This window comes from Peptoanaerobacter stomatis (genome assembly GCF_000238095.2).
GTDB lineage: Bacteria > Bacillota > Clostridia > Peptostreptococcales > Filifactoraceae > Peptoanaerobacter > Peptoanaerobacter stomatis_A.
Genome location: NZ_JH815225.1, coordinates 1121863 through 1237205, shown reverse-complemented (window position 1 = coordinate 1237205; position 115343 = coordinate 1121863). Strand labels below are relative to the sequence as shown.

89 protein-coding genes (1 of these 89 running past the window's edge) are annotated in these 115343 nt (G+C 30.5%); 69 read left to right on the top strand and 20 right to left on the bottom strand.

Features of this window, described 5'->3' with window-relative positions:
- The 13 genes from HMPREF9630_RS05230 to HMPREF9630_RS05170 all read left to right on the top strand — a co-directional run.
- Nucleotides 1-51 carry the final stretch of a cation diffusion facilitator family transporter gene (locus HMPREF9630_RS05230; RefSeq protein ID WP_009527488.1) on the top strand. The gene continues 822 nt to the left of window position 1, outside the view, so 51 of the gene's 873 nt are visible here — the last part of the coding sequence; the start codon falls outside the window, past its left edge; the stop codon is at nt 49-51.
- A 309-nt stretch (nt 52-360) separates the two neighbouring features.
- Nucleotides 361-918, top strand: a complete 558-nt coding sequence (locus HMPREF9630_RS05225) for an NADPH-dependent FMN reductase (protein ID WP_009527487.1) — start codon at nt 361-363, stop codon at nt 916-918.
- A 502-nt stretch (nt 919-1420) separates the two neighbouring features.
- Nucleotides 1421-2170: a ParB/RepB/Spo0J family partition protein gene (locus tag HMPREF9630_RS05220; RefSeq protein ID WP_009527486.1), complete on the top strand. Its 750-nt coding sequence runs from the start codon at nt 1421-1423 to the stop codon at nt 2168-2170.
- Nucleotides 2171-2431: 261 nt separating this feature from the next.
- Nucleotides 2432-3586: an aminotransferase class V-fold PLP-dependent enzyme gene (locus tag HMPREF9630_RS05215; RefSeq protein ID WP_009527485.1), complete on the top strand. Its 1155-nt coding sequence runs from the start codon at nt 2432-2434 to the stop codon at nt 3584-3586.
- 178 nt (nt 3587-3764) lie between these two features.
- Complete coding sequence (locus HMPREF9630_RS05210) at nt 3765-4802, top strand: hypothetical protein (RefSeq protein ID WP_009527484.1); 1038 nt, start codon at nt 3765-3767, stop codon at nt 4800-4802.
- Between the two features lie 69 nt (nt 4803-4871).
- Nucleotides 4872-5420: a CvpA family protein gene (locus HMPREF9630_RS05205; protein WP_009527483.1), complete on the top strand. Its 549-nt coding sequence runs from the start codon at nt 4872-4874 to the stop codon at nt 5418-5420.
- A gap of 182 nt (nt 5421-5602) precedes the next feature.
- A complete protein-coding gene (gene yedF, locus HMPREF9630_RS05200; RefSeq protein ID WP_009527482.1) occupies nt 5603-6178 on the top strand; it encodes a sulfurtransferase-like selenium metabolism protein YedF in 576 nt (191 codons plus the stop codon).
- Nucleotides 6175-6414: a putative Se/S carrier protein gene (locus HMPREF9630_RS05195; protein ID WP_009524325.1), complete on the top strand. Its 240-nt coding sequence runs from the start codon at nt 6175-6177 to the stop codon at nt 6412-6414. Before yedF ends, HMPREF9630_RS05195 begins: the two co-directional genes overlap by 4 nt.
- 208 nt (nt 6415-6622) lie before the next feature.
- Nucleotides 6623-6805: a DUF4044 domain-containing protein gene (locus HMPREF9630_RS05190; RefSeq protein ID WP_009527481.1), complete on the top strand. Its 183-nt coding sequence runs from the start codon at nt 6623-6625 to the stop codon at nt 6803-6805.
- Nucleotides 6806-6981: 176 nt separating this feature from the next.
- The gene (locus HMPREF9630_RS05185) at nt 6982-8544 is read left to right on the top strand and encodes an ABC transporter substrate-binding protein (RefSeq protein ID WP_009527480.1); all 1563 of its coding nucleotides are present in this window, start codon (nt 6982-6984) and stop codon (nt 8542-8544) included.
- A 93-nt stretch (nt 8545-8637) separates the two neighbouring features.
- Nucleotides 8638-9573, top strand: a complete 936-nt coding sequence (locus tag HMPREF9630_RS05180; protein WP_009527479.1) for an ABC transporter permease — start codon at nt 8638-8640, stop codon at nt 9571-9573.
- A gap of 221 nt (nt 9574-9794) precedes the next feature.
- The gene (locus HMPREF9630_RS05175; protein ID WP_009527478.1) at nt 9795-10637 is read left to right on the top strand and encodes an ABC transporter permease; all 843 of its coding nucleotides are present in this window, start codon (nt 9795-9797) and stop codon (nt 10635-10637) included.
- A 193-nt stretch (nt 10638-10830) separates the two neighbouring features.
- Complete coding sequence (locus tag HMPREF9630_RS05170; protein WP_009527477.1) at nt 10831-11607, top strand: ATP-binding cassette domain-containing protein; 777 nt, start codon at nt 10831-10833, stop codon at nt 11605-11607.
- A 286-nt stretch (nt 11608-11893) separates the two neighbouring features.
- On the opposite strand, the gene HMPREF9630_RS05165 is transcribed toward HMPREF9630_RS05170, so the two are convergent.
- The 6 genes from HMPREF9630_RS05165 to HMPREF9630_RS05140 all read right to left on the bottom strand — a co-directional run bounded on the left by HMPREF9630_RS05165 (nt 11894) and on the right by HMPREF9630_RS05140 (nt 17119).
- On the bottom strand, nt 11894-12316 hold the full coding sequence (locus HMPREF9630_RS05165) for a flavodoxin (protein ID WP_009527476.1): 423 nt from the start codon (nt 12314-12316) through the stop codon (nt 11894-11896).
- A gap of 333 nt (nt 12317-12649) precedes the next feature.
- Nucleotides 12650-13189 (bottom strand): DUF3793 family protein, encoded by a 540-nt coding sequence (locus HMPREF9630_RS05160; RefSeq protein ID WP_009527475.1) that lies wholly within the window; start codon nt 13187-13189, stop codon nt 12650-12652.
- A 630-nt stretch (nt 13190-13819) separates the two neighbouring features.
- Complete coding sequence (locus HMPREF9630_RS05155; RefSeq protein WP_009527474.1) at nt 13820-15367, bottom strand: Mur ligase family protein; 1548 nt, start codon at nt 15365-15367, stop codon at nt 13820-13822.
- Between the two features lie 53 nt (nt 15368-15420).
- On the bottom strand, nt 15421-16185 hold the full coding sequence (locus HMPREF9630_RS05150) for an alpha/beta fold hydrolase (protein WP_009527473.1): 765 nt from the start codon (nt 16183-16185) through the stop codon (nt 15421-15423).
- A gap of 148 nt (nt 16186-16333) precedes the next feature.
- Nucleotides 16334-16753 carry a hypothetical protein gene (locus tag HMPREF9630_RS05145; RefSeq protein WP_009527472.1) on the bottom strand — a complete coding sequence of 140 codons (420 nt, stop codon included), beginning with the start codon at nt 16751-16753 and terminating at the stop codon, nt 16334-16336.
- A 9-nt stretch (nt 16754-16762) separates the two neighbouring features.
- Nucleotides 16763-17119 carry a hypothetical protein gene (locus tag HMPREF9630_RS05140; protein ID WP_009527471.1) on the bottom strand — a complete coding sequence of 119 codons (357 nt, stop codon included), beginning with the start codon at nt 17117-17119 and terminating at the stop codon, nt 16763-16765.
- 343 nt (nt 17120-17462) lie between these two features.
- Between HMPREF9630_RS05140 and HMPREF9630_RS05135 the strand changes: the two genes are divergently transcribed.
- Nucleotides 17463-18224, top strand: coding sequence for a TraX family protein (locus HMPREF9630_RS05135; protein WP_009527470.1), 762 nt, complete (start codon nt 17463-17465; stop codon nt 18222-18224).
- Between the two features lie 217 nt (nt 18225-18441).
- Here HMPREF9630_RS05135 and HMPREF9630_RS05130 read toward each other — a convergent pair whose 3' ends face one another.
- Nucleotides 18442-19629 carry an oxygen-binding di-iron domain-containing protein gene (locus HMPREF9630_RS05130; protein WP_009527469.1) on the bottom strand — a complete coding sequence of 396 codons (1188 nt, stop codon included), beginning with the start codon at nt 19627-19629 and terminating at the stop codon, nt 18442-18444.
- Between the two features lie 822 nt (nt 19630-20451).
- Between HMPREF9630_RS05130 and HMPREF9630_RS05125 the strand changes: the two genes are divergently transcribed.
- The 14 genes from HMPREF9630_RS05125 (at nt 20452) to rpsR (ending at nt 37142) form a co-directional block, all read left to right on the top strand.
- The gene (locus tag HMPREF9630_RS05125) at nt 20452-20943 is read left to right on the top strand and encodes a pyridoxamine 5'-phosphate oxidase family protein (RefSeq protein WP_009527468.1); all 492 of its coding nucleotides are present in this window, start codon (nt 20452-20454) and stop codon (nt 20941-20943) included.
- Between the two features lie 16 nt (nt 20944-20959).
- Nucleotides 20960-22258 carry a DUF1343 domain-containing protein gene (locus HMPREF9630_RS05120; RefSeq protein WP_009527467.1) on the top strand — a complete coding sequence of 433 codons (1299 nt, stop codon included), beginning with the start codon at nt 20960-20962 and terminating at the stop codon, nt 22256-22258.
- 252 nt (nt 22259-22510) lie between these two features.
- The gene (locus HMPREF9630_RS05115; RefSeq protein WP_009527466.1) at nt 22511-23728 is read left to right on the top strand and encodes an exonuclease SbcCD subunit D; all 1218 of its coding nucleotides are present in this window, start codon (nt 22511-22513) and stop codon (nt 23726-23728) included.
- Between the two features lie 24 nt (nt 23729-23752).
- Nucleotides 23753-24556 carry a DUF4261 domain-containing protein gene (locus HMPREF9630_RS05110; protein WP_009527465.1) on the top strand — a complete coding sequence of 268 codons (804 nt, stop codon included), beginning with the start codon at nt 23753-23755 and terminating at the stop codon, nt 24554-24556.
- Nucleotides 24557-24810: 254 nt separating this feature from the next.
- The gene (leuS, locus tag HMPREF9630_RS05105; protein ID WP_009527464.1) at nt 24811-27222 is read left to right on the top strand and encodes a leucine--tRNA ligase; all 2412 of its coding nucleotides are present in this window, start codon (nt 24811-24813) and stop codon (nt 27220-27222) included.
- A 203-nt stretch (nt 27223-27425) separates the two neighbouring features.
- On the top strand, nt 27426-28673 hold the full coding sequence (locus HMPREF9630_RS05100; RefSeq protein WP_009527463.1) for a VanW family protein: 1248 nt from the start codon (nt 27426-27428) through the stop codon (nt 28671-28673).
- A gap of 242 nt (nt 28674-28915) precedes the next feature.
- Nucleotides 28916-29854 (top strand): Abi family protein, encoded by a 939-nt coding sequence (locus HMPREF9630_RS05095; RefSeq protein ID WP_009527462.1) that lies wholly within the window; start codon nt 28916-28918, stop codon nt 29852-29854.
- A gap of 18 nt (nt 29855-29872) precedes the next feature.
- Nucleotides 29873-31429 carry a murein biosynthesis integral membrane protein MurJ gene (murJ, locus tag HMPREF9630_RS05090; protein WP_009527461.1) on the top strand — a complete coding sequence of 519 codons (1557 nt, stop codon included), beginning with the start codon at nt 29873-29875 and terminating at the stop codon, nt 31427-31429.
- A 264-nt stretch (nt 31430-31693) separates the two neighbouring features.
- Complete coding sequence (locus HMPREF9630_RS05085; RefSeq protein WP_009527460.1) at nt 31694-33793, top strand: DUF5693 family protein; 2100 nt, start codon at nt 31694-31696, stop codon at nt 33791-33793.
- On the top strand, nt 33786-34868 hold the full coding sequence (csaB, locus tag HMPREF9630_RS05080; protein WP_009527459.1) for a polysaccharide pyruvyl transferase CsaB: 1083 nt from the start codon (nt 33786-33788) through the stop codon (nt 34866-34868). The genes HMPREF9630_RS05085 and csaB overlap by 8 nt, the downstream gene beginning before the upstream one ends.
- Before the next feature lie 48 nt (nt 34869-34916).
- Entirely contained in the window at nt 34917-35960 is a 1044-nt protein-coding gene (locus HMPREF9630_RS05075) for an acyltransferase (RefSeq protein ID WP_009527458.1), read from the top strand.
- Between the two features lie 139 nt (nt 35961-36099).
- Nucleotides 36100-36390: a 30S ribosomal protein S6 gene (gene rpsF / locus HMPREF9630_RS05070; RefSeq protein ID WP_009527457.1), complete on the top strand. Its 291-nt coding sequence runs from the start codon at nt 36100-36102 to the stop codon at nt 36388-36390.
- A gap of 9 nt (nt 36391-36399) precedes the next feature.
- On the top strand, nt 36400-36861 hold the full coding sequence (locus HMPREF9630_RS05065) for a single-stranded DNA-binding protein (protein ID WP_009527456.1): 462 nt from the start codon (nt 36400-36402) through the stop codon (nt 36859-36861).
- Nucleotides 36862-36884: 23 nt separating this feature from the next.
- Entirely contained in the window at nt 36885-37142 is a 258-nt protein-coding gene (rpsR, locus tag HMPREF9630_RS05060) for a 30S ribosomal protein S18 (protein ID WP_009524296.1), read from the top strand.
- A 46-nt stretch (nt 37143-37188) separates the two neighbouring features.
- On the opposite strand, the gene HMPREF9630_RS05055 is transcribed toward rpsR, so the two are convergent.
- Complete coding sequence (locus HMPREF9630_RS05055) at nt 37189-38661, bottom strand: S-layer homology domain-containing protein (protein WP_009527455.1); 1473 nt, start codon at nt 38659-38661, stop codon at nt 37189-37191.
- 352 nt (nt 38662-39013) lie between these two features.
- On the opposite strand from HMPREF9630_RS05055, the gene HMPREF9630_RS05050 reads away from it, so the two are divergent.
- The 6 genes from HMPREF9630_RS05050 to HMPREF9630_RS05025 all read left to right on the top strand — a co-directional run bounded on the left by HMPREF9630_RS05050 (nt 39014) and on the right by HMPREF9630_RS05025 (nt 48912).
- The gene (locus HMPREF9630_RS05050) at nt 39014-40378 is read left to right on the top strand and encodes an SPFH domain-containing protein (protein ID WP_009527454.1); all 1365 of its coding nucleotides are present in this window, start codon (nt 39014-39016) and stop codon (nt 40376-40378) included.
- 315 nt (nt 40379-40693) lie between these two features.
- Nucleotides 40694-41764: a TFIIB-type zinc ribbon-containing protein gene (locus HMPREF9630_RS05045; protein WP_009527453.1), complete on the top strand. Its 1071-nt coding sequence runs from the start codon at nt 40694-40696 to the stop codon at nt 41762-41764.
- Nucleotides 41765-41776: 12 nt separating this feature from the next.
- On the top strand, nt 41777-43003 hold the full coding sequence (locus HMPREF9630_RS05040; RefSeq protein WP_009527452.1) for a TPM domain-containing protein: 1227 nt from the start codon (nt 41777-41779) through the stop codon (nt 43001-43003).
- Nucleotides 43004-43121: 118 nt separating this feature from the next.
- Nucleotides 43122-43688: a hypothetical protein gene (locus tag HMPREF9630_RS05035; protein ID WP_009527451.1), complete on the top strand. Its 567-nt coding sequence runs from the start codon at nt 43122-43124 to the stop codon at nt 43686-43688.
- A gap of 183 nt (nt 43689-43871) precedes the next feature.
- Entirely contained in the window at nt 43872-45338 is a 1467-nt protein-coding gene (locus HMPREF9630_RS05030) for a hypothetical protein (protein ID WP_242824681.1), read from the top strand.
- 133 nt (nt 45339-45471) lie between these two features.
- Nucleotides 45472-48912, top strand: a complete 3441-nt coding sequence (locus HMPREF9630_RS05025; protein WP_009527449.1) for a pyruvate carboxylase — start codon at nt 45472-45474, stop codon at nt 48910-48912.
- 143 nt (nt 48913-49055) lie between these two features.
- On the opposite strand, the gene HMPREF9630_RS05020 is transcribed toward HMPREF9630_RS05025, so the two are convergent.
- The 5 genes from HMPREF9630_RS05020 to HMPREF9630_RS05000 form a co-directional block, all read right to left on the bottom strand.
- Nucleotides 49056-49604 (bottom strand): BMC domain-containing protein, encoded by a 549-nt coding sequence (locus tag HMPREF9630_RS05020; protein WP_009524288.1) that lies wholly within the window; start codon nt 49602-49604, stop codon nt 49056-49058.
- A complete protein-coding gene (locus HMPREF9630_RS05015; protein ID WP_009527448.1) occupies nt 49604-50935 on the bottom strand; it encodes a 4Fe-4S dicluster domain-containing protein in 1332 nt (443 codons plus the stop codon). The genes HMPREF9630_RS05020 and HMPREF9630_RS05015 overlap by 1 nt, the downstream gene beginning before the upstream one ends.
- 214 nt (nt 50936-51149) lie before the next feature.
- Nucleotides 51150-52187: a DUF4125 family protein gene (locus HMPREF9630_RS05010; RefSeq protein ID WP_009527447.1), complete on the bottom strand. Its 1038-nt coding sequence runs from the start codon at nt 52185-52187 to the stop codon at nt 51150-51152.
- Between the two features lie 11 nt (nt 52188-52198).
- Nucleotides 52199-53938 (bottom strand): DUF4037 domain-containing protein, encoded by a 1740-nt coding sequence (locus HMPREF9630_RS05005; protein ID WP_009527446.1) that lies wholly within the window; start codon nt 53936-53938, stop codon nt 52199-52201.
- A 148-nt stretch (nt 53939-54086) separates the two neighbouring features.
- The gene (locus HMPREF9630_RS05000; protein ID WP_009527445.1) at nt 54087-54626 is read right to left on the bottom strand and encodes a BMC domain-containing protein; all 540 of its coding nucleotides are present in this window, start codon (nt 54624-54626) and stop codon (nt 54087-54089) included.
- Nucleotides 54627-55117: 491 nt separating this feature from the next.
- Here HMPREF9630_RS05000 and HMPREF9630_RS04995 point away from each other — a divergent pair, with 491 nt between their 5' ends.
- From HMPREF9630_RS04995 to HMPREF9630_RS04925, 15 genes are all read left to right on the top strand, one after another.
- Entirely contained in the window at nt 55118-57661 is a 2544-nt protein-coding gene (locus tag HMPREF9630_RS04995; protein ID WP_009527444.1) for a glycyl radical protein, read from the top strand.
- Between the two features lie 187 nt (nt 57662-57848).
- The gene (locus tag HMPREF9630_RS04990; RefSeq protein ID WP_009527443.1) at nt 57849-58766 is read left to right on the top strand and encodes a glycyl-radical enzyme activating protein; all 918 of its coding nucleotides are present in this window, start codon (nt 57849-57851) and stop codon (nt 58764-58766) included.
- 12 nt (nt 58767-58778) lie between these two features.
- Nucleotides 58779-59555, top strand: coding sequence for a propanediol utilization microcompartment protein PduB (gene pduB, locus HMPREF9630_RS04985; protein WP_009527442.1), 777 nt, complete (start codon nt 58779-58781; stop codon nt 59553-59555).
- Nucleotides 59556-59753: 198 nt separating this feature from the next.
- Nucleotides 59754-60035 carry a BMC domain-containing protein gene (locus tag HMPREF9630_RS04980; protein ID WP_009524280.1) on the top strand — a complete coding sequence of 94 codons (282 nt, stop codon included), beginning with the start codon at nt 59754-59756 and terminating at the stop codon, nt 60033-60035.
- A 123-nt stretch (nt 60036-60158) separates the two neighbouring features.
- Entirely contained in the window at nt 60159-60698 is a 540-nt protein-coding gene (locus tag HMPREF9630_RS04975) for a hypothetical protein (RefSeq protein WP_009527441.1), read from the top strand.
- Nucleotides 60699-61268 (top strand): BMC domain-containing protein, encoded by a 570-nt coding sequence (locus HMPREF9630_RS04970; protein WP_009527440.1) that lies wholly within the window; start codon nt 60699-60701, stop codon nt 61266-61268.
- A 36-nt stretch (nt 61269-61304) separates the two neighbouring features.
- Entirely contained in the window at nt 61305-61568 is a 264-nt protein-coding gene (locus HMPREF9630_RS04965; RefSeq protein ID WP_009527439.1) for a EutN/CcmL family microcompartment protein, read from the top strand.
- 10 nt (nt 61569-61578) lie between these two features.
- Nucleotides 61579-62898, top strand: coding sequence for an aldehyde dehydrogenase (locus HMPREF9630_RS04960; RefSeq protein WP_009527438.1), 1320 nt, complete (start codon nt 61579-61581; stop codon nt 62896-62898).
- Between the two features lie 26 nt (nt 62899-62924).
- Nucleotides 62925-64043, top strand: coding sequence for a 1-propanol dehydrogenase PduQ (locus tag HMPREF9630_RS04955; RefSeq protein ID WP_009527437.1), 1119 nt, complete (start codon nt 62925-62927; stop codon nt 64041-64043).
- A gap of 46 nt (nt 64044-64089) precedes the next feature.
- Nucleotides 64090-65409, top strand: coding sequence for a PocR ligand-binding domain-containing protein (locus HMPREF9630_RS04950; RefSeq protein WP_009527436.1), 1320 nt, complete (start codon nt 64090-64092; stop codon nt 65407-65409).
- Nucleotides 65402-66430 (top strand): response regulator transcription factor, encoded by a 1029-nt coding sequence (locus tag HMPREF9630_RS04945; protein ID WP_009527435.1) that lies wholly within the window; start codon nt 65402-65404, stop codon nt 66428-66430. Before HMPREF9630_RS04950 ends, HMPREF9630_RS04945 begins: the two co-directional genes overlap by 8 nt.
- 138 nt (nt 66431-66568) lie before the next feature.
- Nucleotides 66569-67735, top strand: coding sequence for a methionine adenosyltransferase (gene metK / locus HMPREF9630_RS04940; RefSeq protein WP_009527434.1), 1167 nt, complete (start codon nt 66569-66571; stop codon nt 67733-67735).
- A 223-nt stretch (nt 67736-67958) separates the two neighbouring features.
- Nucleotides 67959-68834 carry a DUF7973 family transport facilitator gene (locus HMPREF9630_RS04935; protein WP_009524271.1) on the top strand — a complete coding sequence of 292 codons (876 nt, stop codon included), beginning with the start codon at nt 67959-67961 and terminating at the stop codon, nt 68832-68834.
- A gap of 99 nt (nt 68835-68933) precedes the next feature.
- Complete coding sequence (pduL, locus tag HMPREF9630_RS04930; protein ID WP_009527433.1) at nt 68934-69587, top strand: phosphate propanoyltransferase; 654 nt, start codon at nt 68934-68936, stop codon at nt 69585-69587.
- A 12-nt stretch (nt 69588-69599) separates the two neighbouring features.
- Nucleotides 69600-71003, top strand: a complete 1404-nt coding sequence (locus tag HMPREF9630_RS04925) for an aldehyde dehydrogenase family protein (RefSeq protein ID WP_009527432.1) — start codon at nt 69600-69602, stop codon at nt 71001-71003.
- Between the two features lie 204 nt (nt 71004-71207).
- On the opposite strand, the gene rpmE is transcribed toward HMPREF9630_RS04925, so the two are convergent.
- From rpmE to HMPREF9630_RS04905, 4 genes are all read right to left on the bottom strand, one after another.
- A complete protein-coding gene (gene rpmE / locus HMPREF9630_RS04920) occupies nt 71208-71408 on the bottom strand; it encodes a 50S ribosomal protein L31 (protein WP_009524268.1) in 201 nt (66 codons plus the stop codon).
- A 110-nt stretch (nt 71409-71518) separates the two neighbouring features.
- Entirely contained in the window at nt 71519-72190 is a 672-nt protein-coding gene (locus tag HMPREF9630_RS04915) for an SdpI family protein (protein ID WP_009527431.1), read from the bottom strand.
- A 5-nt stretch (nt 72191-72195) separates the two neighbouring features.
- Nucleotides 72196-72468, bottom strand: a complete 273-nt coding sequence (locus HMPREF9630_RS04910) for an autorepressor SdpR family transcription factor (RefSeq protein WP_009527430.1) — start codon at nt 72466-72468, stop codon at nt 72196-72198.
- Nucleotides 72469-72809: 341 nt separating this feature from the next.
- Nucleotides 72810-74594: an aminopeptidase P family protein gene (locus HMPREF9630_RS04905; RefSeq protein ID WP_009527429.1), complete on the bottom strand. Its 1785-nt coding sequence runs from the start codon at nt 74592-74594 to the stop codon at nt 72810-72812.
- Between the two features lie 289 nt (nt 74595-74883).
- On the opposite strand from HMPREF9630_RS04905, the gene HMPREF9630_RS04900 reads away from it, so the two are divergent.
- The 11 genes from HMPREF9630_RS04900 (at nt 74884) to HMPREF9630_RS04850 (ending at nt 93097) form a co-directional block, all read left to right on the top strand.
- On the top strand, nt 74884-76185 hold the full coding sequence (locus tag HMPREF9630_RS04900; RefSeq protein ID WP_009527428.1) for an MATE family efflux transporter: 1302 nt from the start codon (nt 74884-74886) through the stop codon (nt 76183-76185).
- A gap of 119 nt (nt 76186-76304) precedes the next feature.
- Nucleotides 76305-80513, top strand: a complete 4209-nt coding sequence (locus HMPREF9630_RS04895) for a PolC-type DNA polymerase III (protein WP_009527427.1) — start codon at nt 76305-76307, stop codon at nt 80511-80513.
- 153 nt (nt 80514-80666) lie between these two features.
- Entirely contained in the window at nt 80667-81245 is a 579-nt protein-coding gene (cbiT, locus tag HMPREF9630_RS04890; RefSeq protein WP_009527426.1) for a precorrin-6Y C5,15-methyltransferase (decarboxylating) subunit CbiT, read from the top strand.
- Nucleotides 81246-81344: 99 nt separating this feature from the next.
- Nucleotides 81345-82079, top strand: a complete 735-nt coding sequence (gene cobI / locus HMPREF9630_RS04885; RefSeq protein ID WP_009527425.1) for a precorrin-2 C(20)-methyltransferase — start codon at nt 81345-81347, stop codon at nt 82077-82079.
- A gap of 100 nt (nt 82080-82179) precedes the next feature.
- Entirely contained in the window at nt 82180-82956 is a 777-nt protein-coding gene (locus HMPREF9630_RS04880) for a cobalt-precorrin-4 methyltransferase (protein ID WP_009527424.1), read from the top strand.
- Entirely contained in the window at nt 82922-84052 is a 1131-nt protein-coding gene (locus HMPREF9630_RS04875) for a cobalt-precorrin 5A hydrolase (protein WP_009527423.1), read from the top strand. Before HMPREF9630_RS04880 ends, HMPREF9630_RS04875 begins: the two co-directional genes overlap by 35 nt.
- A gap of 153 nt (nt 84053-84205) precedes the next feature.
- Nucleotides 84206-85255, top strand: a complete 1050-nt coding sequence (locus HMPREF9630_RS04870) for a lysylphosphatidylglycerol synthase transmembrane domain-containing protein (protein ID WP_009527422.1) — start codon at nt 84206-84208, stop codon at nt 85253-85255.
- The gene (rnmV, locus tag HMPREF9630_RS04865; RefSeq protein ID WP_009524256.1) at nt 85248-85820 is read left to right on the top strand and encodes a ribonuclease M5; all 573 of its coding nucleotides are present in this window, start codon (nt 85248-85250) and stop codon (nt 85818-85820) included. Before HMPREF9630_RS04870 ends, rnmV begins: the two co-directional genes overlap by 8 nt.
- A complete protein-coding gene (rsmA, locus tag HMPREF9630_RS04860; RefSeq protein ID WP_009527421.1) occupies nt 85810-86676 on the top strand; it encodes a 16S rRNA (adenine(1518)-N(6)/adenine(1519)-N(6))-dimethyltransferase RsmA in 867 nt (288 codons plus the stop codon). The genes rnmV and rsmA overlap by 11 nt, the downstream gene beginning before the upstream one ends.
- A gap of 236 nt (nt 86677-86912) precedes the next feature.
- A complete protein-coding gene (locus HMPREF9630_RS04855; RefSeq protein WP_009527420.1) occupies nt 86913-87668 on the top strand; it encodes an exodeoxyribonuclease III in 756 nt (251 codons plus the stop codon).
- A 755-nt stretch (nt 87669-88423) separates the two neighbouring features.
- Nucleotides 88424-93097, top strand: coding sequence for a prealbumin-like fold domain-containing protein (locus HMPREF9630_RS04850; protein ID WP_009527419.1), 4674 nt, complete (start codon nt 88424-88426; stop codon nt 93095-93097).
- A 126-nt stretch (nt 93098-93223) separates the two neighbouring features.
- Here the strand turns inward: HMPREF9630_RS04850 and HMPREF9630_RS04845 are convergent, their stop codons facing one another.
- The 3 genes from HMPREF9630_RS04845 to HMPREF9630_RS04835 all read right to left on the bottom strand — a co-directional run bounded on the left by HMPREF9630_RS04845 (nt 93224) and on the right by HMPREF9630_RS04835 (nt 96189).
- Nucleotides 93224-94468, bottom strand: a complete 1245-nt coding sequence (locus HMPREF9630_RS04845; RefSeq protein WP_009527418.1) for a sensor histidine kinase — start codon at nt 94466-94468, stop codon at nt 93224-93226.
- Nucleotides 94465-95142 carry a response regulator transcription factor gene (locus HMPREF9630_RS04840; RefSeq protein ID WP_009527417.1) on the bottom strand — a complete coding sequence of 226 codons (678 nt, stop codon included), beginning with the start codon at nt 95140-95142 and terminating at the stop codon, nt 94465-94467. Before HMPREF9630_RS04840 ends, HMPREF9630_RS04845 begins: the two co-directional genes overlap by 4 nt.
- A gap of 216 nt (nt 95143-95358) precedes the next feature.
- Nucleotides 95359-96189 (bottom strand): NAD(+)/NADH kinase, encoded by an 831-nt coding sequence (locus HMPREF9630_RS04835; RefSeq protein WP_009527416.1) that lies wholly within the window; start codon nt 96187-96189, stop codon nt 95359-95361.
- Nucleotides 96190-96487: 298 nt separating this feature from the next.
- On the opposite strand from HMPREF9630_RS04835, the gene HMPREF9630_RS04830 reads away from it, so the two are divergent.
- The 9 genes from HMPREF9630_RS04830 to HMPREF9630_RS04790 all read left to right on the top strand — a co-directional run.
- Entirely contained in the window at nt 96488-97861 is a 1374-nt protein-coding gene (locus tag HMPREF9630_RS04830; protein WP_009527415.1) for an ABC transporter substrate-binding protein, read from the top strand.
- Between the two features lie 185 nt (nt 97862-98046).
- Nucleotides 98047-98895: a carbohydrate ABC transporter permease gene (locus tag HMPREF9630_RS04825; protein WP_009527414.1), complete on the top strand. Its 849-nt coding sequence runs from the start codon at nt 98047-98049 to the stop codon at nt 98893-98895.
- Complete coding sequence (locus HMPREF9630_RS04820; protein WP_009527413.1) at nt 98895-99731, top strand: carbohydrate ABC transporter permease; 837 nt, start codon at nt 98895-98897, stop codon at nt 99729-99731. Before HMPREF9630_RS04825 ends, HMPREF9630_RS04820 begins: the two co-directional genes overlap by 1 nt.
- Nucleotide 99732: 1 nt before the next feature.
- The gene (locus HMPREF9630_RS04815) at nt 99733-100761 is read left to right on the top strand and encodes a LacI family DNA-binding transcriptional regulator (RefSeq protein ID WP_009527412.1); all 1029 of its coding nucleotides are present in this window, start codon (nt 99733-99735) and stop codon (nt 100759-100761) included.
- 131 nt (nt 100762-100892) lie between these two features.
- Nucleotides 100893-102344: a 4-alpha-glucanotransferase gene (malQ, locus tag HMPREF9630_RS04810; RefSeq protein ID WP_009527411.1), complete on the top strand. Its 1452-nt coding sequence runs from the start codon at nt 100893-100895 to the stop codon at nt 102342-102344.
- A gap of 47 nt (nt 102345-102391) precedes the next feature.
- Entirely contained in the window at nt 102392-103507 is a 1116-nt protein-coding gene (locus HMPREF9630_RS04805; protein WP_009527410.1) for an ABC transporter ATP-binding protein, read from the top strand.
- A 244-nt stretch (nt 103508-103751) separates the two neighbouring features.
- Complete coding sequence (locus HMPREF9630_RS04800) at nt 103752-106013, top strand: glycogen/starch/alpha-glucan phosphorylase (RefSeq protein WP_009527409.1); 2262 nt, start codon at nt 103752-103754, stop codon at nt 106011-106013.
- 228 nt (nt 106014-106241) lie between these two features.
- On the top strand, nt 106242-109958 hold the full coding sequence (locus HMPREF9630_RS04795; RefSeq protein WP_009527408.1) for a Cna B-type domain-containing protein: 3717 nt from the start codon (nt 106242-106244) through the stop codon (nt 109956-109958).
- 382 nt (nt 109959-110340) lie between these two features.
- On the top strand, nt 110341-115343 hold a 5003-nt coding region (locus HMPREF9630_RS04790), incomplete at its 3' end, for an MSCRAMM family protein (RefSeq protein ID WP_009527407.1).

Sequence of the window (115343 nt, the reverse complement as noted above, 5' to 3'; positions counted from 1 at the left end):
AATAAAAATGCTCATGTTTTAGTGCACATAGAACCATATTATGAAAAGTAAAAATTAAATTTAATAAATTATTGAATAATGGGTATTAACCCAAAAAGATGCAGAGAAAATATAAGCTATATAATTTTCATATAAGAACATTTTTATACTGATATCTGTTTAATTAATAGCTAAAATTTATATAAGTTATTTATTTTAAGTATACTTAATCTCATTTAGCGAATATATTCTTAAAAATAGAAGTATGTATATATTTAATAAAAATCTATATATTTAATATAGAGTGAAAAAATATAAGGCCATACTATAAAATCCATAATTTAAATAGGTTTTGCTATTAATCTATTTAGGAGGAATACGATGAAGAAAAATATATTGATGATAGTTGGTTCTATGCGAAAAGAATCTTTTAATAGACAACTTGCAAATAAAATAAAGGAAATTTTAGGAGATAGGGCAGAGGTTTCATTTTTGGAATATTCAGGTATACCGTATATGAATCAAGATATAGAATCTCCGGCTCCAAATCAAATAGTTAGAATAAAAGATGAAGTGCTTAAAGCTGATGCTTTGTGGGTTATTACTCCTGAATACAATTTCAGTTATCCTGGAGTTTTGAAAAATTTGTTGGATTGGTTATCTCGTCCATTAAAAGAAAATGATTTTTCATCAGGAACAGCTGTTAAAATGAAAAAGGTTACTATAAGCGGTGTAAGTGGGAAATCAGCAGCAGGCGGAGCAAGAAAAAAACTTACAGAACTGTTGAAATTGATGAAAATGGAGTTAATGGAAACGCCTCAAACAGGTGTAGCACTTACATCAGAAGCATTTAAAACAGACAAAATCGACTTATCTCAAACAGATATTGATGCTTTAAATCAACAGGTCGATGAGTTTTTAAAATTCATAGGCGAGTAAATATAATTTTAATTTAACATAAAAATATTAAAAAACTGATAAAATGAATTATGAAAAACATAGTTCATTTTATTTTTTTGTATAAAATTATAGCATCAAGTAAATATCAAATTTAAAATTATAAGTATGTAGACGCTTTTTAGGAAGTGGTGTATAATAAAACATACGCTACTTTTTTTACGACAATATTAATATAGGCTAGTGAATGGTCAATAATCGGATATAATATGTTTGTGAAATATTTCAATATAAATATATAGGGATTTTAATTTATCATCAGATAAAACTATGTTTATAAGCAATATATTAATTTGTAAAACTTTTAAAATTTAATTGACTATAATTGTCTATTGTATTGTTATAAATTATAAAATTTCTAAATTTTATAGAGTTTGTGGTTAAAAAAATATAAAGTTTTAAGTATATAAGCATAATACACCTTTAACCGGTATTTAAATTAAAGTTTTAGTTGTATATAGTATTATTTTATCAGGTAATTATTATGGAAATACAAAAATTAAATATAAATCTAATAAGGCAGGATGAAAATCAGCCACGCAAGACATTTGACAAAGCTCAGATAGAAGACCTTGCAAAATCTATTAAAAAATTCGGTTTATTACAGCCTATACTTGTCAAAAAAATAGACAATTATTATCAAATAGTTGCAGGGGAGAGAAGATATAGAGCCTGTAAAATTCTTAATTTGGAATATGTAGATGTTATAGTCAAGGATGATGAAAATATAGCTGAAATTGCACTTATAGAAAATATACAAAGAGAAAATCTTACACCGCTTGAAGAAGCGGAGGCTATATTATCACTTAAAAATGCAAAAAATTACACTCATGAGGAGTTGTCTGAAATACTTGGAAAAACAAGGGTGTATATTACAAATAAACTTAGAATATTGACAGCAGATGATACCACAAAAAAAATGCTCCAGGAAGACAAGATAAGCGAAGGTCATGCCAGAGCATTGCTTGCAGAAAAAGATATAGATAAAAGAAAAAAATTGGCTCAAAAAATAATATCAAGCGGACTTAGTGTAAGAGATGTGGAAAAAGCTGTAAAAATCAAAAAAAATAAAAAGAATGATGTGTTTGATGAAGATGAACAGATAATAGAGATGTTGGAAGAAAAGTTGGCAACAAAAGTAGATATAAAAAGGCAAAGCGAAGAAAAAGGTAGCATAAACATAGAGTTTTATTCATATGAACAGCTTAGAGATATAATAGAAAATATTTTGTAAAATTTATTGTATATTTATTTTCAGCATATACTAAACACTATTTTAAATTGATGTATTTTGATAATTGTGTTAAAAAAATCTATTGTTTATTGGATAATAGCATCATATTATTTATACTTTTATTTGTTTAAAAGATTGGCATAGTCATTATCTGATAGAGTCGAATTTTCATTTATATACATCAAATGGAATATAAATATTCGTGGTTTGAAAAGTTATTAAAAATATAAGAAATAATTATTATAAAACTGGAGGGTTGATATGATTTATTTTGATAATTCTGCAACTACATTTCCAAAACCGGAAAAAGTCACTGCAAACACTTTTTCGTTTTTAAAAACTTCATGTGCCAATCCCGGACGTTCAGCACATAAGATGAGCATAGAATCATCAAGGCAAGTTTTTGAATGTAGATTTGAAATTGCAAATATGTTTAATATAAATGACCCTACTGATATAGCATTTACAAAGAATTGTTCAGAGGCACTTAATATAGGGATATTTTCAAATTTGGAAGAAAATGATCATGTCATAACAAGTGTATTGGAACACAATTCCATAATAAGAGCACTTGAACATATAAAGTCAGAAAAAAATATAGAGATAACATATCTAAATCCTGATGAAGATATGACTATAAAAGATTATCATATAGAAAACAATATAAAGCCTAACACAAAAATGGTAGTTTTAAGTCATGCAAACAACCTTGTCGGAACATTTTATGATATAGAAAAAATAGGGCAGATAACAAAAAAATATAATATACTTTTTATGGTCGATGCAGCTCAAAGCGCAGGTAAAAAAAATATAGATGTGCAAAAGATGAATATAGATATTTTATGCGCACCCGGTCATAAATCGCTTTATGGATTTACAGGTACAGGTTTTATATATGCAAATGAACAAGCAAAAGTAAAACCTGTTTTGTATGGAGGAACAGGAAGCTTTTCAGATGACATCCATCAGCCTGAAATAATGCCTGATAAATTGGAAACGGGTACACTTAACGTAGTAGGGATAAAGAGTTTGTTGGAAGGCATAAGGTGGATAAATTCTGTCGGAATAGATATAATAGGAGCAAAGGAAAATGCTCTCGCCAAATATATAATAAGAAAATTAATAGAAATAGAAGGTGTAACAGTATATACGCCTCTTAATGATGAGCTTGCAGGTATAGTGTCATTCAATATAGACGGCTTGGATTCATCATTTGTGGCAGGAGTTTTGGATTTGAAATATGACATAGCCGTTAGAGGAGGTCTTCATTGTAATCCGCTTGGACATAGATATTTGGGGACATTGGAAAGCGGATTTATAAGAGCGTCTTTATCATACTTCAATAATATGAATGAAGCAGATAAATTCATATCGGCTGTAAAAAGCATAAAATCAAATTCAGGTTTAAATATATGAAGCTAAAATATATAATGGATAGGTTATTAGTTTTTTATATATTGGAAATACTGTATCACACTAATAAAAAAATGTTATAAATACAAAGCATATCTAAAAATGGAATTAGCAGTTTTAAAATAAAAATGAATTTATTATAATTCCGATAGATTTTTTAATGAATTAAGATGGAGAAATGATGAAAAAAAAATTATTGGCAATATCTATATTTTTTGTAATTGCTATAATTATATGGACAGCTATATATATAAACAAGCATAACAGCAAAAACGAAGATATGGAAACGAAAGTGCAGTTTGAATATAACAGCAATATGAGTGTTTTACCGTTTCAAAACACATTTTTGATATATGATGGAAAAAAACTCATTAGAAAAAGTGATACCTTTAAAGACTTATTTACTCTTAGATTAGTTGCGAGCAATTATGTCATAAAAACTATGTCAGAAGACATATATATACTTGATAAGACAGAAAAAATTTTATATAAAATAAGCAAAGACGGAGAAATTGTTAGCCAAGTCAAATTTGTAGAAAATGGTCAAAACATTTATCCGCTTAAAAATTCCGATGTAGTCTTGCAGTACAGTACGGGAGTAAATACGGACGGTATAATAATATATGATAAAGATTTGAAGAAGAAAAAAGACATAAATTACCCGAACGGTCTTGTAAATACTGTAGCATATGAAGAAAGAACAAATAATTTGTTTGTCAGCATACAAGTTGTAAATGAGTTAGATGTTATAAACTCAATATATGTATATGATTTTAAATATGAACCGCAACTTTTTCAAAATTATAAAAATTTAGTGACTATGGCACTTGATGTATTGGGAAACAATATATTGATATTAGATCCTACAGCGCTTTATATAATGGATAAAGATTTTAAAAATGTGTCAAAAGTATCTGCTCAAGCATCATTTGAGAGAATGATAATAGCAAATGACAAGATATATTTACAAGATGGAGAAAAAAACGTAAGAATATTCGATAAAGCCGGAAATTTAGTAGAAGAAAAGAGTTTTAAAGAGCCTATAATCAATATGTTTACCAATGTATCACAGGTTGTCTATGTAAGCAAAAGCGAAATTTATTCTGACAAAAAAGACTATGTGGTTCAAGAAGTCATAGATAAGAGTATATTGCTTTCAAATAATAAGTTGATTGTGTTTTTTAACGGTGGAATAAGGACTTTTGCCATACCATATTAATCATATGAAAGTTGATAAAATCAGACTATTGGTGAGATTTGATGAACTATTATAAGTTTTAGGGGGAATATGAATACAATAAACAACATAGATATTTTTATTATCATATTTACTTTATATAATGTGATAATTGGAGTAAAAAACGGCTTTGTAAAGTCAATATTTATAAGTTTCGGATTTGTTATAAGAATAATTGCGACTTATTTTATATATACAGCTTTTTCTAAAATGCTGTTTGCAGACAACAATATAAAACTGATTTTGAAATATATAAAAGATTATTTGTCAAAAAGCCTTCCAAATCTTGCATATACTGATTTTTTGGATAAGGCAATATTGATACTTTCAATATTTATATTTGTAAGCATAATAGTTTTTATAGTATTTAAAATATTGAAGGATGTTACAGATGATGATACACTTAAGGTGAGCGATCAAATTTTGGGATTTGCATACGGCTTGGTAAAATCGCTGCTTATAATGATGCTTATAGTGTATTTTATAGATAAAGTTTCAGATTATGTATTAACAGTTCAGATTAAAGAAATATTTGCAAATTCAGCGTTGATGTCTCCACTATACACGTATAATATATTTATGAATTTATTCAATGTATAGAAAATAGCCATATATTTTTGATAAAAAATATGTATTTGCTATTGTAATTTAGCTAAAAAATATCATAAGTGACTATAAGTTTTGACCGAAATATTTTTTCTTTTATATTTTGTAAAAAAGTCAAAAAAATAAATAAAATTTTAATTATATTTTACAACTTTAAAACTATAAGGAGAAGAAAAATGAAACATACACTTGATTGTACAGGACTTGAATGTCCTATGCCTGTAGTAAAGGCAAAAAATATGTTGGAAGAAAATGAAAGCATAACATTAGATGTTATTGTCGATAATGAAACAGCAAAAGAAAATGTCAGCAAGTTAGCAAATTCAATGAATTTGAGTTATACTGCAAAAGATGATGCAGGTAAATTCATAATAACAATAGTGAAAAATTCAAGTGTAAAAGTTGAAGAACATAAAAAAGGAATGGTGTTGCTTGTAAAGACTCAATATTTGGGAAGCGGAGACGATGAGCTTGGAGCTATACTTATGAAATCATTTGTATTTTCACTTACTCAATCAAAACCATATCCAAGCAAAGTTATTTTTGTAAATTCAGGAGTAAAGCTCACTACACAAAATGAAGAGGTTATAAAAAATCTAAAAGTCCTTGAAAATGAAGGTGTAGAAATCATATCTTGTGGTACTTGTTTAGATTTTTACGGCTTGAAAGAAGAGTTGAAAGTAGGAACTGTCGGTAATATGTATGATATAGTTGATTCAATAAATAACGCAGAAAGTAAGATGAGCGTATGATAGTTATAAGTTTTGAGTCGACCAATTACGCTATGCTTGCAGATAAATATTTTGATGAAATTAATTTTCAAAAAATGGTAGTACCTACACCAAGAGCTATAAGCAACAGCTGTGGAATATCTTTACAGATAAACAAAGAAGATATAGAAAAAGCAAAAGTGTTGATACAAGAAAAGCATATAAAAATAAAAGGGATTTTTGAAGTAGATAAAAATACAGCAGTACAACTGCTTTAAAAATCATATCGTAGTAATAATTGAAAAAAATATCATAACATATCTGAAAATTTAGAGCAGTATTGATTAAAATGTAGTTAAATTCAAAATATTTGACACAAAAAATAAACTTTGTTCAAATATTGTTAAAACTATACAATATAAATTAATACACTCTACTTTTCAGTATGTATTGAATATATATTCAAAAATATTTTTGGAGGAATAAATGAATTCAAATAAGAAAGTTAAAAAGAAAAATATAGAATCATCTAAGGTAAGGAAGAGCGATATTTCAGATATAGCTAAAAGACGCAAAACTAAACAAAAAACATTGGCGATAGTGGCTATACTTGCATTGCTTGCAATGGTTGGAAGTACAGTGCTTGGAGCCTTGATGTCTATGTTTTAAGTATAGGTTTTTTGAAAATGATTTTTTAAATTTAATATGAAGTTATTGTATAAAAATAGTTAAATTTATATCTTGTGTTTATAAATTTTATTTAGTATAATTATTTACGTGTGCGATTATTTTTTTGTAAATTATTGCCATATTGATGCAATTAAATTGTAAATAGGAGGAATTATATGAAATTGAAAAAACTTGCGACATTTATTATATCATCTGTGATATGTACGTCTCTACTATTTGGCTGTTCATCTTCAAATGAAGCGAATAAAAGTGGAGAAAACAGTCAAAAGGCTTTAAACGTGGGAGTGGCATTTTTTGATGTCGGATTGGATCCTGCGATAGGCTGGCAAGGTTGGGATACCGTAAAAATGGGTGTAGGAGAAACGCTTGTAAAGGTAGATAAAGATTTAAAGACAATACCTTTTTTAGCGGAAGAATTTGAACAAGTAGATGAAAATACGTGGGAATTTAAAATAAGAGATAATGTTAAATTTCACAATGGAAAAACTTGTGATGCGACAGCTGTAATGGAAAGTATAAAAAGAAGTGTTGAATTGAATGACAGAGCGAAAGAGGCTCTTGATGGATGCACATTTGAAGTAAGAGATAACACAGTCGTTTTAAAAACAAAAGAAATATCTCCATACATAGCACAGTCTTTGGCAGATCCTATGTTTGCGATAGTTGATAGCGAGGAAGGGAAAAATACGGAAGATTTTAACGTAAAACCTATTGCAACCGGACCATTTAAAGTAGAAAGTTATACTCCGGAAAAGGAAGCTGTAATGGCGTCATTTGAAGATTATTATGGCAACAAAGCTAAATTAAGCACAATTAAATATATTTTCATACCTGATGCAAATACGAGGATGTTGGCGCTTCAATCCGGAGAAATAGATGTTACTGTGGGACTTGGAACACAACAATTATCTGTACTTGAAAAAGAAAAAGATATTGAGGTGGAAAGAATACCATCTATGAGATTAATATACGCAATGCTTAATCCTAAAAATGAGTTTTTACAAGACAAAAAAGTAAGGCAGGCATTAAATTATGCCATAGATAAAGAAACATTGGCAAATGTAACTCTTGCATCTTCAGGTTTACCTGCATATATGCCATATCCTGAATCTCTTGGATACAATGATAATAAAACTGATGTATACAAATATGATGTAAAAAAAGCAAAATCATTGTTGGAAGAATCAGGCTTAAAGGATACTAATGGAGATGGAATATTAGAAAAAGATGGTAAAGATGTAAAATTAAGAATAACATATTATATATCAAGACCTGAAATGCCTATAATTGCACAGTATATTCAAACAGAGTTTAAAAAAGTGGGAATAGATGCAGAACTCATATCTTTTGATAAACAAGCGGTAGATAACTATAATGCAGGTGATTTTGATATAGGATTTGATTCGTGGACAGTTGCTACAAGTGCAAATCCGTTGAAATTGTTAAATTTAGGATTTAAAACAGGTGCAACAAACAATTTTAATGGATATTTTTCTGACGAGAGAATAGATGAAATAGCAGAATTGCTAAAATCAGAATCTAATCCGGAAAAGCAAAAATCACTTGCAACAGAAGCTAACAGTATAATTGTGAAAGAAGCGAAAAATATATTTTTCATATACACACAAAACTCAGTAAGCAGAAAAAATAATGTGAAAGGCTTTGAATTATCGCCGATAGACTATTATCAAATAAATAGCGATGTTACTATAGAATAAGTCATATTTTAATTTATAGTATTTTTTAAAATATAAGCAAAAATTAGATTTAGCATATTTTTATTGTAAATAAAAGTTTTCTGGGAGGTATACTTGAAAAAGCTTGTATTAAGCAGATTATTGCAACTCATAATAATACTTGTGGGTATTTCTTTTTTATCTTTTGCACTTGTAAGTATATCTCCCGGAGATCCGGCATATATTAAATTGAGTGAAAAGGGTGTACCTCCATCTGAAGAGTTACTTGAAAAAACAAGAGAGCAGATGGGGCTTAACAGACCGTTTTTTGTCAGATATACTTCTTGGCTTGCGGATATTGTAAGATTTGATTTTGGGAACAGTTATTCTTCCGGAGAGCCGGTCGTTAAAGAGTTTTCGTCAGCACTTAAAAATACACTTAAACTTACAATATTTGCTTTTTTCATATGTTTTTTAATATCTTTTCCTATTGCAATTATCTCTGCGATTAAGAAAAACAGTATAACAGATGCTATAATCAGGCTTTTAAGCGTATTTTCTATGTCTATGCCTGATTTTTATTTAGGCGTTATAATACTTTTTATATTTGGGTTGAAATTTAGAGTGTTTCCTATAATAGGAGGAGTTGCATTTAAAAATATGATCATGCCGTCAATGACATTAGGAATTATACTGTCCGGAAGAGCTATAAAACAATTAAGAGCTTCTTTGGTGGAGGAGCTTAACAAGGATTATGTAGCAGGTGAAATAGTAAGAGGCTTGCCTGACAAGATAATAGTACTTCATATTTTAAGAGGCAGTATGTTGTCAATAATCACATTTTTGGCTCTTAGTTTCGGAAATCTGCTTGGAGGTACATCTGCGTGTGAAATCATATTTAACTATCCCGGAATTTCTTCTCAAGTTGTAGATTCTATAGGACATAGAGATTTGCCTATGATACAGATATATACTTTGTGGATTGCAAGTGCGTTTGCAATAATAAATTTTTTTGTGGATATATCTTATGTATACTTTAAGCCAAAAGAGCAAAGTAAAGATATAGATTAATATGGTTATTTAATTGAACGTAGATATTTTGTCTAATACTAAACTTCTATAAAATAACGGTGCAAAAGAGAAAAATAAGATATAATATCTTTCAAAAAAGATATGCTAAAAAGTATAACTTAAGGGATTTGAACATGGTATCTATGTGGATCAATATTAGTATAAATAGGGTTTAGCATAAGATATTTTCGGCAAACTGTGAAATTTTAATTGGAGAGTTTATGGACTATTTTTTAAATCTGAATATTTCAAAAAAGATATTTTTTATTTTTTTGCTCATGATGATGAGCATTTTAATATTTATATCTGTTTTTGCAAAATATATAATTCCGTTTGATCCGTATTATTCAGATGCGAGAGATGTTTTGGCAAAGAGCGATAGTGTTCATATAATGGGCTGTGACCATATGGGTAGAGATTTGTTTTCCAGAATTATTTTGGGAATACAATCATCTATATTGATAAGTTTGATAACAGTTTTGATAAATTTTGTCATAGGCACTGTGCTTGGGATTGTAGCAGGATATAAGGGAGGAAAAGTAAAGAGTATAATAATGAGATTTACAGATGTTATGCTTGCATTTCCCGGATTGGTACTCAGTATTGCAATAGTCGGTGTGCTTGGTCAAGGAGTTTTTAATACAATTATTGCACTTGTCATATCCGGTTGGGCAGAATATGCAAGAATGTCTCTTGCTTTGACAATATCCGTAAAAGATAATGAATATATGAAAACGGCAATTTTTCATGGATGTGATAATAAGCAGATAATATTTCGATATATCTTTATGAATATTTTGCCACAACTGATTGTATTCGCATCATTAAATTTCAGTAGTGCAATGCTTAGATTTTCAGGGCTTGCCTTCTTGGGCTTAGGAGTAAAACCGCCACGACCTGAGCTTGGTTTAATGCTATCAGAGTCGAAGGATTATATGCAGTTGGCACCATCTTATATGATTTATACAGGTTTTGCTCTATTTTTTACAGTATTTGTATTCAATTTTTTTGCTGATTATATGCAGGATTATTTAAATTATAAAAAAGACAGCCTAATGAGCTGATTATTATGTTTTTAATGTATACAAAATTATATTCAAGAAAATAATGTGGAGATTATAAATATTTTTATTTGTATGATAAAGCATATGAGTAAAAAATAAATGTTTTTCAAATTATCCAATTAAACATAGATATTTTATCTAAATATGTTCTGACATCAGATATATTAAAGCAATATTTATTAAGGCGGTGTATATGACATATCTTATAAAAATAGATGAGCTTAATATGTTCTATAAAAAAAAGCAGGTTTTATATGATATATCGTTTGAACTTGGTAAAAAAGAGATACTTTCAATAGTAGGAGAAAGCGGTAGCGGTAAGTCGAGTATTTTGAGAGCGATTTACGGAATTATGCCACAAACTGCAAGAGCGTATGCAAATAAATTTGAAGTTTTAGGAGAAAGTATATTTTCTAATCCTATTAAAAATAAAGGAATAAGAAATATGCTTGGCAAGAAAATAGGAGTAGTATTCCAAGAACCGGGAAGCACAATAAATCCTAATATAAAGATAGGCAAGCAGATAATTCAAATGTTTGAATATAATTTCAACTTAGATAAAGATTCGAGTATAGATATTGGAAAAAATGTCCTTGAAAGTGTAAAACTCGACCCTGATTTTATATGGGAAAGTTATTCATATTCGTTAAGCGGAGGTATGAAACAAAGGGTGTCTATAGCTATGGCACTTATGTTAAAGCCGGATATTATGATAATGGACGAGCCTACATCAGCATTAGATGCTACAGTTCAAAAGAAAATAATGGACGAGATAAAAAAACTTCATAAAGAAATAGATATGAGCATGATAATGGTAACGCATAATCTCGCAATGGCATACAATATATCTGACCGTATGATAGTATTAAAAGACGGCAAGATAGTGGATATGGGGACGTCAAAAGAATTGGTGTCAAATCCGAAATCAGATTATACAAAAAAACTTATAAAGGATATGCCGAGATTTTAATACTAATATTCAATCAAACATCGATATTTTAATATATTTGAGAATATCATATAAATATTTATTTAATTAATAGATATATAAGTTTTTTTGCTTTTATGCTAAAATCTTATAGAATAACGGAAAAACATAATAATTAATTTTTCTTGTAGACTATATATTAATTTTATATAATTATACAAGTTATCTATAATTTTATTAGAAAATAGTATTAGTATAATAAATATCATAAAAAAAGGGACTGATTTTACTTACAGTCCCTTAAATTATTTAATAGGTGTTATAACTACTATGCAAGAGCTTTTCCAAGTTCTTTACATTTTTCAAGAGCATCCGCATCAGGATTGTCATATGCAGGAAGTGCCGGATATACAAGATTTCCTGCTCCGCCTTTAACTCTTTCTTCCCAATCTTTCATCCATTGACCGTCATTCCATTCATAAGAACCGAATATAGCTATTTTCTTTCCGCCAAGATTTCCTTCTACGCTTGCAAACATAGGTTCAAAACTTGATTCTTCAAGTTCTTCATTACCCATTGCAGGACAGCCGAATGCTATTGCTTCGTAATCATCCAATTTATCAGGGCCAAAATCATCACTGAATATTAAATCCACTTCAGCACCTGCAGCTTTTGCGCCTTCAACTACTGCATTAGCCATAGCTTCTGTATTTCCTGTACCTGACCAATAAACAACTGCTACTTTACTCATTTTTAACTACTCCTTTATGATTTAATTTTTATACCGAGCAACAATTAAAAAATAATATTTTAAGAAATATATAAATTAAAAATAATGTTTTAAACATAGCTCAGTATCACATATAAAAATTTATATAAATGGTCTTTGCCATTATAAACACAATATAAAAAATTCAAATTTGCAAAATTTTTATTAATATCATCATTTAATTAAAATTTATGATAAATACTGTTTGTAAAATGAATATTTTTTAGAAGATATTTTCTTATCATTAAGATATAAAATAATTATTTCAACAGTTTAATTAAAATATATTAATAAGTTTTTTCAATGTGATAAATATCAAGCCACACATAAACTAGTTATGTTCTTACCGCTTAAAAATAAATTTAAAAATGAAGACGTACAATGCTTATAGCTTTCAAAAATTTCTGTTGATTTTTTTTCGTTGCAGTACACTTTCCATATGCCACAACATTTGTAATTTTTTCCCCTGTTTAGTATGAACATCTTAACATCTTCAAGAGGATATCCCAAAAATATACCTATCTCATGTGGAAAAGAAGAGTATTTGAATCTTTTCACAAGTTGGTTTAAAATCGAAGACATATCATCAAAATTTGTATATCCATAATCCTTTAAAAAATTTTGTATTTCAGCCAAATTTAGCAGATGGCTGAGCATAGATACTCTATATATGTATATGAGGGCTTTATTTTCAGATTTTTTTATAATCATAAGCTTCAATCCGAAAGCGTTTAATATATTATTCCAATGTTTTACATCTCTGTACGGGTTGCTACCGTTATACATAAACATATTGGCAACTTTTATACCTGCTAAAGTAGGGGCACAATGACTAATAAGTAACTGTTCAAACATAAAAATCATATCTCCTTTTCTAAATTATAAGATAATAAATAATGTTTGTCAATAAAAATTATTTTCATAAGAAAAATATTTTTAAAAACTCTTGATATATTTTTAAAATGCTGTATAATAATATTAAAAATAAAAATTATAATCATTTTAAAAATATAGAGATTTTATGAAAGGGTGTATGGATTATGTCTGAAGCTAAGATAAAAAAGATAAATTTAACAGTATTTTTATCTATGATATTAGGAGCTGTGTGCTTTATGTATTTATAAATCAACCAATTTGAAAACATAGTGATGCTAAAGACTTTTGAAAAAGTTATATATAATATGAGATAAAGCAATCGTATAAAAAACGCATAGTATAAAAACCAAAGAGGATTTAATACTAAAATCTAATAGAACAATGGAAAAACATAATAATTAATTTTTTTAATAAACTATTTATATTGATGTTATATAATTATATAAGTTATCCATAATTTTATTAGAAAATAGTATAACTGTATTATGAAAAATGCTTGTAAAAAAATAAAAAAGTGACTTTAAATCGCTGTAATACATAAAATACATATGATTTAAAATCACTTTTTTTATCTTAATCAGTATCTAATTAATAATGGAAAATGATGGATTAATAATTATCAGGCAGATCATTTTCTATAAGAATTGCTTTTTGTTTATCTGTTTTAAGCGTATATGCAAGTGAGAGAGCTTTCTGCATACTTTCTTCTATAAACAGATTTTTTTCATCATAATTTTTTTCTTTTATTCCGTCTTGTATAGGTAGGGTTTGTTTTTTGCCTACGAGTATTATATAATCTGCAACATCTGCTATCTGCTTGCCAAATTCTTTGTTAAGCTCATATTGTTTGTCTCCAAGCTCTATCATTCCGGGTGTTACCACTATTTTTGTCATATCAAACATTGACAATGTATCTAATGCAGATTTTGCACCGCTTGGATTGGAATTATAGGCGTCATCTATTATAAGCCCAAAATCTTTTTTTATTATCTGTTGTCTGTGTTCTACCTGTTCTAATTGTGCGACTCTTTGAATTAATGTGCTTGTGTCCACACCTAACTCGTGCGCAACAGCTATACAACCTGTAATATTTAACACGTTGTGTTTTCCGATCACTTTTGTTTTAAATGATGTAGGTGTGTTATCTATATCTAATTTAAAACTTGAACCGTTTTCGTCTACCTGTAAGTCATATGGAACAAAGTTTGAGTTTTTGTTGTCGACGGCGTATGAGATTATATTTTTGTTTATGTGATGATTTACTATATACTCATTGTCGTAGTTTAAAAATACAGTTCCTGAATCAGGAAGTGCTTCTGCTAATTCAAATTTTGTTGTTATTATATTTTCCAAGCTGAGAAAAGTTTCGAGATGTTGCATTCCTATGGATGTAATTATACCATAACGCGGATTTACAATATCACAGATTTCTTTTATTTCTCCAAGTGATTTTGCTCCCATTTCACATACAAATATGTCATGTATGGGACTTAGATGTTCTCTTATTGTAATTACTACACCAAGAGTTGTGTTATAATTGCCTGGTGTTATGAGTACGTTGTAGTCTTTGCTGAGTAATTTTCCTAATATATGTTTTACGCTTGTTTTACCGTAACTACCTGTTACACCTATTACGGTTAAATTATTCATTGAATTGATTTTGCGTTTGGCATCGTTTATAAAGCCGTCATTTATGTGTTTTTCGATAGGCTTATTTATTGTATTTGACAGCAGTAGCATATATGGTGTTATCATACATATAACTTCTAAAACTGCAAAATATAAAAAATTATGGTCTATTATTAAAAATAAGAGCATTATTATATACATAATGCAAACGGTAAAGAGCATTCTTTTTACTCTATTTGTATATTTAAGAGGTATTTTAGAATTTTTTTCTCTGTTTAAAATTGCTGTCAGTATGTTAAGTATAGTAGCTATTATTAAACCTGCCACTTGGAATTTAAAACTGAATATGAAGATGAATAAGGCTGAAATTATAAGTCCGAGATTTCTACCAAGTATCGGATAATAATTCTCTCTAAGCCAGTTATTTTCCTCTATTTCGTTGTACGAATTAAGTTGAAAAATATGTGTGTGATATATCAGAAGTGAAATAAATGCTGATATATTCGATATTATGAAAATATATATCATATGTTCTCCGTTTTTTTACAAATTTGATGTAATATTATAAATTCATTAAAAATTTATGATAAGAAAGCTGATATAGCAGAATTTACATAATCTTTCTGTTCCAAATAACTGTAATGTCCGGCGTTTTTTACAGTTATAAGTCCGCTGTTTTTTATGAGTTTGTTCATAGTATATGCGTCTTGTATAGGTGTTGCATCATCTTTATCTCCCCATACAAGCAGAGTTTCATTTTTTATATTAGAAATTAGCGGTGTCAGATCTTCGTTTACTACATTTACCAATATTTGACGCATTATAGGTGTTGCAGAGTTATAATCAGCGGAACCGCTTTTATTTCGCATATTTTCTATGAAATTGGGATACATTTTACCAAGTATAGTGCCTTCAAATAATTTTCTTGAAAGCTTGAAAATTTTTATTTTAAATGCTACTTTAAGACTTTTTTTCGGTTTTATTCCGGCAGAGTCTACAAGTACTATCTTGTCTATTTGAAAAGGAAGATTTTGCTTGCTCACCATTTTAATTATTATTCTTCCGCCAAAAGAATGTCCCAATATATGTGTCTTTTTTATGCCTAATTTATTTATAAAGTTTATGACAAAATTTGTGTAATCGTCTACGTTCATAGCATAATCGGGCTCACTGCTTTGACCGAACCCCGGAAGGTCTAATGCGATTACACGATAGTTTGCGTTAAGTGATGTTGTTAGGGTGTTTAACAAGTTTATATTGGAACCCCAGCCGTGCAACAGCACTATAGTGTCTCCACTTCCACAATCTATGTAATTTGTTTTTATATTATCTATTTCTATATTCAAATTTCACCTCATAATTTAAGTAAAGTATCCGGCAAATTAATATACCATATTTTTGATATATTTTCAAATTTATTATCGTATTAATATCCAGCTCTATTTATAAATTAAAATATATTTAAACATTTTAATTAGATGATAGTATTGTTTTTTAATGTTGATTTTCTATATAAAATGTTATTTCGTTTTCTTCCTTGGTATCATTTTCTATATTGGCAGATATTATTGACATATTAGGTATATTTTTATGTATGTAAGCCAACAAATTGGTGAGCATATTTATGTTTGAGTGGAATTTTATATTTATAGTCATTGAATTTTGAGATATAGTAGAATTTTTGTAAGTTGTATTCAAGTCTAATTTATTTAAAATATCGTTAAAATCTTTGTAAATTTTATAAAAGTCGATGCTTTCATTGTTTTTTGTTTCTAAAATTTGCACATTGTTTATCTGCTGTTTAATTTTTATGTTTTTTATACTGTAGGGTATTGTTATTATAAGTAAGTTTGCGAGTAATATAAACATTATGAACAGCTCTGATTTTTTTATAGATTGCATTTTTATCTTCATATCAAACCCTTATCTGTATTCCAATATTATGTATTTATCTTCTTGTATACTTACACTTTGAGCGGTTTTATTCAGGCATTTATCGGTATCACGCACTATATCTTCAACATTGTATGCATCTATGCTGAATTTTATACTCATAGTATCTGATGAAATATGAATATTTTTTATATTATCAAGATATTTGCTGTCAGCAAGCTCATATGGATTATCGGTATGAGCATTAATATCTGATTTTTTCTTTTCGTTTGTAGATATTTTTTGAATTTGTATTAGCTCTTTTTTTAATGAAGAGTGCTTATTTATGAGAAATACATTGTATATGATTAAAATTACAATCAAGATGTAATATAATTTATTTTTCATAAGGATACCTCTTTTACTTAGTAAAAATTTAAAAAATATTTTAAATAAATCATATGACTGCGTTATATAATGATTATACATTAAAGATGTGTATTTTTCAATTACAATGTTATAGTGTATAATTATTATACTGAAATAAGTGGAAAATATATATTTTATTTTAATTAATACTATTTTCTAATAAAATTATGGATAACTTGTATAATTATATAAAATTAATATACATAGTCTACCAGAAAAATTAATTGTTAGATTTTCCATTATTATATAAGATTTTAGTATAAGAGAACTGATGTTTTAGAATTTATAATCTAATCATAGTATAGATAGAGGAGTTTTGAATATGGGAGTCGGCGAAGTTAAAAAAATTTTTAAAGAAGGGCTTTCTGTAAATGCTTTAAAATATATCGCAATTACAGCTATGCTTATAGATCATATAGATATTGCATTTATACCTGAGGATATGACAGTATATTTGGTATTTGATATAATAGGAAGAATTACAGGTCCGATTATGTTTTTTTGTGCGGTGGAGGGATATCATCACACAAAAAGTTTGAAGAAATACATTTTTAGGCTTTTTATATTTGCAATTATAAGTTACATACCATTTATGTACGCGTGGAGAGATACGTTCAACATATTGCGACTGAACATAATTTTTAATATATTGCTTGGAGTTTTGGCGGTTCATACGAGAAGAACAGTAAAAAATGTCTTTTTAAAAGCGATAATCATATACTTGCTTATGATAATAAGTATACCTGCTGATTATGGTGAGCTTTGTATAATAATAATGCTTGTATTTGATTTTTACTATGGTAATCTAAAAAATCAGCTTGCAGGATATTTTTTAGTAATAGTTTTGAATTTGGGCTTGTTGGACTTTTTTGCAGGTCCGTTTTGGAATTTGGTATACGATGGCAATTTCAAATTTTATAATGATTATTATTGGATTGGGTATCTTTTACCTTTTATGCTGTTGTTGTTTTACAACGGTAAGCATGGTAGTAGCGATAAATTTTCAAAATGGATATTTTATATATTCTATCCTTTACATTTGTGCGTTATTTGGATAGTGAGAGTATTTATTTTAAATATTTAAAAAATATTATACTGAAACTTGTTTAAAAAGCTATGTAATATTAGAATATAAAAAATGCGTTTGAGTTCATATAAATCAAATACATTTAATTTAGTATTTTTATTATATGCTTATTTAATTAGGTGTAATAGCATTAACAAAATAGCGATACAATAAATAAAAGCAGTGCAATGCTGATTGATATTTTTGTTCAGCATTACACCGCTATATTTTTAATCTATTTTAAAAGTTCGTTTGCTATATCTTTAAGATGGGCAAAATTTTCTTCTGTAGGGTTCCAACTGCAACGCTCCTCTTGCTCTATAACTTCAAAACCGGCTTTTTTGAGTTCTTCTCTAAGCACTTTATTTCCTTCACCGGACCATCCGTAACATCCGAATACAGCAGCTTTTTTTCCTTTAAATGAAAGTTCTTGTAAGAAATGCAACCAACCGCCTACTGATGATAATATGCTTTTGCTTACAGTAGGAGAACCTAAAGCTATTGCTTTTGACTTGAATACCTCTGTCATTACATCATTTTTGTCGGTTTTAGATATATTGTATAATTTTACTACTGTTTGAGGGCTTTGAGATTTTAACTCATCAGCTAAGGCGTGAGCAAGTTTCATAGTGCCTTCCCACATAGTATCATATACTACCGTTATTTGATCCTCTTTGTAATTGTCACACCATAGAGCATATTTTTCAACTATTTGAAGTGGATTATCTCTCCATATGGCACCATGACTTGGTGCAATCATATCAATGTTTAAATTCATTTTACCTATTTCTTCTAATTTTCTCTTAACAAGTGGAGAGAATGGCGATAATATGTTGGCATAATATTTTAATGCTTCTTCCATAAGTAAACATTGATCAGCTTTGTCATTAAATAATTCAGCTACTGAAAAGTGTTGCCCGAAAGCGTCCATGGAAAATAAAATATTGTCGCCTGTCAAATAGGTAGCCATACTGTCCGGCCAATGTAACATTTTCATCTCTACAAATACAAGAGATTTATCTTTTGAAACAGGTATGCTGTCCCCTGTTTTTACAACGTTAAAATTCCATTCAGGATGATGATATTGACCGACTATTGATTTTACAGCGTTTGCTGTGCAGTAAATAGGCGTGTTCGGAATTTTGCTCATAAGATACGGCAATGAACCGGAGTGATCAACTTCGCCGTGATTCATAACGATGAAGTCTATTTCATTGAGATCTATTTCTTTTTCTAAATTCTCAACAAATTCATGTGAATGAGGTCTCCACACAGTATCTATTAACACTTTTTTATCTTCTAATATGAGATATGCGTTTTGGCTTGAGCCGTTGTTTATAGAATAGTCCGAGCCATGAAATTCTTCCAACTCCCAATCTATTTTTCCAATCCAATACACATTGTTTTTAATTTGTCTTTTCATAAATAAATGCCCTCCTGTTCAAAAAAATATTTTATATTAAAAGCTATTTAAAAAACTATGTAAGATTAAAATACAATTAATAACTTAAAACAGAGAAAATTTTTAATTTGGCAAAAATGTTGAGTTAAAGATAATAGCAATATATTTTTGCAAAATTAGAGATAATATCAGTACCAATTATAGTTGTAATTCATAAAAATGTTATAATAAAGAACATCAACGTATAATTAATTATATAATCTTTTTACTCAGGTATTAGAAATAATTAATTGATAATTTATTATAGCATATATTTAAAACAATGTAATAAAAAAATATATTAATATTTACATAAAATAAATTTGAGAACAATAAAAAATATCTATGTCTAATTATATAAAACTGTTATTGTTAATACATAAGAGTTTTATACTTTTAATTAAAATATTTATAGACTTATGATTTTAATATTGTAGTAAAAAAATAGATATTTATTTGTAATTTGAATATAATATTAAAATGTTATATAATAAAATATCTGAAAAAATCACAATTAATATAAAACTAAATATATAATTCATTTAGTTTTAACTACGAAAAAATAATTTCTTATAAATTAAGCCAAAGATTGCTTATAAACGCTTTTTGAACGAATGATTTTTAAGTGGCTATAAAACGATTATAGTGAACGATAAAGATTATTTTTATTTAAAATAGTGCAATATATTTTGTAGACATTGTATTTAATTCATTTAACTATATAAAAGTAAATTTATTTATACAGTTTATTAGTATTATATGATAATTATACAACTTTAAAATTATTTTGTAAGGGGATATATTATGTTTAGAGAAATGAGAAGAAAAAAGCAGATTTTATCAAATGAGGAAGTTACGAAAATTTTGGAAAAATCTACATCAGGAGTGCTTGCCGTTATTGGAGATGATGATTATCCATATGCTGTGCCTGTAAGCTATGTGTACTATGATTCAAAAATATATTTTCACGGTGCGAAATCAGGACATAAACTTGATGCTATAAAGAAAAATGCAAAAGTTTCATTTTGCATAATAGATAAAGATGATATAGTAAAAGAGGAATATACGACTTATTTTAGAAGCGTTATAGCTTTTGGAAAGGCATATGTAGTTGAAGATGAAAAACAGATTATGGAGTCAATAGAAAAGCTGTCTATAAAATACTATCCTGAAGACAGTGAAGAAAACAGAAACAAAGCAATAGAAAGAGAGAAAAGAGCGCTTTGTATGGTTAGAATAGATATAGAACACGTTACAGGAAAAGAAGCGATAGAACTTGTAAAGATGAAAAAATAGTGATATAGGAGATTTTATGAAGAAAATAACAATTTTTTTAAGTATTATATTTTTTTGTCTAACTATGTGCATTAATTCATATGCTGATAATTTTAAGATAATTGATGAGTTTTTGGATATGTATATGATTAATGACAAGACAAATATGAATTTAAGTAAAAACAGCTCTTCAAATGGTAAAAGTGATGTAATTACAAACGGCAAAGTTATTTTAGGCGATGAAATGCTGTTTACAGATGAATATAAGCATTTGATAGACGGTAAAAAGGTGGGGCTTGTTACAAATCAAACAGGAGTAAACTCAAAAGGGGAAAATACGAAAAATGTATTGTATTCATATAAAAATGCAAAACTTACATCTCTATATGCACCTGAGCATGGAATAGACGGAACTGTAAAGGCAGGAGATTATGTATCGTCATATACTGACAAAGATACAAAATTGCCGATTTATTCGCTTTATGGAGATACAAGAGAACCTAATGAGCAGATGATATCCAATATTGATGTGCTTTTATTCGATTTACAGGACATAGGTTCAAGGACATATACATATATTTCAACTATGTATAAATGTATGGAGGCTTGCAAAAAATACGGCAAGACGTTTGTGGTATTGGACAGACCTAATCCTATTTCTTGTAAATATGTGGAAGGTTTTGTACTTCAAGATGAAGCGAAATCATTTGTAGGAATAGATAATATGCCTATGGCACATGGTATGACAGCAGGAGAATTAGCGAGATATTTCAACAGGAATATAGGTGCAGATTTAAAGGTTGTAGCAATGAGAAATTACAGACGTGATATGATATGGCAAGATACAGGACTTAATTTCAAACAGACATCACCGTATATACCCAATATAGAATCTGCATTTTGCTATATGGCAACAGGTCAATCTGAAAATATGGGTATAGGTATGGGCGATAATTTTACTTGGTCTGGTGGTAAAAACATAAATTCATCTGTACTTGCGGATAAATTAAATTCTTACGGTTTACAAGGAGTAGAGTTTATAGCACTTAATAAAGGTCAAAGCGGAGGAGTAAAGCTTAAAATTACAAACTATCATACATTTAATCCGGCAAAGACAGGATACTATATAATGGCAACAGCCAATTTACAAAAAGCGTTGAATGTGAGTTTTTATGACAGCAAAGGCAGAGCTACTATGTTTTATAAGATAAGCGGTAATAAAGCCTTCGGCAATGCTATACTTGCAAAAAAATCAGCATATGAAATAGAACAGCTTTATAGAAAAAATGCAGATGAATTTAGAGAAAATACAAGAAAATATTATATATATGAATAGATTGTTAAAATAAATAATCAGGAGAAATAGAGTAATTCAATTAAATAATTGAAATATAAATATATATGCCAAGAGATTGTTATTGCGCAATACGATATTAAATATAAAAAATAAAATTTGTTTTTTATGGTAATAAATAAAGATATATAGACAGATTTTAAATATATAAATATATAAAACTGCTCATATTTATGATAAAATATAAATATTGAGTGGTTTTTTATTTAATTTGCAAAAATAAAAGAGGTGAATATGAGGATACTTCATAGCAGTGATTGGCATTTGGGCAAGACGTTGGATGGATATTCAAGAATAGAAGAGCAGGAGAAGTTTCTTGAGTTTTTTGTAGAAAAATCAAGAGAAATTCAGCCGGATATAATAATAATTGCAGGAGATATATTTGACACGTCCAATCCTTCAGCCGTTGCAGAAAAGATGTTTTATGATGTTTTAACCAATATTTCATCTAATACTTCCTCGCTTATAGTGATAATACCGGGAAATCATGACAGTCCGAAAAGACTTGCAAGTGCAAAACTTCTCGCAAGGACGCATGGAATCATAATATACGAAAATAATGATGATAAAATAGATATAGGTATGTACAAAAATACAGAGGTGTTGTCTTGTAATGATGGAGTTATAAAGGTAAAAGTAAACGGGAAAATTGCCAACATAATGGCACTTCCATATATAAGTGAAGCAAGATTGAATGAAAACGTGCAGGACTTGTTTGACAGTGAAGAAGAAAATGCAAGATCGTTTCAGACAAAATTTGAAGCCTTAGTTGGTAAAAAAGAAAAGTTTTTTAATACAGATGAGTATAATATAATAATAGCACATCTTTTTACCACAAGAGCAAGACTTAGTGAAGATGAGATAGGCTATTCAATAGGTGGAGCATATGCTGTAGATGCATCAGCATTTCCAAAATCGGCAGACTATATAGCTTTAGGGCATATACATAAAAAACAGTGTATATCGGGAGTTGATAAGAGAGCATATTACTGCGGTTCGCCAATACATTACAACAAAACGGAAGTAAAAACTGCAAAAAAGGTAATATTGCAAGTGGATATACAAGAGGATAAGAGCATAGATTTGACGGAAATAAATGTTCCTATATACAAAAAAATAGAAATATGGAATGCAGAAAGTATAGAAGACGCCATCAAAATAAGTGAAGAAAAAGCAGATGAAAGCTCATTTGTATACATCAATATAAAAACTGACAGAATAATAAGCAATGAAGAAATAAGACAGATAAAATCAAACAAAAAAGATATAATAGAGATACGTCCTATAATGAGCATAGAAAATATAATAAGCACTTCTGAAAATATGCTTGAAAAAAGCGAAATGGAAAAATTCACAGAGTTTTATAAAGAAAAAAACGGTGCTGAACCTACTAAAAATATAATAGATAGATATATGGATATTATAAGCTATGAAGATGAAGAAATAACTTAAAAAAATATAAATTTAGGAGAAATTATGAATTTAGAAAATAATTTTGATAAAGACAATGTATTTACAGGACTTTGCCTTATGACTACAAAAGAGTTTGAACTTAACCATATACTTTTAAATTTGAGACAACGCTGGGGAATAAAAGTAAATGCTGATATGGACGAATATGAAGAAAGTGAAAATTCGGTAACTTTTGCAATAGAAGATATGAATTGTTTTATAAATTTTATAGATTCCAAGATACCTGATGAAGAGATAACTCTAAAAGCGAGTTTTAATTATATGTTTGAAGACGGAGTACAAAGATGCAAGTCGCATAACAGCTATTTGGCAATAGGAGTTGTAGGCGGAGAAAATAGAGTAAAATCTGCGACTTTGTTTACAAAGATTGCTGATGCCTGTTTGCAACAATACAATATGATAGCCATTTATACACCGTATAATGTTATTGAGGCTGATGTTTTCATAGACGAAGCAAGCTATATAAAACGAGATTTTTTGCCGATAGAAAACTGGATTTATATAGGTTTTATCAAGAATGAAGGAGAAACTTTAAGTGCATATACTATAGGGATGAAGGCATTTTTAAAAGATGAGATGGAAATATTAAACTCATATGAAGAGCCTGAAACACTTAGAAACAGATTGCTTAATTTGGCATATTTTTTGATAGATAATGATACAGAGCTTTCAGAAGATGAAACTTTGACATTAAAAGAGATAGATAGTGACGGAAATGATGTTTCGCTTGAATTTAAAGTAAAATATGATAAAGCTGTAAACGGTGTAGGAAAAACTGTAAAAATAGAAAGACAAATTAAAAAATAGTGCATGATATAGAAACAGTGTTTATAAAAAATAATTTTTTTGAAATTTAAAGATTTTTGTTATATAATAGAAAAGATATTTTAGAAATATATATTTTTTTTAAAATATCTTTATCAAATACATAAAATGATAAAATGAATTTATAGCAAATTTAACTTATTGCAGGCATATTGTTTTTATAACTTATGTAATAATTTTTAACTTAAATTGTATATAAATATTATAAGCTATGACTTATATTTTTGGAGGGAATAATGGATAAGTACAATTTTAAAAAGATAGAGAAGAAATGGCAAGAAATTTGGGATAAAGAGGGGAGTTTTTATGCAGAAAAAGGTAGCGAAAAACCTAAATTTTATCCTTTAGTAGAGTTTCCGTATCCTTCAGGACAGGGACTTCACGTTGGACATCCACGTTCATATACTGCACTCGATATAGTTGCCAGAAAAAAGAGATTGGAAGGTTATAATGTGCTTTATCCTATAGGTTGGGACGCATTCGGACTACCGACTGAAAATTTTGCTATAAAGAATAAAGTCCATCCTAAAAAAGTTACAGAGGATAATATTGCAAATTTTAAAAGACAGTTGAAATCTTTGGGTATATCATTTGATTGGTCAAGAGAGATAAACACAACAGATCCTGATTATTATAAATGGACGCAATGGATATTTTTGAAACTATTTGAAAAAGGCTTGGCATATAAGAAAAAAATGCCTATAAACTGGTGTACATCTTGTAAGGTAGGACTTGCAAATGAAGAAGTAATAGGCGGAAAATGCGAAAGATGTGGCAGTGAAGTAATCAGAAAAGAAAAAAGCCAATGGATGTTAAAAATCACTGAATATGCCGACAGACTTATCAACGATTTGGATGAAGTTGATTTTATAGAAAGAGTCAAGACACAACAAATAAATTGGATAGGTCGTTCATATGGAATGGAAGTGGATTTTGAATTTGCAGATACAAAGCTCACTGTGTTTACTACAAGATGTGATACTATATTCGGTGCTACTTATATGGTGCTATCTCCTGAACATCCTATATTAGATGAATTTAAGGACAGAATAAAAAATTTTGCCGATATAAAAAATTATAGAGATGAGTCTGCCAAAAAATCAGATTTTGAAAGAACTGAAATGGTAAAAGAAAAGACAGGAGTAAAAATAGAAGGAATATCAGCTATAAACCCACTTACAAAAGAGGAAATACCTGTTTTTGTTTCAGATTATGTGCTTATGAGTTATGGTACAGGCGCAGTTATGGGTGTGCCGGCACATGATGAAAGAGACCATGATTTTGCAAAAAAATTTAATCTTCCTATAGTAGAGGTAATATCAGGCGGAGAAGATGTGAATGAAAAAGCGCATATAGATAAGAGCGATAATTCAAAGCTTGTAAACTCAGGAGTTTATTCAGGTCTTACAGTAAAAGAAGGTATTGAAAAAATAGGGGAATATATTGAAAAAGAAGGGCTTGGTCACAAAAAAGTAAACTTCAAACTTAGAGACTGGGTATTTTCAAGACAAAGATATTGGGGAGAGCCGATACCTATAATACATTGTGAGCACTGTGGTTATGTTCCTATGGATGAGAGTGAATTGCCACTGAGATTACCGGAAGTAGATAGTTATGAGCCTACAGATAACGGAGAATCTCCGCTTTCGAAACTTACAGATTGGGTAGAAACAACTTGTCCTAAATGCGGGGCAAAGGCTACAAGAGAAACAGATACTATGCCTCAGTGGGCAGGTTCATCATGGTATTTTTTAAGATATACAGATCCTCATAACGATAAAGCCTTTGCATCAAGAGATGCACTTGATTATTGGATGAACGTTGATTGGTACAACGGAGGTATGGAGCATACCACTTTGCACTTGTTGTATTCAAGATTTTGGCATAAATTCCTATATGATATAGGTGTAGTGAACACAAAAGAACCTTATGCAAAAAGAACTTCACATGGTATGATATTAGGTGAAGATGGACAAAAGATGTCTAAATCAAGAGGCAATGTAGTAAATCCTGATGAGATAGTAGAGACATATGGAGCTGATACGTTCAGAACATATGAGATGTTTATAGGCGATTTTGAGAAAAAAGCTCCTTGGTCATCACAAAATATCAAAGGAAGTTATAGATTTGTAGAAAGAATATGGAATATGCAAGAGCTTGTAAGCGAAGAGCCTTCAAGCAAAGAATTGCAAAAATCATTAAACAGAACAATAAAGAAAGTATCTGAAGATTATGAAAATTTAAAGGCAAATACAGCTATTGCTGCTATGATGGCATTTTTAAATGAAGTCTATGATGCAAAACGTATAAGCAAGGAAGATTACAATACATTGTTGATACTTGCAAATCCTGTAGCGCCTCATATCACTGAGGAGGCATGGCAAGTAATAAATGGAGAAAATTCAATGCTTAATAAGGCGAAATGGCCTGTATGCGATGAAAAAATGCTTTTAGAAGAAGAGATAGAAATGCCGGTACAAATAAACGGAAAAGTTAAAGGAACAGTAAAAATACCTGTAAATTGCACTAATGATGAAGCGATAAAAAAAGCAAAGGAAACAGATATTATAAAATCATTATTAGACGGAAAACAAATAGTAAAAGAGATATATGTGCCTAAAAAGATACTTAATATTGTGGTTAAATAGTAAAGTTTACAATAATGTTTTATAAAAGCAGATAGACGTAATTAATCTTATATATAAAATGACAGTTGATTGATTTTATTATAATATTTATCAAAAATTTAAATTAAAAAATATGAAAACAGTTTATAAAAATGGTTTATAAATATTATAACAGTTGAAATCAATCGGCTGCAAATTTAACAATTTGTGAGAAAGTGAGTATTATGAAAAGGAATATATTAAAGACAGCCTTGTGTGTTTTGGCAAGTGTTTCCACTATTTTCAGTAATAGTATAGCATTTGCAGACAATGATGGCGAAAAAAATGATACACCTGTAAATACAGTTTATGAAGATATAAAGCCTGATAAAGTGGAAACTGAATTTTCTAATGAAAATAATAATATTCAAGAAGGTATAGAGTCTAATCAAAAAAATGCTACTACTGAAAAGCAACTAAAAGAAGAAAGCTCTGAAAAAAAAGAGGATATGTCTCAAGCGGATAAACCTAAATTAGAGACAGTAAACAATTATTTTATAGGTACATTCAGGCTTTATGACGAACAAACAGGAAAAATTTATGATTTTCAAGCGAATAAAGCATTTACTTACGATTATAAGCAAAAATTTCCTCCTCTTAAAGTAGATGAGTGGAGTTTTGATGTATTTACAGCACAAATAGAGGATTATTTTACAAATAAGCATTTAAAAGAGATATTATATCCTCAAAAAATAGGAAATACAAATAAATATAAGATTATTACAAAAAAACTGGGCGAAAAGAAGATAGACAAAGCAAAATTTAAAAACGAGCTTATGAATAGGATAAGAATTGCAGATTATACTCCGTTAAAAGTACCGTTTATAAATAATGAACAAATAGACAGCAATATACTTAAAAACGAAGTTGTACTATTCTCAAGCTATACTACTAAGTATAATGCCTATGATACAGGAAGAACAAGCAATATTGTGTTGGCCGGAGAAGAAATAAACGGCACTAAATTGGCACCTAATGAACAATTCAAATATAATACGAGAATATCTCCTATATATCCTAATTTAAGAACAGCTAAAGTAATTTTAAATAATAAATTTGTAGAAGGAACGGGCGGAGGACTTTGCCAAGTATCTACTACGCTTTTCAATGCAACACTTGAAAGCGGTTTGCAAATAGATCATAGAAGATGCCATACGCTTCCGGTGCATTATGTACCTAGAGGCAGAGACGCTATGGTTTCAGATTATAATGATTTTGTATTTAGAAACAATTTTCCGCATGATATATATATAACTTATCAAAGAACTGCAAATGATGAGATAACATTTAATATATACGGTAACAGAGCGGATAAAAAAAATATAAAGATATGGACATCAGGTAGAGGACTCAGCTATGTTCTTTACAGAGCTATAGAAGGTAGTACGGTAGAGGAAAAATTCTATTCAAATTATCAAACTCCAAGCAACTAAGATATTAAATGCTTTTTAAATTAAGCTATGATTAAAGTTTTTTACGAGCAAAATTTTGGATACTTTTATAAATATCTGCTTTGCAGATATTTATAAAAAAGTGTTCAAGCAAAATATATTTGAGCCTTATATTAAAAATATATAGATTTAATTGGATAATAATTTTACTTAATTATTGGTTTCCAATTAGATTATTTATAGTTCTTTTAATATGCTTTTAATTTATATATGGAGATTTTAATATGAAAAAAGTTTTTTCAAATGTTGGTGAACAGATTAACATATTGAAAAGTAAAAATTTGACTATAAAAGACGAACAAAAAGCAGTGGAGATGCTCGTGCGCTCCAATTACTATGTTGTGATAAACGGATACAGAACCCCGTTTTTGCTTGATAGAAAATCGGGAGATAAGTCAAAATATATACCAGGTTCTGCATTTGAAGAGATATATTCTTTATATATGTTTGACAGATCTATTAGAATAATATTTCTGAAATATATACTTATAATGGAACAAAATTTAAAGTCTGCAATAAGCTATGAGTTTTCAAAAATCTATGGTTCTGAAAATTATCTGCATTACTCCAATTTTGCGTGTGAAGATGAAAAAAATACAAAAGAGATATTCTTTTTGATAGGTTCTTTGCACAATGCACTCAGCAAAGCTATAGGAAAAAACGAGTATATAACATACAATATAGAAAAATATAACAATGTCCCTTTTTGGATATTGGCGAATATACTTACTTTCGGAGGAATAATAAATTTCTACAAACTTATGAAAGATGAAGAAAAACAGTATATCGCAAGAAAATATTTCAGAGTAAAAGTCAATGAATTGGAAACTTATATGGAGCTTTTAAATGCATATAGAAATATATGTGCACATGACGAAAGATTGTATAATGTAAAAGCTACAAAGTTCTCTATTGCCCATAATGAATATCATACATATTTTGAAATAAATGACACTTCAGAAAATGGTAAAAAAGATGTATTTGCACTTTGCATAACACTATGTATGTTGCTTTCAAGAGAAGATAAGATGAAGATGATAAATGAACTTATTGCAGTATTTGAAGATCTGGATGAAAATATTGACAGCATACATATAACTAAAATATATAATATGATGGGATTTCCACATAATTGGAAAGAAATTAAAGATATAAATTTCTAAATTAATTAGGAGAAAGAATTGTCTGAAAAAAATAAAGCTGTGAAAACAGTAAGCTATATTATGATAATAACACTTGCAGGTAAAGTGTTGGCACTTTTAAGAGATATGATACTTGCAAGACAATATGGTAGCGGTGTTGAAGTAAGTGCGTTTTTGACGGCGAGCAGAATACCGAGAGTTTTGTTTGACGCTATATTTGCGTCTGCTATTACTTCGAGCTTTATACCAATATTTAACAGAGCCTTAAAAGAAAAAGGAAGAGATAAAGCATATGAATTTTCTGATGTTTTTATAAGTGTTGTCGGAATGTTCATGGTCTTACTTATGAGTTTATCAATGATTTTTGCAAAAGAAATAGCATATTTTTTTGCAGACGGTTTTGATGAAAAAACACATGAGCTTTGTATAAATCTGCTAAAAATATTACTACCTACAATGATATGCACAGGTATTGCATTTTCGTTTGTAGGTATATTGCAGTCTATGGACAGATTTTTGATACCGGCATCTATAAGTGTTGTATTTAATATTATAATAATTGTATATTATTTTACATTCGACAAAGTATTCGGTATATACGGTTTAGCTGTAACTTATCTTATAGGATGGATAATGCAGGTACTTATTCAAATACCGTCGCTAAAACAAATAGGATATAGATATCATTTCAAACCTTATTTGGATTATCCATATTTGAAAGAAACTCTCATATTAATGGGTCCGGTTATGATAAGCACATGGGTTCAACCGTTTAATATATTGATAAATGCAAAATATGCTTCAAGATTATACGAAGGTTCTGCGGTAGCTGCGATTGAATTTGCAAATAATCTTTATACGATGATAGCGAGTGTATTGGTATTGTCAATAATGAATTTCGTATTTCCACAATTGTCAAAACTCATAAATGATAAGAAGCAGGACGAATTTAACAAAACTGTCAGTACAACTATGGAAGCTACTATGTTTTTAATACTTCCGCTAATGGCAGGTGTTATGAGCTTGAGCAAAGAAGTAATAGGACTCATATATGGAGGCAATAGATTTGATGAATTTTCCGTAAATATTACTTCAAGTGCACTATTTTTCTTTTCAGTAGGTATGATAGGATATGCCATACAGACGATTTTATCGAGAGTGTATTTTGCAAAAGAAAATGGAAAAGTGCCTATGATAAGTGCAATAGTTGCAATAATTATCAACTATGTGTTTTGTGCTTTACTCATAAATAAATTTGAAGTAGGCGGCTTGGCGTTGTCATCATCAATATCAGTTACTATAAATGCGATTATGCTTATAATACCGTTGCAAATGGACAAAAATACCAAGCTTATAGACTTTGATTTTATAAAAGAGATATTGAAGATTGTGATATCTTCAGTTTTGATGTGTATAGTGATATTTTTAATAAAGAAAATACTGCCTGGAGGAAATATAGGTGCTTCTAAAAAAATTATAAATTTGGCAATATTGTTTGTTGCAGGAGTATTGACATATTTTCTTTCAGCATTTATTTTAAAAATAAAACAGGTGAGTTTTGTAAAAAATATTATAAAAAAGAGAAAAAATTCTTAAATTTAATATTTTATATTATTATCTAATTAAAAAGAGATATTTTAATATAATATTCAAATATGTTTTTTGTTACAAACCGAACACATTGTTAATATTAAAAGATATTTTAAGATAACTCTAAAATGTTTTGTGCTTTAGGAGTTTTTTATAAAAGTGTCAGCAATTTTGATTGCAAAACAATTTGAGCATATCTTAATTTTAAATGGATTTTAGTATTAAATCCTATAAATAAATTTATTATAAAATTTTTAAAGAGGTAATTGGATGAGGCTTAAAAAAATATATTTTGTTTATTTATTTTTGATGTGTATATGTCTACTCGGCTCGTTAAAAGTTGTGTATGAGCGTATAAACGTTGAAAGCAATTATAAAACATATGAAACCGTAATGGAGCTTAGAGATATAAAAAGCGTTGCATCTGTTGAAAACAGAGATTATTTAGATGTAGCAAGAGAATTTACGGATATAGGTGTAAATTCTATATGTGTTTTTGAGGATACTATAGATTCGCTTAAATTGAATGAAAATTTTAAGATATCTACAAGGTATGACGGTTTAGACTTGGAGATAAACGGTACAAAATATGGACTTGAATACATTAAAAAAGGTCTTGAGGAAACTGTAAAAGATGGCAGAAAAATATATTATAAGGACGAAGATACACTGATAATAGAAGGCAGATTATCTGATTTTGCATATAACAGCTCACAGATAATGAGAGATTTTACAGGTAAGAGAGTTGCACTTGAAAACAACAAGCAGTCGCTTATAGAATATACAGGATTGGGTTTTGTGGACAGTGAACTTCAAGAGTTGAAAGACAATAAATTTTCTATAAATTTAAGACCTGTATATATAGGTGCGATACAAGATGAAAAAAAATCAATAGATAGATATATTAACTTTGTAAAAAAATATTCCCCTAATCAAAGAATAGTTATATTCGGTGGAGAGGAGATATTAGGAGGAGAAGAAAATACCGATTATCTTGCTGAAAAGATGAAAGAAGCATCTTTGATACCAGTTGCAATAGAAACATCTGAGCAGGACGGAAATATAGACTTAAAAGGTTTGAGAGCTTTGACTCAAAAAATGGATTATCAGACAACGAGATTATTTTCAACTCTAACATATATACAAGACAGATATGACTATGGCATAGCAGGTCATAATCAAGGTCAAGAGATAATGAATTCATATTATAGAGCCATATCTGAAAGAAATATAAGAGTTATATATTTCAGAGCCTTCCATTACAAAGGAGGCCATCTCATAACAGATATGAGTATATATAAACAAAGGTTCGAAGAATTAAATTCAAGACTTGATAAATTTTATGGCATAACACCTATAACATCAGACAGCTATGTAAAAACTATGGATAGATTTTTGACATCTAAATATATGAAATTATTAGCTACAGTTGCAATAATGGTAAGTGCCCTTATAATATTTGACAATATATTTAAAAATACACAAAACATTCAACTCGTATTACTTGTACTTGGAGTGATAGGCTCAGCAGGAATATATAAATTTAATATAAAGCTTGCGACATTTAATACATTTATGGCATTGCTCGGTACAATATCATTTGCTACACTTTCTATTGTATATTTACTAAGAGCTACAAAAAAATTTGAAGAAAATAAATCTTTAGAAAATACAAATATTTATAAACTATTTTTATTTGGAACTGTAGAATTGTTGAAATGTATAATGATTTCACTGATAGGAGTTACATTCATAGTGACTTTGTACGGAGATAGTGTATATATGCTTGAATTCAGTAAATTTTCAGGTGTAAAAATATCACAGATGTTACCACTTTTGATAGTGCCGTTTGCATATTTGAGCATAATAGGACTTGGAAAATATTTTGATAAAAACAGGTCACTTAAAGAACAAGTTGTAGAAACACTCCAAAAAAATGTAAAGGTATGGCAAGTGGTGTTGCTTTTTGCTATGCTTGGCGTACTCGGACTTATGTTGCTTAGAAGTGGACATACATCAAATGTTGATCCTTCGTCATCTGAAATACTTATGAGAAATATATTTGAATATATATTTCCTGCAAGACCGAGAAACAAAGCTATATTTTTGGGTTATCCGTCACTGATATTACTCATAATGTTAGCATCTAAGAAAAAATTCAGAGATACTTATATACTTTTTGCATTGGCAGCTACTATTGGACAAGCGGATATATTAAATACATTTTCACATATAAGAACACCGTTTCTTGTGTCGCTTTCAAGAGTAGGGGTAGAATATGCGGTAAGTTTTGTAATAACATTTGTAATAGTAGTGCTTATAGATATAATATGTAAAATAATCCAAAGAGGTAAGAGGGCAAATGCATAAAATATTGCTATCAGGCTATTACGGATACAATAATGCAGGCGATGAAGCCATATTAAAATCCATAATAGCCAATATAAAGAAAATAGATAAAAATGCAGATATAACTGTGTTATCGGATAATATAGAATTTACAAAAGAAAAATATAATATAAATGCTGTAAAAAGATTTAATCCACTTCATATACTAAAAGCATTATTAAAATGCGATATACTTATAAGTGGAGGAGGCACACTTTTTCAAGATAAGACAAGTACACGCTCACTCATATATTATACAAGCATAATAAATATTGCAAAATTATTCGGTAAAAAAGTTATGATATATGCAAACGGAATCGGACCGCTAAAAAAACAGAGCAATATAAAAAGAGTGAAAAAATCAATAGAAAAATCTGATATTATAACCCTTCGAGATATAGAAGCGTTGGAAACTATAAAATCAATGAAAGTTGAAAATAAAAATATATTTTTAACGACAGACCCTGTATTCTCGCTCAAACCTGATGATAATACACAAGCATTGTTAAAAGAAAACAACATACCTTGCGATAAAGAATTTGTTGTAATATCAGTACGGTCATGGGATAAGCAAGGAGAATTTACAACAATATTTGCAAAAGCCTGTGATTATATAATAGAAAAATATGATAAAAATATAATATTTTTTGCACTCCAATATCCACATGATTTGAAATCTACACATATAATAAAACAGAAGATGAAAAACAACTCATATATAATACAAGATATAACACCTATGCAGATGATGGGTATAATGCAAAAAGCGACATATGTGATAAGCATGAGACTTCACGGACTTATATTTGCATCGAGTGTATGTACACCGGTGCTTGGTTTCAGTTATGATCCTAAGATAGATAATCTTTTAAATCAGATAGATATGCCGGTGTGCAGCAAAATAGAAGATATGAGCATTGAAGATATGAAAAAATCTGTTGACGATATGGAGATAAATATACAATCATACAGAAAAAAACTCGAAAGTAAAATTGAGAAAATAAAGGAAATGGCAAAGAAAAACTTTGATTATATGAAATTAATCATAGAAAAATAAATTTTAAATTAAGATGTGCAAAAATATATAATGTTTAGTGAGAAAATTATGCAAAACAGAAGCGGAAACATAGATTTTATAAAAGCAGTAGCAATAATATTTGTTATAGGTATTCATTCTACAGCGTCAGCGCTTTATGACTATACTTTTGCAAGCAGGAGTTGGGGTATAGCGGTGTTTTACAGAAGTATTGTAGCACCTGCCGTACCGCTATTTTTTATGTGTAGCGGAGCACTGCTGTTTAATAAGAGTAAAGTTATAAAAATAGAAGATATTTTCAAAAAATATATTGTACGGATGATAACGGCATTATTTTTTTGGGCAAGCATATATGAAAGTATGTATATAATCTATAGACGTGTGCAAACAGGAGTTTTTGAACTTGAAGCCATAAAAAATGCCATAAAAAATATAATTTATTTCAATCATAATTATCAGTTATATTATATTTATATAATGGTATTATTTTATATTTTTACACCTATAGTAAAGATATTTATAAACAATGCAAAACAATCGGAAATAAAATATTTTTTGATAGTTTGGGTGGCTCTCGGCATAGTGTTGCCGACATTTATAGGGCTTGACGCTCAAGGAAAATTCAACAATCTTACTCAATATATAGCAATGCATCTCGGATATGCGTCAATAGGCTATGGAGTACTTGGATATTATATAAACACAAATATAAGAAAAACCAAGCATTATTTTATAGTCTTGTTTATAGGTTTTATAATAAGTTTTGGAGCAACATATTTTTTATGCCTGCTTAAAAATGATATAAATATAGTATTTTGGGGAGGTATGTCTATAGGAGTAATGCTTATGGCATACGGTTTTTTCGGATTTGTTGTGAGTACGGATTTAAAAATATATTCATCAAAAATCGTAGAAAATATATCTAAAGCGTCATTTTGCATATTTTTAGTACATGACATATTTTTAAAGATATTATTTTATAAAAATATAAACATAGTTAATTATCCCGATATAATAAATGTACCTATCTTTATATTGATAGTATTTATTCCGAGCTATATAATATATGAGATTTTAAAACGCATAAAATATATAAATAAATATTTGATATGATTATAAAATATATAAATTATTTAAAAACACTTGAAAAAATTTTTGGAAAGTGATATTATAAATTGTTGTAATTTTAGAAAATTACACTTTCTGTTCTTTACAAGTTAAAGAACCAATAGTCCGAGGGAGGTGAATATCAATGAAAAAATATGAATTAGTTTATATTTTAAGAACTGACACAGATGATGAAACTAAGCAAAAAATCCAAGACAAGCTAAAAGGTATCATCGACACAAACGGAGAAGTTGAAGCTGTTGATGTATGGGGTAACAGAAAACTTGCTTACCAAATACAAAAATTGAGCGACGGCTATTACGTTTTAGTTAAGTTCAATGCGGGAGCAGAAGTTCCTAAAGAACTTGACAGAAATCTTAAAATAATGGATCAAGTAATCCGCCATATGATTATCAACATTACTGATAATAAATAGGAGGAAGATATGAATACCGTTATAATGATTGGAAGATTGACAAGAGATCCTGAGCTTAGGTATATTGCATCTACAGGTAATGCCGTAACGAGATTTTCTATAGCTGTTGACAGAGCATTTGCCGCAAAAGACGCTGAAGTTACTGCTGATTTTTTCAACATAGTTGTATGGGGAAAAAGAGCGGAGACTTGTGCCAATTATCTTGCAAAAGGTAGAATGGTTGCAGTAAGAGGCAGATTGCAAAACAATAACTATACAGATAAAAACGGAGTTAAGCAATACTCAGTAGAGATAATTGCAGAAGATGTACAATTCATAGATTGGGGAGATAAAAAAACTCAAACATCTTCCAACAATTCTATGTCATCAGGAAATCAAGCTGCTCAATCACAAAAAGAAGATGAATTTATGCCTGAAGGCCTTGATGAAGAAGGCTACAGAGCATTGTCAGATGATGAAGTACCATTTTAGCAAAAGATTTGGAGGTGTAAGAAATGGCTAACCAAAAACAAGCAAATGCTAACAACAATGCCAACTTTAGAAAAAGAAGAAAAAAAGTTGACCCTTTTGTTGGAGATAAAATAAATCAAATAGATTATAAAGATGTTGCTCTACTTAAGAAATTTATATCTGAAAGAGGAAAAATCCTTCCAAGAAGAGTGACAGGAACATCAGCTAAGGCACAAAGAAAACTTACAAATGCTATAAAAAGAGCAAGAATAATAGCGTTGTTGCCTTACACAGTAGAATAAGATAAAATTAAAAGGACTGTAGATACAGTCCTTTTTTTGTGTATTTTTATTTACCTTGTAATGCGGCTTGAATTTCATAGTAATACCATGAAGATTTTTTTAAGTCTGAAAATGTGTATTCTTTTTTTATAACGGATTTAGTTCTTCCTGTTAATTTGTTCAATGTGGCTATTAATTCGGCTCTTGTAATTTCTTTTTCAGGTTTAAATGAGCCGTCAGGGTATCCGCTCATGATATGATTAGAAGTCACAATTTTTACAGGATCTTCGTATTTAGTGTCTTGCGTATCGATAAATACAAATCTGTTGTCGGCTTCACCTTCATATAAAGCTGATAATGCCATCGCAACTTCACCTCTTGTAATTTTTTTCTTCGGATTGAATGAACCGGGATAATCTTCATTAATTATTCCTGCACTTACCAATTTGGATACAGCCTCATATGACCATGATGATTTTTTTAAACGAGAAGAATTAAAAGATGATACGTCTATATTTGCAGTGTAGTTCTTATTTAGTAATTTATACAACATGGATGCAAATTCTTCACCTGTGACAGCAGCATTCGGTCTTACAGTTCCGTTAGGATATCCTTTTATAATTGCTACACTATTGCTTTCAGGTCCAATGATATATTCATCTGATGTATCCTGATTTTTAGAAACTTGTGTATTTTCAGTTGTGTTCTCTTCGTCGGATGGAGGAAGATACTCCTTATAACTCTTTTTGATATAGATGTCATTGTTATTATTGTTATTGTTATTGTTATTGTTGTTATTGTTATTGTTATTGTTATTGTTGTTATTGTTATTGTTATTGTTGTTATTGTTATTGTTATTGTTGTTATTGTTGTTGTTATTATTGTTATTGTTGTTTTGGTTCAATTTTTGATTTTTTTCATACAGGATTATTCCCATACCTCTTCTACTCTTATTGAATGTGACTGTAGCTGAGGAAGGCTCGAATCCTACATGAGTCATGGTAGTTACATCTTTTACATAGTCATTAAGATTTAGAGTTTCACCATCATAACCTTGTATAGTTTGCGATGCAAGCACATCGTGTCCTGCTACGCTCCTGTAGTAGATGTAGATATATGAGTCTTTCTTTCCGTTATTTTGCGGAGGAGGCGTAGGATCAGGTTTCGGATCAGGTGTAGGTTCCGGTGGAGGAGTAGGTTCCGGTGGAGGCGCAGGCTCATTTTTCTTATAATATATAGTTACGCTTAAAAAACTTCCCGGACTATATTGGCTGGGATTAATAAATTGGCTCGGTGAATAAGATTCAACCGTATAACCGTCTCTGTTTCTTACATATCTGCTCAGATCAACATTAGTATCATTGATGCTTAATGTGTCATCGGAAAAATCTCTATCATCATTACCGTATCTGTGCTCAATACCCATAGATAGGGTAGTGAAATCCATATAAGCGTGTGATGAACGAAATAAGACAAAAAAGAATGTTATAAAAAATATTATAATACAAGTCAACAAATATTTTGATTTTTTGAATGTCATATAAATTCTCCTTTCTGCTTAGAATTAATACAAAAATAATCGTTTGCCTATATAATCTGATTATAATTGAATATGTTTTTTTTGTCAATGATATAAAAATTTAATAAAAAACAGGTAATATTACAGATGTAATTAAAAAAAAAATGATTATAATGGTATTGTAAACGTATAACTTTTATTTATAATTAATACAAAAAACAATATGAAAAAATATTTATTTGGTGCTTAAAATGCAGTTAATAAATATAAAAATGCCTATAAGTTTTAGATTTGTTTAATGTTACTATAGTTTTATTGTGTTTGCGTTATTTAAGTTTTTACATATGTTAATAAATCATAGGGGGGAAATGTTATGGGATTAATAAAAGCAGGTCTTGGAGCATTAGGCGGAACAATGGCTGACCAATGGAAAGAATTTTTTTATTGTGATTCTATTCCAAATGATGTATTGGTTGTTAAAGGTCAAAAACGCATAGGAGGACGTTCGTCCAATAAAAAGGGAAGCGATAATATAATTTCACAAGGTTCAGGTATTGCGGTAGCTGACGGACAGTGCATGATGATAGTTGAACAAGGCAAGGTAGTGGAATTTTGTGCAGAGCCTGGAGAATTTACTTTTGATTCATCAACAGAACCGTCAATATTTAACGGTTCTTTTAGCGAAGGAATTAAGAAGACTTTTGAAACAGTAGGCAAAAGGTTTGCTTACGGTGGAGATACAGGAAAAGATCAAAGAGTATATTATTTCAATATGAAAGAATTACTTGATAATAAATTTGGAACACAAAATCCTGTGCCTTTTAGAGTAGTTGATAGAAATATAGGGCTTGATGTGGATATATCTGTAAGATGTAACGGAGTATATTCATATAAGATAACAAACCCTATGTTGTTTTATGCCAATGTTTGCGGAAATGTAGAAAATCAATATGACAGAAGTGAGATTGACGGTCAGTTGAAGAGTGAATTTTTAAATGCTTTACAACCTTCTTTTGCAAAAATATCTGAGATGGGAATAAGATATAGTGCTCTTCCGGGTCACACTATGGAATTATCTGATGCTATGAACGAAATACTGACACCAAAATGGTCAGAACTACGAGGTATATCAATAGTATCAGTAGGTATAAATTCTATAACGGCTCCAAAAGAAGATGAGGATATGATTAAGCAGTTGCAAAGAACAGCTGTTATGAGAGATCCTAATATGGCGGCGGCAACACTTGTAGGAGCTCAATCAGATGCTATGAGAGCAGCCGCATCAAATGAAGGTGGAGCTATGATGGGCTTTATGGGCATGGGTATGGCACAACAAGCAGGAGGAATGAATGCACAAAATTTATTCCAAATGGGACAACAGCAACAAATGCAACAGCAACAAATGCAACAGCAACAAATGCAACAACAACCGCAAGTACAACCGCAAGCTCAGCCATCTCAAAACACTTGGACTTGTTCATGCGGAACAGTAAATACAGGCAAGTTTTGTGTAGAATGTGCATCGCCTAAGCCACAAGCAAACCCTGATGGTTGGACTTGCTCTTGTGGAGCGGTAAATAAGGGGAAATTCTGCGCAGAGTGTGGCAAGCCGAAACCTGCCGGAGCACCTTTATATAAATGTGATAAATGCGGTTGGGAGCCTGAAGATCCGACAAAACCTCCAAAATTCTGTCCTGAGTGTGGAGATGTGTTTGATGACAATGATATAAAAAGATAAAGACTTATTTAATAAAAAGATATAGTAGATTGATATAAATATAATTTTTTTAAAATCAATCTACTATAGATTTTTTAAAATTCAGCATAAATAATTATATAATTTTTTTTATCCTAATTCTATGCTATTATCTAATTAAACATACATATAATGAAAATACTGAATGTAATGTATGTTATTAAGGAATATTTGGCTACGATAGCATTAGCAATTCTTTTAATCAAACACACTCAAATTCATTTTATATATTTTAGTGTTATATGTTATTTTAAATAGGTCTTAGTATGGAATCAGTTAATAAAAAGGTGGTGTAAAATGAGTGATTTAATGGATTTTAAATGTCCTTGTTGCGGAGGAGCTATAGAGTTTAACAGTTCAAGTCAAAATATGAAATGTCCGTTTTGTGATTCCGAATTTGATATAGAAACTATTAAAAGTATGGAGTCTGCTGAGAATACACAGGAGAACATAGACTGGAGTACTGATTTTAATGAGTGGTCAAATGAAGAAGCGGGCGGTATGTCGGTGTATTCGTGTGAGTCTTGTGGAGGAGAAGTTATATCGGACTCTACCACATCAGCAACACAATGTCCTTATTGTGGTAGCAATATAGTTATGAAAGGACAATTTTCAGGTGATTTACGTCCTGATTATATAATTCCGTTCAAGATAGATAAAAATGCTGCAAAAGAAGCATTAAAAGGTCATTTAAAAGGAAAAAGATTTTTACCTAAAACTTTTAAAGATGAGAATCATATAGATAAGATAGAGGGTGCATATGTTCCATTTTGGTTATTTAATTGTAAAGCTGATGCTGATGTAAAATACAAAGCGGAAGATATAAGAACTTGGAGTGATTCAGATTATGAATATACAGAAGTAACTACATATCTTGTAAATAGAGCCGGAAGCGTAAATTTTGAAAGAATACCGGTAGACGGAGCTACAAAGATGCCTGACGATTTGATGGAATCAATAGAGCCTTATAAATTTGATGATGCGGTAGATTTTCAAACAGCATATTTGGCAGGATATGTTTCAGAAAGATACGATGTAGATGCAGATCAAAGTATTGAAAGAGCAAATGTGAGAGTAAAAGAAAGCGTGGAAGAAACTTTTAAAAATACAGTTACTGGACATGATAGAGTCTATGTATCAAGCAGTGTAGTAAATTTGGAAGACTCAAGCGTGAATTATGCACTATATCCTGTATGGCTGTTGCATACAACATGGAAAGAACAAAAATATACATTTGCTATGAACGGTCAAACAGGAAAGTTTGTCGGTGATTTACCTTTAGATAAATCAGCTTATTTCCGCTGGTTTAGTATTATAGGTGTTATATTGTCTACGATAATATGTGCAGGAATAACACTATTACATTAGGAGGTGACCGATATGAAAAATATTAAAATATTTATATGTGCAATTTTACTTTCACTTTCATCTGTTCTACCAGTATTTGCGCTGCCCGACTCAAAATCTTATGAAAACGGTATATTTGTAATAGATGAACTTGATCAGTTCAGTGATGAAGAAAAGCTCGAATTGAATGAGTATGCAAAGTATATTTCAGATAATTTGGGAATAGATATAGTATACATACAAACAGTGGATTGTGATGGAATGCCGATAGAAGAATATGCCAAAAAAGCCTTGGAGCAAGGGGGTTGGCTTGAACCTACTATAGTGCTTGTATATGAAGCTGAAGAAAATCTGTATATAGAATATATGACAGAGTCTCTAAGAGAAATATATGACGAGGATTATATAGAAAAGCTATGGGGAGAAATGGTTAAAGTTGAAGGCGAAACTTTTGCGAATCCTGTAAAATACTATATGACATCAGTTGCCCAAAAATATGATGAAACATATAATAACGGAGATTTTGTTGATTATTTGAGCATCGATGATAAAGCTAATAAAATAGAAAATGATGAAGAAATAACTTTATTGGAAGATAATGCAAATTTGATACCTGATGATAAAGAGTCTGATTTACTCAAAAAAGCTGAAGATATAAGTAAAAAATACAATATAGACGTTGTAATAGCGACAGTTGATTCCTTAAATGGGCAAAGTATAGAAGAATTTGCAGATAAATTTTATAAAGACCGTGAATATAATAAAGATGGTATAATGTTGCTTTTAAGTGATGAAGACAGAGATTATAGATTTTACGAATCAGGCAAGATTTACAAAGCATTCACTACATATTGGGAAGATTATATATTGACTGATGTTTTGGCGCAACTTAAAGAAAACAAATATGCAGAGGCATTTAATATATATCTTGACAAAACGCAGGAAGTAGTTTCTCAGATAAAAGAAGACGGTACTTTGCCGAAACCTCCTATAAATCCTTTATTATATGTAGGTGGAGTAGCGGGAGGATTTCTAATAGCGTTCATAATAGTCTCAATAGGAAAAAGCTCATTAAAATCAGTTGCATTCAACAGAACAGCCAACAATTATCTTAAAGAAGGAAGCTTAAATCTTAGAAACAGTAGCGAATCTTTCTTATACAGAAATGTTACAAGAAGAGAAAAACCTAAGCCTAAAGAAAACAGTAGCAGTGATAGTAGAAGTAGTGGTAGCAGTGGTGGACGATCCGGAAAATATTAAAATAAGTTTATAATATTAAATAACAAATTTAGGCTTTATAAAAAAGAAAGAAAAAAATAAAAAACTGAGTAATTTTATTAAATTAAAAGTTTTATAAAAATATAGGGAGGATTTTAGGATGAAAAAGAAAATACTTGCATTATTAATGGCTGGTTTAATGGGATTGACAATGGTAGCTTGTGGTGGAGGCTCAACCGGAGGAAATAGTGGAATTGAACAAAAAAAGGCTAAAGATGTTGAATTTGGAGAGAAAATAGAAACTGAAGATTTTACAGTGGATATTGTTAAGGATTGGAAGGCAGAAAAAGAAGATGAAGAAGGAGGAGGAAACTCAGTAAACGCAGATTTTATAAATGACGATGTTTTTGCATCTGTTAGTTTTTTAATATCTACTGAAAATGTAACACAAGAAGAGATGGACAAAGAAGTAAGAGAAATGATGAAAGCAGAAGGAGAGGAAGAACCTAAAGAAGTAGAACCTATCACAATAGATGGAGTAAAACTTAAAGGTCTTGAAATGACTGAAGCGGATTCTGAATTTTCTGAAACAATGAAAAGTATGATATACTATGGTTTTGCTAAAGAAAAACCTTTTGCTATAATTATTGTTGACGGAAATGACGGAAAAGAAAACTCTAAAATTGCTGAAATATGGTCAATGGTAGATACAATAAAATTCAAATAAACATAAATTAATCAAATAATAAAACTGATTAGATTATAGATAAACTGAAAGAGGCGTAATCGCCTCTTTTTATATATTATGGATTTTAGCTAATTGATAATATTAATTTATAAATATTGAAATTTGCTAATTCATATGTTAGACTATTCGTATATAGTAAAAAATATAAAAGAAGGTGTATCTATGAAAAAATTGGCTATATTAGCAGGACTTTTAGCTCTTTCAATTATGACACCGATAGCATATTGTGAGCAGACACTTACACAGGAAGAAAAAGACATACTCTCTTACGGAAGAAGAGAAGGTTTATATTTTGATGGAGAATATAATTCAAGAAATAGAGAGTATTATAGATATTACGATGATAATGACAACTATACGACATATTATGACAATGGCAGAAGATATTATGTAAAAGAATACACATATATGGACAGAGACGATAAAAAGCACTATGTTCGTATAAGATATTATTATGGTGTAAATGATGAAAAAGTATATGATATAGAAGATTATTATTACAACAGTTACGGTGAAAAAAGATACGTTAAAAACGACACTAATCTTCGCAATTACAACTTATCATCGGATATTTTTTCTCAAGAAAGTTATAATACAAAGACAGTAGACGGCAAAAGGCATTATATATATGAAGACACATATAGACATAATGACATAAAACACTATGTCACAATAGACTATTATTACAAAGACAGTGATAAAATATATACAATTAAAGATTATTATTATGACAAAGACTCAGACAAAAGATATATTGTAGATGTAGACGAAAAAAAACTCGATGACAGTGACCTTAAATATTATTTGGAATACTATTTAAAGAGTGATGAGTATAAAGATAGGGAAAAATATTACGGTACTTCGAGAAACAGGAGAGATTACGGATATTACTACGATAAAAACGGAAGAAAGATATATTATGATGACGAGTATAGAAACAGACGCTATTATGACGATTTTAAATATACAAATGAAGAAGACTATCTTTGGAAATTAAATCATATGTCGCAAGTAAGAGCAAAATATAAAAACGGTCAAAAATATTTTAGAGATGACAAGATATATGAGTATGAATATGAGTACAATAAAGACTATATAAAGTATAACTCAATAGCTAATTTACTACCGTCAAAACTGCCCCCAAATTTAAACAGTTGGCCTAAAAAAGCGAATCTGACATCAAAAAAACGTGATTTTGTAGATGACTTGGCAAGACAGATAGAATTTGAGCGTAGCTATATGGGAAGAAATTATTTTAACCAAAACGTAGCTGACAACTTGTTGAAAAAATATTTTCCAAAAGCATATGAAGACACTTCCAATTCAAAAGGAAGACTTGAGGCATTTTTGTATTATTTCGGCTTTGCAGACGCATTTTATGATAAGTACAACGATACAAGAGATATGAGAGGATTTTTATACAATTATGCAGAGCCTATGTTTTCATTATATAGGAATTTTGAGAGCGGATATTATACATCAAAAGAGATAAATGATATGATGAACGGCGATGCAAAAACCAAGGAACAGTCTCAAAATACACTAAGACAAAAATCTCCGACTCAAACGCAGTTAGATGAGAAAGCATACTTTGAAGAAAAAAATAAAAAAATTCAGCAAGAAAGATAATATTATATTGACATAAAATAATTAGAAGCATATAATTTACTAAAATTATTTTGAATAATATATTTAAAAATTGAGCTTTCGCCCAAAAGCGAAGGCTTTGTATTTATATAAAAGAATTTAAGGAGAAAAATAAATGCAACTTAATAAATTTAAAAGAGTGCTTGTGGCAAACCGAGGAGAAATAGCTATAAGAATATTTAGAGCTTGTAAAGAACTTGGTATAAGGACTGTTGCGGTTTATTCTGCTCAGGATAAAACATCACTTTTCAGAACAAAATCAGATGAATCATATCAGATAGGTAAGAATAAAACTCCTGTAGACGCATATTTGTCTATGGATGAAATAATTAAATTAGCTAAGAAAAAAAATGTAGATGCAATACATCCGGGTTACGGTTTTTTGTCAGAAAATGCTGAATTTGCAAAAAAATGCGAAGAAAACGGCATTACTTTCATAGGACCTACATCAGAAATGATAAACGCTGTTGGAGATAAAATACGTTCCAAAATAGTAGCAAAAGAGGCAAACGTACCGACTATACCGGGAGTGGAGCAAGCCATAAAATCTGAACAGGAAGCTATGGAATTTGCAAAATCATGCGGATATCCGATAATGCTGAAAGCATCAGCAGGTGGTGGCGGACGTGGTATGAGGATAGTAAACAGCGAAGAAGAACTCATACGAAACTTCAACGAAGCACGTTCAGAAGCAAAAAAAGCATTCGGAATAGATGATATTTTTATAGAAAAATATATAGACTCTCCAAAGCATATAGAAGTGCAAATATTGGGAGATAAATATGGAAATATAGTGCATTTATTTGAGAGAGATTGCTCAATTCAAAGAAGGCATCAAAAATTGATAGAATTTTGTCCATCTATATCACTTACTGAGGAAAAAAGACAGCAGATATGTGAGGATGCAGTGAAACTCGCAAGACATGTAGGATATATAAATGCAGGTACAGTAGAGTTTCTTGTGGACAAAGATATGAACCATTATTTCATAGAAGTAAATCCGAGAATACAGGTGGAACATACTGTTACAGAAGAAATAACAGGATATGACATAGTGCAAAGCCAAATATTGATAGCACAAGGCTATCCGTTAAATTCGTCTGAAATAGGTATAAATTCTCAAGCAGATATAATTCCAAGAGGATATGCAATACAATGCAGAATAACAACAGAAGACCCCGCAAACGGATTTGCCCCTGATACCGGAAGATTGGATGTATATAGATCAGGTTCAGGAGCAGGTATAAGACTTGACGGAGGTAACGGATTTACAGGTTCAATAATATCTCCATATTATGATTCACTTCTTGTAAAACTTACATCGCATTCAAGAACTTTTGAAGACGCTATAAGAAAATCAAAACGTTCAATCGGAGAGCTTAAAATATCCGGGGTAAAAACAAATGCGGCATTTTTGATAAATGTATTAAATACTGAAGAATTTAGAAAAGGTGAATGTACAACATCATTTATAAAAGATAATCCTTCACTTTTTGAAATAACTACAAAAGGTGACAAAGAATTAAAAGTATTGAGCTATATAGGTGAAAAAATTGTAAATGAAACAAAAGGCGTGAAAAAAGATTTTGATGCGCTCTCAATTTCAAAACCGAGATTGCCACAGGATTTGTCAGGTACAAAGCAAATTTTGGACAGCAAAGGTGTAGACGGACTTATAAAGTGGATACATGAGCAAGATAAGTTATTGATTACAGATACAACTATGAGAGATGCTCATCAATCATTGATTGCAACAAGAGTAAGAACTATAGATATGATAAAAGCGGCAAAAGCCACAGCTTTATACGGTAAAGATTTTTTCTCTTTGGAGATGTGGGGAGGAGCAACATTTGATGTCGCATATAGATTTTTAAAAGAGTCACCTTGGAAAAGACTTACAGAGCTAAGACGCAGAATACCAAACATACTTTTCCAAATGTTGTTTAGAGGATCAAATGCGGTAGGATATAAAAATTATTCTGATAATGTTATAAAAGAATTCATAAAACAATCTGCTGACAGCGGAATAGATATATTCAGGATATTTGACTCGCTTAACTGGCTTGAGGCTATAAAACCGTCAATAGATGCGGTAAAAAATGTAGGTAAAGTGGCAGAAGGTACTATGTGCTACACAGGAGATATATTGGATGAGACAAGAGATAAATATACTCTCAAATATTATGTAGACCTTGCAAAAGATATAGAAAAATCAGGTGCTGATATACTCGGTATCAAAGATATGTCCGCACTTCTAAAACCATATGCAGCATTTAAACTTATAAAGGCATTAAAAGAAGAAGTATCAATACCTATACATCTTCACACACATGATACATCAGGTAACGGAGTTGCCACAGTTATAATGGCGGCTCAAGCAGGTGTTGATATAATAGATGCAGCTATAAGCTCTATGTCAGGTCTTACATCACAACCTTCAATGAACTCTATAATTGCAGCCTTAGAGCATACTGACAGAAACACAAAGATAGATTTGGATAATTTAGAAAAAATATCGAGCTATTGGGCATCATTAAGACCTATATACGAGCATTTCGAGTCTGATTTGAAATCTGGTACAACAGAAATATACAAATATGAGATACCGGGAGGACAATATTCAAATCTTAAACCTCAAGTGGATAGTTTCGGATTATCTGATAAATTCGGTGAAGTTAAGACCATGTATAAAGAAGTCAATGAAATGTTGGGTGATATAGTAAAAGTAACTCCGTCATCAAAAATGGTAGGAGATATGGCAATATTTATGGTGCAAAATTCACTTACAAAAGAAAATATCTATGAAAAAGGCAAAAATTTGACTTTTCCTGATTCTGTAGTAACTTATTTTTCAGGTATGATGGGACAACCTGAAGGCGGATTTCCAAAAGACTTGCAAAAATTGGTATTAAAAGATGAAAAACCTATAACTGTAAGACCTGGAACATTGCTTGAAGATGAAGACTTTGATAAAATATCAGAATATCTTGAAAAAAAATACAACTATAAACCTACGATAAAAGAATGTTTGAGTTATGCTCTTTATCCTAAAGTATATGAAGATTACAGAAAAACATTAATTGAATACGGAGAGCTTTCATATATGTCAAGTGATGTTTTCTTCCACGGTATAAGAGAGGGAGAAACTTGTGAAGTAGAAATAGCAGATGGAAAGATACTTATAATAACGCTGCTTGAAATAGGAAAACTTGACAAGGAAGGTAATGTAAGATTGTCTTTTGAAGTAAACGGCAATAGAAGAGATATAAAAATAGCAGATAAGAACTTTGCAAAAAAACAAGACGAGTTAAATATTACAAAATTTGCAAATCCGAATGATGATATGGAAATAGGTGCATCAATACCGGGGAATATATTAAAAGTTTATGTAAAAGAAAATGATAAGGTTACAGCAGGTCAAAGCTTGATATTGGTAGAGGCTATGAAAATGGAGACAAATATAGTTGCAAAAGAGAGCGGAATTGTAGAAGAAGTGCTCATAAATGCAGGACAACAGGTAAAAGCAGGAGAATTGTTGATAAGATTAAAAAAATAAAGTGTATAAAAGCAGAATGTCTATTGCCGGCTAATTTAATGCTCAGCAATAGACATTCTTTTTGTATGATTCAAACTTTAGGAGTTTGTAATATGGCTTTATTTATACAGTTATTTAATTCACTATTAATAAATGGTTTAGTATCATACTAATTTTTTTAACAACTCTTGATCAGGGGAGTCGATTATTGTACTTTCAAATAGCAATCCGTTTTCTACGCCAGCTCTTTTACCTACTTTTATAGCCTCTTGTATTGCACTCACATCTCCTGTCAAAGTAACAAATGATTTTCCTCCTATGGCAATGCCCAATCTTAATTCAACAATATCTACGTTTGCAGATTTTACTGCAAAATCTGCTGATAAGATGGATGAGGTTATTGAGAAAAATTCAAGTACGCCTATTGCTTTGAATTTTTCTACGCTTGATACACCTGTTATAGCTTTTACTACTTGCGTATGTATATTCGGTATCACCAAACTGTCGACTAAGTACGCTTTTGCAAGTGATTTACCAATATCAATTGAATTTTTTACAGACTCTACGTCACCATGTATTATTGTGAGGTATTTTCCGGGACAGATAGGTCGTGATTCCAATAAAGTTACTGTTGATGCTTTTAACATAGCATCTGCCACTGTTATGCCCTTGGCTATACTGTTAAGTTCTATTATTCCTATTGCATTTATCATTATATCACCTTCTTAATTGTTATATCTTTATTTGTAATTTCAGTAACTTTGCCGTCTATGCTTGCGTGTATTATTGCTCCCATATCATCTATGGACAAATCGGCTATAACATCGCCTTTTTTTACAGTATCTCCTACATTTACAACAGGTGTAGGAACTTTTCCTATATGTTGGCTTAACATTATTGTTACTGTATCCGTATCGCTTTTTAATATATTAAAATCATGTATTTTATAGTATTTTTCTATATCTATTTTAGATATAAGTCTGCTTGTAGGTATTTTTCTGTAAATAAGCATATCGTGAATTTCATCGGTGATATAATTTTCTCTTGGAATATTGTTTTTTCTAAGTTCTGTTTTTACATGGGCATTTACCATTCGTGGAGATAATCCCATTGGACATGAATATAACTCACATATTCCACATTCACAACATAGATTTGCCTGTTTTAAATTCTCATTGGTTATATCTCCAAAACCGAATGCCTTCATAATTTTATGAGGTTTTAAAGGATGACCTTTTAAGTATCTTGGACATAACTCAGTGCAAAATGTGCACTGTATACAGGCAGATGATGCCTGATTTTTTATATGTTCTATGCTTTGTTTTCTTCTTGTTATCAGTTTATGGTCTTTTGGAAGTATTATTATTCCTCCTGTAGTCTTTGTTACAAATGTAGTGCCTATATTTTCTTTTAGTAGAAGTTTACCCATCATAGGACCGCCGATTATTACATCATAGTCTTCTATAGATGAACCGCCTGATAAGTTTATGCATTCTTTTATGCTTGTACCTATAGGCACTGTTATTATGCTCGGACTCACCACTTCTCCTGTAACTGTTATACATTTTTCAGTTACAGGTATATTCCTTGTAGCATCATAAATATTTTTCATAGTTGACACATTTGATACGATAATTTTCATATCAAGAGGGATTTTTCCTGCCGGCAGAGCTTCACCTGTGATTTCATTTATTATGCTCTGTTCATCTCCTGCAGGATAGTAGCTGTCAAAAGAGCATATATCTACATCTGCATTTTGTTTTTTTATGGCGTTTTGCAAAGCGGATATTGATTTTATGTATTTTGATTTTATACCTATTGTTGCTTTATCAGCCTTTATTTTGGATTTTGCAAGTGATATGGCGGATATTATATCATCGGCATAATTTTCCATATTATACTGGTCTGTAAAAAGTAACGGCTCACATTCTGCGGCATTTATCATCAGATGTGTAGCATTTGCTCTATATTTTATATGTGTAGGAAATCCTGCACCGCCTGCACCTACGACACCGGCTTTATATATATCTTCTATAAAACTCATTTATGTACCTCTCTTTTGCTATATTATACTAAAACCTATATAATTATGTTATACCTGTTAGACTTGTTTGATTACTTACAGTTGCTGGTTTGTAAATATTACAAATTAAAGAACAATGCAAAAATCGGTGTTACCCCGCTAAATTAAAATATATTTTATAGGTTTTTGTAATTTTATCAAACAAGTCTAATGGAATAAAAATATATCAGCAATTTTATATTTTTAAAAATTTTTCTATTGAGGCTTGTGCGATTTGTATATCTTGTTCAACGCTTCCTCCACTTATGCCTATTGCACCTATTAATGTGTCATTTACAAATATCGGTATTCCTCCGCCAAGGAAACAGTATTTTGTGCTTGGAGGGTTAAAGTTGTTCAAACTTTTGCTTAAGCTGTCTTGTGACAGAGAATATGTATCTTTTTTGAAAGCTAATGCTGTTTTTGCCTTTGCAGGAGAAATGTCTATACTTGCAACAAGTGCATTGTCCATTTTTTTGAAAAGTATCGTATTTGCAAATTTATCAACTACGGTTATAACGATAGGTAAATTCATATCATTTGCTGTATTTTTGGCAAAATCTGCGAGCAATTCAGCACTTTTTAAATCCATATTATCTATAACTTTGTTTGAGCTACAGCTATTTAGAGTTTCTGATGTGCAAAAACTGTTATTGCTTGGATTTTCATAACTGTTTAATTTTGACATATACTTATATACAAGATTGTTTTTAAGGCTTGCCTGTGTCAAGAAATATTGCAATATAAGTGCAAGAGTTCTTGCTGAATATGTCGCCAGCTCACCCTTCATATATGTTTGTACGGATGTTGAATTTTTTGTATCGTTATATGAGTATAAGATTCTGTTTTTATTGTCAAGCGTAGGATAATTTTTTGTTATTTCTTCTTCCCAAGCCATATATATCAGCATTATCGATGAAATAAGCTTTTCTTTTTGCTCGTTTACAGGCATTAAACGGGATTTTATTTTTTCGTAGTTTTCTTTGTCTGTGGAGCTCATCATATAGCCGTATTTTTGTGTTATGAGGTTTATATTTTCTCTTTTTGCGGCTTTTATATCAGCTAAGTATGAGTTTAATATATCTTCATTATACATCTGCCAATAGGCTCTTCTTGATGCTGTAAAATTTCCTTTTTGGTCTTGGCACACAGCTCTACTGCCTATATTTTTAGTGTTTGTGAATTGAATCCACTCTTCGTCAACTATATTTTGTATGATCGAATTTTTTTCCATGGGAAATCTCCTTATTTTATCCAATTATCTTCTTTTCTCAAATTTTCATCTTGTATATTTTGAGTTATTTCGTTTGCTTGATAAGTCAAAAAATCTATTTTGCCGGTAGTAAAATGTTCTTCGTTTAACTGTGATACCAATTTTTTGCACATTTGATCTATTATATTTTCTTTTTCAATATCAGGTGAGCTTATTAGTTCATTTAGCTTTTTGCTTGTGTATTCGCCCAATATTTCTAAATTTTTAAGATTTTTAAATGACCATTTATAAAACGGCATATATTTTTTATTAAGTATGTGTACAACTTGCATATAATGTTTTATATATTCCGATAGGGCAAGTGAGCACGCTATCTTGTCATTTCTTTTTAAAAGTCTCGGATAGTTGTACTGACCGCTTTGAGCTATATTATTGAGATGATATGCCAATTTTTTATATATTAAGTCTTGTGGATAATAATTTAATATTTTTTGCCTTATTTTGCTGAACTCTCCTAAGTTGTCTAAAAATACTTCGCCGTTTGTCGCGCTGCATAGGTATTCATCAGGTATATTTCTATATTCTTCTATTGTAGAAGGACCGTTTTTGTATGATGTATAATATATGTAAAAATTGCTTATTGTTTGTATAATCACTTTGTTTTCAAGATATTGTGAAAAAATATGCTCTAATTTTTGACTATACGATATGTAATCTTCATCTGTCAAAAATAATTGGCATCTTAAATCATAATCGTGGTCTTTCGAAAGTTCGTCATCAAAGTACAGACATTCTGAACCTGAACCTACAAGTGCAAGACATATTCTATTTTTCAAGGTAGGAAAATATTCATATATCAATTCTTCGACGTGTTTTGAAAACTTTCTTGATTTATCCAGCAATTTTTCTGTTTTTGACGGATTGCTATAGTTTTTGTCGATTTTTAAATTTTCTATTTTATCAGGCTCTAATGTTAAAATTAAATCGTTTACATACTCATAGTTGCTTTTTACTGATAAATATGCGTCGCTTTGAGTTCCATAGCAACTTTTTACGATTTCAAGAGCATTTTTATAAAGTTCGAGTGCTTTGTGGTAATTTTTATTTTTTACTTGTAATTCCGCAAGGTTATTTAAAACTGCCGAATACAAGGGATGTTTTTCTCCTACTTCCTTTGATAATAAATCTTTGGCTTTTATAAGATTTTCCTCAGCGTTTGTATGTTTATTCAATTTTTTTTGTATCTCGTAGAGATTGTTGTAACTTATTGCCAAAGGTACATTATACTGTGCATTTCCTTGCAAAAGAGATATTGCTTCTAATTGTAACTGTTCTGCGCGTTTATAGTCTTTTATTTCCTGATAAGTTAATGATAAGTTATTTAACAGACCTATGTATGAATAAGATTTATCGCCTTTTTTGTCAAATATTTCTTTTGATTGCAACATTAATTTTTCGGCGGTGAAATAGTCTTTTTTTTCTCTGTATATATTTGCTTTGTTCATAAGCGTAGTTGCATATTGTATGTTGTTTGTGTCATAGTGAAGTTTGATTAGTTCAAGAGCCTCATCTATACTCTCAACAGCTTTATCATAATTTCCGTATAATCTCAATGCACCGGCATATTCGTTTAATATTTCAATCTGCTTGGAAAAATTATTTTCCTGTTTGCACAAATTTATAGCTTCACGAAGATAAGGGAGCATCTGCTCCTCTTTTCCTTCTTTCCACAATTTATGTGCTTGTTTTGTAAGTTCTTCTATTTTATTCATAGTTTCCTCATAAGTTTATATATGAATTTATTTTAAAGTTTTGGTATGTATATTGCTAAGTTATTCATAAGAATTATATTTTTTATAACTGATAACTTAATAAATATTGAAATTATATATTTTTAATTAGGTTATGTGATACATAATATCAGCTTAACAATGATTTAAGCTCATCGCAAGGAGAAGATATTATTTGAGTGTTTATGATTTTGTCAGAACCTACTATGTCGGTTGAAAAATTGACTGCATTGGTTATATCACTCAATGCGCCGTTTATAAATATCACAGCTTTTCCAAATAATCCTGTGGCAAAATCCAATTTTAATATATCTATTTCAAAGTTTTTTAATAGAGTATCTGCTATTATGAATGAATTTACAGCATTTTTCACTTCTATAATTCCTATGTTGTCTATATTCTTACTGTTTTTTATTTTTGATATGGCATTTAGAGTTTCGTTTGATATTCCAGTTACATAAGAAGATTTAATCTGAACGGAAATATTTCCGAATTTATTTATTAAATCCAGTATTTCCGAAGTATTACCGGAAAAAACAGTCAAAAATTTTCCCGGGCATATCTTTTGAGCCTTCAATATGTCAACCGTAAAAGTTTTGATTATTTTGTCCAATATGAAATAAGCTTCGGCTATATTTATAAATTCTAATATTGCAATAGATAAATTCATAAAGGTATCCTCTTATTAAATATGATAATTATTTTTTTAGAATATTTAATGAAAATAACGTTTTTTTAGATATACATTTTCAGTATACGAACTATTATTAATAAAATCAATAATGCTTTCATAGGAAGTTTTAATTTTACATTGATTTGGTCTGAAATATGAAAAAGTTTTCAAATAGATTTTATATAATGAAATTTTATTTTTTATTAAATTCATAGCTCTATATGTTGTAAAATAACAAGATCGTGTAAAAACAACTCAATAACATATAAAAAAAATTGTAAACATTGTGTAAAATTTAAAGTCTGAAATTTACAATTAATAAGTCTGAAAAACGTTAACCATAAAAATGAAAAGATGTTATCGTATTTATGTGAACGATTGCCGAAAAAAGTGGCTTAAAAAATTACTTAGTTATTTTATGTTGTATTAAAAACATATGTCAAAAAATTACATATGCTCGAACTTAAATTTAAGGAGGTTTAAAAGTTATGTTAGAAAAAGGTTTTAGCAAACCAACAGAAAGAGTTGAAAGATTAAGAAAAGTAATTATCAATGCAATGCCTCAAGTTGAATCAGAAAGAGCTTGTCTTGCAACTGAAGCATACAAGGAAACAGAAGGTCTTCCTGCAATAATGAGAAGAGCAAAAGTAGTTGAAAAAATATTTACTCAACTACCAGTAACTATAAGAGAAGATGAACTTGTAGTAGGCTCAATAACAATAAACCCAAGATCTACAGAAATATGTCCGGAATTCTCTTATGATTGGGTTGAAAAAGAATTTGATACAATGCATTCAAGAATGGCAGATCCATTTGAAATAAGTGATAAAGTTAAAAAAGATCTTCATGAAGCATTTAAATATTGGGATGGAAAAACTACAAGTGCTCTTGCAGATTCATATATGAGTCCAAGCACTAAAGATTGTATATCAAACGGTATATTCACAGTAGGAAACTATTTCTACGGTGGAGTAGGTCACGTTAACGTTGACTACGGCAAAATATTGAAAAAAGGTTTCAGAGGAGTATTGGAAGAAACTATAACTGCAATGAACAAATTGGATATGGACGATCCGGAATCAATTAGAAAATGCCAATTCTATAACGCAGTTATAATATCTTATAATGCAGCTATAATATTTGCACATAGATATGCTGACAAGGCAAGAGAACTTGCAAATGTAGAGCTTAATCCTGTAAGAAAACAAGAATTATTACAAATAGCAGCTAACTGCGATAGAGTACCTGAATATGGTGCAAGAAACTTCTACGAAGCTTGCCAATCTTTCTGGTTCATACAAATAATGGTACAAATAGAATCTAACGGTCACTCAATATCTCCTGGAAGATTTGACCAATATATGTATCCATATTTGAAAGATGATAATATAGATAGAAAATTTGCTCAAGAACTTGTAGATTGTATCTGGGTAAAATTAAACGATGTAAACAAAACTCGTGATGAAGTATCTGCACAAGCATTTGCAGGATACGCAGTATTCCAAAACCTTTGCGTAGGTGGACAAAATGAAGAAGGTCAAGATGCAACTAACGAAGTATCTTATATGTGCATGGAAGCAGTTGCACACGTTAAACTACCTGCTCCTTCATTCTCAGTTCGTGTTCACCAAAATTCTCCTATGGAATTTTTATACAGAGCTTGTGAAGTATCAAGATTAGGATATGGTGTACCGGCATTTTATAATGACGAAGTTATAATACTTGCACTCGTAGCAAGAGGCGTAGCTTTAAAAGATGCAAGAGACTACAGTATAATAGGTTGCGTTGAACCGCAAGCAGGACACAGAACAGAAGGATGGCATGATGCAGCGTTCTTTAATATAGCAAAAGTTTTAGAAATAACATTAAATAACGGAAGATGCAACGGAAAACAACTTGGACCAAAAACAGGAGAGTTGGAAGAACTTGACAGCATGGAAAAAATATTCGATGCATATCAAAAACAAATGGAATACTTTGTAAGACATTTAGCTATGGCAGATAATGCCGTTGACTATGCGCATATGGAAAGAGCTCCTCTACCATTTATGTCTGCAATGGTAGATGATTGTATAAAAGTAGGTAAATCAGCTCAAGAAGGTGGAGCAATTTACAACTTTACAGGACCTCAAGCATTTGGAGTGGCAGACTCTGGTGACTCATTATATGCAATTAAGAAAAACGTATTTGATGATAAGAAGATAACTTTAAAAGAATTAAAAGAAGCTCTTGAAGCAAACTTTGGAGTAAGCGATTGTATAAAACCTCCTTGCAATAAACCTGTTACAGGAGCTATGAGTGAAGCAGATGTATATGAAGCTGTTAAGAAAATACTTGCAAGTACAGGTTCAATAGATATAGCTACATTAGAAAGCAAATTGACAAATCAATATCCAAGCAGACCGGTATGCTGCGGTGAACAAACAGGTAAATTTACTACAATTAGAAAAATACTTCAAAACACAGACAGTTTTGGAAATGATATAGAAGAAGTTGATGAAATAGCAGTAAGATGCGGTAAAATATATTGTAATGAAGTAGATAAATATAAGAATCCGAGAGGCGGACAATTCCAAGCTGGTATATATCCTGTTTCTGCAAACGTATTGTTCGGTAAAGACGTTCTTGCTTTACCTGATGGAAGATTGGCACATGAACCGCTTGCTGACGGTGTATCTCCAAGACAAGGAAAAGACGTTACAGGCCCTACAGCTGCATCAAATTCAGTTTCAAAATTAGACCACGCTCAAGCATCAAACGGAACACTATATAATCAAAAATTCACACCTGGAGCAGTTAAAGGAGAGCAAGGACTTAAAAACTTCGTTTCAATAGTAAAAAGCTATTTCGACCATAAAGGTAGCCACGTTCAATTTAACGTAGTTGACAAGCAAACTCTTTTGAATGCACAAGAACATCCTGAAGATAATCAAGACTTGATAGTAAGAGTTGCAGGATACAGTGCACACTTCGTTACACTTGCAAAAGAAGTTCAAGATGATATCATCAACAGAACAGAACACGATATGTAAAAATAAATATAATTGATTTTATTTAAGATATTTTTTAAAGATTGTATTTATAGCGAGCGTATTGCTTGCTATAAATACAAAGATATAATACTTAATAATTAAATAAATGTTAGCTTATATTTTAATAAAATTACTATTGAAAGTAAAAAATAAAATATAAAAAACATATATCAGGGAGAGCGTTGTTATGGAAACTGTTGATTATGGTGCAAAAGGCATTGTGTTTGATATACAAAGATTTTCTATACACGATGGACCGGGAATAAGAACGATAATCTTCCTTAAAGGATGTCCGCTGAGATGCAGATGGTGCAGTAATCCTGAATCTCAAAAGGCAAAACCTGAACTTATGTTTAGTAGAGACTTGTGTATAGGCTGTGGAAAATGTGTCAAGGTATGTAAAGTAAACGCCATAGAACCTAAAAAAGAATATATTGTAAACAAAGAAAAATGTACAGCTTGTGGTGAATGTGCTTTAGTTTGTCCTGCAGGAGCACTGATAATGAAGGGCAAAGAAATGAGCGTAGAGGAAGTTATAAAAGAAGTAAAAAAAGATGCCACACAATATTACAGATCAGGCGGAGGAGTAACACTATCAGGTGGAGAGGCACTTACACAAAGCAGTTTTGCAAAAGAATTGTTTAAAGCCTGCAAAGCGCAAGGTTGGCATACAGCTTTAGAAACTGAAGGTTATGCGAACGAAGAAGTGATAAGAGAAGTAATACCTCATGTAGATCTTGTTTTACTTGACATAAAAAGCTTTGACTCGGATGTACACTTGGCATACACAGGAGTTAGAAATGAACTTATTAAAAAAAATGCAAAGATAATACAAGAACTTGCTGATACCGTTATAAGAATACCTGTTATACCGAATTTTAATGCAAGTGAAAAAGAGATAACAGATATTGCTAAGTTTATAAAAACTCTACCTAATATAAGAAAAGTACATTTGTTGCCATACCATAGATATGGTGAAAATAAATATAAGCTTTTAGGCAGAAATTATGAGATGAATGGTACAGAGGAATTAAGTGAAGAATTTGTTGAAAAATTTAAAGCCATTGTAGAAAATAACGGTTTTAAGTGTGTTATAGGTGGTTAATAGGAGGTCAATATGGACAAGGAATTGCTAGAAAGAGTAATGGGACAAGTTTCACAAGAACTTGGAATAGATAATAAAGAAGCTAATAAGAGCAAAAAAGCTAATATAGGAGTAACAGAGTTTGTAGGAACAGCAATAGGAGATACAATAGGTCTTGTTATAGCAAGCGTAGATCCTTTACTTACAGAAACTATGAAATTAGGTAAATTTAAATCAATAGGTATAATAGGTGGAAGAATAGGAGCAGGTCCACAAATAATGGCTGTAGACGATGCGGTAAAAGCAACTAATACAGAAGTTATATCAGTGGAATTGCCAAGAGATACAAAAGGCGGAGCAGGACACGGAAGCTTGATATATATCGGAGCGGAAGATGTATCTGATGCAAGACGTGCAGTAGAAATAGCTTTAGAAACTCTTCCAAAATATTTTGGAGATGTATATGCTAATGATGCCGGCCATCTTGAATTCCAATATACAGCAAGAGCAAGCTATTGTTTGGAAAAAACATTCGGTACTCCGCTTGGAAAATCATTCGGTATGGTTTGCGCAGGACCGGCAGCTATAGGTACAGTATTAGCGGATGTGGCAGTAAAAGCGGCTAATGTTGAAGTAGTCAGCTATTCATCACCATCCGGTGGAACAAGTTACTCAAACGAGGTTATATTAACATTTACAGGAGATTCAGGAGCAGTAAGACAAGCAGTTAAAGCTGCAATAGATGTAGGTGTAAAACTACTCGGTACATTAGGAGATGTTCCTAAATCAACAACAACACCTTATATATAAAATAATAAATAAAAATTTTAAAATTTAATGATACTTAAAACTCATATATAGATTTGAACATAACATATAGTAATAATTAAGAAAAAAATTTCATACATGTTATAAAATCAAATCCATATTATGAAAAATATATAAAAAATTATAGATAAAAAACTGAAAATATAAAAAAATAAAAAACATATAATATGGAGGTTCATTATGATATCAGATGCTTTAGGAATGGTTGAAACAAAAGGTTTGGTAGGAGCGATAGAAGCAGCGGATGCTATGGTAAAAGCAGCTAATGTAAATTTAGTAGGATATGAAAAAATAGGTTCAGGACTTGTAACAGTTATGGTAAGAGGAGATGTAGGAGCTGTTAAAGCGGCAGTTGATGCAGGAGCAGCTTCAGCAGCAGCAATAGGCGAAGTTGTATCTACTCACGTTATACCAAGACCACATATGGATACAGAAAGAATTATACCTCATTTTGAAAAATAGATATATAAATTATAATTTTGCAGGTATCATCTCCGGTTTTTGCCGGAGGTGATATTTGTGAATTTACAGTAAAAATTAAAAATTGAACTCCAATCGTAGTTATTTTTATGAATGGGGGCAGCTATGCCGAATAAAAAAGATGAATTAGAACTTATTATAAAAAAAGTTATAAAAAGAGTTTTAGAAGAACAAGAAAAAAAAGAAGTAAAAGAAAAAAATACATATATAGTGTTTAACGAAGTTTGGGACAACAGATATTATTTTTTATTTGAAGAGCTTAATAAGATAAAGGATAAGAATGTATATGCTGTTTTGTTAAATGAAGACTGTAATGTGTATAAAAATAAAATTGAAAAGCTCTATACATTCACAAAAGTGATGAAATTAGAGGAATTTTTGTGTGAAGAAGAAGATGTGATTATATTTCCTGTTATGAAAAGAGATGAAGTTATACATATAGCAAGTTGTTTAAGTGATACCAAAACAACTGAGTTGATAAAGAAATGCTTTGAAAACGGGGTTAAAATATACATCTTGAAATACGGAATAGAAAAATTAACAGGCAAAGAGCCTGAAAAATATAAACAGAAGATACTTAATTACTATAAAGAAATTTTTGAATTCGATATAGAAATAATTGAAAACCTGAAGGTGGTGATGTAGTTGAAACAAGCGCTTGGGATGATTGAAATTAAAGGTCTTTCAACAGGGATACTCATCGCAGATACGATGGCTAAAACAGCAAATATACGAATATATGAGATAGAAAATACAAAGGGACTTGGATATATGACAATAAAAGCTGTCGGAGATGTAGGAGCTATAAATTCAGCTATAAGTGCGGCGAAACAAGAGGCAATGGCATATGGTAAATATATAAGTTCTTCGGTTATACCACGACCTAATGATTTTATCTATGACGCTTTTTTAAAAGACATATCATCAGAAGAAAAAATAGAAGATGATAAAGAAAAAGAAGATGTAAAATCTGTAGAAATAATCGAAGAAAAAATAGAAGAAACTACTATAAAAGAGGAAATGGTTGAAAAAGAAGAATTGGAAACAGAAAAAGAAGAAACTTCAGATACAACCGTCAAAGATGAAGAAACAGAAGAAATAATTGAAGAGAAAATTGAAAAAATAGAAATAGAAGAAACATCCGATGATAAAGAGGAAAATACAAAATCAACTTTGAAAAATACAAATAACAAAAAAAATAAGAAAAAAAAATAAAAAAATAACAATCTGTTTTGATGCCGGAGGTTGATTATGCTTATAGCAAAAGTAGTTGGAAATGTTGTCGCCACTAAAAAAAATGATACTTTAACAGGATATAAATTAATGGTAATTCAACCTATGAGAGCTGACTTAACAGAAGACGGATGTCAAAAAGTGGCAGCGGATTATGTCGGTGCCGGAATAGGTGAGTATGTATTAGTAGGATCCGGCTCTTCTGTAAGAGTAGAGGAGCAAAGAAAAAGCTCATTAATCGATATGGCGATTATAGGGATAATAGACGAAATAGTTGTCTAAAGGAGAAAATATGAAGGAATTGAGAGGAGTATTTTCAACTGTAAATGAAACTGTACAAGCGGCGAAAAGCGCACTATATATATATTCAAAGCTTTGTATGAAAGATAGACAAGACATAATAGCGAATTTAAGACAAGAGCTTTCAAAACATATAGACGAACTCGCCAAGATGTCACAAGAAGAAACCTGCATGGGAAAAGTCGAGGATAAAGCTGTAAAGATAAGACTTGCAATAGAGCAGACACCGGGAGTGGAAGATTTGGAAACAAAAGTAAAAACCGGCGACGGAGGTATGACGTTTTTTGAATATACAGCTTATGGAGTAGCTTGTGCAATACATCCGAGTACGAATCCATGCGAAACCATGATTAACAACACGATTGGTTTATTATCTGCAGGAAACAGTGTGATAAATTGCCCTCATCCAAGAGCGATGGAGGTTTCAAAATATTTAACGGATATAATAAATAAAGTTATATTTGATGTGTGCGGTATAGAAAATATAGTAGTAACCTTGAATGAATGTATGCTCAAATATATAAAAGAAATAATGACACATCCTGATGTGGATTTGATAGTATCAACAGGTGGTTCTGAAAATGCAAGAGCGGCTATAGCCTGCGGTAAAAAAGTAATTTCAGGAGGAGCTGCAAACCCTACATTTATAGTAGATGAAACGGCTGATATTCAAAAAGCTGCATATTGTATATCAAAAGGCGCAAGTTTTGATAATAACATAACTTGCGTAGGAGAAAAAAATATAATAATTGTTGATAAAGTATGCGAGGAATTTGAAGAAGAACTCAAAAAAAATGATGTATTTTATATAAGAGATGTAAAACAAATGCTGCAACTTTCAAAATTACTGCTCACTGAAGACTTGCTTCCAAATAAGCTTTTAGGCGGAAAGAATGCAGATTTAATATTGGAAAAAGCAGGCATAGTTACAAATAGGAGTTATAAGTTAATAGCTGTTGAAACAGTGAAGATACATCCGTTTGTTACACAAGAATTGTTATTACCTCTTATAAGCGTGGTGAGAGTAAAAGATTTTGATGAAGCTTTAGACGTTGCGCTATCGGTAGAACAAAATTTAAAACATACGGCAGGAATACATTCTTCAAGAATAGACAGATTAAATTTAGCTCAGAGAGTTCTTAAAACATCAATATTTATCAAAAACGGTTCATCATTAGATGGAATAGGCATATGCGGAGTTGGCGGTACAAGCTTTACAATAGCCAATGTTACAGGCGAAGGAGCGATTACTGCGAAAGATTTTGCAAGAAAAAGAAGAATAGCACTTGTAGATAAATTTTCTATAAAATAATATATTTTAAGAAAGATAGTGTGAAGATGAATATAATTAATCAGCATACAAAGATATGTATGGGAAAAGATGCCTTAGACATACTTAAAAATATAAAAAAATCTAAAATTTTGATAGTATCGGATGAATTTCTTGTAAAAAATTCTATGATAAAAAAAATTACTCAAAAACTTGATTATACAAATAAAATAGAAGTTTTTGACAGGGTAAAACCTGATCCGTCTTTATCTATCGTATCTGATGCAATAAAAACCATGGTTGATCTCGATGCAACGCATATAATAGGATTTGGCGGAGGTTCAGCAATAGATACTGCAAAAGGTGTGATATATTTTTTAAGGGAATCCAAGAGGATTGAGCATGATATAGAATTTATAGCCATACCTACAACGAGCGGAACAGGTTCGGAGGTAACATCAGTAACGGTTTTGACAGATGAACAAAAACAGACGAAACATTTAATTGAATCAGACGATATATTACCGGATGTGGCAATATTGGATGCAGAATTTACCATGTCACTTCCAAAATCAATAATAGCCAATACAGGTATAGATGTACTCACACATATAATAGAAGCATATGTGGCAAAAGGAGCAAATGAATATTCAGATGCGCTTGCCGAAAAATCAGGAGATTTATTGATAAAATATCTGTATGAAAGCTATTCAAACGATAAAAATGATATTGCCAGAGAAAAGGTGCATATAGCATCGAATTTGGCAGGAACAGCGTTTAATATAGCAGGTGTGGGACTTAATCACAGCATTGCACATCAAATCGGAGGATTTTATCACATACCGCACGGACTTGCAAATGCAATATTGCTTAAAGAAGTCATAGACTTTAATGCAACAGATAAAGCTGCTAAGCAAAGGTATATAAAATTTGCAAGAAGAACAGGTATGGCAGGAGATAATTTGGATGATAATATGGCATTTAGCGTATTAAAAGAATACATAAGTGTAATGATGAAACTTATGGATATGCCTGATAAAATATCCAAGTGCAATATAGACAAAGAGCTTTGGGATAAAAATAAAACCGTTTTGGCAAAAAATGCACTCAAAGATAATTGCTTGAAATATAATCCTAAAAGTATTTCGGAAAAAGAAATAGTTGCAATTTTGGAAAAAATCTATTAACTTATTATTATAACGTATTTGACTTTTAATAAGAGAGGTTTTTTCTATGGCGGAGAACAAAAATTCAGCGAACATTTCTATTAATGAAAAATATTTACAAGGCGTAGAGCAAATAGATATTATTTCGGTATTCGGTAAGAAGAATCTTGAAGAAATACAAAAAATAATTTCAGATGTTACAGGGCTTGCCTTTGTTACGGTAGATTATAAAGGCGAACCTGTAACTGAACAGACAAAATTTACAAGATTTTGTCAAAAGATGAGACAAGATAAAGAAAGACTTCCTATTTGCAAATTGTCGGATGCTTCGGGTGCAATAATTGCGGCTACAAGCAAACAGACGAGCATATATTTTTGTCCGTGCGGTTTATTGGAAGTGGCAATACCTATAATAGTAAATGACAGGTATCTTGGAGGTTTTGTAGGTGGGCAGGTATTATGTGACGATGCGCCTCCTTATGTTATGAAACTCAGCAAGAATATGTCTGCATCAGGAAAAGATTTAGAAGATGTGGATATATTATCTCAAAAATATAAAGAAGATTTGAAAGATTGTGCAAAGTATACATATAACGAGTTTGTATCAATATCAAAGCTGATAGAACTCGTAATAAGTCAACTCACAAAGCAAGAGCTCATATCAGGACATAATAAAATGAAAAATCTCAATAAGATAGGAGAGCTTGAAGACAAGATAAAAGAGTTGGAATATAAAAACAGTCTGTTAAAGAGCAAGTATGACACAATACTCAGATATACAAATATATTCTTTGTCAGAAATATATTTAATATGCTGTCGAACTTGTCAATAATAGAAGGGGCGACAAAAACAAATGATGCAATATTAAAGTATTCCAATTTCATAACAAATGAATTGCAAAATAAAAATTCCAATACAATAAGCGATGAGATACAAAGAATAGAAAACCTGATAGCCATAAATAAGCTAAGATACGAAAATAGAATTTATTGCAATATAGAATGTAGTGAAAATCTAACAGATATAAAGATACCTTTTTCCATAATATTACCGTTTGTTCAGGCATCTATGTATTATAGTTTGACTACGAATGAAGCGGATTATAAATTGGAAATATCAATAGATAATATAGAAAACGATATAGTTATAAAAATGGAAGATAATGGGCCTGGACTAAGTATAAGTGAATTGGAGAAAACATATAAATTATATGGAGAAAATCATGAAGGGACACATATATTAAAATCAGTCAGGGATATGAAAAGATCTTTGACAGATATGTTCGGTAAAGAATATAAGCCGGTATATGATTATCAAGAAGATATAGGTACAAAACTCACGATTAAATATCCGATTAATTTTGACGAAGGAATAAATTATGTATAAAGTTCTTATAGTAGATGATGAGGAACTGGTTAGACAAGCAATGGCAAAGATAGTTTCATCAGTAGAAAATTTTGAAGTCAAATTTTTTGCTAAAAACGGTCAAGAGGCTTTAGATATATGTAAAAATGAAAAAGTAGATATAGTTTTTATGGATATAATGATGCCGATAAAAGACGGCATAGTGGCAAGCAAAGAGATATTGGATATAAATCCTGATATAAGCATATATATAGTGTCAAGTTATAACAGTTTTGAGCTTGCACAAAAAGCATTAAAAAACAAAATCAAACAATATGTTATAAAACCTACAGACAGCACTGTAATTAAGACAATATTAAGTAATTTTAAAGACAAGAAACAAAAAGAAGAAATATCAGTAAGCGTCAATGTAAATAAATTTATAGAAGAAAATGACTTTTCAGGACTATATGACAATATATCCATAATAGCGAAAGAAATATATAATAATTGTTCACAAAGTGATTTTAAAGATAATATGTACAGATTTATTTCAGTCATATTATATTCGTTCTTGCCTACGGTAAAGAAGAATAAAATAGAATTACAGCAGATTTTTCCGCTTCAAGACATGTATTTAAAAGACGAAAGATTGATATTCATTTGGCTTTTTAAAGTATATGAATATATATTTATAAAAAGAAGTGAGGACAGGTATCCTATATTAAAAGATATTTTTTCATATATAGAAAAAAATATAGTAAATAACATATCTCTAAATGATATAGTTAAAAATTGCAATGTATCTCAAGGATATTTAAGCAGAATTTTTAAAAAAGAATTTAATATGACAGTTATGAACTATATACATATAAAAAAGATAAATATAGCGAAAGAATACATATGCTTGTCAAGAATGAACATATCAGAGATATTTTTTAAAGTCGGATACAATGAATTCAGCTATTTTTGTAAAGTGTTTAAGAAATACGAAAAAACTACTGTATCAAGGTTTAGAAATTATAATGCAATAAAAGAAAATTGTATGTCTGAGAATCCTTGATATAACAAAATCTTAGTATAGTTTTAATTTATACATAAGGATTTGCTGTAAAATAGAAATTTAAAAAAATGTTCATGCGGAGTATATAAATTAAATTTGCTTTAACTATGAAGATTTTAAGAGAGTTGGTGATTTGTTATGTATAAAGTATTGACTTCTGAATCAGTGACAGAAGGGCATCCTGACAAAGTTTGCGATCAAATTTCCGATGCTATACTTGATGCACATTTGGAGCAGGATCCGTTTTCAAGAGTAGCTTGTGAAAGTTTCATAACTAACGGAGCTTTGTTTATAGGAGGTGAAATAACTTCCAATGCAAAAGTCGATGTGAAAGAAGTAGCTAAAAATACCATAAAAAAAATAGGTTATACAGATGAAGAAAGCGGTTTTAATCCTGATAAGGCTATAATAATGACTAATATAATAAAACAGTCAGAAGATATAGCTATGGGAGTTATAAAAGAAAAAATTTGTGCAGGTGATCAAGGTATGGTATACGGATATGCGACAGATGAAACGCAAAACTATATGCCATATACAATTCATACAGCACATAAATTGGCGCGAAGACTAGCATATGTAAGGAAACAAGGGATAATACAAGGACTTTATCCTGACGGAAAAACACAAGTAAGCGCAGTATATGATGAAAACGGAAATGTTCAAAAAATAGACAGCATAGTAATAGCCGCACAACATCATAGAGATATAGATTTGAGCAAACTCAGATATGAAATAATAGAAAAAGTAATATTTGAAGAAATAGATAAGAACTTGTTGAAATCTGATACAAAAATTCATATAAATGCCACAGGATTTTTTGCAAAAGGAGGTCCGTCAGCTGACAGCGGTCTTACGGGCAGAAAGATAATAGTTGATACTTATGGAGGTATAGCAAGACATGGAGGAGGAGCATTTTCAGGAAAAGACCCTTCAAAAGCCGACAGATCAGCTGCTTATCTGGCAAGGTATATAGCAAAAAATGTAGTTGCGGCAGGACTTAGTAAGAAATGTGAAGTAGAGATGTCTTTCGTAATAGGTAAAGAAGGGGCTCAAACAGTATATATAAATACATTCGGAACTGAAAGAGTATCAAAAGAATGTATAGAATATGCAATAAAAAACACATTTGATTTTACAATAGACGGAGCAATAAACAATTTTAATATGAGAACTCCTATATATCTTGAACTTGCATCTTATGGACATTTCGGAAGAATGGAAGAAAGATTTGCATGGGAGAGAACCGATAAAGTTTCCAAATTAAAAAATCAAGTAAAAACTTATATACAAAATTATATATAGTTATTTGACTGATAAGAGAAAAAATTTGCATATTAATCATAAATAAAAAAATTTCTATTATTTATGAGCATATTTTTCATTTTTGTGAAAATGTATAAAAAATAAAATCATTTATGGTTTTATTAGGTAATTGTATTATTAACACCATATGTCTACTTTTATTAAGCAATAGTTCACACAAAAAAGTTTAATAATTTTAAAATTTATGAAATGGAGAAGACTTATGGATATTATGTTATTAGTTGGAGCATTTTGTGGCGGTGTAGTAGGAACAGCATTCGGAGCAATACCGTCATTTATAATTACAGGTCTGTTGGCATTATCAGGCGGAATTTTGTCTATGTCAGGTATAAATGAATTTTCTATCGGTCATATTACATTCGGATTGTTTTGGGGACCTCATATAGCTTTTACTGCGGGAGCGGCAGCGGCAGGATTCGCAGCTATAAAAAGAAAAAAACTGTCTTCTGCACAAGATGTATTAAAACCTTTATATGAACTTAATGATATACCTACTCTTATTGCCGGCGGAGTATTTGCAGTAATAGGATTTTTATTTTTTACATTATTTACAACAAAATTAAGTTTCTTAAAAACCGACGCACCTGGAGCAGCAGTATTTTGTACATTGATGGTTTGCAGACTTTTAGTAGGAAAAACTGGACCGGTGGGAACATGCAGTTTGGATGTAAAAAGAACATGGTTGCCTAATCCTGATTTAGGGTTATTAATGCACGCGTTTTTAGGGGCGACATTCGGAATAGTAATAAGTGTGGTTGGAAATGCAATGATGTTGTCAGGTATGCCGAAAGAACAATTGGCAAGTTTTCCGTTAATATGTTTCGGAATAAGTGCAAGTTCATTGGTATTTTTACAAACAGGGTTCAGTATTCCGGTTACGCATCATATAACATATCCTGCGGCAGTTGCATATGTGCTTACAGGGAATATTTTGATAGCAGCTATTGTAGGAGCTGTAAATGCAGTGGCATGGCAAGCTGCAGGAAATATATTCAACAGTAATTGCGATACATATATAGATCCTCCTGCAACAGTTATAATGATATCAGTATCAATAGTAAATTTACTGTTCGGATAAAATTTTAGAGAATTTAAATTAATAACATCAAGAAATAAAAATAAATTATATTATTTTAAATTTTTTGATTTATATAATTTGTAGAAAGAGGAATATTTTATGAATCAAGAGGAATTTATAACTTTGGTTTGTAAACGTGTTCAAGAAAAACTTGATCAAATAGAAAATTATAAAATCCCGATTGGAGTTTCCAACAGACACGTTCATCTTTGTAAAAAGGACTTGGAGACTCTGTTCGGAGAAGGATATGAGCTCACAAAGAAATCTGATTTAAAACAACCGGGGCAATTTGCTTCAAATGAGCTTGTAACAATAAGAGGTTCAAAAGGTGAATTTGAAAATGTAAGAATATTAGGACCTATAAGAAATAAAACTCAAGTTGAAATATCGCTTACAGACTCTTTCAGGTTAGGTGTGAAAGCTCCTATAAAAGAATCAGGAAAATTGGAAGGAACTCCGGGACTTGAGATAATAGGACCGAAAGGAAAGATAAGTGTTGATGAAGGCACAATAGTTGCGTTAAGACATATTCATATGACACCGAAAGAAGCAAGGCTTATGAATGTAAAAGACGGTGATTTTGTAGATGTGGAGATATTCGGTCAAAGAAGAGCAATTATGTCAAAGGTGCTTGTAAGAGTGTCTGACTCATACAGGTTGGAAATGCATTTGGATACAGACGAGGCAAATTCTGTATCTATAAAAAACGGAGATTTTGCGGTTTTAAAAAATAAAAACAGTATTGTTCAGTAATAGGAGGGAGAAATGAACGCAGAACTGTTACAAGATGTCGTAAGACAAGTGTTAAGTGAAATGAAATTGGAATCATCAAATATATTAAGCAATGAATATAATTATGGTATTTTTGATGATATGGAAGCAGCAATAAATGCGAGTGAAACAGCACAAAGAAAATTATTTGAGTGCAGTGTACAGCAAAGAAATGAATTTGCAAATGTTATAAGAAGAGAAGTGCTCAAAAAAGATAATCTTGAGATGATTTCAAGAGATGCGGTAGAGGAAACTGAAATAGGAAGATTTGAAGATAAGATATTAAAAAATAAAGTGGCAGCTGAAAAAACTCCGGGAATGGAAGATTTGACAACAAGAGCCATAACAGGAAAAGATGGACTTATGATTGAAGAATATTGTCCGTTTGGAGTCATAGGCTCAATAACACCGACTACGAATCCTACAGAAACTCTTATAAATAATTCAATATCTATGATAGTTGGAGGAAATACTGTAGTATTCAGTCCTCATCCAAGAGCAAAAAATGTTTCTATAAAATTGGTTAAGATGATGAACAAGGCTTTGGAAGAATACGGTGCACCGAGAAATATGATAACAATGGTAAAAGAACCTTCAATAGAAAATACCAATCTTATGATGAGCAATCCTAAGGTTAAGTTGCTTGTAGCGACAGGAGGTCCATTTATCGTAAATACTGTTTTGTCATCAGGAAAAAAAGCTATAGGAGCAGGTGCAGGAAATCCTCCTGTAGTAGTGGATGAAACTGCGGATATAGAAAAAGCCGCTATTGATATAGTATCAGGTGCAAGCTTTGACAACAACGTGCCTTGTATAGCTGAAAAAGAAGTATTTGCAGTAGACAGCATATCTGATATGTTGATTTATCATATGAAGAAAAACGGAGCATATGAAATAGTATCACAAGATATGATAGAAAAATTGGACAAATTGGTATCACAAGAAAATGGAAAACCTAAGACAGAGTTTGTAGGTAAATCAGCAAAATATATATTAGAAAAATTAGGAATATATGTAGATGACAGTATAAGATTAATAATATGCAGAACATCTAAAAATCATCATTTAGTACAAGAAGAAATGCTTATGCCCATATTACCTATAGTAAGCGTATCAGATGTAGATATAGCAATAGAATATGCATATGAAGCTGAACATGGAAATAGACATACAGCAATAATGCACTCCAAAAATGTAGAAAAATTGTCTAAAATGGCAAAAAAATTAGAAGCGACTATATTTGTTAAAAATGCGCCTTCATATTCAGGAATAGGAGTAGGTGGAGAAGGACATACAACATTTACTATAGCAGGACCTACAGGAGAAGGTATAACTTCAGCAAAATCATTTTGCAGAATAAGAAGATGCGTAATGCACGATTCTTTCAGCATAAGATAAATACTATTAAAAAAATACTTATAATTAATACTAAAACCTAATAGAACGATATGAAAATATGTGTAGATTTAAAATATAACACTATTTATGGACTCCTATAATATAAATTATCTATCATTCTGTTGGGTTTTATATTGTTGTAGCTTAAGCAAAATAAAAAAGCGTGCCATTTGGCACGCTTTTAAGCATTTATTGATAAATGCTTTATTTTTTTCCGAATTTTTTGTTGAATTTTTCAACTCTACCACCTTTTTCTACAGATTTGTTAAGACCTGTATAAAATGGGTGACAAGCAGAGCATATTTCCACTTTTACTTCATCTTTTGTAGATGCAGATGTAAATGTGTTTCCACAAGCACAGTGTACTGTTACTTCTTTGAATTCAGGATGCAAATTTGGTTTCATTATTTCACCTCTTACTAAATAATGGGCAATAGTTGCTTGTTATTGCCAAATAAATTATTAACTTAGAGATTATATCATATTTTATTACAAAAATCAATCATAATAATTTATCAATGTTTTTCTTTTTTGTAATACAATATGAAAGAGTATAGATTTATACCTATAGACAAAGCAAATACAAAAAATAAGACAAGATTAGGCAAAACAGAAGGAACTATGTTTATAAAAGGTATTATTATAAATAAAATACCGATTAAAACAGATAGATACCCTGCCAGTTTGTTAGTTTTATTCCATATAATTTCATCTTTTAAAGTCCACATATTTCGTACACCTATTATAGCGTTTTGTTTATTTTTAGGCATATAATTACCTATTATTAAAAATATCAAACCTATGAATATTATCGGTATTTTAGTATTTAATGAAAAAAGTTTTTTAGAATTGATATAAATTGCCAAGAATATAATATTGCTGACTATCGGCGTTATAAAAATTGTAAGTTTTACTAATATAGGGTTTTTGTTTTGACTTTTTTTATCAAACGGATCAAAATGAATTGTAATACCCAATATAATTGTTAATAAAGCCATTACGATAGGCAAGTAGAAAAGCAATACATTTTTATCCGCATAAGAAGTGACATTTCCGTTAAAATCAAATCTGTTAGGCAACATTTGAGGAAAACTGTCATATTTTAGAAAACCTATTATACAAGGAATAAGACATAATATGGAGCTAAATGCGATTAATTTTTTAGATAAAATATTATTTTTACTCATAATAATTACTCCTTCTTATTAAAAAATTGGGAAAACCACATCATAACGTCTTCAAAGACAGATATGTTTAATTCATAATATATATAATTTTTTTCTTTTGTCTGTTTTATGAGAAGGGCTTGTTTTAATATTGACAGGTGATGAGATATTGTAGCATCAGTTAGAGAAAAATGTGAAGATATTTCTCCTGCGGACTTTTTTTCTCCGTCTTTCAGCAATATTAAAATATCTCTTCTTACAGGATCAGACAGTGCTTTAAATGTTTTTGCAAAAGCCAAGACAATACCCCCCCAATTTTAGAGAAAATTAGAAATGCGCAAAATAAGAAAAAATATATCCGTTAAAGCGATATATAAAAATAAAACTATGTTATCATACTATATATGGCTGTTAATAACTATAAAAACTGCATTTTGTATACATCTAAGAGAAAATTAACGCTTTTGAACAAATTTTTTATGAAAAATAAAGCATACAGTATTTAGATAAATATCTAAATACTGTAATTATTATATAAAAATAAATATTAAATGTCAATAACTATTTAGAAATTTATCTAAATAGTATATATAACAGCAAAAAAATAGTGCCGAATAAGACACTATTTTTAAGATGATTACTATATTTGTCTTGTTTGTTGTTTTAAAAATTCTTTTAGTTCTTTATCTTCTATTAACGGACTTATCTCGTCAAACACTCTTTTGTGATAGTTGTTTAGCCAAAGTTTTTCTTGGCTGTTGAGCAAATCGACATCTACCAAGTCAAGATCGATTGGAACGAGTGTCAAATCAATAAATTTTAAAAATTTGCCGAATTCCGTTTCCTTATCAAATTCTGCGTATACAAGATTTTCTATTCTTATACCGTGATGACCTGCTCTGTATAGTCCGGGTTCGTTTGATACTATCATGCCGCGTTTGAAGCCGACATTGCTATAAGCTCCTGATATTCTCATAGGACCTTCGTGTACATTTAAAAAAGCTCCGACTCCATGACCTGTTCCGTGGAAAAAGTTCAAATTTTCTCTCCATATAGGCTCTTTTGCGATTGTATCTAATTGACTTCCTGTTGTGTTTTCAGGGAAAACGGCATTGGATAATGCCAAATGACCTTTAAGTACAGTAGTAAAGTCAAATTTTTCTGTATCTGTAGGTGTACCGAGTGAAATACTTCTTGTTATATCTGTTGTTGCTCCTAAATATTGAGCGCCTGAATCAAGTAAGAGTATAGACTTTGGCTCTAATTTATAATTAGTTTCTTCAGTTGCACTGTAATGAACTATTGCACCATGGTCTTTGTATCCTGATATTGTATCAAAACTCAAATCTACACATTTATCACATTGTCTTCTGAATTCTTCCAATTTGTCGGAGACACTTATTTCGCTCATATCTATTTTTTTGATATTTGTTTTTACATAATGAATGAGTTTTATAACGGCAACTGCATCAATTTTATGATAATATATAGCATTTTTAAGCTCAGTATCATTTTTTATGGCTTTTTTTGATGTGATAGGGCTTAATATGTCCACAATTGAATTTGTATCATCTATATTTGTGTAAAGCATAAAGTTGAGCGCCGATTCATCCAACAACATATTTTTATTTTTTATAAGTTTTATGTCATCATATATTTTTTCATATGGAAGTATTTGTATGTTGTTTTTGCTCAGATATTTTTTTGTATCTTCTTGTAATTTTTCGTCATCTATATATAATTTTACTGTGTAATTATTGAAATCTTCTCTGAATTCTATAGATACATATGAATAAAATACAGGGTTGTAAGTAACATCTGTGCCTCGCATATTCAATAGATATGCTATATCATCAAGTTTTGTAAGTGCAGTGTAATGGCATTTGTGCTCTTTCATCACATCTGTAATATATTTGATTTTTGAGCTTATATTTTCTCCTGTTATATCATCATTTAAAAAATAGGCTGTATTTTTAGGAAGTGTTTGTCTTTCCTTCCACAATTCATCAGCGAAGTAGACATCTAATAATATTTTTGAGTTTTTCTTTTCTGCAATGCCTAAGAGGTGTTTTCCAAGAGAAGTGCTTATACATTTGGCATCAAATCCTATTGCTTGACCGGCTTTTATATTTTCTGCAATATATGCCGGAAAATCTGAACTTTCATCACTGCCAAGTTTGTGTAGTGTGATTTCTTTAGGAAGTTGTGTTTCGGCTTGCAAAAAATATCTTGAGTCAGTCCATAAACCTGCTCTTTCCTGCTCTATTACAAGTGTTCCTGCTGAACCGTTAAAGCCTGATACAAATTCTCTCAATTTGAAAAAGTCGGCGACATATTCACTTTGGTGATAATCATTTGTCGGGATTATATAGTAATGGACATTGTTTTTTTTCATACTTTCTTGTATTTGTTTTAAAATTGACATTATTTTCCTCCATTTATATATAAATTTTTTATAAAAAAATCTTATTGATAAGTAGATATTGATATTGGGTATAATTTTAAATTATAACATTATTTTTATAATTTTACAAAAAATAATTCAATTATTAGCTGAATTTTTTGCTTTTTAAAATATCATTATATATTAACCTGCAAAGTTAATTGAAAGTTGACTAAAATACTATTTTTTGTAATAATTATATGTTTTTTGGTAATATGTAATTTAAAATGGATTATTATAATAAATTTAATTTTTATGAAAGAGTTTTTTTATGAAACAAATAAGAAATAAATTTTTTAAGTATGTGTCACTCAATATTATGAGTATGATGGGTTTGTCTTTTTACATACTTGCGGACACTTTTTTTATTGCAAACGGGTGTGGAAGTGACGGACTTGCAGCTTTAAATATAGCATTGCCGGCATATGGTTTTATGTTTGCTATATCCAATATGATAGGTGTCGGTTTCGGCACAAGGTTTAAAATCGGTTTTGATGATTATGAACTTAAATGCAGTATCTTCAGTAAAGGTGTGTTTTTTGCCCTGCTTCTTTCATCTATTTTTTTGCTTACAGGTCTATTTTTTGCATCGGATATTGCTTATATAATGGGTGCGAGAGATACTGTGCTTGATTTGTCAACCACTTATTTAAAAGTAATACTTGTTTTTACACCTGCATTTATGATAAACAGTTTACTGATTAGTTTTATTCGTAATGACAATCATCCGTCGCTTTCTATGAAGTCTGTAATTACAAGTAGCATTGTAAATACTGTATTTGACTATATATTTATATTTCCCTTTGATATGGGTATGTTCGGAGCGGCAATTGCGACAGGAATATCACCGATTGTAGGAATAGCTATACTGTCTACACATTTTATATTCAAAAAAAACAGTTTTAAATTAAAAAAGACAAAAATAGAATTGAAAGAGTTTTTTTATCTGTCATCGCTCGGGATATCGTCGCTTATAAATGAAATTTCATCAAGTGTGGTAATAATAGTGTTTAATCTTATACTTTTGAAATATTCTTCCAATGTAGGCGTGGCTGCGTATGGAGTTGTTGCTAATATAGCACTTGTAGTTGTTGCGATATTTAACGGTGTAGGCAACGGCATACAGCCTATAATAAGTGAAAATTATGCAAAAAAAGATTTTAAATCCATAAGCTATATAATCAAACTTGCTATAATTACGGAGATTATTATTTCTGTAATCTTATACGCATATATGTATATTAATGCCGAATTTTTGACAAATCTGTTTAATTCAAATAAAGACGAAACCCTTTTAAAAATGGCTGTTGAGGGGATAACAATCTATTTTTTGTCCATTCCTTTTACAGGGATTAATATGATTACAGCAACATCAATGCAAGCCATGGAAAAGCCAAGAATATCATTTATAATTTCAATATTAAGAGGCATCATAATAATAGTGCCGCTTTCCATATATCTTTCAAGCATGTTTATGATAAGGGGAATGTGGGGTTCATATACATTGACAGAAATGATTGTAAGTCTTATGTCTATAGTGTTCATAATGAAATACGGAAAGAATAAAGAATAAAAAAATTTTAGAATTTATGATATAATAAAAAAGAAAAAATTTAGTTACATTTATATTATAAAATTGAATAAAAAAATAATTATCATAATTTTAAATATATATTCAAAGGAATTGATGAGATGAGCAATATTTTTCCTAATTATATAGTGATAGAGCAAATAAAATATCATAAAAAAACAAATAAAATAGAAATTTATGTAACATCCGATGATTTCATAAAAGAAGAGATTATATTGGAAAAAACAGTACAAATCAAAGAAGAATTGTCTTTAAACGAATTGGAGATAATATCAAGCTATAAAATATCATCAGATGATACGGACAAGTTGAAAAGATATGAAAATATACTGCGAGTCAGAATAAATGAGACATTTCCTTCAACAAAAGAGCTCAACGGACATCTTTTAATCAATTACAATAAAGAAAATAATTGCTACGATATAACCATAGTAAAATCTGCAATATATAATTTGTTGATGAAAAAAGATGCCCAAAATGTGTTGAATAAAATTATAAAAAATCAGATAAACCTTGATATAACAGCCAACATAATATTGGACGAAGAAGAAATAGATATGCAGGAGTATGAAAAGAATCAGGAACTTGAAAATACAAATATTACAGCAAATCTCATTAACATGAAAGAAGTAAAACAGGAAAAACAAAAAACTCAAGATGCACCTAAAAAAGTGGAAATAAAAGGTGAAAGTGTGCCTATATCACAGATAAAAGGTGAATTTGACAATGTTATAATAACAGGTGAAGTATTCAATGTAGAAACGAAAGTTTTGAAGAACAACAAAACCATGATAACTTTTATAATAGGTGATGATACGGACGCTATTTATTGTAAAAGGCTTATAAATGAAAAAAATGGCGACAGCGATATGTTGTCAAACGGTCAGTATATAAAAGCATCAGGCAAAGTGGAATACGACCAGTACAAAAAAGACTTTATGCTGAACGTACAAAAAAGTCAAGAACTTATAAAAATAGTAAAAAAAGATTTGTCACCTGAAAAAATGGTAGAATTGCATGCACATACTACCATGTCGCAAATGGACGGTTTAACCTCTGTAAAAGAGTTGATTAAAAGAATAAAAGGCTATGGACATACAGCGATAGGCATAGCAGACCATGCAGTTGTACAAGCCTATCCTGAAATTATGGAAGTTGCCAACAAACAAGGTATAAAACCTATATACGGCTGTGAATTTTATATAACTGAAGACACACAAGAGCATATAAAGGTAAGAAAAACAGCAGGTTTTAATGATGAATATGTTGTGTTCGATATAGAAACAACAGGTTTTTCCAATAAAAATGATGCGATTACGGAAATAGGGGCTGTAAAAATAAAAAATTGTGAGATAGTAGGCACATTTTCACAGCTTATAAATCCTAAAAGACCGATACCCGAAAAGATACAAAAACTCACAGGCATAACAGACGAGCTTGTTGCAGATAAACCCTTTATAGAAGAAGTGTTGCCGAATTTCTTGGAATTTTGTAGCGGAAGTGTACTTGTTGCACATAACTCGGATTTTGATACAGGTTTTATCAGAGAAAAGTCATTTGAGCAAAAATTGAACTATGATTTTGACGCAATAGATACGCTTGTATTGTCAAGGCTTATAATGACAGAGCTTAAAAATCACAAGCTTAACACTATTGCCAAAGAGCTTGATATTTCACTTGAAAATCACCATAGAGCAGTAGATGACGCCACAGCTACAGCACATATATTTTTGAAATTCATAGAAAAACTCAAAAATATGGATATAGAGGATTTCAACGATATAAACAACAAGATAAAAAGCATAGACGTAAGTAAGATAAGACCTACAAATGCAGTAGTAATTGCAAAAAATCAAGCAGGTATAAAAGATTTATATAAATTGGTTTCGCTTGCACATATAAAATACTTGCAAGGAACTACACCTACTTTACCAAAATCTGAATTAAAAGCATTAAGAGAAAATCTCCTCATAGGCTCAGGATTTTATGAAAGTGACATATTTTCAGCAATACTTAGCAATAATTCCATAGAAGAAATAGAAAATTTAGTAGATTTTTATGACTATATAGAGATAAATCCTGCAACTACAATGCGAGGACTTATAATAGAAGGAAGAGTAAAAGATTTTGACGAAATAAAAGATATAAACAAAAAAATATTAGATATAGCACAAAGGAAAAATAAAATAGTTATAGCATCATCAAACTCGCATTATCTTGATGAAAAAGAACAGTTATACAGAAAAATTTTAAAAGCCTCTATAAAAAAACGTGATGAAAATGCAAACGACGACCTGCAACTAAGAACAACAGACGAAATGCTTGAAGAATTCTCATACCTTGGAGAAGATATTGCAAGAAAAATAGTAATAGAAAACACAAATAAAATAGCAGAAATGATTGAAGAAGTAATGCCTGTACCTGACGGAACATTTCCGCCTATTATAGAAGGCTCGGACGTTGAACTTAGAGATATGTGCTATAAAAAAGCAAAAAGAATATACTCAGATAATTTACCCGAAATAGTAGAAAAAAGACTTGAAAAAGAACTTAACTCCATAATAACAAACGGTTATGCAGTTATGTATATAATAGCTCAAAAATTAGTTACAAAATCATTGTCAGACGGCTATCTCGTAGGCTCAAGAGGATCAGTCGGTTCATCACTTGCTGCATATATGAGTGATATTACAGAAGTAAACGCACTTCCGCCACATTATATATGTCCAAAATGTAAACATAGCGAATTTATAACAGACGGCTCATACGCAACAGGAGCAGATATGCCTGATAAAAATTGCCCTGTTTGTAGCGAAAAATATATAAAAGACGGATTTGATATACCATTTGAAACATTTTTGGGATTTGAAGGAGACAAAGAACCAGATATAGACCTTAACTTCGCAGGAGAATATCAACCAAATGCACATAAATACACCCAAGAGCTTTTCGGAGAAGATTATGTGTATAGAGCAGGAACAATAGGTACAGTTGCGGACAAAACAGCATTCGGCTTTATAAAAAAATACGAAGAAACATATAATGAAAAATTTTCTATCCCATATATAGAAATTTTGCAAAATTATTGTGTAGGCGTAAAGAGAACATCAGGTCAACATCCCGGTGGTGTAATGGTAGTACCGGATTATAAAGATATATATGACTTTTCTCCGATACAATATCCTGCAAATGATAAAAAATCAGGAACACTCACAACACACTTCGACTACCACTCAATAAGCGGTAGAATATTAAAGCTTGACATACTCGGACACGACGGTCCGTCAATTATAAAACAACTCGAAGAATTTACAAACACCAACGGTACAGACGCTCCGCTAGACGATAAAGAAACCATGGAATTATTTTCAGGAACAAAATCACTTGGTTGCAGCTTAGAAGAAATTGATTGTATAACAGGGACACTCGGAATACCTGAATTCGGTACAAAATTTGTAAGACAGATGCTTATAGATACAAACCCGACTACACTTGGAGAGCTTATAAGAATATCAGGGCTTTCTCACGGAACACTCGTATGGGTAGGCAATGCACAAGATTTGGTAAGAAATAATATAGCTACCTTAAAAGAAGTAATATGTACAAGAGACGATATAATGAATTATCTTATATTAAAAGGACTAAAACCAAAGACATCATTTAAAATAATGGAAAATGTAAGAAAAGGTAAAGGACTCACAGAAGAATACGAAAAAGATATGGTGGATAACAAAGTACCTGAGTGGTATATAGACTCCTGTAAAAAAATACAGTATATGTTTCCAAAAGCCCATGCCGCAGCCTATGTTATGCTTTCATTCAGAATAGCGTATTACAAGATACATTATCCTTCAGCATTTTATGCAACATATTTTACAACAAAAGTGCTTGATTTTAATGCTAATATAATATCCAAAGGCAAAGATGAAATATTGAAAAAGATAAAAGAAATAAATATGCTCGGAAAAAGTGCTACTACAAAAGAGCAAGGTCTTCTCAGTGTACTTGAAGTCGCATATGAAATGTATCAAAGAGGTATAAAACTGAAAAAAGTAGATTTATATAAATCTGATGCAAAAAAATTCAAGCTTGACGAAAGCGGGGATTTGATACCACCATTTTTATCAATACAAGGATTGGGAGACGTAGTAGCAGAAAAAATATATCAAGAAGGTAGAATAAGAGAGTTCATATCAATAGAAGATTTAAAAAACAGAACTGGTATATCAAAAACTGTTGTTCAAGAGCTCATAGACAGCGGTTGTATAGACAGTTTGTCGGCAACAAACCAAATAACATTTGGATTTTAATTCAAAATAGACTTTATTTATACTAAACACTAATTGAAAAGTATAATATAATAGTAGTCTTAAAATTTTATACTTTTTCGAAATAATCAATTATATTTTTTTTAATAGTGTTTAGTATAAAATGTTTCTATTATAATAAAAAGGAACAGGCTTATGAATGATAAAGATTTTATAAAAAATGAAAAAGTTCCAATGACTAAAGAAGAAATAAGATATGTTACAATGGGATATTTAGATATAACGAGTAAAAAAAATATTTTGGATGTCGGCTCAGGCACAGGTACGATAAGTATAGAAGCTCTTATGCAAAATCCTAACATACTTGTAACTGCAATAGAAACTGATGACAAAGCCTATGCTACAACTCTTATGAACATAGAAAGTTTTGAACAAAGATATGGCAATATACAAAACAGAATAAAATTGCTGAAAGAAAAAGCACCCTGTGAATTAGATGTCGAATTTGATGCCGTATTTATTGGAGGTAGCAAAGGAAATGTAAAAGAGATAATAGACTGGGCAGGCAATTTGTTAGAAAAAAACGGTACAATGGTGCTTAATTTCATAACTTTGGAGAATTTTTACGATACTTTAAAAGCGATAGAGGAAAATAATAATCTTACAGATATTAAAGGTTGTCAGCTTTCTGTCAATAAAATTGAGAATTTGGCAAGGTATAAATATCTTAAACCGCTCAATCCTGTGTTTGTGATAAGTTGTAAAAAAATATAAATTATATAGTGTCCATATTAGATTATCGGTATAAGTCTGTAAAAGGCTGAAATAATTGAAATTGACTTTATAAATTACTATAAAAACAAGAGGTAAAGAATGTCCAAATTATATGCAATAGGTGTAGGTACGGGAGATAACAGTATTTTGACCTTAAAAGCTGTGGAAACTCTACAAAAAATAGATATACTCTATTGTCCTACATCAAAAAATGATAACACAAGTATAGCCTATACAATAGCAAAAAAATATATAAGAGATAAGGTACAAATAAAAAATAGGCATTTTCCTATGATAAGAGATAAACAAAAGCTCGAAGTTGCATTTAATGAGATAGCAGACGAGATAAAAAAAGACGTACAGCTCGGCAAAGAAGTAGGTTTTGTAACAATAGGCGACGCAATGATATATTCGACTTTTATATATATTTTAAGAAAACTTAAAGATGAAATAGATATAATAACTATATCCGGTATACCGTCATTTGTAGATGTTGCGAGTAAAACCAATTTTCCGATAGCTTTTGATGACAATGCGTTTGTAGTTGTGCCTGCCACTACGAGCATTCAAAAATTGGAGGAATATATAATTTCTTTTGACTCTATTGTGATAATGAAAGCATATAAAAACTATAACGATATAATATCGCTCATAAAAAAATATAATTTGCAAGAAAACACTATTGTTGTAAGCAACGCATCACTTGAAAATGAAATCATATTACAAGGTGAAGAAATTTTTGACAAAAAAAATGAAGAGTATCTTACTACTATTTTGATAAATAAAAATTTTACTCAAGCAGAAGAAAATACTGTAAAAAGTCAAAATATTTAAAAGATATTATAATTTATATTGTTTGAATACTGAATTATTGTTTTAATTTATTAAGAAATAATTTCTAATTTAATATTTTTAGAAGTGTAGGACGTGTAGCATGAACTATTATATCTCATTTGTTGGAGCAGGTAGCGGAGATAAGGAGCTTATAACTCTTAAAGGATATAAAAGACTTAAAAATGCAGATGTAGTAATATATACAGGCTCTCTCATAAATCATGAATTACTTGATTATTGCAAAGACGGTTGTATAAAATATGACTCTGCTTTTATGAATCTTGATGAAATAATTGATGTGATAGATAAAAACGTAAAAGCCGAAAAATATGTAGTAAGGTTACAAACAGGAGATTTTTCCATATATGGTTCTATAAGAGAACAAATAGAAGCGCTTAACAAATTAAATATAGAATATGAACTCATACCCGGAGTAAGCTCGTTTTTGGGAGCGGCATCTTCACTTAAAGTGGAATATACAGTGCCTGAAATATCACAGAGTTTAATAATAACAAGGCAATCAGGAAGAACACCTGTACCTGAAAAAGAGAGTTTGAGAGAATTTGCAAAGCATCAGACGTCTATGGTAATATTTCTGTCAGTAGATAAAATAGAGCAAGTTGTAGAGCAGTTGACTTCAGATGGAGGTTACAGCATGGATACACCATGCACAGTTATATACAAAGCCACTTGGGAAGATGAAAAAAAAGTTATAGGAAAACTGAGTGATATAGCTGAAAAAACAAAACAGGCAAATATAACAAAAACAGCACTTATACTTGTCGGAGATTTTCTTGGAAATGAATATAATAACTCCAAACTTTACGATAGAGGGTTTTCTCATGAATACAGAAGTAGCCATAATAAGTCTGACTGAAAAATCAATACAAGCGGCATATAAACTATCAGATATATTTGAAAACGCAGATGTGTATATTATGGAAAAACACAGAGAAAAACAAAAATATGATAAAACAATATTTTATCAAAAACTTGATGTATTGATAGATGAAATTTTTGAAAAATATAAAGCAATAATATTTATAATGGCAACAGGTATAGTAATAAGACATATCGCAAGACATATAAAGGATAAAACAGTAGACCCTGCAATAATAGTATGTGATGAAAAATTGACATTTGCAATATCTCTTTTGAGTGGTCATATAGGCGGAGCAAACGAAATATGCAGATATATAGGCGAAAAAACAGGAGCGTTTCCTGTAATAACAACTGCCACAGATATAAATGATAAAGGTGCGCTTGATAATATAGCATTGAGATTAAAGGCATATAAAGATGAAGACAGAGAATTATACAAAAATATAAATTATATGCTTGCAAATGATGACAAAGTGTATCTTTTAAGAGATGTTAGTCTTCCTGAAGATGTTGATTTAAGAGGTTTTTCTTCGATAAATTATAAAAAAATTAAATCAGCAGACAATATATGTATAAAAAATGATATTGATTTTGAAAAAAATAAATTTGAAGAAAATGAAATTTATAAAAAAAATGAATTTATAATTCATATAACATATAGAAAAAAAACAGGATTGGAACATCTGCAAAACTATGCAAAAATAATACCTAAATGTGTGTATATAGGCATAGGTTGTAAAAAAAATACACCTTATGATATAATTAAATGTACTCTTATGAAATATTTGCTCGACAACAATATAGATATAACGTCCGTTACAAAGATAGGAAGTATAGATATAAAAAGAAACGAGCAAGGAATAATAAAGTTGGCGGAAAAATTAGGCGTAGAATTTACAACTTTTACATCAGATGAAATTATTGCAAGCAGGTATTATAAAAATATACCCAAGAACGATTTTGTAAAAAGTATAACAGGTGTAGACTCCGTATCGCTCTCCTGTGCCAAGATGCTTAGCGAAGACAATATAATAGCTGAAAATTTCAAAGGAAATGGAATAACTTTGTCAGCAGGATTGAAGTTACAATAATAATTTTTTCTATAATTGAAAAAAGAAATTAAATCCACGTTTGAAATGGGCTTTAGGTAACTTTCGATAAATATTTATCAGTTGTTTAATTTGGTAAGAGAAATAAAAAATATTATAAAAGATGATTATCTTATAAGTGCTTAAAGAGGAAATATGAACAACAAGATTATTAAAAATGTGCCAAGAAATATTATTATAATGGCATTGTTGATATTTATAACCTTCAAATATCTCATAACAGGCTTTACAAGTAAAGATATATTCAAAGCTATAAAAAATGCTGACGGGAAATTGCTTGTGTTTTCTATAGTTTTGTCAATAATCTATATATTATGTGAGGCATTTAATACTAAGAATATGTTGAAATCATATGGATATAAAACCGATATATTCAGAACGGCTATGTATGCTTTTTCAGGATATTTTTTCAGCGGTCTTACTCCGTCTGCAACAGGCGGTCAACCTATGCAGGTATTCATTATGAAAAAAGACAATATAAAAATATCTCATTCAAGCCTTATATTGATGATAGAACTTTGTGTGTATCAATTTGTAACTGTAATTATGGCAGTTATAGGATTTTATTACAATTATGATTATATATTTTCAAAAAAAGGATTAAATGTTTGGATAATATATCTTGGAATATTTATAAACCTGTTAATATTTTTGTTCATAGTTTTTGCAATATTCTCTGGAAGATTTATAAAGTTTATAAGAAGGATTGCTTTTTTTGCAATAAATAAATTACCGTTAAGCGAAAAAGATGACAAGAAAAATATGATAAATAAAGGTCTTGATGATTACAGAAACAGCTCTATATTCATAAAGAAAAACAAAAAACTCGTATCCATAATATTACTTACTACAACCATTCAAGTAACAGTTCTTTACACTATATCATATATAGTATACAGATCGCTTGGTTTCAATAATCTTGCATATTATAGGATAATATTTTTACAGGCGTTGGCTTATGTGTCCGTATCATCTTTGCCGTTACCTGGAGCTATCGGAGTTAGCGAAAAGTTGTTTCAATTTTTATTTTTGTCCGTTTACAGCAAAGATTTTATTACAGATGCACTTGTACTGACAAGAGGAGCTAATTTTTATGTATTGTTTGCAATAAGTGCATTGATATTTTTTGTATCATTTGGAGAATATATTTTTAAACAGAAAAAAGAAGAAGTGAAAAATGTGTAGATTAAAGATAAAAGAAATAATAGTGGTAGAAGGAAAAGACGATGTTTCGGCTGTAAAGAAGGCTGTAGATGCACAAGTGATAATGACAAACGGATATTCTCTTGACAAAAAATCACAAGACCTTATAAAAAAAGCATCGACAATAGGAAATATAATCATACTTACAGATTCAGACTATGCAGGAGAAACAATCAGAAAAAGAGTAGAAAAAATTGCAGGAAAACAAAATTGTAAACACGCATTCATACCCAGAGAGCAAAGCACGAAAGACGGAGACATAGGAGTAGAAAATGCAAGACCCGATTCGATTATAGAGGCACTTACAAAAGCAAGATGTATTAGAAGTGATAAAACAGATACATTTTCAATATATGATATGATGCAAAACAAACTTCAAGGAGGAGAAAACTCCTCATTAAAGAGAGATTATATAGGTAAATTTCTTGGAATAGGGTATTCAAATGCAAAACAATTTTTATACAGATTGAATAATTTTGAAATAACAAGAGAAGAATTTGAACTTGCTTTGCAAAAATACGAAGAAGAGGATAAAAATGCAAACTGAACTTTCATCAGCCAAAACTACAAAAAACATAATACAAAAATACGGTTTTAAACTGACAAAATCTCTCGGGCAAAATTTTTTGATAAATGAAAACATATTAAACGAAATAATAGAAGCCGCAGACATAACAAAAGATGATGTAGTACTTGAAATAGGTACAGGTATAGGTACTCTTACAAGTAAATTATGTGAAAGAGCGAAAAGAGTTGTAGCGGTAGAAATTGACAAGAATCTTTTGCCTATATTAAATGAAACTTTGTCAGCCTATCAAAATATAGATATTATAAACAAAGACATATTAAAAACAGATATAAATGAAGAGTTAAAAAGCTTGGGTATAAATCAAAAAGTCAAAGTCGTAGCAAATTTACCATATTATATAACAACTCCGATAATAATGAAAATATTGGAAGAAAATGTAAATGTAAGCGTTATGGTATTGATGCTTCAAAAAGAAGTTGCAAACAGGATAAACGCACAGCATTCTACAAAAGATTATGGAAGTTTGAGTATAGCCGTACAGTATTATTGCGATACACAGATAATTTGCAAAGTGCCTAAAAATTCTTTTATACCAGAGCCGAATGTAGATTCTTTAGTCATAAAATTGACAGTCAATGAAAAAAGAAAAGTTGAGATAGAAGATGAAGAACTTTTTTTCAAACTTGTAAGAGGAAGTTTTGCCAAAAGGAGAAAAACCATATTAAACTCACTTACAGGTTATGAAGATTTGGCAGATAAAGAAAAACTTGAAAAACTTTTTGAAATATCACAAATAGACAGCAAAAGACGAGGAGAAACACTTACAATACAAGATTTTGCAAAATTGACACAAAATTATAAAAACGTATTATAATTTTGATTATATAATAATGAGTAATTATTTTTGTATGATTAAAAAATGTAGATAAATGACAAAATTATTAATATCTAATGCCAATTAATAAACATATATATTTTTTGAAATAATGCTTAAATATATCAAACATAGCTTAATTTAAAAGGACTTTAGTATAAAGTCTTGAAGAGGCATAAATAATTAAGGTGATTCAATAACAAAATAAATTAAAAAAATTTAAAACAGGAGAACATATGAAATTTGTATCGTGGAATGTAAACGGACTTAGAGCAGTTAGAGAGAAAGGGTTTGAAGATATATTCAAAAACTTTGATGCTGATGCGTTTTGCTTGCAGGAGATAAAACTGCAAGAAAATCAAATAGAACTTCATTTTGATGGATATTATGAATATTGGAACTATGCAAATAAAAAAGGATATTCAGGAACAGCTATATATACAAAACATAAACCTATAGACGTGCATTACGGTTTAGGGATAGAAGAGCATGATATGGAAGGCAGACTCATAACATTGGAGTACGAAAATTATTATATAGCCACAGTATATACTCCAAACGCACAACCTGAGCTTGCAAGGCTTGCATACAGACAAAAATGGGAAGAAGATTTCAGAGAATATTTTAAAAAATTGGATGAGAAAAAACCAGTTATAATATGTGGAGATATGAATGTGGCACACCAAGAAATAGACCTGAAAAATCCGAAGAACAATCGTAAAAATCCCGGTTTTTCAGATGAAGAAAGAGAAAAATTTACATTGCTCTTAAATGCCGGATTTATAGACACATTCAGATATTTTTATCCAGATAAAACGGATGAGTATTCGTGGTGGTCATATAGATTCAATGCACGAAAGAACAATGCCGGTTGGAGAATAGATTATTTTTGCGTATCTGACAGGCTAAAAGAAAAACTCAAATCTGCAAGCATTCATCAAGATGTAATGGGTTCAGATCATTGTCCGGTATCAATAGAAATAGAATTGTAGAATAAAAAAAGGGCTGTTGAAAATTTATAAGAAATTATAATAACAACAAGCCCTTTTTTTATATCATATTGAAATATAAAAAAATTATAAACAAAAAAATAAAATAGGTTCTGTATTTTACATATTGATTAAATTATAATAATGTGTTATTATTATAGACTAAGTAATTATGACTAATATTTACTTAAAATATTGCAATAATATATAAAAACCGAAAAATATCCAAATAAAAAATGATAAGAATAAGTCTGCATATTATTAAACTTATGGAACTTCAATTCAATAATATTAATTAAGAATTGTATAATAAGAATGTATAATTTGCGGATAAATACCACTTTCTTGGTTAATGATTAGTGGTGTACTTTCAGATGTTCATAATAATACAGCATAAAAAGTAATATAGGCCTATATATCACAGTTAATACGGCTATCATAGTATGTAATATGTTTTATTAAATAAAATATAATTACTTAAATAGGTAATATTGCTATATTTTTTTAATAAAGGAGGGTATTAAAAACAAAAACAATAAAATTATTTAAAAAATATTGATTATAATAGTAAAAAAAGGCTATATATGTAAAGGTTAATTAATAAGCTTGAATTACTTTAAATTAATGCTAATGTTTGATGAAAAGAGTACGATATTATAGAATATAAGTATTAATTATAATATAAACATAATTGTTTTGTGTTATAATTGTGTGATTTCAATCAAATGACAGTATTAGTAAGGAAAGAAGGAGTGAAAATGAAACCTATGACACAATTAAGCAGGTTGCGAAGTTTTATATTGGCACTTGTTTTACTCATAAGCAGTATATCAGTCCCGAAAAGCTCTTATGCGGAAGGTACAGGTAAGGATGTAACAGGTATTTTAAAACCTGAAGTTATTGTAACACAAGACAATAAACCTATTGCAGAGGGTGGAAGTATAATTGCGGATAAGGGATTTAGGGTAGATGTAAACTTTAAAGTTCCAGTTAAGCTTGATGGTAAACCGCAGTATGTCAAACAAGGTGACTTTGCCAAAATAAAACTTGGAAAAGGTATTAAAGTCACAAATCCTATTGGAGATAAGCCTATTATAATAAAAGATGATAAAGGACCGAATCATACAGGCAAAAAAATAGGTACCGCAAAATTTGTAAAAGAAGGCGATAATGTTGTCTTGGATTTTAAGTTTGATGGCGACAAGTATATATTTGATGACCGTAAAGGCGTTCAAGTAGACTTGTACGCAAGCTTTGAGTTAGATGAAAAGGCTGACGACCCAAATAATTCTGAAGGAAATAAATTTGTAGAAATATTAAATAAAAAATACAACCTCATACCCGGACAAGAAAGTATAGCTATGAGAAAAGAGGGTAAGGTTGATTACAATACTAAAACTATAACATGGAAAGTATTTATAGATAAAAATAAATATTTCGGTCAAATATCTCTTGACGGATTTGAATTTTATGATAACTTGTTTGATGTAGGAGACTATGTAGAAGGCTCTTTTAAAGTTGGCAAGACAGAAGATGCGTTAGTATCAGAAATACCTACATTTGATAAAGATAAAATAGAAACAGATAAAAATGGGAATAAAGTAAAACCCCTCAAATATAAATTTGATAATAATAGTACGACACCGATTGTAATTGAGTTTAAAACTGAAATAAAATTTGACGATTTCTATTTAAGAAACGATAAAAAAGAATCTGAAAGAATTACAAAGACAAATACTGCATTTATAAGAAAAGACAAAGAAGAATATAAAGCTGTAGGCGAAGTTGAAATCGACAAGATGTGGACTCAAAAGAAAGTAATAAAAGACCATTACGTAAACGGACATAAAAGACCGTATCGTAAAGGGGATTCAGAAAAAGGAGAAGATCCTAATTCTTACTATGTGGATTGGACTGTAGAGTTTAATCATGAAGGCAAATCATTGGAAAATGTCAAAATAAAAGATGAATTGCTTAAAGACACGCTTGGAGAATGTTATCTTGAGTTTGCACATTCAAAATTGGAAGTATGGAACAAAGAAACAAAAGAATACGAAGTAAAAGATACTTCTATACAACCTGTTGCTTCTATCTATACCATAGGCGATATAACCACTAAAATAAAATTTACAATAACAACTAAGATAAATCCTAACGGTATTAATGTAGATTTAGAAAAAACAAAAAGAAGAGATTTTAAAAATGTAGCAAGTGTAACATGGGGAAAAGACAGTAAGCTCAAAGTGGAACATTTTGCCTCAATGTCTATAGGGGAAACTATACTTACTAAGGATTTTGAGAAAGATAAAGATAAAGGCTCTTATATAGGTCAAACTATAAAATGGAATATAAAAGTGTATGAATATGATAAGTATTCTCCTAAAACAAGCAGTTATTTATATGACATGATAATTTTCAAAAATTCTCCAAATGCTATTTATAAGCTTAAAGAAGGGGAATATGAAATACGCGACGGAATTACAAAAATAACAAGCTTAGACGGTATGGATATTACAAATCTGGCAGAAAAACAAAAAATAGTTCCGAAATTTATAAGATATAATAAATATTTGGAAGATAGTTTTAATTCCGATAAAACTATTAAGCGTAAAGTTTATAAAATATATGCCAATGATGAATATATCGGAGATTTGCTCGAAATATATGGATTTAATCCTAATGAGAAAAATTATACTTTCAGTTTCAATACTGTGATAACAGACCCTCAGACATTGCTTGGTGACGGAAGAATAAGTATAGCCAATTATGCTCATCTGTTTGAAAATGGAAACCGAGTGGCAGTTTCAGAATCTTGGCCTGAATACAATGCGAGGATGATTACAAAACAGGCATTGCCTGCCACAGTATCAAGAGATTTAGCTGAAAAGTTAAAAGAAGGACAAGATGTATCAGACTTAGCTAACCAGGATATATTCGATGGTACAACTCAAAAAGCTATAGATAATAAGGCTATAGCATTTGACAAGAAGACAAATTCGGTAATATTCAGACTTAGCGTAAACGCATCAGATATGGACAATACAATAGATGAAAATGGAAAACATACAGGTAAAAGCCTGATTGGAAATGTCATTTTAGAAGATATATTGCCTGACGGCTGGAAGTTTGAAGACATTGCTCAAGGTAAGAAATTCCTTATATTTGAAGGTACATCATATAATCCTAAAGAAGCTTACGAAAATATTAAAGACGAAAATCAGAAAAGAACAAGAGGAGTTGTAAAAGCCGAAAATATTGTTGATAATGATTTAGAATTTCTTGAATATCAATTCACCGATAATAAAGCTCAATTCACTTTTAAAAAAATAAACAAGCCATATGTTATTTTGCTTAAAGCTAAGCTTACAGATGACGCTTTCAAAGCATATGTAAATAAAAAAGTTGAACCTATTAAAAATATGGCGACAGTAAAAATCAGAGGAAATAAATCACAAGACATTCAACTTTTTGATATCAGTAACGAATTCCTTAAAAAAGCAGTTAATTCTGAAAAAATTGGAGACGGTTATTTGACATGGACAGTAGAATATGATCCTGACAACTATTATGCAAAAGATATTGAGTATATCGAAGATAAGCTTGGAGCGGGAATGTCATTTAGAACAGAACCTTCAGGAGAATTAAGTTTTAAAGATGGAAATTATAAAGTTGAGGAATGGATATTTGACAATGCTTCTCAAAAATTTGTATTATATAAAACTTATACAGAAAAATCTGATCTGGAAAAATTTATGGAATATCATGATAATCAAAAAAATATTCTCAAATTAAATATTATTGATAAGACAAGAAAATATAGGTTCATATATGTTACAGATATAAACGGTCAAGCTGATAATATGCAAAATGAAGTTACGCTTTTTGGAAAAAATGGAAAAATTAATGATATACCTGCCGTAAAAGGTGAATATAAAATAAACGGCAGTGGTGGAGGAAGTACTTCGGAAGGGCTTACTCAAATAAAAATAATAAAAACTGATCACGATAATAAAAAGTTAAAAGGTGCACAGTTCAATTTAAAACAAACTGATGGAAATATTAATATAACAAGAATAACAGATGATAACGGAGAATTGATTTTCAAGCAATTAACAAAGGGTAAATATATTCTTGAAGAAACTCAAGCTCCACAAGGATATGTTAAGCTTAATAAAACTTATAATATTAATATTACTCAAAATAACGGCGTATATAAAGTAAAAGTTAATCAGGATGACTATATAAGTCAAAATGCACAAAATGGAAATGAAATAACTGTGATGAATGAAAAAATTCCACCAACACCACCACCTACCACTGAAACGACATCAGCATCACTTTTTGTAAATAAGAGAGTAGTAGGAAATGAGTGGTCAGATCCCAATGATGAATTTACTTTTGTAGTTAAATTTACAAGTGAAAATGAATTACAAGTAAATGGAAAATATAAGTATTATAAAAATGGGGTTGAGGCAGGAACTATAGGAAACGATGGAGAGTTCAAATTAAAAGATGGTGAGCAAATAGAGATAAAAGATTTGCCTGCCGGAATAAAATATACATTGACAGAGACTGATTATAAAGAATACAAACCTCAAGAAGTAGAAAAATCAGGTAAAATAACTACTGCTAATGTATTGGCTAATGTATTCGAAAACTCAGTTGAATTTATAAATGAAACTACTACACACGGACAACTTAGAATAGAAAAAGAAGTAGTGGGTTCTGATACAGATAAAGCTGAAAAATTCAGATTTACAGTTAAAATAGGAGATGATCCTAATAAAGTATATAAGTATAAAGACGTAACTATTATTAAAACAATAACAGGTGGCACTGAAACTGTTATAGAACTTGGACATGGTGAACATATACTTATAGAAGGTATAAAATTAGGAACGCCATATCAAGTAACTGAAGCGCCAAATTCTAATTATAGCACTACAGTTAATGGACAAAATGGCAGAACAATAGACGGAACTATAACTGAAAGTGATGATAATGTTACAGTAAAATTTGTAAATACTCGTAAAACAACACCTAAAAATCCGGGTGGCTCAGGGGGAGATGATCCAACACCTCCGGGACCGTCAAATGATCCGCAGACACCGCCACCAAGTGTACCTGACAGAGATAGACCGACACCATCAGTACCGACTTATCCGATAGACGATACACCGAATCCGAACAACCCTAATTCACCTGATAGCATAGTTGTATCAGATGAAGATGGAGTACCGCTTGGAACATATACTAAGCAGACAAAACCTGACGGAACGGTAGAGTACGTGGACGAAGACGGAGTACCTCTCGGAGTTCGTAAACTTGTTAAAACAGGCAATGAATTCCCTGAAATACCATTGATGATGACATATGCATTATCATTACTCGGTCTTGTAGTACTAAGACGTTATAGAAGAAAAGATAAATAAAAAATTAAATATTAATAAAATTCTAAAATGAATTTGTTGTAATATACAACATCATAGAGGAATCTATTTACAAAAAAACCTACTTATAAAATTAAGTAGGTTTTTTTGTGAGAATTTTTTTATTTTTTAGCTTTGATTAGTTCCGCTCATAATTATTTTAAATGATGTGCCTTTTTGCTCGCTACTTTCTGCCCATATCTTCATATTGTGATTATCTGTTATTTTTTTTGCTATGGAAAGCCCTAAGCCGTAGCCACCATGTTCTTTGTTTCTTGATTTTTCCACTCTATAAAATCTTTCAAATATTTGTGTCAATTCTGTTTTTGGTATTATCGGACCGAAGTTGTTTATGTCCAATTTTATCTTGTCTTGTTCCTTTTTTAGCGTTACGGTTATTACTGTATTTGCATTACTGTATTTGCAAGCATTTTCAAGTAATATGGAAAACAGACTTTGTATTTGTTTTTCATCTGCGTTTATATACAAATCTTCTTGTACGTTTTCGTAGTTTATATCTACATTTTTTTCGAATGCGATGACTTCCAAGCTGAGTATCTGCGATATGAGTATATCGCTTACGTTAATTTTTGCAAAAGTTATCTCTCTTTTGTTTTTGTCGGTTTTTGCAAGGAACAGCATTTCTTCGAGCAGGGTTTTCATTTGCATAGCTTCTTGTCTGCTGGAATTTATCCATTTGATTTGATTTTTTATTGTATCGTTTTTGTTTTCTTCCAATATGTCCATATTTGCAAGTAATACGGTGAGCGGTGTTTTTAATTCATGAGATGCATCTGCAATAAATTGTTTTTGCTGTAACCATGCTATTTCTACCGGTCTAAGAGCCCATGAGGATAAAAATATGCTTATTATCAAAAATGCCAAAAGTGCAGTTGTTCCTGTACCGATTAAGATTATGAGAAGTGATTCTAATGTTTCGTGTTCTCTTGTTATGTCTATGAATGCTATTTTTTCGTATGAATCTGTAACTTGTTTCAGATAACGCAGTTGCATCTGTTTTATAGTGCCTACGTTGTATTTGTCGTGAAAAGCTGTTTTAATGGCATTGTTCAGGCTTTCGTCATCAATTGATACGTTGTTTTGTATCTGTGACAATATAGTTCCGTTTTTATCCAAGGTTACTACAAATAGAGATGTGTATTGTAACTTTTTCATATCGCTGCCGTTTGTATAGGCTGTGGCTTTTACGAGGTCTATAAGTGACATTGATATTATTTCTTTAAGGTCATCGATGCTCTGTGATTCCATTGCTTTGGAGTTTGTTTTGAGTATTATGGAAAACACTGCTATAAGTATAATTGATACCAATATCATTGTTATTGAAACGAATTTTATTTTTAAACTGCGTATCATTGTTTATTGTATTCGAGCTTATAGCCGACCTTTCTTATAGTTTGTATGGTTGTTGATGATTTTAAAAATAATAATTTTTTTCTAAGGAATGATATATATACTTCTACGTTGTTGTCGGCTGCATCTGATTCTATTCCCCACACTTTTATTATTATATCTTCTTTCGTGGCTATCATCTGAGGATGTGTCATGAGCATTTTCATTATTTCAAATTCTTTATAGCCTAATTGTATTGATTTTGTAGCACTCATCATTTGGTTGGTGTCAAGGTTTAATGTTACATCTCCAAAGGATAGCTCATTTATTATAACCTCTCCTTTTCGTCTTGTTATTGCTCTTAATCTTGCGAGTAATTCTTTTGTCTCAAATGGTTTGGTCATATAATCGTCTGCTCCGTAATCCAAGCCTTTTATCTTGTCGTCTGTCTGGCTTAGGGCGGTGAGCATTATTATAGGCGTTTGTATTTTTTCGCTTCTTAATTTTTTTAACACTTCAAAACCGTTCATTTTCGGCAACATTGCATCTAATATGATTGCGTCATAGGCAAAGCCTGTGGCGTATTCGTAGGCATCTTGTCCGTCATGAACTATATCTATTATATATTTTTCTTTTTTTAAGAGCTCGCCTATTGCCTCTGCAAGTCTAACTTCGTCTTCTACTACAAGTATGTTCATTGTATCATCTCCAATTTTTGCGCATTGTGTATTTTATATATAAGTTGTAAAATGATTAAACTTATGATGTTATGGCAATTTATACTGTGAATGTGATTAAAATTCAGTATAATATTATTTTGCCAAAATCTATATAAAGTTTAATAATATATTAATAAACTGTAACTTATAAAGTATTATACTTGTTATTCTTAAAATATAATTAAAATACTGTATTTATAAAAATTTTTCTTTTACTTTTGTCCAAAATTTATAGCTTTCCAATCTCATAAGTTTTATTTTGTGCTTGGAATATGATATTTCCATACTGTATAATTTTTCGTATTTGTATTGTATTGCATCGGCTAAAAATATAGTTGTATTTTGATGCTGATTTTCAGGAGTTACTATAACTTTTGCTTTATATGGTAGTATTATACTTGAAGTCAGTGAGCGATATGCGTTGGAGTTAAGTGGGGCGATTGGTGTAACCTGTATAAGATTAAGCCTCGGGTCGATTATGCTTCCTCCTGCAGAATAATTGTAGGCTGTAGAACCTGTAGACGATGATATTATTATACCGTCTCCGGAAAAACATTCCATATGTTTGTTATCTATTGACAAATTGAGATGAACAGTCTTGTTTTTATAGCCTTTCATTGCAAATTCATTTATTGAATGCAGTGTATAATCTCTTAATTGAGTTCTTATATTTGCTTGGAGAGGCAATATATTTTGTATCTCATAATTGGATTTTTTTATACAATCTATAAGATAGTCTATTTCAGATGGTATTACATCTTGAAAAAAACCTAAATGTCCTGTATTTATACCAACGAAAATTGAATCCGGATATTCAAGATCGTGGACATTTTTTAAAAACGAACCGTCACCGCCTATTGATATTATAAGATCGCATCCGCTGTCAAATTCGTTCATCACATTAAATCCTGCGTTTATTAATTTATCCATAAGTAAAGGATATACTTTTTTAGATGATGCGTTTGAATTTGATTTTATAAAAATATTTTTTATTTCAACATTTTTTGCTACTTTTTTGTTTGACATTGTTAACCTCAAAAAAATTATAATAAATATGTAAATTATATTATAGCATAATTTTTTTAAAATAAAACTTGTAAAAATAAATTGAAAAAATGTGCTTGACTATAAAAAAATTATATGTTACAATTCAATCATAAATTCGGTAACGTTACCGAATTAAAAAATAAATAAAATATGCTTTTGAAGATAAGAGGATTTCGGACAAAGGGAAAACGCTATTAAAAATTTTTGTAGGTGAAATGGTATTAGTGAAAATCTGCTGTTTTCAAGGCATAAAAAAATTGAAGCGAGGTAGTTTATAATGAAAAGATTGAAAAAAGCATTATTCATAGGACTTGCAGCTCTTACGACTGTTGCTATGCTTACAGCTTGTTCAGGTGGAGATAAAAAAGATGATAAAGCTGCGGATAATAAAACTGAGCAAACAGCCGATGCAGGTACAGGGAAAGTTTATTATTTGAACTTTAAACCTGAAGTTGAAGAAACTTGGAATAAGATAGCACAAACTTACAAGGAAGAAACAGGAGTGGATGTGAAAGTTGAAACTGCTGCAAGCGGACAATATGAACCGACACTTAAAGCGGAGATAACAAAAGACGATGCACCTACATTGTTCCAAATAAACGGACCTGTAGGCTATCAAAACTGGAAAGACTATACGCTTGATTTGAAAGATTCTGAGATATACAGCCATTTATTAAACAAAGATATGGCAGTTTCTACAGATGAAGGAGTATTCGGAATACCTTATGTTGTAGAAGGTTATGGAATTATATACAACGATGCTATAATGCAAAAATATATAGCACTTGACGGAGCAAAAATAAAATCAGTTGATGAAATAAACAACTTTGCAAAACTAAAAGAAGTTGTAGAAGATATGCAAGCTAAAAAAGCTGATTTAGGAATAGATGGAGTATTTGCAGCAACTTCATTAGCACCGGGAGAAGATTGGAGATGGCAAACACACCTTGCAAACGTACCTGTGTACTATGAATACAGAGATGATAAAGTAAAAAATCTTGATGAAATAAAATTCACTTATTCAGACAACTATAAAAACATATTTGATTTATATGTTACAAATTCAACAGTAGATCCTTCTACATTAACAGGAAAAACAGTTACAGATTCTATGGCTGAATTCGCACTTGGAAAAGCTGCGATGGTTCAAAATGGAAACTGGGCTTGGGGACAAATATCAGGTGTTGAAGGAAACACAGTTAAAGCCGAAGATGTTAAATTCTTACCTATATATACAGGTGTATCAGGAGAAGAAAAACAAGGAATATGTGCAGGAACTGAAAACTTCTTCTCAATCAACTCTCAAGCAAAACCTGAGGATCAAAAAGCATCACTTGATTTTGTAAACTGGTTGTTCACAAGCGAAAAAGGAAAAGAATATGTAACAAAAGATTTAGGTTTCATAACTCCGTTTGATACATTTACAGAAGCTGAATCTCCTGATGATCCGCTTGCAAAAGAAGTTATAAAATATATGAGCAATCAAGACTTATATAACATTGACTGGAACTTTACTTCTTTCCCAAGTCAAGCGTTTAAAGATGCGTTCGGTCAGTCACTTGGACAATATACATCAGGTAATATGACATGGGACGATGTAAAAGCCTTGTTTATAAATGAATGGAAAGCCGAAAAAGAAATGGCTCAATAATTTAACCGGGAGGCGCCAAGCCTCCCTTTTTTTATAAGCATTTATACTAATCTTCATTTAAAAATACATATAGCGGATTTTATTATCAGCGTTACTTTTTTATATAGTGTATGGGTGTATATATATGATATTTTAAATAAGGTTGAGCATTTATGCGAATATTTTTTAAAATTTAGGAGAAAATTATGGAAAAGACACTCAAAAAATATTTTCCTTTTTTTGTACTACCTACTTTTTTGACGTTTGCAATCGTATTTTTGATACCGTTTGTACTTGGAGTAGGGTTGTCATTCACAAAATTCACCACTATATTTAATGCTAAATTTGTAGGTATTTCCAATTATACCAAAGCGTTTGCGAGCAATCAGAGATTTATTCAGGCATTTGGATTTACTACAATATTTACAATAGTGACAATAATAACTATCAACATAATAGCTTTTGCCATAGCATTGGCACTTACAAGAGAAATAAAGGGAAGTAATCTTTTTAGAACAGTATTTTTTATGCCTAACCTGATAGGCGGTATAGTATTGGGATATACTTGGCAAGTTATGCTCAACTCCGTACTTTTAAAACTGATAGGCAAGGGACTTCTTGCAAGTGAAACATACGGATTTTGGGGGCTTGTTTTACTTACAAACTGGCAACTTATAGGTTATATGATGGTAATATATATAGCAGGCTTGCAAAATGTACCGCAAAGCTTGATAGAAGCTGCAAAAATAGACGGTGCATCAAAATGGACTATACTTAAAAATGTAACTATACCTATGGTTATGCCGTCAATTACAATATGTTTGTTTTTAACGCTTACAAACAGTTTCAAGCTGTATGACCAAAACCTTGCACTTACAGCAGGAGCACCACTTTATAAAACAGAGATGTTGGCTATGAATATAGTTAATACAATGTTTGCAAAAGTAGGTTTTGAAGGTGTCGGACAGGCAAAAGCATTTATATTCTTCATAATGGTTGCAGCTATAGCATATGTACAACTTAAATTTACGAGAGATAGGGAGGTTGAAAACTGATGAAGACAAAAACTATAGACAGAATAATATTTGTAATATTGTTATTTTTGCTTGTAGCATTTTTATATCCGATATCATTCATAGTGATAAATTCATTTAAAGGTAAATTTTTTATAAGCAACTCTCCATTTTCACTTCCAAATGCAGAAACATTTGTGGGACTTGGCAACTATGTAAACGGTTTGGCAAAAACAGGATTTTTCAGTGCAATAGGCTGGTCATTTTTTATAAGTATATTTTCAGTAGCTGTAATAGTATTGTTGTCATCTATGACAGCGTACTATTTGACAAGAGTAAAAAACAAAGTTACAAAAACCATATATTACTTATTTGTGTTTTCAATGATAGTGCCGTTTCAGATGGTTATGTTTCCTACTATTAAAGTTGCGGATATGTTACATCTGAACAATCCGGTAGGTATGATATTCTTATATTTGGGCTTTGGTTCAGGTTTATCTGTATTTATGTTCAGCGGTTTTATAAAATCCATTCCACTTGAAATAGAAGAAGCATCTATGATAGACGGATGTTCACCTATAAAACACTTTTTCTATATAATATTTCCTATATTAAGACCTACAGCAATAACGGTCGGTATTTTAAATGCGATGTGGGTATGGAACGACTATCTTCTACCATATCTTGTAATGGGTATAAGTACAAAATACAAGACTGTACCTGTTGTAATACAAATGCTTGTAGGCTCAAACGGAAATAGAGATTTAGGAGCGATGATGGCTATGTTGGTGCTTGATATAATTCCTATAATAGTATTCTATCTTTCAGTACAAAAACATATAATCAAAGGAGTAGCTGCAGGTGCAGTAAAAGGTTAATATGTCGAAGATAACAATACGTGACGTGGCAAAACAATGTAATGTCAGTGTCAGTACAGTATCAAGAGCCATAAACAATCATCCTGAGATAAACCAAAGAACAAGGAATATAATACTCAAAAAGATAAAAGAATTAGGATATACCCCAAACTCCAATGCGAGAAATTTAAAACGTTTAGAAACAAATACGATAGCCGTACTTATAAAAGGGATAGGAAATTTGTTTTTTCAACCTATGTTTAAAGTTTTGGAAAACGAGATAACTAAAAACGGATACTCATTTTTACTATATAAAGTAGAAGAACAGGATAATGAAATAGATGTAGCATTGAAACTCTCCCAAGATATAAAGCCTAAGGGAATAATATTTCTTGGCGGTTGTTTTATGGACGAAGATAAAAAAATATTGGAAGAAATAGGTATACCTTTTGTAGTTACAGCTATAGTAAGCAAAAATATGAGCATAAAAAATTCGGCCTGTGTCGGAGTGGATGATTTTTTGGAAAGCAAAAAAATGGTTAATTACCTTTTGTCGCTCGGACATAAAAAAATAGCCATAATAGGTTCAAGGTATGATGATGCAAGTATAGGTATGCTTAGAGTCAACGGCTATAAACAGGCACTTACAGAAAATAATATAAGTATAGATGAAAATTTGATATTTACAACCACAAAAAATGAAGACCCTTATACATTTGAATACGGTTATAAAACAATAGATATATTGCTTGATAAAAAACTTGATTTTTCCGCTATATATTGCGTATCTGATGCAATAGCGATAGGAGTTTTAAAAAGATTAAGAGAAAAAGGTATAAAATCACCGAGAGACTATTCAGTAGTAGGATTTGACGGACTTGAAATAAATGATTACCTTAATCCAACAATAACAACCATTAAGCAACCGGTAGAAAATATGGCACTTACGGCATGCAATGTACTTTTCAATATAATATCCGGTAAACCTTACAAAAAAGTGGTAACATTTGAAGGAGAATTGTTTGTAGGTCAAACAACCGACAGATTCTAAATTTTATTTTATAATTAACATTTTTTAAAACTGTATGCAAAAACATATGTTAAATTATATAGCTGAATTTCACTGAAAGTATAATAAAATTAATTGCGATGATAATAAAAATCATATAAAAAGAGGTAAAGATGAGAACATCGGGAATCTTACTTGCCATATCCTCGCTTAACTCCAAATACGGAGTTGGAGATTTCGGCAAAGAAGCATATAAATTTGTAGATATAATTCAAAAAATAGGCTTTACAATATGGCAGTTATTGCCACTTAATCCGCTCGGCTATGGAAATTCACCTTATCAGCCGTATTCATCACAAGCAGGAGATGAAATATATATAAGCCCGGATTTGCTATATGAACAAGGGCTTTTAAAGAAAAAGCCTAAACCACTTGAAAATAATGATAGAGTAGATTATGAAAAAGCAAGAAAATTAAAAGCGGAAATATTAAAAGAAGCATTTAAAAATTTTAAAAAAGATAAAGATTATGAAGAATTTATAAAATTTGACTTCGTTTATAAATATGCGGTTTTTCTTACACTGAAAAAAGCAAATAATCTCAACATTTGGAATAAATGGGATAAAGAACAAAAAAATTGGATAATCGATAAAAAACTTGACCTTTCACAGTATAATGAAGGCATAGAATACGAAATGTTCGTACAATATATATTTTATAAACAATGGACGGATCTCAAAAAATATGCCAACTCAAAAGGCATCAGAATAATGGGAGATATACCTTTTTATGTAGGGCTTGACAGCTTGGATGTATGGGAAAATCAAAAGTCATTCCTGCTCAATAAAAATGGAAATCCGAAATTTATAGCGGGAGTACCGCCTGATTATTTCAGTAAAAACGGACAGAGATGGGGAAATCCTATATATGATTGGAAATATCTTAAAGAAAATGATTATGATTTTTGGATTAAAAGGATTGAATACAATGCAAAACTATATGATATATTGAGAATAGATCATTTCAGAGCATTTGACACATATTGGCAAGTAAACGCAAGAAATAAAACAGCCAAGGCGGGCGAATGGATAGAAGCACCCGGATACGAAGTATTTGACCTTATAAAAAAGAAATTTCCGAAATTGGAGATAGTAGCCGAAGATTTGGGCGGACTTAGAAAAGAAGTTTTACAGCTAAGAGATCATTATAATCTCAAAGGTATGAAGATATTGCTGTTCAGTCTGGATCCAAATGAAGGTAATAACAACTTTTCAGATAAGAAAAATATGATTATATATACAGGTACACACGATAACCAAACCGCTATGGGATTTTTTGAAAGTCAAGACAAGAAAACAAAAGACTATATAATCAAACTTTTCAAAGAGCATAATTATGATGATGAAAATATAACAAACGGATTTTTGGAGATGACATTTGACAGCATAGCTGACTATGCCATAGTACCTGTTCAAGACATATTAGGTCTTGATGACAGTGCAAGGATGAATACTCCGAGCACGCTCAACAATCTAAATTGGAGTTTCAAATTAAACTCTATGGAAAAATTGGAAGAAAAAACAGATTATTTACACAAATTGCTTAAAAAGACGAAAAGAATTTAAAAAACGTAAGTAAATTATCTATAACATTTTATTTGGAGGAAATAAAGATGGCGAGTTTATCGTTGAAAAATATTAATAAAGTGTATCCTAACGGATATCATGCCGTTAAAGATTTTAATATGGAAATAGAAGACAAAGAATTTATAATATTTGTCGGTCCGTCAGGCTGTGGAAAATCAACTACACTTAGAATGATAGCAGGCTTGGAGGACATATCATCAGGCGAACTTAAAATAGATGACAAAGTGGTAAATGATGTAGAACCTAAAGATAGAGATATAGCCATGGTATTTCAAAATTACGCACTTTATCCTCATATGAACGTGTTTGACAATATGGCGTTCGGATTGAAGATAAGAAAAGTACCAAAAGATGAAATAAAAAAGTTGGTTACAGAAGCTGCAAGAATATTGGATATAGAGCATCTGCTTGACAGAAAACCAAAAGCTCTTTCAGGTGGACAAAGACAAAGGGTAGCTATGGGTAGAGCAATAGTAAGAAACCCTAAAGTATTTCTTATGGATGAGCCTTTGTCAAATTTGGATGCAAAATTAAGAGTTCAGATGAGAATAGAAATATCAAAACTGCACCAAAGATTAGGCTCAACGATAATATATGTAACACATGACCAAACAGAGGCGATGACACTCGGCTCAAGAATAGTAGTAATGAAAGACGGTATAATTCAGCAAATAGATTCCCCTCAAGAACTTCACGAAAAACCTAACAATATGTTTGTAGCAGGATTTATAGGCTCACCTCAGATGAATTTTATAGAGGTGGAAGCAGTGCAAAAACAAGACGGAGTTTATTTGAAAAAAGGAATAATAGACGTAAAACTTCCTGAATATAAAGCAGACATCTTGAAAAATCAAGGATATATAGGCAAAACGGTAGTTATGGGTATACGTCCTGAAAATATACATGATGAAGTTGCATTTATATCAATGAGCGAAGAAAGCGCAAAAGTTAACGCTCAGATAAAAGTGTATGAAATGATGGGAGCGGAAGTATTTTTATACTTCGATATAGAAAATGTAGAGTTTACAGCAAGAGTAAACCCGAGAACAAACGCAAGAGTTGGAAGTGTGGTAGACTTTGCATTTGACATAAACAAAATACACATATTTGATAAAGAAACAGAAAAAACAATAACTAATTAAAAAATATATAAACACTCATTTAAAAAATATATAACAGTAAAATTTTAACAGTAACTCATCAGACAATTTATTTTACAAAACTTTGAAATAAAATATTTTTAGATAAAAAGTTTTATGATTTACAGATGACTGTTTTTCAAAATGAGTGTTTATTGTTTTGAGAAAATGGGTAATAAGTTGTTATAAATAACATTGTATAAGTATATTACTAAAAGCCCTTAAAAATATTTACGGAGAGGAAACTATGTTAAAAAAGAAGTTAAACGAGATATCGATTAATCAATATGATAAAGAATTTGACAAACTTACCAAACAACAGATATATGATACATTGTTGATATTTACAAAAGAACAAATAGAAAAATTGCCTAAAAATAAAGGCGAAAGAAAACTTTATTATGTGTCAGCGGAATTTTTGATAGGAAAATTACTATCCAACAATCTTATAAATTTAGGGCTATATGACCAAGTAAACAAATTATTAAAAGAAATTGACCTTGACATGTCACAGATAGAAGAAATAGAAAACGAACCGTCTTTAGGCAACGGAGGCTTAGGAAGATTGGCAGCCTGCTTTTTAGACTCAATAGCAACATTAGGTCTTAATGGAGATGGTATTGGTATCAATTACCACTTAGGTCTGTTCAAACAAAAATTTATAGATAATAAACAATTTGAAGAACCTAACAATTGGATAAGAAAAAACAGTTTTCTTAAAGATACGGGAGAAAAATTTGATGTAAAGTTTGGAGATTGCAAAGTAACAGCACATATGTATGACATAGCTGTTACAGGTTATGAGAGCGGATATAACAACCTGCATCTTTTCGATATAGATACTGTGGACGAAAACATAGTAAGAAACGGTATAAGCTTTGACAAAACAGATATAAAACGTAATTTAACTCTGTTTTTATATCCTGACGATTCAGATAAAAATGGACAATTATTAAGAATATATCAACAATATTTTATGGTCAGTGCAGGAGCTCAACTCATATTAAAAGAACTCAGAGAAAACGGACATAAGATAGAGGATTTGCATAAATATGTAGCGATTCAGATAAACGATACACATCCTACACTCATAATACCTGAGCTTATAAGACTTTTGACAGAAAAAGGCATAGATTTTGATGAGGCGGTAGATATAGTAACAAAGACAGTAAATTATACAAACCATACGATATTGGCAGAAGCACTTGAAAAATGGCCTTACGAATATCTAAAACAAGTAGTGCCTCATCTCATGCTTATAATAGAAAAATTAAACACAACAATAAAAGAAAGATTCAAAAGCAAAAAAGTACAAATCATAGATAAAGAACATAAAGTTCATATGGCGCATATAGCCATACATTTTTCATCCAGCACAAACGGCGTAGCTAAACTGCACACAGACATTCTCAAAAAAGAAGAACTCAAAGCATTCTACGAAATATATCCCGAAAAATTTAATAACAAAACAAACGGCATAACATTCAGAAGATGGCTGTTAAATTGCAATGAAGAGCTTACAGACTTTATAACAAGTCTGATAGGAGACGGGTTTAAAAAAGATGCGAGAGAATTGGAGAAATTATCACAATTTGTAGATGACGAGCAGGTTTTAGACAAACTGTTGGAGATAAAAAAACATCACAAACAAGAGCTTGCAGATTATATAAAATCACACGAAAATATAGAAATTGACAGCAATTCTATCTATGATATACAGATAAAAAGACTTCACGAATACAAAAGACAACAGATGAATGCACTTTATATAATAGATAAATATTTGGACATAAAAAAAGGTAGACTTCCTAAACATCCGATAACAGTAATATTTGGAGCAAAAGCTGCACCGGCATATACCATAGCCAAAGACATAATACACCTTATATTGACACTGAGTGAACTTATCGAAAAAGACGAAAAAGTGAGCAAGTATCTTAAGGTGGTAATGGTGCAAAACTATAATGTGAGCTACGCACAAAAACTCATACCTGCTTGCGATATATCAGAGCAAATATCATTGGCATCCAAAGAAGCATCAGGAACAGGCAATATGAAACTTATGTTAAACGGAGCCGTTACACTCGGTACAATGGACGGAGCAAACGTGGAGATAGCTGAGCTTGTAGGACAAGATAATATATATATATTCGGCAAGACAAGCAAGCAAGTAATAAATTTATACAAAAAATCGTCATATGATCCTAAAAAATATTATCAAGATGATGAATGTATAAAAGAAATAGTAGATTTTATAATCTCGGACAAACTCACAGAGCTTGGTGACAAAACGTCACTTACAAGGCTGCACCAAGACATATCACAAAAAGATTACTTTATGGCACTTTTAGATTTAAGAGCATATATAAAAACTAAAAATAAAATGACAAAAGCCTACAAAGACAGACACGAATGGGCTAAGAAAATGCTTATCAACATAAGTAAAGCAGGACAATTTTCATCAGACAGGACAATCGAAGAATACAACAGAGAAATATGGCATTTGTAAAATATTAAACATATCTTACTGAAATAAGGGAGATATTTAAACTTACAACAGATTATTTTTAAGATTTATATTATGAGCTGTAATTAGTTAATATTAAAATATTTTTTAGATTGTTGTTTAAAATAATTGTCAGTATAGCCTATATATTTGATTTTAAATATATACTGATTTTTTAAAACACAATATTAGATTTTATATTTTCATTTGGTTAAATTAGGAGAATTGTTAATGAAAATAATCAAAAAGTTTTTTGCTGTAATTACTGTTGTAATTATGATGTTAAGTGTTTTTTTACAAAATTTTAACACTTATGCAGATGCTCCTAAACAGTTAGATTCAGGTTTTGAGAAAAAAGTTAATGTTAAATTAAGAGAAATTACAATAAATGGCGGGCAATATCTATATAAAGATTATAAGTGGACAGATATAACAGGGGAAAAAGAAATAAAAATAGATATTACCTCTACTACTGGATTTAGATATATTTCTGACAGTTCAGAGGTACCTTCAGATAAAATTCCTAAAATTGTGAATGCACAAAATCCTATGACAATAATGTATGATTGGGAAATTGAAGATGCATCAGATGTTAAGTTAAATGATTATTTCGTAATTAAATTACCTGCTTTGGATGTTTTTGAATATTCAGGAGATAGAACAGGTATAGTGGAAAATGAAGAAGATACAGCCGGCACAATAGGGAAAATAGGCGATTTTGAATATAAATTTAATGGACAATATTTGATAAAATTTACAAATCAAAAAGCTTTAGGAACCACTATAAAAGGAAAAACAAAATTAGTGGGAACAGTTAAAAAAACAAATGCTGATATACAAATGAACGACAATGATCCGTCAAATCCTACAGAGCCACTAATCATAAGACAACCTAATAACCCGGGGCCTTATAAGCCGAGACATTTAGGGGTATCATGGTATAATAATGACGGAAAATTGGAAAAAGGTGGAGAGCAATCAACAAAGGAGACTCTACGTTGGAGAGTAGAAGGCAATAAAGCCCAACTTAGAGATATTTTAAATAACGGTAGCTTCGAAGAAAGAAAAGATGTGTTGATTGAAGATACTTTGCCTGACGGGTTAGAATTTGATGAGACATACCTAAGTTTATATACTCGAGTATATCTTATGACGGAAGATGATAAAATGAGCTTGGACTATATAGGATACAGAACTCATATAGCAGCTTCTGATAAGAATAAAGATTACTATAAAAAATGGACTTCCAATCCTACTTATGATGCAAAGGAAATAGAAGTTATCAAAGAAAATGAAGCAGATGGAAAAACATTAGATATTTTCAGAGAAGAAATAAAACAAAAAGCATTAGGATATGGTATAAATACAAATAATATACAAAAATTTGTTGCAGGTATATATAAACACTCAGATGGAAGAAGTACATTGATATTTCCGTGGGGAAATTCTCCAAAAATCGGTATAAAATATCATGACTTATATGGTGGTAAAAATAGCTTTGATGCTATGGTAGATAGCGTTCAAGTGAATGAAATAGCCAAGCTTTCATCATGGATAACTTCTGCTCAGGCTACTAAAACAAAAGCGGCTTATAACGGAAAAAATGTTATGAATTTTGTATTGGAATATAACGTCAAAGTAGCTCCAAAATATCAAAGAGACGGTCAGACATTTAGAAATGAAGCTAATTTATCCTATTTAGATTCACAAGGGGCACGCAAAAATGAGTCGAAAAACAATAGTATTACTTTTGTTTTAAGCACTTCACAAGGAGCAAGAACACCTTTAGATCTTGTAGTTTCAAAGAAATGGCAAGAAGTAGAAAACTCAACTTGGGCTACAGATAAAACAAATAGCTCGGAAATTATAAAAGTACAATTATATGCCAATGGAGAAAAAGTAAACGGTAAAGAATTGGAGTTAAAGAAAGAGAACAACTGGACGAATACATTTAAAAATTTACCGATATATGAAAATACAGATAAAATAAAATATACCGTAGAAGAGATTATAACAGGAAATCCTGACTATGAACCGGTATATGGAGAAACAAATTATTCATCAAATCCATATAGAATAGAAATAAAAAATGTCAAAAAATCCACTATAAAAAGAACTATAAAAGTAGATAAAGTATGGATAGGAATGGATAATTGGAAAGAAGATAAAAAAAATAATGCAAGTGTAGAAGTAAAATTATATGATAAAAGCGATTTATCCAAGACAGCCATACAGACATGTGTATTGAATAAAGACAATAACTGGGATTATGAATTTACTGTGCCTAAATATGATATGTCAGATAGAAAAATAGATTATGCCGTAGAAGAAATCAATAATTCTACACCGGATTATAAAACACAAGTTGTCGGAGACATGGAAAAAGGCTTTGAAATAAGAAATATTCAAACTACAGTTAAAAATATAAAAGTAACAAAAAAATGGGACAATTCCGATTCTGCTTGGCATAATGATATGCAAAATACGAGCGTAAGAATAACATTATTGGCAGACGGTATACCGAAAGACAGCAAAACTGTATCAAATTCAACATCATGGACAGCGACATTTATAGATATGCCGATATACGATGATGTAGGTAAAGTTATAAATTATACAACAAAAGAAACCGTAATATATACAGATAATACCGAGAAAGAATTTGCACCTATCGAAAGTAGAGTAAAAAGTGTAGACGGAATATCTGAAGAAATTACACTTACCAATATAAAACCTACAACTACCAGTGACGCAGTGCTTAGAATAAATAAAGAAATAAAAGGATACAAAGCGAATATTGATGATGTATTTACATTTAGAGCCAATTTCTTCATAGATGAGGTCCTTGATAATACAGCTTACAAATTCACAAGAAATGACGGAACAACGAGTGAGATTAAAAGTGGAAAAACATTCACTCTAACAGGTGGACAGCATATAGTTATCAGAAACTTGCCGGATAAAATCAAATATAGGATAGAGGAAACAGATTATAAAAAATATACACCTAAAAGACTTTTTGCAGAAAAGACTATAACGACAAGCACTCAATTATTCTATGAGGAAACTTTTATAAACGAAAGAACAACACAGGGAATGTTGAGGATAGAGAAAAAAGTTATGAACTCATCCGATAAGAATAAAGAGTTTGACTTTACGGTAACTATAGGTGATGATGTCAATAAAAAATATAGTTTTGTAGGAAGTAAAAAAGGAGATATATACGGTAAAGATACTATAAAACTTAAAAATGGAGAATATATAATAATAAAAGAAATAGAAGCAGGAGATATTTACAAAGTAGAGGAGAGAAACTATTCATCAGAAGGATATTCTACAAAAGTAAATGGGGAAGATAAAAGAGATTTCTCAGGAAAGGTAGAATCGGATGAAATATCAGTTGTGAGATTTGTAAATACACTTTCTGCAGGTGGCATTGGTGGAGGAGATTATCCTGATCCTATAACACCCGGCAGCGGTGGTGGAGGAGAAACCCCAAATACTCCAACTACCCCAACAATACCCAATAAACCTACAACACCGACAAACCCAACAATGCCAAATCAGAAGATACCTGTAAATCCTACAAATCCAAGACCGACTATACCGACAACATCTGAGGAGCCTAACAATCCTATAACTCCGGATATACCAAAAACACCATCTGTACCGTCTTATCCCATAAATTCATTGCCGGATCCTAAAGCTCCTAACTCTCCAAAGAGCATAATAGTTGTAGACGAAAACGGAGTACCTATTGGAACATATACTAAGCGAGTAAATCCTGACGGAACAGTAGAATATGTAAACGAAAACGGAATACCTCTTGGAGGAACAAAACTTGTAAAAACAGGTAATGAATTCCCTGAAAACAAATTAATAATAACATCAATGTTTTCATTGCTTGGACTTGTAATATTAAGACGTTATAGAAGAAAAGACAAATAAATTAAAAAACTGTAGATAAAAAGTTTAAAGCTTGATTATTTTTATAGAAATGGGTATAATTGAGAAAGTAATCTAATACTAAGTACTAATAGAATAATAGATAATTTATATTATAAGTTTATAAACAGTGTTATATTTTTATTAAATTTAGACGTATTTTTCTATAGTTCTATTGAATTTTAGTATAAACCCAAATCTGAATGGAGGTTGATAACGAAATATTGTAATATTTATTAAAAAAATAAATAGACATATGCAAAACTTGATTTTTTAAATGATATACAAATATATTGTATTAAAATAATAAGATATATTTCATTATAGCGTTTAATTCTATGGGTTTTGTATATGTCTATATGAAATTAAACAGAAAGGAGAAGATATGAGACAAAACACAAAAATAACAAGACTGCGGAGTTTGATATTGGCACTTATTATATTAATAAGCAGTATATCTGTTCCACAAAATTCATATGCACAGCCGACGGGAAAAGATGTTGCGTCTATATTAAAACCATCATTAAAAGTAACGTTGTATCAAGCCGGTAAAAAATTGGAAGATAATAGTAGTGTAGAAGGAAAAAGTCCTATAGCGGTCAATGTTGAATTTAAAGTTCCTGTTAAAAATGACAAACCTAAACCGGCTCAAGTTGTCGAAAAAAATGACTATACAAAAATAGAAATAGGTAAGGGCATAATAGTTAAAGACAGCAATTTTAAGGATATTACTTATACTAATAAAGACACAGGAAAAAAGATAAAACTTGGAGTATATAGGTTTGTGACAGACCCTGCTACTAAAAAAGTAACATTGGAAGTTGAATTTACCGGGGACAATACAGAAGATGTTTTTAATGATTATGAAGATATAACAGCCAAATTTGATGCAGATTTTAATCTGGATATATCAGACATACCTCCTAATCAAGGTGGAAATAAAACAGTAACTATATTAGATAAGACATATAGTTTTACAGTAAAAGAGCCTGATGATAAGATTACAGTTACAAAAAAAGGAAAGGTAATAGTAGACGATCCTGATAACAGGAGTATAGAATGGACAGTAGAAGTGGGTACAGATGGAGAAGTATTGGATGGCTACACTCTTTCTGATGATCTTACAAATGTTGGAGAGTATATAAACGGCTCATTTGAGTTTGAATATGGACCTGAAAAGGAAAAGGTTAATGCGAGCAATATTGCAAGTGAGGTTCAATATAATACATCAAAACAACTCCAATATACGTTTAAAAAAATTAATGGAGAAAGCATAAAAAAACCGGTTACGGTAAAATTCAGAACCAAGCTCACTGATGAAGAATTCATGGCGATTGATAGTAATTCTAAGAGTAAATCTACAACAAAGACCAATGAAGTAAAAATACTCAAAGGGGCTGAGGAAAAAGCTAAGGCGACGACAAAAGTAAATTGGTCACCTAAATGGGCAACAAAATCACATTATAAGCATGGTAAAGAAGGATACCAAAAAAAAGATGGTAACTACTATATTGATTGGGAAATAGTGGTAAATGAAGAAAAAGCAAAACTTAAAAATGTAAAAATAAAAGATATATTAGGAGCAACTACAGATACGCTTGGTAGGGATGCTTCAAGTTTTTCATTGGAGATTGTAGAAGCCGAGCTTAAATTCTATAAAGCTGATGGTACAGAGGATACATCAAAAAGTCAAAAATATGGACCTGGCAATTCTCCTATTCCTGCCGGTAATATTTTTGAGGTAGGTAATATAGATGGAAAAGTAGAGCTTAAAGTAACAACTAAATTAAACAACTTTACAGATTCCGATCTCAATAGGCGATATACTTTTAAAAATTCAGCAGAAGTTACTTGGGATAGTAATAATAATACACCTGTCAAAGTTTCAAACTATGTATATATCGGAACACAAGCTATAAATAAAGATGTTAAAGATAAAACATATTTTATTAATGACCAAAATAGAGAAGGAAGTGAACAATATTTCCTTAATCAGGAAGCTGAATGGACTATAACAGTATCTAAGGATAATATAGACAATAATCCGGTAGTTTATGATATGATAATTTTTGATCCGGAAGTTCCGTCCGGAAATGTAAAGGATTTAAAAATATTAGATTCTGCCAACAACTATGTTGATGAAATAGATGGGATAAAATTAAAAAAATTAGAACCTCAGCATCTTAATTATCATAAATATATTGGGAGTTCTGAAATTAATAATGGATTAACCTTGGACGTGAAACCATTATATTATAAAAAAGATGGAACGAATTTTGTTCATGTAGGTGATTTGATAATAGTAAAGGGATTTACACAAGATAAAAGAGAGTTTAAATTAAAAACACGTCTTACAGATCCTAAAGCACTTATACATGATAAAGATAAAGATTTAGATAAAGAAAAAGGAAGACCTTTTACTAATACTGCTTATTTAGCTAAAGGAAATCAACTTGTAGATAGGATGAGCTGTTGGACTAGGTATCTGAGCAGAATGTTGGAAAAACAGGCATTGTCTGTAGCAGATGCACAAAAGTTTAAAAATATTCCTACAGCTGATAATGCGAATAAAGGTATAAATAAAATTGATCCTGAGAATAAAGAAAAAATAAAATATTTTAATTATAATACAAAATCCGTAATATATAGATTAAGTGTCAATGCGAATCAAATAAAAGAAGTAGGCGATATTGATGTTACGGATACACTTCCTAAAGGATGGGTTCTTAAAAGTTATACTATATTTGAAGGTGAGCCGGTAAAAGATCCTGTAACAAATCCGAATGTCATAGATCACAGTAAAACTATGTTTGAACAGATAAAACAATTGGATTCAACTGTAAAAGCTACAGGAAATGGTGTATCTAAAATATTGATAGGAACTGAAATAAATACATCTATAAATCCAACACACTCTATAAATAATAAAAATATATATGTAAATTATACAGCGCCTACATCTTCAATTGATTCAGGTGAAGTTAAATTTAAGTTTAAAGATATTGACAAGGCATATGCTATACTTTTAGAAGCAGGTCCTACAGATGAAGTTTTTAAAACTTATTTGGAGTCTCAAGAGGAAGATGTTGTTGATAATAAAGTTAAATTAAATTTAGCATCAAATACCAATAGAACCCTAGAAAAAACACAAAAAATAAATATAGACAAGAACGTGTTGTTTAAAAATTATGACAGTGGAGTACAGCATGAAGATGGTTATTTGAAGTGGAATATAGATTATACTCCTTTTAAGCTTGTCAAACCTATACCATTAACAACTGATGTAGTCCTTAAAGATGAGTTGGGCGAGGGAATGGCGCTCAGATTTAATGATGACGGCACTTTGAAACTTACTGAGTCTGATGGAACGAAGAATTTTAAAATATTTGAGCTTAATATGGCAGCGGATGGTTCACTTACAGAGGGTAATGAAGTTAATGATATATCTAATAATATATCGTATACGCCATATGACTCTAATGATTCAAATTCACCTAAGGGAGGAACGCTTAATTTCAAGATACCTAACATTCAAAAGTCATATAGATTCTTTTATATAACGGATCTTACAGGAGAAGTAAATTCAAAGGTTAGCAATACTGTAAAATTGGAACAGTCAAATTTAAATAGTTCTTATACTCCGGGGAAAGAATATATTATCACAAACCAGGATGCATCTGCTAATATGACAAGAAGTTCTCGTATAGAGATAACCAAGATGGATGAATCAGGTAATCCATTAAGGGAAGTATACTTCAAGCTTAAAAATAAACAAGGAACAAAAACTTATGAAGATATTCAAAAAAGCGATTTAAATGGTAAGGTAGTATTTAACGCCATACCTGAAGGAGATTACGAACTTAGAGAAACAAAGACACTTGATGGCTATATCCTTGACGATAAAACATATACAGTAAACGTAGTGAGGATACACGGACAATTGAAAGCATCCATATCGGAAATGACGGAAAATGATAAAAGTAAAATTACTATAACAAATTATAAAGTACCTGTGGAAATACAAAAAGTTGATAAATATGATAATAATAAAATATTGCAAAATGCTAAATTTATCTTAAAAGATCGTTCAGGGAAATTGATTAGAGATAATATAGTAACAGATCAAGATGGAAAAGCTAAGTTTTATATTCCGAAGGTAGGAGACTATATACTTGAAGAAAAAACACCTCCAGCAGGCTATGAATTAAGAACTCAGCCGATAAGGATAAGTGTGGAAAAGAAAGACTCTAATGATGGTTTTAAAGTATTAATAGATAATGTTGAACAAACTGAAGCTTACAAGATAGAAAATACGCTTTCTGAAACCACTACAGCTATGCTGAAAGTGAACAAGTATATAAAAAACAGCTTGCAATCTGATAGCAATGACAAAGAGTTTGAATTTGAAGTTCATTTTTATAAGTTGAGCAGTGACAACATAAATTATGAAAATGATGATAGAGAGTATGATTATTCTATAGAACAAGGACGTTTTGAAGGAAATAAGATAAAAAGCGGAAGTAAATTCTATTTAAAAGCTAATGGAAGTTTAACTATAAAGGATATACCGAACAATACAAAATATAAAATCGAAGAATCGGAAAATGTCGGTTATAGAAAAGAAGAAGAAAGTACTGAAGGTTTAATAACAGCCGGAACAACTCAGACTCAATTATATGTCGCAAGTTTTACAAATATAAGAACAGGAAAACTGAAAATAGAGAAAAAGGTTACAGGAAATGACGGAGATATAAATAAAGATTTTGAGTTTACTGTAAAGATAGATAATAACAATATATCATCATACTCTTATACAGGAAGTAAAAGTGGCACAATTGTAAATGGTGGTACTATAACACTTAAGGATGGAGAATACATTATTATAGATGGTATTGATATAGATGATTATTATACTATTACAGAAACTGACAGCTCAGCAACAGGATATACTACAACTGTTAACGGCAAAGTAAAAGATACAAGAGATATTATAGGACGTATGGAAAAAGAGGAAGAAGATGTTGTATTTGTAAATACTCGTAACAAGGTAAATCCTGGAGGCGGAGGAAGTGGCGGAGATAATCCACCACCGAGAACACCGAAAGAAGATCCGAAGACACCACCGACAACACCGAAAGAAGATCCGAAGACACCACCGACAACACCGAAAGAAGATCCGAAGACACCACCGACAACACCGAAAGAAGATCCGAAGACACCTCCGACAACACCGAAGGAAGATCCGAAGACACCACCACCAACACCTGACACACCACCGGATACACCGCCTGCACCGTCAGTACCGTCATATCCGAGAAACAATCCACCGGATCCTAATGATCCAAACTCACCGGAAACAATAGTAGTGGTAGACGAAAACGGAGTACC

What these genes read in the sequence shown, in the direction of transcription:
- HMPREF9630_RS05225 (WP_009527487.1), top strand. Translation starts at nt 361, where the DNA reads ATGAAGAAAAATATATTGATGATAGTTGGTTCTATGCGAAAAGAATCT.
- HMPREF9630_RS05220 (WP_009527486.1), top strand. Translation starts at nt 1,421, where the DNA reads ATGGAAATACAAAAATTAAATATAAATCTAATAAGGCAGGATGAAAAT.
- HMPREF9630_RS05215 (WP_009527485.1), top strand. Translation starts at nt 2,432, where the DNA reads ATGATTTATTTTGATAATTCTGCAACTACATTTCCAAAACCGGAAAAA.
- HMPREF9630_RS05210 (WP_009527484.1), top strand. Translation starts at nt 3,765, where the DNA reads ATGAAAAAAAAATTATTGGCAATATCTATATTTTTTGTAATTGCTATA.
- HMPREF9630_RS05205 (WP_009527483.1), top strand. Translation starts at nt 4,872, where the DNA reads ATGAATACAATAAACAACATAGATATTTTTATTATCATATTTACTTTA.
- yedF (WP_009527482.1), top strand. Translation starts at nt 5,603, where the DNA reads ATGAAACATACACTTGATTGTACAGGACTTGAATGTCCTATGCCTGTA.
- HMPREF9630_RS05195 (WP_009524325.1), top strand. Translation starts at nt 6,175, where the DNA reads ATGATAGTTATAAGTTTTGAGTCGACCAATTACGCTATGCTTGCAGAT.
- HMPREF9630_RS05190 (WP_009527481.1), top strand. Translation starts at nt 6,623, where the DNA reads ATGAATTCAAATAAGAAAGTTAAAAAGAAAAATATAGAATCATCTAAG.
- HMPREF9630_RS05185 (WP_009527480.1), top strand. Translation starts at nt 6,982, where the DNA reads ATGAAATTGAAAAAACTTGCGACATTTATTATATCATCTGTGATATGT.
- HMPREF9630_RS05175 (WP_009527478.1), top strand. Translation starts at nt 9,795, where the DNA reads ATGGACTATTTTTTAAATCTGAATATTTCAAAAAAGATATTTTTTATT.
- HMPREF9630_RS05170 (WP_009527477.1), top strand. Translation starts at nt 10,831, where the DNA reads ATGACATATCTTATAAAAATAGATGAGCTTAATATGTTCTATAAAAAA.
- HMPREF9630_RS05165 (WP_009527476.1), bottom strand. Translation starts at nt 12,316, where the DNA reads ATGAGTAAAGTAGCAGTTGTTTATTGGTCAGGTACAGGAAATACAGAA.
- HMPREF9630_RS05160 (WP_009527475.1), bottom strand. Translation starts at nt 13,189, where the DNA reads ATGTTTGAACAGTTACTTATTAGTCATTGTGCCCCTACTTTAGCAGGT.
- HMPREF9630_RS05155 (WP_009527474.1), bottom strand. Translation starts at nt 15,367, where the DNA reads ATGATATATATTTTCATAATATCGAATATATCAGCATTTATTTCACTT.
- HMPREF9630_RS05145 (WP_009527472.1), bottom strand. Translation starts at nt 16,753, where the DNA reads ATGAAGATAAAAATGCAATCTATAAAAAAATCAGAGCTGTTCATAATG.
- HMPREF9630_RS05140 (WP_009527471.1), bottom strand. Translation starts at nt 17,119, where the DNA reads ATGAAAAATAAATTATATTACATCTTGATTGTAATTTTAATCATATAC.
- HMPREF9630_RS05135 (WP_009527470.1), top strand. Translation starts at nt 17,463, where the DNA reads ATGGGAGTCGGCGAAGTTAAAAAAATTTTTAAAGAAGGGCTTTCTGTA.
- HMPREF9630_RS05130 (WP_009527469.1), bottom strand. Translation starts at nt 19,629, where the DNA reads ATGAAAAGACAAATTAAAAACAATGTGTATTGGATTGGAAAAATAGAT.
- HMPREF9630_RS05125 (WP_009527468.1), top strand. Translation starts at nt 20,452, where the DNA reads ATGTTTAGAGAAATGAGAAGAAAAAAGCAGATTTTATCAAATGAGGAA.
- HMPREF9630_RS05120 (WP_009527467.1), top strand. Translation starts at nt 20,960, where the DNA reads ATGAAGAAAATAACAATTTTTTTAAGTATTATATTTTTTTGTCTAACT.
- HMPREF9630_RS05115 (WP_009527466.1), top strand. Translation starts at nt 22,511, where the DNA reads ATGAGGATACTTCATAGCAGTGATTGGCATTTGGGCAAGACGTTGGAT.
- HMPREF9630_RS05110 (WP_009527465.1), top strand. Translation starts at nt 23,753, where the DNA reads ATGAATTTAGAAAATAATTTTGATAAAGACAATGTATTTACAGGACTT.
- leuS (WP_009527464.1), top strand. Translation starts at nt 24,811, where the DNA reads ATGGATAAGTACAATTTTAAAAAGATAGAGAAGAAATGGCAAGAAATT.
- HMPREF9630_RS05100 (WP_009527463.1), top strand. Translation starts at nt 27,426, where the DNA reads ATGAAAAGGAATATATTAAAGACAGCCTTGTGTGTTTTGGCAAGTGTT.
- HMPREF9630_RS05095 (WP_009527462.1), top strand. Translation starts at nt 28,916, where the DNA reads ATGAAAAAAGTTTTTTCAAATGTTGGTGAACAGATTAACATATTGAAA.
- HMPREF9630_RS05085 (WP_009527460.1), top strand. Translation starts at nt 31,694, where the DNA reads ATGAGGCTTAAAAAAATATATTTTGTTTATTTATTTTTGATGTGTATA.
- csaB (WP_009527459.1), top strand. Translation starts at nt 33,786, where the DNA reads ATGCATAAAATATTGCTATCAGGCTATTACGGATACAATAATGCAGGC.
- HMPREF9630_RS05075 (WP_009527458.1), top strand. Translation starts at nt 34,917, where the DNA reads ATGCAAAACAGAAGCGGAAACATAGATTTTATAAAAGCAGTAGCAATA.
- rpsF (WP_009527457.1), top strand. Translation starts at nt 36,100, where the DNA reads ATGAAAAAATATGAATTAGTTTATATTTTAAGAACTGACACAGATGAT.
- HMPREF9630_RS05065 (WP_009527456.1), top strand. Translation starts at nt 36,400, where the DNA reads ATGAATACCGTTATAATGATTGGAAGATTGACAAGAGATCCTGAGCTT.
- rpsR (WP_009524296.1), top strand. Translation starts at nt 36,885, where the DNA reads ATGGCTAACCAAAAACAAGCAAATGCTAACAACAATGCCAACTTTAGA.
- HMPREF9630_RS05055 (WP_009527455.1), bottom strand. Translation starts at nt 38,661, where the DNA reads ATGACATTCAAAAAATCAAAATATTTGTTGACTTGTATTATAATATTT.
- HMPREF9630_RS05050 (WP_009527454.1), top strand. Translation starts at nt 39,014, where the DNA reads ATGGGATTAATAAAAGCAGGTCTTGGAGCATTAGGCGGAACAATGGCT.
- HMPREF9630_RS05045 (WP_009527453.1), top strand. Translation starts at nt 40,694, where the DNA reads ATGAGTGATTTAATGGATTTTAAATGTCCTTGTTGCGGAGGAGCTATA.
- HMPREF9630_RS05040 (WP_009527452.1), top strand. Translation starts at nt 41,777, where the DNA reads ATGAAAAATATTAAAATATTTATATGTGCAATTTTACTTTCACTTTCA.
- HMPREF9630_RS05035 (WP_009527451.1), top strand. Translation starts at nt 43,122, where the DNA reads ATGAAAAAGAAAATACTTGCATTATTAATGGCTGGTTTAATGGGATTG.
- HMPREF9630_RS05030 (WP_242824681.1), top strand. Translation starts at nt 43,872, where the DNA reads ATGAAAAAATTGGCTATATTAGCAGGACTTTTAGCTCTTTCAATTATG.
- HMPREF9630_RS05025 (WP_009527449.1), top strand. Translation starts at nt 45,472, where the DNA reads ATGCAACTTAATAAATTTAAAAGAGTGCTTGTGGCAAACCGAGGAGAA.
- HMPREF9630_RS05020 (WP_009524288.1), bottom strand. Translation starts at nt 49,604, where the DNA reads ATGATAAATGCAATAGGAATAATAGAACTTAACAGTATAGCCAAGGGC.
- HMPREF9630_RS05015 (WP_009527448.1), bottom strand. Translation starts at nt 50,935, where the DNA reads ATGAGTTTTATAGAAGATATATATAAAGCCGGTGTCGTAGGTGCAGGC.
- HMPREF9630_RS05010 (WP_009527447.1), bottom strand. Translation starts at nt 52,187, where the DNA reads ATGGAAAAAAATTCGATCATACAAAATATAGTTGACGAAGAGTGGATT.
- HMPREF9630_RS05005 (WP_009527446.1), bottom strand. Translation starts at nt 53,938, where the DNA reads ATGAATAAAATAGAAGAACTTACAAAACAAGCACATAAATTGTGGAAA.
- HMPREF9630_RS05000 (WP_009527445.1), bottom strand. Translation starts at nt 54,626, where the DNA reads ATGAATTTATCTATTGCAATATTAGAATTTATAAATATAGCCGAAGCT.
- HMPREF9630_RS04995 (WP_009527444.1), top strand. Translation starts at nt 55,118, where the DNA reads ATGTTAGAAAAAGGTTTTAGCAAACCAACAGAAAGAGTTGAAAGATTA.
- HMPREF9630_RS04990 (WP_009527443.1), top strand. Translation starts at nt 57,849, where the DNA reads ATGGAAACTGTTGATTATGGTGCAAAAGGCATTGTGTTTGATATACAA.
- pduB (WP_009527442.1), top strand. Translation starts at nt 58,779, where the DNA reads ATGGACAAGGAATTGCTAGAAAGAGTAATGGGACAAGTTTCACAAGAA.
- HMPREF9630_RS04980 (WP_009524280.1), top strand. Translation starts at nt 59,754, where the DNA reads ATGATATCAGATGCTTTAGGAATGGTTGAAACAAAAGGTTTGGTAGGA.
- HMPREF9630_RS04975 (WP_009527441.1), top strand. Translation starts at nt 60,159, where the DNA reads ATGCCGAATAAAAAAGATGAATTAGAACTTATTATAAAAAAAGTTATA.
- HMPREF9630_RS04965 (WP_009527439.1), top strand. Translation starts at nt 61,305, where the DNA reads ATGCTTATAGCAAAAGTAGTTGGAAATGTTGTCGCCACTAAAAAAAAT.
- HMPREF9630_RS04960 (WP_009527438.1), top strand. Translation starts at nt 61,579, where the DNA reads ATGAAGGAATTGAGAGGAGTATTTTCAACTGTAAATGAAACTGTACAA.
- HMPREF9630_RS04955 (WP_009527437.1), top strand. Translation starts at nt 62,925, where the DNA reads ATGAATATAATTAATCAGCATACAAAGATATGTATGGGAAAAGATGCC.
- HMPREF9630_RS04950 (WP_009527436.1), top strand. Translation starts at nt 64,090, where the DNA reads ATGGCGGAGAACAAAAATTCAGCGAACATTTCTATTAATGAAAAATAT.
- HMPREF9630_RS04945 (WP_009527435.1), top strand. Translation starts at nt 65,402, where the DNA reads ATGTATAAAGTTCTTATAGTAGATGATGAGGAACTGGTTAGACAAGCA.
- metK (WP_009527434.1), top strand. Translation starts at nt 66,569, where the DNA reads ATGTATAAAGTATTGACTTCTGAATCAGTGACAGAAGGGCATCCTGAC.
- HMPREF9630_RS04935 (WP_009524271.1), top strand. Translation starts at nt 67,959, where the DNA reads ATGGATATTATGTTATTAGTTGGAGCATTTTGTGGCGGTGTAGTAGGA.
- pduL (WP_009527433.1), top strand. Translation starts at nt 68,934, where the DNA reads ATGAATCAAGAGGAATTTATAACTTTGGTTTGTAAACGTGTTCAAGAA.
- HMPREF9630_RS04925 (WP_009527432.1), top strand. Translation starts at nt 69,600, where the DNA reads ATGAACGCAGAACTGTTACAAGATGTCGTAAGACAAGTGTTAAGTGAA.
- rpmE (WP_009524268.1), bottom strand. Translation starts at nt 71,408, where the DNA reads ATGAAACCAAATTTGCATCCTGAATTCAAAGAAGTAACAGTACACTGT.
- HMPREF9630_RS04915 (WP_009527431.1), bottom strand. Translation starts at nt 72,190, where the DNA reads ATGAGTAAAAATAATATTTTATCTAAAAAATTAATCGCATTTAGCTCC.
- HMPREF9630_RS04905 (WP_009527429.1), bottom strand. Translation starts at nt 74,594, where the DNA reads ATGTCAATTTTAAAACAAATACAAGAAAGTATGAAAAAAAACAATGTC.
- HMPREF9630_RS04900 (WP_009527428.1), top strand. Translation starts at nt 74,884, where the DNA reads ATGAAACAAATAAGAAATAAATTTTTTAAGTATGTGTCACTCAATATT.
- HMPREF9630_RS04895 (WP_009527427.1), top strand. Translation starts at nt 76,305, where the DNA reads ATGAGCAATATTTTTCCTAATTATATAGTGATAGAGCAAATAAAATAT.
- cbiT (WP_009527426.1), top strand. Translation starts at nt 80,667, where the DNA reads ATGAATGATAAAGATTTTATAAAAAATGAAAAAGTTCCAATGACTAAA.
- cobI (WP_009527425.1), top strand. Translation starts at nt 81,345, where the DNA reads ATGTCCAAATTATATGCAATAGGTGTAGGTACGGGAGATAACAGTATT.
- HMPREF9630_RS04880 (WP_009527424.1), top strand. Translation starts at nt 82,180, where the DNA reads ATGAACTATTATATCTCATTTGTTGGAGCAGGTAGCGGAGATAAGGAG.
- HMPREF9630_RS04875 (WP_009527423.1), top strand. Translation starts at nt 82,922, where the DNA reads ATGAATACAGAAGTAGCCATAATAAGTCTGACTGAAAAATCAATACAA.
- HMPREF9630_RS04870 (WP_009527422.1), top strand. Translation starts at nt 84,206, where the DNA reads ATGAACAACAAGATTATTAAAAATGTGCCAAGAAATATTATTATAATG.
- rnmV (WP_009524256.1), top strand. Translation starts at nt 85,248, where the DNA reads ATGTGTAGATTAAAGATAAAAGAAATAATAGTGGTAGAAGGAAAAGAC.
- rsmA (WP_009527421.1), top strand. Translation starts at nt 85,810, where the DNA reads ATGCAAACTGAACTTTCATCAGCCAAAACTACAAAAAACATAATACAA.
- HMPREF9630_RS04855 (WP_009527420.1), top strand. Translation starts at nt 86,913, where the DNA reads ATGAAATTTGTATCGTGGAATGTAAACGGACTTAGAGCAGTTAGAGAG.
- HMPREF9630_RS04850 (WP_009527419.1), top strand. Translation starts at nt 88,424, where the DNA reads ATGAAACCTATGACACAATTAAGCAGGTTGCGAAGTTTTATATTGGCA.
- HMPREF9630_RS04845 (WP_009527418.1), bottom strand. Translation starts at nt 94,468, where the DNA reads ATGATACGCAGTTTAAAAATAAAATTCGTTTCAATAACAATGATATTG.
- HMPREF9630_RS04840 (WP_009527417.1), bottom strand. Translation starts at nt 95,142, where the DNA reads ATGAACATACTTGTAGTAGAAGACGAAGTTAGACTTGCAGAGGCAATA.
- HMPREF9630_RS04835 (WP_009527416.1), bottom strand. Translation starts at nt 96,189, where the DNA reads ATGTCAAACAAAAAAGTAGCAAAAAATGTTGAAATAAAAAATATTTTT.
- HMPREF9630_RS04830 (WP_009527415.1), top strand. Translation starts at nt 96,488, where the DNA reads ATGAAAAGATTGAAAAAAGCATTATTCATAGGACTTGCAGCTCTTACG.
- HMPREF9630_RS04825 (WP_009527414.1), top strand. Translation starts at nt 98,047, where the DNA reads ATGGAAAAGACACTCAAAAAATATTTTCCTTTTTTTGTACTACCTACT.
- HMPREF9630_RS04820 (WP_009527413.1), top strand. Translation starts at nt 98,895, where the DNA reads ATGAAGACAAAAACTATAGACAGAATAATATTTGTAATATTGTTATTT.
- HMPREF9630_RS04815 (WP_009527412.1), top strand. Translation starts at nt 99,733, where the DNA reads ATGTCGAAGATAACAATACGTGACGTGGCAAAACAATGTAATGTCAGT.
- malQ (WP_009527411.1), top strand. Translation starts at nt 100,893, where the DNA reads ATGAGAACATCGGGAATCTTACTTGCCATATCCTCGCTTAACTCCAAA.
- HMPREF9630_RS04805 (WP_009527410.1), top strand. Translation starts at nt 102,392, where the DNA reads ATGGCGAGTTTATCGTTGAAAAATATTAATAAAGTGTATCCTAACGGA.
- HMPREF9630_RS04800 (WP_009527409.1), top strand. Translation starts at nt 103,752, where the DNA reads ATGTTAAAAAAGAAGTTAAACGAGATATCGATTAATCAATATGATAAA.
- HMPREF9630_RS04795 (WP_009527408.1), top strand. Translation starts at nt 106,242, where the DNA reads ATGAAAATAATCAAAAAGTTTTTTGCTGTAATTACTGTTGTAATTATG.